The organism is Luteimonas sp. A501 (assembly GCF_054052085.1).
This window is the reverse complement of record NZ_JBSVRI010000002.1, coordinates 618,787-703,075: the sequence shown is the minus strand read 5'-3', so window position 1 is coordinate 703,075 and position 84,289 is coordinate 618,787. Positions and strand designations below refer to the sequence as shown.

General features: G+C 65.6%; 68 protein-coding genes and 1 pseudogene (1 of these 69 cut by a window edge). 32 read left to right on the top strand and 37 right to left on the bottom strand.

Features of this window, described 5'->3' with window-relative positions; all coding sequences use genetic code 11:
* A partial coding sequence (locus ACW7G5_RS09660; protein WP_457003946.1) for a formylglycine-generating enzyme family protein occupies positions 1-686 on the top strand: 686 nt, incomplete at its 5' end.
* 34 nt (positions 687-720) lie between these two features.
* On the opposite strand, the gene ACW7G5_RS09655 is transcribed toward ACW7G5_RS09660, so the two are convergent.
* The 11 genes from ACW7G5_RS09655 to ACW7G5_RS09605 form a co-directional block, all read right to left on the bottom strand.
* A complete protein-coding gene (locus ACW7G5_RS09655; protein WP_457003944.1) occupies positions 721-2,805 on the bottom strand; it encodes a hypothetical protein in 2,085 nt (694 codons plus the stop codon).
* Between the two features lie 10 nt (positions 2,806-2,815).
* Positions 2,816-5,755, bottom strand: a complete 2,940-nt coding sequence (locus tag ACW7G5_RS09650) for a type VI secretion system Vgr family protein (protein ID WP_457003942.1) — start codon at positions 5,753-5,755, stop codon at positions 2,816-2,818.
* A 16-nt stretch (positions 5,756-5,771) separates the two neighbouring features.
* Positions 5,772-6,107 carry a hypothetical protein gene (locus ACW7G5_RS09645; RefSeq protein ID WP_457003941.1) on the bottom strand — a complete coding sequence of 112 codons (336 nt, stop codon included), beginning with the start codon at positions 6,105-6,107 and terminating at the stop codon, positions 5,772-5,774.
* A gap of 27 nt (positions 6,108-6,134) precedes the next feature.
* Positions 6,135-8,906, bottom strand: coding sequence for a type VI secretion system ATPase TssH (gene tssH / locus ACW7G5_RS09640; RefSeq protein ID WP_457003939.1), 2,772 nt, complete (start codon positions 8,904-8,906; stop codon positions 6,135-6,137).
* Positions 8,907-8,964: 58 nt separating this feature from the next.
* Complete coding sequence (gene tssG / locus ACW7G5_RS09635; RefSeq protein WP_457003937.1) at positions 8,965-10,044, bottom strand: type VI secretion system baseplate subunit TssG; 1,080 nt, start codon at positions 10,042-10,044, stop codon at positions 8,965-8,967.
* Positions 10,008-11,840 carry a type VI secretion system baseplate subunit TssF gene (gene tssF / locus ACW7G5_RS09630; protein ID WP_457003935.1) on the bottom strand — a complete coding sequence of 611 codons (1,833 nt, stop codon included), beginning with the start codon at positions 11,838-11,840 and terminating at the stop codon, positions 10,008-10,010. The genes tssG and tssF overlap by 37 nt, the downstream gene beginning before the upstream one ends.
* 2 nt (positions 11,841-11,842) lie before the next feature.
* A complete protein-coding gene (gene tssE / locus ACW7G5_RS09625) occupies positions 11,843-12,334 on the bottom strand; it encodes a type VI secretion system baseplate subunit TssE (protein WP_457003933.1) in 492 nt (163 codons plus the stop codon).
* Between the two features lie 126 nt (positions 12,335-12,460).
* Positions 12,461-12,958, bottom strand: coding sequence for an Hcp family type VI secretion system effector (locus ACW7G5_RS09620; protein WP_457003932.1), 498 nt, complete (start codon positions 12,956-12,958; stop codon positions 12,461-12,463).
* Between the two features lie 133 nt (positions 12,959-13,091).
* Positions 13,092-14,582 (bottom strand): type VI secretion system contractile sheath large subunit, encoded by a 1,491-nt coding sequence (gene tssC / locus ACW7G5_RS09615; RefSeq protein WP_457003930.1) that lies wholly within the window; start codon positions 14,580-14,582, stop codon positions 13,092-13,094.
* Between the two features lie 3 nt (positions 14,583-14,585).
* Complete coding sequence (gene tssB / locus ACW7G5_RS09610; RefSeq protein WP_343279420.1) at positions 14,586-15,092, bottom strand: type VI secretion system contractile sheath small subunit; 507 nt, start codon at positions 15,090-15,092, stop codon at positions 14,586-14,588.
* 30 nt (positions 15,093-15,122) lie between these two features.
* On the bottom strand, positions 15,123-15,716 hold the full coding sequence (locus tag ACW7G5_RS09605; RefSeq protein ID WP_457003927.1) for a tetratricopeptide repeat protein: 594 nt from the start codon (positions 15,714-15,716) through the stop codon (positions 15,123-15,125).
* Positions 15,717-16,027: 311 nt separating this feature from the next.
* Here ACW7G5_RS09605 and tssJ point away from each other — a divergent pair, with 311 nt between their 5' ends.
* The 6 genes from tssJ to ACW7G5_RS09575 all read left to right on the top strand — a co-directional run bounded on the left by tssJ (position 16,028) and on the right by ACW7G5_RS09575 (position 24,349).
* A complete protein-coding gene (gene tssJ, locus ACW7G5_RS09600) occupies positions 16,028-16,615 on the top strand; it encodes a type VI secretion system lipoprotein TssJ (protein WP_457003925.1) in 588 nt (195 codons plus the stop codon).
* Positions 16,616-16,757: 142 nt separating this feature from the next.
* Entirely contained in the window at positions 16,758-18,098 is a 1,341-nt protein-coding gene (gene tssK, locus ACW7G5_RS09595; protein ID WP_457003924.1) for a type VI secretion system baseplate subunit TssK, read from the top strand.
* Positions 18,095-18,880 carry a type IVB secretion system protein IcmH/DotU gene (gene icmH / locus ACW7G5_RS09590; RefSeq protein ID WP_457003922.1) on the top strand — a complete coding sequence of 262 codons (786 nt, stop codon included), beginning with the start codon at positions 18,095-18,097 and terminating at the stop codon, positions 18,878-18,880. Before tssK ends, icmH begins: the two co-directional genes overlap by 4 nt.
* A 21-nt stretch (positions 18,881-18,901) precedes the next feature.
* The gene (locus tag ACW7G5_RS09585) at positions 18,902-21,472 is read left to right on the top strand and encodes a type VI secretion system Vgr family protein (RefSeq protein WP_457003920.1); all 2,571 of its coding nucleotides are present in this window, start codon (positions 18,902-18,904) and stop codon (positions 21,470-21,472) included.
* Between the two features lie 23 nt (positions 21,473-21,495).
* Entirely contained in the window at positions 21,496-23,715 is a 2,220-nt protein-coding gene (locus ACW7G5_RS09580; protein ID WP_457003918.1) for a hypothetical protein, read from the top strand.
* A 1-nt stretch (position 23,716) separates the two neighbouring features.
* Positions 23,717-24,349, top strand: a complete 633-nt coding sequence (locus ACW7G5_RS09575) for a hypothetical protein (RefSeq protein WP_457003916.1) — start codon at positions 23,717-23,719, stop codon at positions 24,347-24,349.
* Between the two features lie 493 nt (positions 24,350-24,842).
* Here the strand turns inward: ACW7G5_RS09575 and ACW7G5_RS09570 are convergent, their stop codons facing one another.
* From ACW7G5_RS09570 to ACW7G5_RS09560, 3 genes and pseudogenes are all read right to left on the bottom strand, one after another.
* Complete coding sequence (locus ACW7G5_RS09570; protein ID WP_457003914.1) at positions 24,843-25,661, bottom strand: IS3 family transposase; 819 nt, start codon at positions 25,659-25,661, stop codon at positions 24,843-24,845.
* Positions 25,661-25,974: pseudogene (locus ACW7G5_RS09565) on the bottom strand (DUF1153 domain-containing protein). Before ACW7G5_RS09565 ends, ACW7G5_RS09570 begins: the two are co-directional and overlap by 1 nt.
* Positions 25,975-26,103: 129 nt before the next feature.
* Complete coding sequence (locus ACW7G5_RS09560) at positions 26,104-26,583, bottom strand: hypothetical protein (protein WP_457003912.1); 480 nt, start codon at positions 26,581-26,583, stop codon at positions 26,104-26,106.
* Positions 26,584-27,015: 432 nt separating this feature from the next.
* Here ACW7G5_RS09560 and ACW7G5_RS09555 point away from each other — a divergent pair, with 432 nt between their 5' ends.
* The 7 genes from ACW7G5_RS09555 to ACW7G5_RS09525 all read left to right on the top strand — a co-directional run bounded on the left by ACW7G5_RS09555 (position 27,016) and on the right by ACW7G5_RS09525 (position 33,233).
* Positions 27,016-27,312 (top strand): transposase, encoded by a 297-nt coding sequence (locus ACW7G5_RS09555; RefSeq protein WP_457003911.1) that lies wholly within the window; start codon positions 27,016-27,018, stop codon positions 27,310-27,312.
* Between the two features lie 270 nt (positions 27,313-27,582).
* The gene (locus ACW7G5_RS09550; protein ID WP_457003909.1) at positions 27,583-28,167 is read left to right on the top strand and encodes an IS3 family transposase; all 585 of its coding nucleotides are present in this window, start codon (positions 27,583-27,585) and stop codon (positions 28,165-28,167) included.
* Positions 28,168-28,727: 560 nt separating this feature from the next.
* Positions 28,728-29,468 carry a hypothetical protein gene (locus ACW7G5_RS09545; RefSeq protein WP_457003908.1) on the top strand — a complete coding sequence of 247 codons (741 nt, stop codon included), beginning with the start codon at positions 28,728-28,730 and terminating at the stop codon, positions 29,466-29,468.
* Positions 29,469-30,427: 959 nt separating this feature from the next.
* Positions 30,428-30,844 carry a hypothetical protein gene (locus tag ACW7G5_RS09540; protein ID WP_457003906.1) on the top strand — a complete coding sequence of 139 codons (417 nt, stop codon included), beginning with the start codon at positions 30,428-30,430 and terminating at the stop codon, positions 30,842-30,844.
* A gap of 269 nt (positions 30,845-31,113) precedes the next feature.
* Positions 31,114-31,587 (top strand): hypothetical protein, encoded by a 474-nt coding sequence (locus tag ACW7G5_RS09535; protein WP_457003904.1) that lies wholly within the window; start codon positions 31,114-31,116, stop codon positions 31,585-31,587.
* A 268-nt stretch (positions 31,588-31,855) separates the two neighbouring features.
* On the top strand, positions 31,856-32,389 hold the full coding sequence (locus ACW7G5_RS09530) for a hypothetical protein (protein WP_457003903.1): 534 nt from the start codon (positions 31,856-31,858) through the stop codon (positions 32,387-32,389).
* Positions 32,390-32,558: 169 nt separating this feature from the next.
* Entirely contained in the window at positions 32,559-33,233 is a 675-nt protein-coding gene (locus ACW7G5_RS09525; protein WP_457003901.1) for a hypothetical protein, read from the top strand.
* Between the two features lie 64 nt (positions 33,234-33,297).
* On the opposite strand, the gene ACW7G5_RS09520 is transcribed toward ACW7G5_RS09525, so the two are convergent.
* Positions 33,298-34,104 (bottom strand): hypothetical protein, encoded by an 807-nt coding sequence (locus tag ACW7G5_RS09520; RefSeq protein WP_457003899.1) that lies wholly within the window; start codon positions 34,102-34,104, stop codon positions 33,298-33,300.
* Positions 34,105-34,220: 116 nt separating this feature from the next.
* On the opposite strand from ACW7G5_RS09520, the gene ACW7G5_RS09515 reads away from it, so the two are divergent.
* The 6 genes from ACW7G5_RS09515 to ACW7G5_RS09490 all read left to right on the top strand — a co-directional run bounded on the left by ACW7G5_RS09515 (position 34,221) and on the right by ACW7G5_RS09490 (position 42,417).
* Positions 34,221-35,045, top strand: coding sequence for a M15 family metallopeptidase (locus ACW7G5_RS09515; protein WP_457003897.1), 825 nt, complete (start codon positions 34,221-34,223; stop codon positions 35,043-35,045).
* A gap of 63 nt (positions 35,046-35,108) precedes the next feature.
* Positions 35,109-35,369: a PAAR domain-containing protein gene (locus ACW7G5_RS09510; protein ID WP_457003896.1), complete on the top strand. Its 261-nt coding sequence runs from the start codon at positions 35,109-35,111 to the stop codon at positions 35,367-35,369.
* A 28-nt stretch (positions 35,370-35,397) separates the two neighbouring features.
* Positions 35,398-36,873, top strand: coding sequence for a hypothetical protein (locus ACW7G5_RS09505; protein ID WP_457003894.1), 1,476 nt, complete (start codon positions 35,398-35,400; stop codon positions 36,871-36,873).
* Positions 36,870-40,652, top strand: a complete 3,783-nt coding sequence (gene tssM, locus ACW7G5_RS09500; RefSeq protein ID WP_457003892.1) for a type VI secretion system membrane subunit TssM — start codon at positions 36,870-36,872, stop codon at positions 40,650-40,652. Before ACW7G5_RS09505 ends, tssM begins: the two co-directional genes overlap by 4 nt.
* Positions 40,649-41,629: a type VI secretion system-associated protein TagF gene (gene tagF / locus ACW7G5_RS09495; protein WP_457003891.1), complete on the top strand. Its 981-nt coding sequence runs from the start codon at positions 40,649-40,651 to the stop codon at positions 41,627-41,629. Before tssM ends, tagF begins: the two co-directional genes overlap by 4 nt.
* 2 nt (positions 41,630-41,631) lie before the next feature.
* Positions 41,632-42,417: an OmpA family protein gene (locus tag ACW7G5_RS09490; RefSeq protein WP_457003890.1), complete on the top strand. Its 786-nt coding sequence runs from the start codon at positions 41,632-41,634 to the stop codon at positions 42,415-42,417.
* A 44-nt stretch (positions 42,418-42,461) separates the two neighbouring features.
* On the opposite strand, the gene tssA is transcribed toward ACW7G5_RS09490, so the two are convergent.
* The 5 genes from tssA to ald form a co-directional block, all read right to left on the bottom strand.
* Complete coding sequence (gene tssA / locus ACW7G5_RS09485; RefSeq protein ID WP_457003888.1) at positions 42,462-43,526, bottom strand: type VI secretion system protein TssA; 1,065 nt, start codon at positions 43,524-43,526, stop codon at positions 42,462-42,464.
* A 50-nt stretch (positions 43,527-43,576) separates the two neighbouring features.
* Complete coding sequence (locus ACW7G5_RS09480) at positions 43,577-44,335, bottom strand: hypothetical protein (protein WP_457003887.1); 759 nt, start codon at positions 44,333-44,335, stop codon at positions 43,577-43,579.
* A 75-nt stretch (positions 44,336-44,410) separates the two neighbouring features.
* On the bottom strand, positions 44,411-45,052 hold the full coding sequence (gene lolA / locus ACW7G5_RS09475; RefSeq protein WP_457003885.1) for an outer membrane lipoprotein chaperone LolA: 642 nt from the start codon (positions 45,050-45,052) through the stop codon (positions 44,411-44,413).
* 119 nt (positions 45,053-45,171) lie between these two features.
* Complete coding sequence (locus tag ACW7G5_RS09470) at positions 45,172-47,472, bottom strand: DNA translocase FtsK (protein ID WP_457004001.1); 2,301 nt, start codon at positions 47,470-47,472, stop codon at positions 45,172-45,174.
* Between the two features lie 116 nt (positions 47,473-47,588).
* Positions 47,589-48,659, bottom strand: a complete 1,071-nt coding sequence (ald, locus tag ACW7G5_RS09465) for an alanine dehydrogenase (protein ID WP_457003883.1) — start codon at positions 48,657-48,659, stop codon at positions 47,589-47,591.
* 173 nt (positions 48,660-48,832) lie between these two features.
* Here ald and trxB point away from each other — a divergent pair, with 173 nt between their 5' ends.
* The 4 genes from trxB (at position 48,833) to infA (ending at position 52,082) form a co-directional block, all read left to right on the top strand.
* Positions 48,833-49,786, top strand: coding sequence for a thioredoxin-disulfide reductase (trxB, locus tag ACW7G5_RS09460; protein WP_457003881.1), 954 nt, complete (start codon positions 48,833-48,835; stop codon positions 49,784-49,786).
* 39 nt (positions 49,787-49,825) lie between these two features.
* Complete coding sequence (locus tag ACW7G5_RS09455) at positions 49,826-50,962, top strand: GNAT family N-acetyltransferase (protein ID WP_457003879.1); 1,137 nt, start codon at positions 49,826-49,828, stop codon at positions 50,960-50,962.
* The gene (gene aat / locus ACW7G5_RS09450; RefSeq protein WP_457003877.1) at positions 50,959-51,711 is read left to right on the top strand and encodes a leucyl/phenylalanyl-tRNA--protein transferase; all 753 of its coding nucleotides are present in this window, start codon (positions 50,959-50,961) and stop codon (positions 51,709-51,711) included. The genes ACW7G5_RS09455 and aat overlap by 4 nt, the downstream gene beginning before the upstream one ends.
* A gap of 152 nt (positions 51,712-51,863) precedes the next feature.
* A complete protein-coding gene (gene infA, locus ACW7G5_RS09445) occupies positions 51,864-52,082 on the top strand; it encodes a translation initiation factor IF-1 (RefSeq protein WP_343253921.1) in 219 nt (72 codons plus the stop codon).
* A gap of 115 nt (positions 52,083-52,197) precedes the next feature.
* Here infA and clpA read toward each other — a convergent pair whose 3' ends face one another.
* Together clpA and clpS are read right to left on the bottom strand one after the other, a co-directional pair.
* The gene (clpA, locus tag ACW7G5_RS09440; RefSeq protein WP_457003875.1) at positions 52,198-54,477 is read right to left on the bottom strand and encodes an ATP-dependent Clp protease ATP-binding subunit ClpA; all 2,280 of its coding nucleotides are present in this window, start codon (positions 54,475-54,477) and stop codon (positions 52,198-52,200) included.
* A gap of 177 nt (positions 54,478-54,654) precedes the next feature.
* A complete protein-coding gene (gene clpS, locus ACW7G5_RS09435; RefSeq protein ID WP_343253919.1) occupies positions 54,655-54,975 on the bottom strand; it encodes an ATP-dependent Clp protease adapter ClpS in 321 nt (106 codons plus the stop codon).
* Between the two features lie 156 nt (positions 54,976-55,131).
* Between clpS and ACW7G5_RS09430 the strand changes: the two genes are divergently transcribed.
* Genes ACW7G5_RS09430 through ACW7G5_RS09420 form a run of 3 tightly spaced genes read left to right on the top strand, consistent with a single transcriptional unit; the run spans position 55,132 to position 57,325 of the window.
* On the top strand, positions 55,132-55,611 hold the full coding sequence (locus ACW7G5_RS09430) for an NUDIX hydrolase (RefSeq protein ID WP_457003873.1): 480 nt from the start codon (positions 55,132-55,134) through the stop codon (positions 55,609-55,611).
* On the top strand, positions 55,608-56,720 hold the full coding sequence (gene mnmA, locus ACW7G5_RS09425) for a tRNA 2-thiouridine(34) synthase MnmA (protein WP_457003999.1): 1,113 nt from the start codon (positions 55,608-55,610) through the stop codon (positions 56,718-56,720). Before ACW7G5_RS09430 ends, mnmA begins: the two co-directional genes overlap by 4 nt.
* Positions 56,721-56,725: 5 nt before the next feature.
* Positions 56,726-57,325 carry a lysogenization protein HflD gene (locus tag ACW7G5_RS09420; RefSeq protein ID WP_457003997.1) on the top strand — a complete coding sequence of 200 codons (600 nt, stop codon included), beginning with the start codon at positions 56,726-56,728 and terminating at the stop codon, positions 57,323-57,325.
* 112 nt (positions 57,326-57,437) lie between these two features.
* Here ACW7G5_RS09420 and ACW7G5_RS09415 read toward each other — a convergent pair whose 3' ends face one another.
* The 4 genes from ACW7G5_RS09415 to ACW7G5_RS09400 all read right to left on the bottom strand — a co-directional run bounded on the left by ACW7G5_RS09415 (position 57,438) and on the right by ACW7G5_RS09400 (position 61,326).
* Entirely contained in the window at positions 57,438-57,803 is a 366-nt protein-coding gene (locus ACW7G5_RS09415; protein WP_457003871.1) for a DUF3817 domain-containing protein, read from the bottom strand.
* A gap of 197 nt (positions 57,804-58,000) precedes the next feature.
* The gene (gene acnB, locus ACW7G5_RS09410; RefSeq protein WP_457003870.1) at positions 58,001-60,595 is read right to left on the bottom strand and encodes a bifunctional aconitate hydratase 2/2-methylisocitrate dehydratase; all 2,595 of its coding nucleotides are present in this window, start codon (positions 60,593-60,595) and stop codon (positions 58,001-58,003) included.
* A gap of 48 nt (positions 60,596-60,643) precedes the next feature.
* The gene (locus tag ACW7G5_RS09405; RefSeq protein ID WP_457003868.1) at positions 60,644-61,072 is read right to left on the bottom strand and encodes a type II toxin-antitoxin system VapC family toxin; all 429 of its coding nucleotides are present in this window, start codon (positions 61,070-61,072) and stop codon (positions 60,644-60,646) included.
* Positions 61,073-61,080: 8 nt separating this feature from the next.
* On the bottom strand, positions 61,081-61,326 hold the full coding sequence (locus ACW7G5_RS09400; RefSeq protein ID WP_457003866.1) for an AbrB/MazE/SpoVT family DNA-binding domain-containing protein: 246 nt from the start codon (positions 61,324-61,326) through the stop codon (positions 61,081-61,083).
* 90 nt (positions 61,327-61,416) lie between these two features.
* On the opposite strand from ACW7G5_RS09400, the gene acnA reads away from it, so the two are divergent.
* Positions 61,417-64,260, top strand: coding sequence for an aconitate hydratase AcnA (acnA, locus tag ACW7G5_RS09395; protein ID WP_457003864.1), 2,844 nt, complete (start codon positions 61,417-61,419; stop codon positions 64,258-64,260).
* A gap of 284 nt (positions 64,261-64,544) precedes the next feature.
* Here acnA and ACW7G5_RS09390 read toward each other — a convergent pair whose 3' ends face one another.
* Positions 64,545-65,009, bottom strand: coding sequence for a nuclear transport factor 2 family protein (locus ACW7G5_RS09390; RefSeq protein ID WP_457003862.1), 465 nt, complete (start codon positions 65,007-65,009; stop codon positions 64,545-64,547).
* 136 nt (positions 65,010-65,145) lie between these two features.
* Here ACW7G5_RS09390 and ACW7G5_RS09385 point away from each other — a divergent pair, with 136 nt between their 5' ends.
* Together ACW7G5_RS09385 and ACW7G5_RS09380 are read left to right on the top strand one after the other, a co-directional pair.
* On the top strand, positions 65,146-66,825 hold the full coding sequence (locus ACW7G5_RS09385; RefSeq protein WP_457003860.1) for a long-chain fatty acid--CoA ligase: 1,680 nt from the start codon (positions 65,146-65,148) through the stop codon (positions 66,823-66,825).
* A 180-nt stretch (positions 66,826-67,005) separates the two neighbouring features.
* The gene (locus ACW7G5_RS09380) at positions 67,006-67,926 is read left to right on the top strand and encodes a crotonase/enoyl-CoA hydratase family protein (RefSeq protein ID WP_457003858.1); all 921 of its coding nucleotides are present in this window, start codon (positions 67,006-67,008) and stop codon (positions 67,924-67,926) included.
* 16 nt (positions 67,927-67,942) lie between these two features.
* Here ACW7G5_RS09380 and ACW7G5_RS09375 read toward each other — a convergent pair whose 3' ends face one another.
* From ACW7G5_RS09375 to ACW7G5_RS09355, 5 genes are all read right to left on the bottom strand, one after another.
* Positions 67,943-70,081 carry an ATP-binding protein gene (locus ACW7G5_RS09375; RefSeq protein WP_457003857.1) on the bottom strand — a complete coding sequence of 713 codons (2,139 nt, stop codon included), beginning with the start codon at positions 70,079-70,081 and terminating at the stop codon, positions 67,943-67,945.
* Between the two features lie 5 nt (positions 70,082-70,086).
* Positions 70,087-71,109 carry an HD domain-containing phosphohydrolase gene (locus ACW7G5_RS09370; RefSeq protein WP_457003995.1) on the bottom strand — a complete coding sequence of 341 codons (1,023 nt, stop codon included), beginning with the start codon at positions 71,107-71,109 and terminating at the stop codon, positions 70,087-70,089.
* Between the two features lie 205 nt (positions 71,110-71,314).
* Complete coding sequence (gene lysS / locus ACW7G5_RS09365) at positions 71,315-72,841, bottom strand: lysine--tRNA ligase (protein ID WP_457003855.1); 1,527 nt, start codon at positions 72,839-72,841, stop codon at positions 71,315-71,317.
* A 151-nt stretch (positions 72,842-72,992) separates the two neighbouring features.
* Positions 72,993-74,121, bottom strand: a protein-coding gene (gene prfB, locus ACW7G5_RS09360) for a peptide chain release factor 2 (protein ID WP_457003853.1) whose coding sequence is annotated in 2 segments (ribosomal slippage) — positions 72,993-74,045 and positions 74,047-74,121 — 1,128 coding nt in all. Because the reading frame shifts where the segments join, the coding sequence is not laid out codon by codon here.
* A 78-nt stretch (positions 74,122-74,199) separates the two neighbouring features.
* Complete coding sequence (locus tag ACW7G5_RS09355; protein WP_457003851.1) at positions 74,200-75,111, bottom strand: LytTR family DNA-binding domain-containing protein; 912 nt, start codon at positions 75,109-75,111, stop codon at positions 74,200-74,202.
* Between the two features lie 130 nt (positions 75,112-75,241).
* Here ACW7G5_RS09355 and ACW7G5_RS09350 point away from each other — a divergent pair, with 130 nt between their 5' ends.
* Both ACW7G5_RS09350 and ACW7G5_RS09345 read left to right on the top strand, forming a co-directional pair.
* Positions 75,242-76,471, top strand: coding sequence for an acyltransferase family protein (locus tag ACW7G5_RS09350; protein ID WP_457003849.1), 1,230 nt, complete (start codon positions 75,242-75,244; stop codon positions 76,469-76,471).
* A gap of 18 nt (positions 76,472-76,489) precedes the next feature.
* Positions 76,490-77,473: a phosphatase PAP2 family protein gene (locus ACW7G5_RS09345; protein WP_457003847.1), complete on the top strand. Its 984-nt coding sequence runs from the start codon at positions 76,490-76,492 to the stop codon at positions 77,471-77,473.
* Positions 77,474-77,636: 163 nt separating this feature from the next.
* Here the strand turns inward: ACW7G5_RS09345 and ACW7G5_RS09340 are convergent, their stop codons facing one another.
* The 5 genes from ACW7G5_RS09340 to carB all read right to left on the bottom strand — a co-directional run.
* The gene (locus tag ACW7G5_RS09340) at positions 77,637-78,983 is read right to left on the bottom strand and encodes a hypothetical protein (RefSeq protein ID WP_457003845.1); all 1,347 of its coding nucleotides are present in this window, start codon (positions 78,981-78,983) and stop codon (positions 77,637-77,639) included.
* A gap of 96 nt (positions 78,984-79,079) precedes the next feature.
* Positions 79,080-80,822, bottom strand: a complete 1,743-nt coding sequence (gene recJ, locus ACW7G5_RS09335) for a single-stranded-DNA-specific exonuclease RecJ (RefSeq protein WP_457003843.1) — start codon at positions 80,820-80,822, stop codon at positions 79,080-79,082.
* Positions 80,819-81,760, bottom strand: a complete 942-nt coding sequence (locus tag ACW7G5_RS09330; protein ID WP_457003842.1) for a phosphoglycerate mutase — start codon at positions 81,758-81,760, stop codon at positions 80,819-80,821. Before ACW7G5_RS09330 ends, recJ begins: the two co-directional genes overlap by 4 nt.
* Before the next feature lie 7 nt (positions 81,761-81,767).
* Positions 81,768-82,229: a transcription elongation factor GreA gene (gene greA, locus ACW7G5_RS09325; protein WP_457003993.1), complete on the bottom strand. Its 462-nt coding sequence runs from the start codon at positions 82,227-82,229 to the stop codon at positions 81,768-81,770.
* 8 nt (positions 82,230-82,237) lie between these two features.
* A protein-coding gene (gene carB, locus ACW7G5_RS09320; protein WP_457003840.1) for a carbamoyl-phosphate synthase large subunit crosses the window boundary here: on the bottom strand, positions 82,238-84,289 show its 3' portion. Its footprint extends 1,194 nt past the window's final position; the window shows 2,052 of its 3,246 coding nt (coding positions 1,195-3,246); the start codon falls outside the window, past its right edge; the stop codon is at positions 82,238-82,240.

The window sequence follows — 84,289 nt, the reverse complement described above, 5'->3', positions numbered from 1 at the left end:
ACACCCGACATCGTGAGCTATCGTTGATCGGCACCGATTTGATCTCTGCTGATGTAACTCACGGCGGTGAAACCTCCCATATTGAATACCACTCTGTGGAGAGCCGTTACCCGGGCTACAACGCAAAGGTCACTTGGCAGCAGGCACACGACTACTGCGCATGGCTGGCGGATCTCTCTGGTCAGCCGTTTGCTCTGCCTACCGAGGCGCAGTGGGAGTACAGCGCCCGCTCCGGTGGCAAGCCCTACGCCTTCGCTATCGCCAACCCACGCGCGGACAAGGTGGACCCGATCCAGTTTCAGAAAGACCTCGAGGCCATCGCCGGAGAGCACAAGGGACAGAACCATTTGTCCAACCGCCCAAGCGGCATTTATGGCCCCAACCCGGCGGGTCTGTACGACTTCATCGCCTTCGGCAAGGAATGGGTGAACGACTGGTATGCGCGCTATCCCACTCCAACACCCAAGCGCCCGCTGCGTAATCCGACAGGCCCTGCGAGCGGTATCGAGAAGGTCGCGCGGGCCAGCGCCGATGGCGGATGGACCGTCCTGGACCGCTTTGGGTGGGGGAAGGACTATGAACTCTACGATGACGATGACGACAACATCAACGACAAGCGCCAGTCGGACGGCGTCGTAAGGACCGTCGCTTTCCGCTGCGTGGTCAACGCACCCCGCTGGAAATAACCACTATCCCGTTTAACGGGAATGATCCCTCGGCTTACGCCATGCGCGTGTCGCCCTGTTGCCACCAGGGGTTTTCCATCCACGCCACATGCGTTCCATTTTGCATCCGGTACGCGAACGCCCGGTTGGGGACGGTATAGAACCCCGGGGTCGGTGCGGTCTTGAGTTGGTGCAATTCCGCCAAGCGTCCCTGTCCCAGCAGCTCACCCACGAACGCATCCATCGCCACCATGTCTCCGTTCTTCACGCCCAGATCCTGCGATGCGAACTGTTGGACGTTTTCGTATTCGTTCTGCAGATAAACGTCGTCCGTCAGCACATTCACCGCCGAGAATAGATCCCGGAGCCAGTCCGCCGCATCCTCGCCCATTTTCTTGATCTCGTTGTAGGCCTCTTCCAGCATCTTCAGCAAAAAACCCCGCACCTCGGGCAGAAACACTGCGGCCTGCCGCAGGCCGGCCGCGATCGCCTGGATCGCTTCGCGCGGGCGCGTCTCTGCCCAGTCCTTCCATTTTGTGTACATATCCTCAAGCTCTGCCTCAGCCTTCCCGTAGAAATCAGCAATTTGCTTGCCCTTCAGTACCGCCAGTGTCTGCATACGCAGATAAGCGTCCCAAGCTTTGCCTTCGAAGTACTGCAGATTCCGGCTGCCCGCATTGACCACTTGGTAATGGAACCACAGCACGAACTCGCCCAGAGTGAGCGGTGAAACCGATGCCTCGATGCTGCCCTTCAGGCCAAAGCCCCAGCAAGCGCCCAGTTTGCAGTGGATACGCAACTTGTTATCTCGGTACCTGATATAGAACGCAGCCGTCCCACCCGCGCCGGCGAGAACGGCTACCGACGGGGACACCTCGGCAAACGACGCGAAATCATCCCGGCTTTCCGGCTTGAGCCAACTCACTCCGCCCGAGACGGCAAGCAGCCCCTCCGCGCCGGCGAATGCGCTGACCTCGCCGCCCAGATCGCCTTCCATCGCCACACTCAGCTTTTTCTGCTTCAGTTGCTGGCCGGTACGCCGTTTCGCACGCGTGCCGCGGATGCCTTGCACCTGCTTTCCCTTGTCATCGGTCCCGATACTCACTTCCAGACCGCCTTCGCCGAGCACGCTAGCGCCCACGAACCCGGAAAGCTCCGTCCCCAGTTCCGCGCGAAAGGCTCCCAGCGACGCGTCTTCACCGCCCGCAACCGGAAGATACAACCCGAATCCGTTCTTGTCGGGAACGTAAAAATCCAGCGCGACCTTGCCTTCGGCCAACACAAACGCCGCCGTCCCCTTGGCCTTGTAGGTGGCGCCGATGCTTCCCTTGCCCTTCAGGGCATCGGCGAGCGTGCCATCCACATGAGCTCCTGCCTTTACATCGGCGGTCGCGAATGCGCGGAGGAGCGTTGCTCCACCCGAAAAATCGACCGTTCTTTCTCCGTCGGCTTCGTCGGAGGCAGCTGCTTCCCGCTTGAAGTTGAAGTCCCTATTGAATTCCCGGACAAACTCAGGTGCCCACTCCTCTGCCCACTTTGCGACAACGTGTTCCCCGATCTTTTCCTTGATTTTGACGTCGCTTGCGGTAAGTTTCAGGGAGTCCTGCAGTTTCTTCTGGTCGATTTTCATTTTCCCGGTCGACTCGTCCCTCACCAGAACGGACTTCATCTCGGGCTGTTCGGCGTTGGCCAGCTTGTATTGCCTGAAATGGCTCTTGACCTTGGAAGAGCGCACATAGGTCAATGTCTTGCCCTTGTACTTGTTCTCCCTGCCCGGAAGGCTGACCAACTCCATCATCTCGTCGCCTCCCGAGAATGCCTTGATCTCGGACAACTCTTCGAACAGCGTGTCCCGCGCAGCCTCCTCTTGTCTCAATGCGCGATCTAGGTCCTCTGCCGTTGGCTGCCTGGAAGTCTCCACTTCGCGGGTTGCAGCTTGCGCGATGAACATATCTGCGATCAGTTCATCAATCAACGCAGCTTCTGCCAGTATCTTTGAGGTATCGGTTGCGCTGCAAACGTAGATTTCGCTGGTTTCGGGACGCAGGAAAAAAAGTGGTTGGGGCGCAACCCTGGCCACTTCGCGCGTTTCACGCGAGGGAGTCGTGGTGCTTTGTGCAAGCGGTGTGTTTCCGTCCATGTGATATCCCTCAGACCCCGATCTCTTTGCTGGGCAAACCACGAATCAGTTTGACTTTTGCACGTTTTGGCGTGTGAACACGCTGGGTCTCACCAGTGCGATTGGTCACGCCCTGCGCCAGCACAGTGCCGGCCGCATCGACGATGTGATAAGGCTCCCACGGCATGGGCGCTCCGCTGACTTCATCGACGATCTGGAACATCTCATTATTCAACGGCTCAGCTTTGGGTAACGACAATGCCGAAGAAGACGGTATGGAAGCCGCCGTCAACTCCTTCCTCGTCGCCTTGAACTCGATCGTCCCCGGTGCGCCCAGTTCGATGTTCCCGCCTTCGAGCTTCAGGTAGGCGCCAGCGGCCGTCAGCAACAGGTGCTTGCTCGGTGCACTCATTTCCACGTCGGCCTGCGTGCTGGCAATCGTCACGCTGATCTTCGCCGCCACCTTCGCCACGTTCCGGTGTGCACGCGCGCTTACCTTGCCCTGCGCCGCATGCAGCGCGATGCCGCGTTCCTTGTGGGGCTTGTCCGCCGGCGCTTCACCGCCGTGCGTGAACAGCACAGCACCCTCGGCCACCAACATCACCGTCTCGCCCTGGCTCAGCCAGTTGATGTCCTTGTCCGCGCTCAGCACCGTCTGCGTGCCGGACACCCACACCTGGTCGGCAGGGGTCACGCTGGCAATGCCCGCCGCGCTGCTGCCCACGATCGCCGGCGCGCTCCAGCCCGGCACTTCGCCCTCGCCGCCTTCGATCCCGTTGCCCGGGGCGCTGCCGCTCTGCGTGGCCTGCAGCGTCTCCTGCAGGCTCTTCAGTGACGCTTGTGCAGGTAGTTCGTCGGGATCGCCTTCGAGCTGCGCCTGTTGGGTCTTCGCTACGACCGCCAGCGACTGCAGCAGCTGCTCGCTCTGGCCAAGCTGCTGGTGCGCCACCGGCGCGGCCAGCTGGGGGCTGCCGGGTTCAGTCGTGAGCAGCAGGCCCTGGCCGGCACGCAGCGCGCCGCTGGCCTGGGTCGACAGCTCCGCCCCGAACCCGCGCTCGGCGCCGCGCACGTTGTCTTGCCCACCCTTCAGGTGGCCGAGCGTCAGCGTGGTCTGCTGCTGGGTGGTGCTGGCCTGGGCGCGGCCTTGGCCGCGCGTGTCGTCCAGCCGCAGCTGCTGGTAGCCGCCGCTGCCGCCCTGGCTATCAGCCAGGGCCTGGCTCTTGAGCCCTGCGTACACCGCGGCGTGCTCGTTGCCCTCAAACCACGCCGGGGCGTTGCCGGTGGCATTGGCCGCGCCGTTGCCGATCCGGTTGTGCGCGGCGTCTTCGTTGCCGACGCCGTTGTACACGCTGCCCACCACCACCGGGCGGTCGATGTCGCCTTCGAGGAACGCGACCACCACTTCCTGGCCCACGCGCGGCACCAGCACGCCGCCCCAGTTGTCACCCGCCCATGGCGTGGCCACGCGGACCCAGGTCCAGGCCTCCGCGGTGCCGGGTGCGTTGTCGTCACCACCCGGATGCGCCTGGCCGCTGCTGGCGTTGCCGCCGCGCTGCCAGTGGTACTGGACCTTGATGCGGTGGTCGCGGTCGGTCAGCACCGGACCGCCGTCGCCGACCACGATCGCGGTCTGGGTGCCGATGACCGTGGGCCGTGGATGCCGGCGGCGGCCATGGCCGTCGACGGTCTGCGGGCGGTACGGGGTTGCGGCCGGAATGGCTTCGAAACGGTTGCGGTAGAAGCCTTCGCCCAGGTCCAGGTTGGAGCCGGCGTTGGATGAGACCTCGCCAAACGACGGCAGCTGCAGCGCACCCGGCGCGCCGATACCCTGCAGCGCCCGCGCCAGCATCGGCGTGACCAGTGGCGAACCGAGTTCGGCTTCGCTGCGCTCCACGATTCCGGCACCCAGGTTGTTGCGCGCCTCGTGCAAGACCTGCAGGCAGGTGAATTTCGCCTGCTCGCCCGTATGGTCGGGATGCTGCGTCAGCTCGAAGCATGCGCCCGGTGCCAGGCCGCGCCAGCTGCCTTCACCCTCGAAGGTCCGCGCCTGCACCTGCTGCGCCTCCAACTGCTGCCGCGCCCTGCGTTCACCATCGGCGCTGTCGTGCCAGGCGTAGGGGCCGGCAATGTCGTCGTCCTCCACGCCCATGCCCGACACGTCGTCGCCTTCGGCCGTCGCCGGACGCAGGCCCAGGCTGCGATAGTCCCAGCTGGCGCGCGACAACCGCGCGGTCTGCGCACGTCGCGTGCTGCGCCAGACTCGGATGCTGTCCTCGGCCTCGGTGGCGTCCGCGCGGTGGTAGCGGATGCGGCCGCTGTCGGCGAATGCCTCGTTGTGATCGGCCAGCACCAGAGTGTGGGTGCCGCGGGTTTCGCTGGACGGGTCGCCCGCGTGCTCGAACCAGTACGCGATGCCCTCCTCCGCCAGCAGGCGCTGCACGAAGTCGAAGTCGCTCTCGGCGTACTGGGTGGTCAGGCTGCGCTTCGGGTAGACGCTGCGATCGCGCAGCTCCCAGCGCCAGGCCGGGACCAGCGCGCCGGCTTCGGCGTAGTCGGCGAACACGTCTTCGATGATCTCGACGACGCTCTTGTCCTGGAACGCGTAGCTGTCCACCCGCTGGCGCAGCAGTGCCAGCCACGGTTCGATCACCAGCCCGTAGCGCGCCAGGCCGCCGTTGCTGCCCAGCAGCTCGAACGCGGTCACGTGGCCGTGGAACGGCCGCATGCCGCCGGCGTCGGTGCGCAGTTCCAGCAGCACCGGTTGCCCCAACAGCTTGCCGGCGTCGAGCCCGGCGTCGGCCGACAGCACGCCCAGCGACAGGCGAAAGCCGCCTTCGCCAAGCTGCTCCACCGCCGACAGGGTTTCCGCGACCAGGGCGTCCTGCCCCAGCGCGGTGTGCAACTTCAGCAGCCGACCGCCCTGCAGCGGTGCGGCGCCCAACAGCGTCTGCATCTGAACAAGCGCATCCATGGCTTTGTTTTCCTGTTTATCCGGTGATCCCCACGACGCGTAGCGCCGGGCTATCGCTGCACTGCAGCTGGACCTGGCGGCCCTTCAGTTGGAGTGTGAGCTGCAGGCCCTCGGCTCCTTTCCCGCCCTGGGCCGACAGGATGCGCCAGGGATGTTGCTGCAGGTCGGCAAGCAGCCTGCGCGCGTCGTGGCGCGCGGCGACAGGAGCGTTGTCGAGCAGGTCGGCGACCAGCGCCGGCTCCAGCCTGCGCCAGGCACTGTAATCGACGCTCCCCGGCTGGTACGTGCCCTGCCAGTGCTGGTGGATGTTGGCGAGGATGTTCTCGCGCTCGTTGCGGGTGTCAGTAGCCATCGGCTCCTCCTTGAGGTTGATGCCGGATCAGGTGATCCGGTACTTGAATGCGCCCTTCTTGTCCGCTGAAACCTTGATGGCCTCGATCTTACCGCCCTCGGCCATCCTCGCCAGAACGGACTCCGCAATTTCGGGAAGTGCCGTGCCATTGAGGATGTGATCGACGCTGCGCGCGCCGCTGTCGACCTCGGTGCAGCGGGCCAGCACGGCTTCGACCAGGTTGTTGTCCCAGCTGAAGACTGCCTTGTGGTTGGCCTGTACGCGATCCCGGATGCGCCCCAGCTTGAGCTGGATGATTTGCACGAGTACGTCGTCGGAGATCGGGTAGTACGGCACCACCTTCAGGCGCCCCAGGAAGGCGGGCTTGAAGTGCTTCATCAGGATCGGACGCAGCGCCGCGGCCAGGTCGTCGGCCGCCGGGATTTCTTCGGCGGGCTTGTTGAGGCAGGCCTGCATGATCTGCGGCGAGCCGACATTGGAGGTGAGGATGATCAGGGTGTTGCGGAAGTCGATCTCGCGGCCTTCGGCATCGTCCATCATTCCCTTGTCGAACACCTGGAAGAACATCTCCAGCACGTCGGGGTGGGCTTTCTCGACTTCGTCCAGCAGCACGACGCTGTAGGGCTGGCGGCGCACGGCTTCAGTCAGCACGCCGCCCTCGCCATAGCCCACGTAGCCCGGGGGCGAACCCTTCAGTCCGGAGACGCTGTGCGCCTCCTGGTACTCGCTCATGTTGATGGTGATCAGCTTGCGCTCACCGCCGTAGAGGATGTCGGCCAGCGCCAGCGCGGTTTCGGTCTTGCCGACGCCGGAGGGGCCGACGAACATGAAGACACCGCGGGGCTTGTTGGGATCTTCCAGCTTGGCGCTGGCGGTGCGCACGCGCTGGGCCACGGCCTCCAGCGCATGGTCCTGTCCGATCACGCGTTCGGCGAGCAGGGGCTTCAGGTTGCGCACGGTGCGGATTTCGTCCTTGACCATGCGCCCCAGCGGGATGCCGGTCCAGGCGGAGACGATCTCGGCCACCACGGTGCCGTCCACCTGCAGTGGCACCATCGGGCTTTCGCCCTGCAGTTCGCGCAGTTCAGCCAGCAGGGCCTGCAGTTCCGCCTGCTCGGGATCGGCCTTGGCCGTCTTGCCGGCCTTCGCCGACTTTGCAGCGGCTTTCTTCGCCGGCACCTTCTTTGCGGTGCTCCCTGCCCCAGCATCGTCCTCGCCCGCGGCGTCCGCAGCCGCGGCCGGCGCCACGGCGCCCCGACGGGTTTCCAGACTGCCACGCAGCGCCTGGATCTTCTGTGCGAGCGCGGTCTCCTGCGTCAGGCGTTCCTGGTTCACGGCCAGGCGCGCTTCGGCGTCCTGGCGCTGCTGGCGGATCTCGGCCAGGCGCTCGTCGTGCAGGGCGCCAGCCGCGGCTTCGCGCTCAAGCGCGGCGATCTCGGCATCCAGCCGGTCGAGATGCTTGCGGGTGTCCTCGATGATCGCAGGCGTGGCGCTCTGGCCCAGGGCAACGCGGGCGCAGGCCGTATCCAATACGCCCACCGCCTTGTCCGGCAGCTGCCGGCCGCTGATGTAGCGGTGTGAGAGGCGTACGGCCTCGGTGATCGCTTCGTCCATCACGCGGATGCCGAAGTGCTTCTCCATCAGCGGCACGATGCCGCGCAGCATCGCCGCGGCGAGCGTCTCCGAGGGCTCGTCCACCTTGACCACCTGGAAGCGGCGCGCTAGGGCCGCGTCCTTCTCGAAATACTTCTTGTACTCGGCCCAGGTAGTGGCCGCGATGGTGCGCAGTTCGCCGCGCGCCAGCGCAGGCTTGAGCAGGTTGGCGGCGTCGCTCTGACCCGCCTGCCCGCCGGCACCGATCATGGTGTGGGCTTCGTCGATGAACAGGATGATCGGGTGCGGGCTTTTCTTGACCTCGTCGATGACGTTCTTGAGCCGGTTCTCGAACTCGCCCTTGACGCTTGCGCCCGCCTGCAGCAAGCCCATGTCCAGCACCTGCAGCTCGACGCCCAGCAGCACGTCCGGCACGTCCTTGTCGGCGATCCGCAGCGCCAGGCCTTCGACCACGGCGGTCTTGCCGACGCCGGCCTCGCCGGTAAGGATCGGGTTGTTCTGGCGGCGGCGCATCAGGATGTCCACCAGCTGGCGGATCTCGGCGTCGCGACCGATCACGGGATCGATATGGCCGTCGCGTGCGCGCTGGGTCAGGTTGGTGGTGAACTGGTCCAGCGCGGGCGTCTTCGACAGGCCCGGGGCGGGTGAGGCGTCGCCATCGTCGGCGCCCTCGGTGGCGGAGGCGTCGTTGAAGCGCACGCCCTGCCCCGCTTCGACCGAACCCTGGGTCAGGCTGGCGAAGTCGTGCTTGAGTTCGTCACGCTTGATCTTCGCGAACAGCTTGGAGCCCCGGTAGGCCAGCTGCGACAGCGAAGGCTCGGTCAAGAGTGCCAGCAACAGGTGGCCGCTGCGGATGCGGCTTGTTTCGGAGTCAAGCGAGGCGATCAGCCATGCATGTTCGAACAGCGACGGCAGGTGCGGAGAGAACACCGGCGTACGCGTATTGCCGCTTTTGAAGCGCCCGATTTCCGTATTGAGGTCGCGTTCCAGGGCATCGGTCGCGACGCCGCTGCGCCGGGCAATGAGCGCAATGTCGCCATCCGGCTGCTCGAGCAGCGCAAGGAAGAGGTGTTCCAGGTCCACCTCGTAGTTGCCGCGCGACATGCACAGGTTCGCCGCGCGCTCGGCCGCCTGGCGGCAGGTGTCGTTGAGTTTTCCGATCAGGGTCTTGAGGTTGATGCTCATGCTTCGATCAATGCCGTCCGTTTTGGCGAGGAGAAAGGTGGAACGAGGTCGTGCCTGGTCAGTGCAACGTGTGGATCGTGTAGGTGGTATCGGAGCGCGGCCGGGTATCAGGCTGGGACAGGAGGTAGGTATCCCAGCCGAGTCGCGCGCCCTTGGCGAGGTCCATGCCATCGACGTCCTCTGCCCGCAGGGTCAAGCGCACCTCGTACTCGAGGCATACGCCGGTGAGCAGCGTCAGCCACTTGGCCAGCGCACGGGCAGCCTGCCCACCGGGCAGGAAGGCATCGAAACGCGCTTTGTCCAGCGGCCCGACCCACAGCCGCATGCGCAGGTCGCGCTGCCACAGCCGGTCGCCGGCCAGTGCAGTCGAGCCCAGCGAGGCGTTGCCGACCCCCAGCCGCGTGCGGGCCTTCTCGGGCACCGGGTACCAGGCCCCAACGAACTGCTCGACCCGCACGTGGGTACCGAAGTAGTCCGCGAGGATGCGCTGCAGGAAGCTCGCCGACACCGGATGCTGGCGGATGCCTCCGGCATAGTGGGCCACGGCCTGGTCGAACACGTCGCCGTCGCCGTCGATCATCCGGTCGCGCAGCGAACCCATGCCCATTCCGGCCAGCGACAGGACCAGCGGAAGGAAACGTTCACGCCGGTCCAGTTCGTACTGGACCCCGAGCTGGTGCTTCTTCCAGGCGGCGTAGTGCAGGGACGCGATCCGGTTGAAGAAGATGTCCAGGAACGCCCGCGGCGCGCGGTCGCGCTCGTAGATCTCCCGCTGGGCCAGCAGCTCCGTGTAGTGCAGCGGCAGCACGCCACTGATTCCCGTGAAGCCAGCGAATGCCGGCGTGAGGCTCACCGAACCGACGGTCTCGGTCGCGACCGCGTGTTCGATCGCCGCGGCCTTCTCCAGCTTCACGCCGTCTTCGGACCAGGCTTCGATCGCCTCGATCTCGCTGGCGGGAAAGGCCAGCGAAAGGCTGTTGCGGAACCTGAGGCGATCCAGCGGCTCCCCCGTGCTTCCAGGCGAGCGCGCGAACATGTGCTCCAAGATTCGCATCGCCTGGAAGAATCCGAAGCGATGCGGCTCCTGCAGCAACTGCTGCGCTACGCCAGGATCGATTCGCCGCTTCGTGGCTTGCATTCGACCAGTACCTCGTCCGTCGTTGCCGACAGGATGCTGAGTTGGGTAAAGCTGTTGGCATGCACGTACAACCCGAAGAACCGGTCCATCACGCCGGCGAACGGCGCGATGCCGGTGCCCACGAAGCCGGTCTCGTCGACGGTCAGCGTGATCTTCACGCCGCGCACGATGCTGGAAAAATGCCGTCCGGACAGCCAGGTGGTGGTCGGCTCGTTGGACAGGCCGACGATGCCGTCGATCTGCCTGCGGGTGACCGGCGACTGGTTGATGTCGTACAGGTGCAGCATCTCCTTCAGTGCGGACAGGCCGCTCTGGGTCAGCGACAAACTGTTCAGGGACAGATGCGAGATCAGCCGCCACTGCGCGCCGCGCCCGCGCGCGAAGCGACGCGGTGGCGTGGGCTTGCGCAGCAGGGAAATCGCCCGCGCCGGGCTTCCGCCCTCCTGCACCAGGTCGCCGCCCGGCAGCCCATAGGCCAGCTCGGACGGCAGGTCCCGGTTGGTGCAGTTCAGCTCCAGGCTGACCACATCGGCCTGCGGCGCGGATGCGTTGAAATCGAGGTCGACGAAGGACAGTTCGGTTTCATGGCCGGGACTGCGCACGGCCACGTCTTCGTCGCGCCGGGCCACCCAGTAGTGGCCGTTCTGATCGGGACTTTCGCCATGCTGCAGGGAGTAGAACGGTCGGAACTCGGTGATCTGCTCGCCCTGCGGCGTCTGCCTGATGCGGTGCACCGAATCTATCGAGTACACCTCGTAGGCAAATGCCCGGCGCGCGTCGGCGACCACGGGGTAATGGGTATTTGTGTGCGAGATCCGGATGGGCTCGCCATGCATCGCGAACAGGTTCACGATTGGCGTGCATGCGGTGCGCACGTGCTGGGGACCGAGGGCTTCCAGCATGCGACTTGACGCCCAGTCGCCGCTGCTCCTGAGTACGAAATGCAGGGTGAACTCGCGGCCGATACCGGCAGGCAGCGACCCGAGATCAAGATCGAAGAAGCCGAACTTCTCCGGGAACGCGAACAGTTCCGTGAGCAGCCTGTATGCCGAATGCGATCGTTGCGGGAAGTCGATCAGCGCCTCTTCGTCGGTAAAACCGACGGGTACCAACGGAACTTCCGGCAGCGCGACCCAGCGTCCGCCGTTGCCGGGTTCAACCCAGGCCTGCAACACCTGCAGGCAAAGCGTGTCGCGCAGCGCCGAGCGGAAGGACGCTTCCCCGTCCATGAACAGGCGCAGCTTGTCCACGCCCAACTGCTGGACCGAGGCGTCGTCGCCGTGCAGGGAAAATGACATGGAGACCTGGCCACCGGCATCCGCCGGCAATGTCACCGCCATCGGCGGGGCGGCAATCGGCAGGTAGCGCGCGGACGAGACGTTGATGGGCGCCAGGGTCACATCGCTGGTGGTCCGGAAACGACAGGCCACGCCGCGCACCTGACGCGACTGCAACAGCGTTCCACGCGGCACGTGCAAGGGCGAGCTCAGCTTGGACAGCGCCGCACCCATGTCGAAGTGCGCGATGGAGCATGAGGGGAACGGCCGCAGGTAGTGCGGATACATCACTTCCAGCAGCGACTCGGTGAATTCCGGATAGCCGTCTTCGATCCGCTTGGAAACCCGCGCACTGAGAAGGGCGAACGATTCGATCAGGCGCTCGACGTGCGGGTCCTGGCTGCCATCGCCGGACAGCAGCAGGCGCCCGGCGATCTTTGGATAGCGATCGGCGAACTCCCGGCCGTACTTCCGGAGGTATGCCAGTTCGCGCTCGTAATAGGGCAGCAGGTCTTCCATCGTCAGGCGACGTCTTTCAAGCGGCGCAGGCGGCTGACGGAGTAATGCTGGGTGTTGGTCTGCAGCATCGCGTCAAAGCTGATCGGCTCGCGCGCCGGCTGCAGGTTCAACAGCGCATGGATGGTGAAATGCAGGGTCGACGCGTTTCGGGAGTCGGTCTGCAGCGACACGCGGACGTTGACCAGGCGCGACTCGTGCCGCGCCACGGCCTGCTCGAGCGAGCGGCAGATGGCGGCCCTGTCGTAGGCATTGGCCAGGCTCTTGCCCGAAAAGTCGCTGAGCCCGTAGGTCATCAGTGACTGCCTGCAGTTTGGAAAAGCGTCCAGGTCTTCTTCGGTGAAGGCCGCGCGGCTGTTCAGCAGGCCTTCGAGGTCGCGCGCCACCGACTCCTTGTATTGCTCGAGTGGGACGGACTTGAGGGTCCCTGCCGCGGCGTTGCTCCTGGAGTCATCGTCCAGCAGCTTCTCCAGCAGGTTCGGCTCGTATCCCTTCATGCACGCGTCCTTCCTTCGTCTGGACCATCACGTTCCGGCCTCCTCCTGCCTCGTTGCGAAGCATCCATGAGGTCCCCCCGGAAACAAATACGGCGGTGCAACATCGCACCGCCGCATCGACTCACATCAGACGCTGTGCGTCGGCTTGTTGAGCGTGGGGCTCCACTGCGCAACAGCCTTGCCGCCCAGGCCGCCTTCGGCCTTCTGCTGCTGGTACGTCCATTTGATCGAGCCAAAGCTCAGCTGGATCGTTTCCTGCGGCATGCCTTCCTTGTCAACCGAGGTCGTCACGCGATGAACGAGCACGTTCAGCAGTTCGACCTTGTAGTAGTTGACTGCCTTGCCGTCCTTGTCGGCACGGTAGAACTCGATGGCCGCCTTCGGGAAGGTGGTGCCATTGGCCGCCGCCTGGTGCAGCGCGGTGGTTGCCAGGTCGATCTGCTTGACGACCTCGATCGGGGACAGCTCCGCGCGGGCTGCAGTCTGGCCACCCTTGGTGGAGGCCGTTGCCGAACGCGGTTGCAGAACATCCTGCGAGAAGGATTCGATCTCGATCCAGTCCTTGTGGTCCTGGTCCCGGGACTCGCCCTTGATGGTGTCGATGCTGAGGAATGCGTGTTGCATGATGTTGATTCCTTGTTCCGTTCTTCCATGAGAATTACCGGACATCTGTCCGGAGGGATGGCCGGACCATTGCGACATGCAACGGCCCGGTCTGCGTCAGAGGGTCTGCGCCCCTTGTTGTTGCAGGTCCCGCTTACGACTTTTTCGCGGAAGCCGGAAGTTCGGCCACGAGCCGGAGCGAGACAGACAGCTCATCGAGCTGGAAATGTGGCCTGAGGAAGGCCACAGCGCGGTAGACCCCGGGCTTGCCCGGGACTTCCGAAACCTGGATGGACGCCTCACGCAGCGGATACTGCGCCTTGGCCTCCTGCGTCGCGTTGTCGTCCAGCAGCACGTACTGGGCGATCCAGCGGTTGAGGAAATCCTCGACGTTGCCCGCAGACGCGAAGCTGCCGATCTTCTCGCGCATCATCGCCTTGAGGTAATGGGCGATTCGCGACACCGCGAAGATGTACTGCAGCTGCGCCGACAGGATGGCGTTGGCATTGGCCGAATCGGTGTTGTACTTCTTCGGCTTCTGCACCGACTGGGCGCCGAAGAACGCGGCGTAATCGGTATTCTTGCAATGCACCAGGGGGATGAATCCCAGGTCGCTGAGCTCCTTCTCGCGGCGATCGGTGACGGCAAGTTCGGTCGGGCACTTCAGTGCGACCTCGCCATCGTCCGTGCGGAAGGTGTGGGTCGGGAGGTCCTCGACCAGTCCGCCGCCTTCAACGCCACGGATCGCGGCGCACCAGCCGAAGTCCTCGAACGCCTGGGTCAGTCGCGCACCAAAGGCAAAGGCGGTGTTGCACCACAGGTACTTGTCATGGTCGGTGCCGCTCACGTCCTCGACGTAATTGAAGCCCTCGACCGTCGTACCCTCCTTCGGATCGTAAGGCAGCCGCCCCAGGAAGCGGGGCAGCGTCAGGCCCACGTAGCGGCTGTCCTCGGACTCGCGGAACGACTTCCACTTCGCGTACTCGACGGTGTCGAACACCTTGGCCAGGTCGCGCGGCTTGCCGAGGTCGGTGAAGCTTTCCAGGCCGAACATGTCGTTGCTGGCCGCGGCGATGAACGGAGCATGGGCGGCTGCGGCGACATGCGACATCTGCTCGATGAAGTACATGTCCTCCGGCTGGCGGCCGATCTGGTAGTCGCCGATGAGTGCACCGAACGGCGAGCCGCCGAAGGTGCCGAACTCTTCCTCGTAAACCTTCTTGAAGAGCGCGCTCTGGTCGAAGTCGATCGCCGACTTGAAGTCCTTGACCAGGTCCTTCTTGGGGGCGTTCAGCACCTTGATCTTGAGCATCGACCCGGTCGAGGTCTGCTGGCACAGGTAGTGCAGGCCGCGCCAGGTGGACTCGAGCTCCTGGAACTTCGGGGCGTGCATGATGGCGCTGACCTGGTCGGAAATCAGGCGATCCAGTTCGGCCACGCGCGAGTCCAGCGTGAGGTTGAGGTTGTCGGAAACGACGACCGTGCCCTGCAGGACCTCTTTCGCAAGCTCCGAGATGATGTCCTTGGCGCGCTGGTGCTCCGCTTCGGATTTCGCGACCTTGCTTTTCTCGACGATCTGGTCGAGCAGGCCGGGTTCGACGGTCTGCGTGGCACCTTCGACGGCAGTGGCTGCTTTCGCGTTCATCAATTACTCCTGCCCGTCACCGGACGTGTCGAGTTGCCTGAGCTGCTCGGTGTTGTTCAGGACGTCGGTGAGCAGGTCTTCCAGTTTTTCGTTGCCCGCAAGCTTGTTGCGGAGATCGGCAAGCTTGGAGCGCGCCTCCAGCAGCTTGCGCAGCGGCTCCACCTGCTCCACGACGGCTTCGGGCCTGAAGTCGTCGATCGACTTGAACTTCAGATCGACCGCGAACTCGCCACCTTCGTCACTGAGCTTGTTGGGTACGCGGAAGACCGCCCGCGGCGCCACGCCTTCCAGAACGTCATCGAAGTTGTCCAGGTCGATATTGACGAACTTGCGGTCCTTGAGTCGCGGGAGCGGCTCTTCCGGCTGGCCGCTCAGGTCTCCAAGCACGCCCACGACGAACGGAATCTCCTTCTGTTCAATCGCTTCGCCTTTTTCCACGTCGTAGGTCAACTGCACCCGCGGCGGGCGGACCTTCTGCAACTTCTTCTGGATGCTGTCCTTCTTTGCCATCGTGCGATCTCCGATTACGCCTGGACCTGCTCAGTTACCGCCGAGCTTGTCAAAAGGGTTGGTAGTGGGTTTCCGGGCTGGTGCCGGTGCGGGCGCTGCCTCGGCCGCCGGCGCGCGTGCGGGCGCACTCTGCCGGCGCGGAGCCGCGCGACGTGCCGGCCTGGAGGCAGGCTCGGGGACTCCGGCGATCTCCGGACCCATTGTTTCGCGCATCAACGTGGCCAGTTCGCGAGCCTCGCGCTGCGCCGACTCGCTGGTCAGCGCGCCACTGCTCTGCAGGCGCTGCAGCGACTGGGCCGCGACGCGGAAGCCGCCAAGCGTCAGCACGCTCTCGGCCAGGGTGTCGCTTGGATCACGCAGCAGGACTTCTTCGGCGGCCACGATGGCCCGTCCGTAATTGCCCATGTCGAAGTGGAGTTGTGCAAGCCGCGCCCACGGCTCTTTGCGCGTCGAGTCGGCCTTTGCCGCTGCCTCGAAACTCTGCAGCGCCCCCGCGAAGTCCGTGGAAGCCAATTGGCCTTCGGCCGTGGAGATCAGCGTGTCGTAGGTGGCGACGGGCTGCTTGCTCTTGCCTCCCGTCGCACACGCGGCAAGCGATGCCGCAACAAGCAGTGCCACCAGCATGCGGGCGACACGCCCGCCCCTCTTCAGATCCGTGCACATACAGCAGTCCCCCTCCCTAACAAGTCCTTGTCAACTCCCGCCTGGTGGCGACAGCAACGGTTCAGTGTTGCACGCACCGATATAATCAGGCCAGCCCTGTTCGTCAAGCTTGGCCGCCGGGCGTCAGTTGCCGACGCAATTTCACCTTTCCATTGTGACAGTGGATACCATGCGCAGGTCAAGCAATCGTCAGGTGACAGCGCGCTATGGACAGCCCCTCCCTTCTCCGCCCCGCCCGGTCCGCCAGCATCCGGGCAGGATTCCTGGTCGCGATGGCCGCAGCCGGACTGCTCGGCATGGCGGGCTGCGCATCAAAGCCAACGCGCGAAGACGCCCCCGGCCTGATGAGCAGGGCGCTTGAGACCGTGGGGCTCAGGAAGCAATCCGAAGAGCCCGCCGCTCCGCGCGCCAAGTCGATTCCGCTGCGCCTCTGGGCCGGGGCAAACCTGAACTCGGGCAACGACCAAAAGCCATTGGCGGTGGTCGTCAAGGTGTATCGCCTGCGCGACACCCAGCGTTTCGAACGAGCGCCCTTCTCCGCGTTTCTCGACGAGGATGCCGAGCGGGACGCCCTTGGAGACGACCTGATCAGTTCGACGGAGATCGTGCTCCAGCCCAACCAGCGCCATGAGATCACGGAGAGATTGCCGCCCGAGGCAGCTGCGATGGGTGTCGTCGCATTGTTCCGGTCTCCGGCTCCAGATCGCTGGCGCTTTTCGTTCGATGCCCTCGAGGCCGAGAAGGATGGCGTGACCGTGGGACTGCATGCCTGCGCACTGACGACGTCGAGCTCCGGCTTGCAGTCGCAGATCGCGGGGGAATCCCACAGCCTGACGCTCACGCGCTGCTCGAAGGGCTGAGCAACGCCACGAACAGTGCGCCCGGTCTCATTCTGGCCGAACAGCCCGGCACGCCGGCGCTGCGGGGCGTGCTAATAATGTCTCTTGGGGTAGCCACGCTGCATCAGTGCGTGGGTCAAGGAAGCGTAATCATGAGGTGGATGTGAACCGGGGAGCCAAGGTGTTCTGGGGGGAGGGTTTGTTCCTGCGGCCCCAGCATTTCCAGCAGCAGGATGCGTATCACGAAGGCCGTCTGCGCGATCTCGCGGGCACGCTGCACCCCTACGGTTGGGGCTTGCGCAGCTTTACGTTCGACGAGGGCAGCCTTGCGTCCGGAACGCTGCGGCCCGTCCGGATTTCGGCCGTGTTTCCCGATGGCGAGCCTTATTCGGCGCCCTCCGGTGATGAGTTGCCGGACGCCCTGTCGTTGGCAGACCTGCCGGCCGGGGTCCAGTCGACCACGATCTATCTCGCCCTGCCGCTGCTGCGGCCCCAGGGCGGAAACTGTGGCCAGGAGCAGGACGGCGGGGCGCGTTTCGTCCAGGCGAACAGGCCGACCAACGACCTGTTCACCGAGGCCGCCGAGGCGGACCTTGGCTACCTGCGCAAGACGGTCCGGTTGCTGACAGAGGACGAGCCGCGCGATGCGTTCACCGCGCTTCCACTGGCGAAGATCCGGCGCACTCCAACGGGTGGCTTCGAGCTCGACGACCAGTTCATCCCGCCGTCGGCGACGATTGGATCCGCCCCCGTGCTGATGGCGCAGCTGCGCCGGCTCCTCGACGGGCTGCAGGCGAAGGTCGACGCCCTTTACGGCCTGCATCGCGAACCGTCGCAGCACATCGTCGAGTTCCGCTCCGGCGACATCGCATCGTTCTGGCTGCTGCACACGGCGAACGCGTCGTTCGCAACGCTGTCCCACCTGTTCCGCCATCCGGGGCTGCCGCCGGAGCAGCTGTTCCAGGAACTTTCGCGCCTGGCCGGCAGCCTGATGACCTTCTCCAAGGCGTACACGCTGTCGGATCTGCCCTTCTACCAGCACGGCGCGCCGCAAACAGGATTCGAGGCGCTGTTCTCGATGATCCGCGAACTGCTGGATACGGTGATCTCGGAGCGCTATTTCTCGATCTCGCTGAGCGAGGTCAAGCCCTCGTTCCACCTCGGGCGCATCGACTCCCAGCGTATCGACGAGCGCGCGGCGCTTTACCTCGCGGTCAGCGCCAACCTGCCCAGTCCCGAGCTCATCCAGACCGTGCCGGTACGGTTCAAGATCGGCGCACCGGACGACGTCGACAAATGCGTGCTGTCCGCCCTGTCAGGCGTCAAGCTCAACCACGTCCCGCAGGTGCCTGCCGCGATCCCGGTCCGCCCCGGCAACCAGTACTTCGCGCTGGAGTCGCGCGGCCCGCTGTACGAACGCATGCTCAAGTCGGGGTCGATCACGGTCTACGTGCCCTCCGGCATTGAGGACCTCAAACTCGAACTCATCGCACTGACCCAATGACCAAGTCCAAACTGCCTCCGGTTCCTTCGGCCATGCCAACCGCAGAGGCGGGTGCGCCCGGCAATGTCCCCGCGGCTGCGCCACGGAGCCTGCTCGACCTCATGTCCGACGGGTTCTACCTGCTCATGCTGATCAAGCGCGGACAGGTGCCCAACGACGGGGAGCGGTTCTTCGAGTCGATCCGGCAGTTCCTGGAGAAGGTCGAACGCGGCGCGGCCAAGCTCGAGATTCCGTCGGTGGACGTGCATGCGGCCAAGTACGCCTTCTGTGCCGCCATCGACGAAGCGATCCTTTCCCAGCACTCACCGCTGCACGCGAGCTGGGAGCGCAACCCGCTGCAGCTGCGCCTGTTCGGCGAACACCTGGCCGGTGAGCACTTCTTCGACCGGCTGGAAGAGCTGCGCAGCCAGGGCGCCGCGCGGTTGGCGTCGCTGGAGGTCTACCACTACTGCCTGCTGCTCGGGTTCGAGGGCAAGTACCGGCTGGAAGGTACCGAGAAGCTGGGCTACCTGACCGCGCGCCTGGGTGACGAAATCACCTACATCAAGGGCAAGCGCACCGGGTTCGCGCCGCATTGGCTGCCACCCGACCGCGTCGTCCACGCCTTGCGGCAGATCGTTCCGCTGTGGGCGCCGGCTGCGGTCCTTGCCGTGGTCGGCCTGCTGGGGTACTTCGGACTGAACGCGTGGCTGGGCAGGGAAACCGACCAGCAGCTGGCTGCACACCAGGACATCGTGCAACTGCCGCAAGAGACGGCGCGGATCACGATCAGCTTGCCGTAGCACTACGAGAGGGACCAGAACATGGACGTTGCACAGCAGTGGCAGGAAGCACTCGCATCGCTGGCCCGGCTTTCGCCAGGACAGCGGACCATCCGCCTGATTGAGGCCCCCGGCGGTGACCCGCCTGCGGTCTTGGGCCAGCTCGCTTCCGAAGCGATCGTCGAACGCTTCTCCGGACGCGAAGCGGTTTGCGAACCGTTCCGCTTCGAGATCGCGGTGCTGTCGTCGTCGGCCGAGCTGGACCTTGCGCCGCTGCTCGGCCAGCCGCTGGGCCTGCGCCTGGACGGACCTGCACCACGCACCTGGTTCGGCGTCTGCACCGAGGTCGGCCTGACCGGAAGCGACGGCGGCCTGGCCCGCTACACGCTGGTGATCGAACCCTTCACCGCCCTGCTCCGCCTGCGCCGCAATGCGCTGGTGTTCCAGGACCTCGATGTCCAAGGCATCGTCACCCGCGTGCTCGATGACCATCCGCTGTCCGCCTTCCGCTGGGACGTCACCCAGCCGCTGCCGGTGCGGCCGATCACCACCCAGTACCGCGAGGACGATTTCGACTTCCTCGAGCGCCTGCTTGCCGAGGCCGGCCTGGCCTGGCATTTCGAGGCCGACGAAGCCGCACCCGCTGGCCACGCCTGGGTCATCCGCGATCGCGAAGCGCCGGTGTCGGACCTCGGCCCGGTCCGCTTCCACCGCATCGACGCCACCGAGTCCGACGACGCGATCAGCGTCTTCCGCGACCGCCTGCAGGCCACGCCTACGGCACGTGCGATCAGCAGTTGGCAAACCGAACAGGTCGCTGCGCTGGCGGCGCAGGCCGAAGCCGATGCAACGGGCCTGCCGCCCTTGGAGGTCTCCACCGAACCGCGTTCGGGGCGCTTCACCGACACCGCCCAGGCGCAACTGCAGGCCGACCTGCAGCTTGACGCATTGCGCGTGGTGCGCCAGGTGCAGGCCGGCGCCGGCAGTGCCCGCGTGCTGGCGCCGGGCAGTGCTTTTACGCTGACCCAGCATGACAGCCACAGTGGCCAAGCCTTCGTGGTGCTGGCGGTCGAGCACAGTGCCTGCAACAACTTCGAAGGCGGCATGGCCGCGCTGCTGGGCCGTCTGGGCCTGGGCGACGAGGCTGAACGCCATGACTACCGCAACCGTTTCGTCGCGGTGCCGATGGGCACGGCGATCGTGCCGATGGAGCGGCCGCCGGTGCGCAGCCACGGCCCGCAGACGGCGCGCGTGGTCGGCCTGCCTGATGCCGCGATCACCCCGACCCGCGAGCACCAGGTGCGGATCCAATTCGCGTGGCAGCGCGGCGCGCAGCCCAATGCGGGCGGCTTGAGTGACGCGGGCTCGACCGCCTTCCCCGACGGCCATGCGCCCGGCGACGCCACCTCCGGCACCTGGGTGCCGGTAGCCGAGTGGCTGTCGGGTCCGAACTGGGGCTCGCACTTCCTTCCGCGCATCGGCGCCGAGGTATTGGTCGAGTTCCTGCACGGCGACTTGGACCAGCCGCGGATCACCGGCCAGCTGTACAACGGCGAGGTCGCCCCACCCTTCGCACTGGCCGATGCCAGCAACCATCCGGGCACGCTCAGCGGGCTGCACTCGCAGGCCCACGACGGCGATGGCAGCCAGCAGTGGGTGGTGGATGATGCCACCGGCCAGCTGCGTTCGCGCCTGCACACCACGCTGGCCGACAGCCGCCTGGAGCTGGGCTACCTGATCCAGCACGGCGATAGCCAGCGCGGCGGGCTGCGCGGACAGGGCTTTGAGCTGGCGACCGGCGGCTGGGGCAATGTGCACGCACCGCAGGGCCTGCTGCTCTCGACGACGGCGCGGAATGACGCGGCCTCGACGCAGCTCGACATCGCCGAGGCCGTCGCCCAGTTCAAGGGCGCAGAGCGTACGGCGCAGGCGCTGCATGAGACGGCCACCCAGCAGCAGGTGCCGGGGTTGATGGCCAACGAAATGCAGACCGCGCTGCGCGAAGTGATCGATCCGCAGGAGCAAGGCCGACACGAAGGCGCTGTAAACGGCCAGCCGGCAGTGAAGCCCGGCTCCGGCAGCCGCGAAGGCGAAACGCCGGTGGAGCGCTTTGCCGAGCCGGTGCTGGTGGCCGAAAGCCCTGACCGCATCGCGTGGACGACGCCGGCCAGCGCGCTGGCCTATGCCGGTGGCAACCTGCACCTGACCAGCCAGGATGATGTGCACTTCGCTGCCGGGCAGACGTTTGCCGCAGTCTCTGGCAGGCACGGCGCCCTCCTCGCCCAGTCCGGCCCAATCCGCGCGATCGCCGCCAACGGCCCGGTCAGCCTGCAAGCGCATACCGGCGAACTGGAGCTGCTGGCCGACCAGTCTGTGACGGTCACCGCGACCGACGAGCGGATCGACGTGCTGGCCAAGGACAAGATCGTGCTGCAAGCCGGGCAGACGCGGGTGACGCTTGAAGGCGCGAACATCACGTTCGAGTGCCCGGGGGAGTTCAAGGTTAAGGCAAGCCAGCATCCGTTTATGGGCGGAAGCAATGGGTCCGATGACATGCCTCTCCTCCCGCAAGGCTTGCAACATATCGAAAATGAATACCCCTTCTCCACATAGGAGGACAGCATAAGGACCCAGCGATGTTGATCAGCCCTCCCTTTCTTCCGGAACGCACTGCTGCCCAGGCTGACGATGCCGCGTGGATCGAAGCCGCCATGCCAGGCGGGACGCCCGGTGATGGTACCTATCCTCTCAGCTTCAACCTTGGCTGGCACGGCGGCATCCATCTAACAGCCCCGACAAACGGCAATCAGTCCTTGCGAGTTCGTGCGATCTCCGATGGCACCGTCGTCTATGTCCGCGCGCCGACGCAATCGACTGACAACCCAAATCACGCACAGAACTATCGAGGAGGCTGGACTGATAACGGCTGCGTCGTCATCCGTCATGTCACAGAAATCGGTGCTGCGGAACAGGGAAATGCCCCAACTCGTGTAATTTTTTTCTCAATCTATATGCACCTGGACGAAATCGCGACAAGCATCCAGACCAATCAGCCTATCTACCGTAAAGCCGAAATCGGCCGCGCTGGCAGGATCTACGGGAGCACCGATCGGAAGATTCATTTTGAGATCATTTGTGATCAGGCCAATCTCCAAGCGCTCGCGAACCGGGTAACGGGAGATGTTTCCCTTGAAAACAATGGGCGAAGTGACGCGGTTTATGGAGAGGTCTACTTCCATCTCCCGGCCACCGCTCAAATTCACGCCGCACGTCCGCCGCGCAATTCAACTGAAGCAAACGACGGAGCACCTTTGGGTGAAGAACTGCTAATCGGCATCAGCTATGTAAAGGGTAATGCCCAGGTCTCAACCTATCGACTCGATGGATCCACCGTAGGCAACGCACTAACTGAGCCAGATGCAGAGTACAACCTATATACAGAAGCCCGCTTAATCAGTCGGGCCTTCCCGGCCGGTGCTAGGCCGGCGCCGAGTGCGGTCTATGAACTGTTGCGTTTCGGTCGAGTCTTAAATAGTCCTAATGAATCCTTGACCCCAGCAGACACGCCGCACTGGCGGCAGATATCCTCCCCGAACAGCCAGGGCTGGGTTAACCTCAACGCCACCGACGTTCGTATGTTTAGCGATGCGGACTTTCCACAATGGCGGGGTTGGAAACTGATCGATGACGACATCGACGAAAATAGCCAATGCAACTCGGATACTGTGAAGTCCTGGCTGGATGCGAACAGCGATGGACAGGTACCCTACGAGGCAGATCCACGCAGCACGACCACGCAAGAAGCTCGTACCAGCCTACAAAGCAACGCAGTGCAAGCCAAGCTCAAGCGCAGTCTGTGCAAGCTCCGGACCGAGTGGGATGCCGATACATTTGATCTACGCTATAGCTGGCTAAAGGAAAAAACAGAGACAAACCCCCGCCCAATCACCTCGACGGGTTACGGCAAGCTTAAGGCACACGTGGAGGGCCTGGCCTTCTGGTCAGCGGCCAATCTTCAAGTCCCTCAATACGACGACCACGGAGTTGAAAGAGGAAGAGTCCCGCTCGGTGCGGTCCATTGGCATTTCGAACCCCGCGAATTCATCAAGCTTTTTCGGATGTGTGGATGGCTCAGCCAACGAGAAGCCGCGAGACTTGTTCGCAGGACTCTTCGCGAGGGCAATACCGAGGTGGCAGCATTGACGTGGGCAGATATAACAACACGCCTATTGTCATCTACAACCAAACGACCCGAGCATATACATCCAAGCATCCAGAGAGTATCGCGAAAGTATGGAATCTCTTCGACCAAGCAGAGGGTTGCCCACCTGTGGGGCCAACTAGCCGCTGAAACAGGACGCTTAGAGTTCATGGTCGAAATGGGTGCTGACTCCTACTTCGACAAGTACGAACCCGGAACGGACCAGGGTCGAAAGCTTGGCAACACTCAAATTGGCGATGGCGCAAGGTTCAAAGGGCGAGGCCTAATTCAGCTCACCGGCCGGCACAACTATACCAATTATGGCGAATATCGAGGTTTGACTTTTACGACCGACGCTACTGCCTCCTTGTTACTAACTGAAGCCTACAATACATGTGATGGCTCAGGATATTACTGGGCCTCGAAGCAACGGTACAGGCAGGTAAATAAAAAGCTCGTTGAGCTCGGCAAACAAAGCATTAACTATTGGGCTGACCAAGGAACAGACGAGCCATCACAAAGGAATGTTACTCGCTCAATCAACCCCGGCCAACTCCATTTCAATTTCCGAACCCAGTCATTCCAACATGCTTACTATGTTTTAAATGACGAACCAGCCCCCTCTCCAGAGTATAAAGAGGTCCCCGAGGTCTGACATGCCTAACTTCTTGAGCACTTCACTTTACCTCTCTGTGCCAGCGCTTCTTTCTGTCGCGTCGCTGACCGCGTGTGCGGAACAGCATAGAATAGTTCTAAATGACTGCAGAGTTTCTTTTATCGTCCCAAAGAATCTGGACTACATTGAGATAGAAGGTGCGATATTAGAAGACGATGTCAATTGCATTATTGCTTTCAGCAAGTCTGTCCAGACGAGCAGTCCCTCAACAGTCGGACAGCCGGAAGGCTGGAGAGAACAGACCGACTATGTCATCGAAGTTAAACGCGTGAGCCTTGCGTCTGCTTCTTTGGATTACTCATTAACGCCAGGTGGTGATGAAGCCTACAAACTAGATGAGTCGGGAGCCACACGCGGTCCGCTTGAGATGAGACTCGCCTCACTCGAGACATTCCAAGTCGCGAATGGAGCTGGTCTCATTGCCAATATTGAGATACTCGATCGACCACGCAACATGGCAGATCGCGGCGTCGACGGCCAGGTGGTTTACCTCGTCGGAAACAAGGCTCTTTCAGCAAATTATGCATTGTGGCCATCATCCTCGGATGAAGAGGCACAACGCGAGCTCGATGCAATGACGTCTCTGTTTAAGTCGTTTAGTTTTCTCGAATAACAGTGTCGATGCCGAGGTGCAGATCGAGCTTCTGCACGGGCCTTGGACCAGCCGGGGACCACCGACCAGTTCTACAACGGCGAATCCAGTCACCCCGGAAAGCCGGTCACCCCGTCTCGCACGACGGCTGCAGGATCGGCGGCGAAGCCCAAGCCACTGGCTTTCAAACCGGAACCCGCGACGTCACAGGCTACCGCGGTCCGCGGTCGCACAAATGCCGGACATCCATTGGCGATTATGGGTTTATCCCAGAAGCGCGCGCCTTGGATCGAGCATGCATATGCCGAAGCCCAGCGCTGGAAGGGCAAGAAAGAAGACGGGATCGGCAAGACCATCAACTACCACCATGAACTAGGCACCAAGTGGTTGCCGTCGCTGTCCGGAACAGCCAATGCGTGGTGCGCCTCCTACGTGAACTGGTGCCTGCTTCAAGCCGGCCATGCCATATCCGCCTCGCATTATCGCTGTAATGACCCAGCCGTTTCTGCACAGGTCAGGCCGCTAAATCATATGCCTCAGCGGGTGTCTTCATGCCCAGTGCCTGGTGCGGGCGCCGGTGGTAGTAGAACTGGATCCAGTCGCCGATCACCCGACTGGCGTGCTGCTGGCTTTCGAAGCGGTGTCGATGTGCGCACTGTCCCTTCAACGTGCGGATGACCCGCTCCACCATTCCGTTCTGCTGCGGGCAGTACGGGGTGATGAACTCCTGCTTCAAGCCATAGCTGCGCACCAGTCGGGTGTAGTCGCGACTAGTGAACACCAGGCCGTTGTCGGAGCGCAGCGGGAACGGTGTGTGCACCCGCCCCAAGGTCCCGAACCGCGCGATCAACGTCTGCTCCAGCGCGGCGGTTGCGGTGCTGGCCTTGCCGCTGCGCGACAGGTGCCAGCCAAGCAGTTGCCGGGTATAGCAATCGATCACCAGGGCCAAGGTCAGCCAGTTGTCGCGGCCACCCCAGATCCGGCAAAGGTCCGTCGCCCACCGCTCGTCAGGCGCTTGCGCGACCGACGGCAACACCTGGATCCGTGGGCGGCATCCGACCGCCCGCTTCCTTACCTGCCAGCCCTTCAGCTGGAAGATTCGCTGCACCGTGTTCTTGTTCATGTCCAGCAGCGCCGCGACCGTCCGATAGCCGAACGATGGCTCTTCCTCAATCATCGCCTTGATCGGCTCGGCCAACTCGGGCCGGATCTTCGGCGGCGCCTTCGTCGGGTGGTAGTACATGCTCCGTCGTGCCACCCCAAACCACCGGCACAGCTTCACCATCGAGACCTCAAAGCCTTCGTCCCGCAGTCCCTGCTGGATCGAGACCATCAGGTCTCGTCCTTGCCCAACAGGGACGCCAATTTTTTTCGAGCGCGCAACTCCAGCATGGCCTCGCCGTAGGCTTCCTGCAGGTCCTTGAGCTGGCGCTCGTATTGATCACGAACGTCCTCGGGCTTGGCCCGCAGCGCGTTCTCCATGCCGCGCTTCCCCTCATCGACCAGCTTTCGATCTCCGACGGGGTCAGGTCGAACTGGCGGCTGGCCTCAGCTACTGTCGTCTTGCCCTGGATGATTTCCAGCACCAGCGCCGACTTCCGGCGGGCCGTCCAACGCTTGATTTCCTCTTCCATCATCACGCTCATAGGTGTCTCCTTCGAAAAGTAGCACCTGAGCAGGAATTCAGTGGGTCATTACATGATTCTTGAAACCAAGCGGCACCTGGCCCGCTTCAGTTCAAGGAAACTGCACTTCGCGGTTTAATCCGCCGGGCATCACGGCAGTTCGCCGTGCGAAATCGCGCAAGACGAACGAATGGGCGTGTCGAGTTCCTGGTCAATATCCCCGGACTTTGTGTAGCTGAAGAACTCGATGAATTGAGTGCAACGTTCAAGTTGTGACCCTTTGATCTTTGAATTCAGTACTCTTGCTCCTTCCCAGGAATGATAGGAAGACACAAGGCTGGTTGATATCGGATGGCCTTCGTCGTCATAGAAGACGATGCTTGATGAAAGTCCAGAGCCGTGCCCGTCATCAATAGAGGGATACACGAACTGTATCCACGGAGACCCATTATGGGTTCCCGATGCAACATCAATGAATTCGTGGGCCTTCCAAGGGGACTTGATCTCGCTCGGGGAGATAGGGATGATGCTGCCGAGCGTGCAGCCAGAATTGATGGGGCGCATCGCGTCGTACGCTTGGACGAACATGCCGTCTTCTATGCGATACGCCTTTTCGATGTCGAAACCCACTTCGCTCCCGTTGGGGATCTTGGATACGCCTGCGAGAAAGGAGATACAACCCTCCGGTTGGCTTCCAGTGCTCATTGCGCAGCAGGGTAGAAGGAGTGACAGGCATACGGCCGTGATGTAGTTGATTTTAATCATTTATTTCACGAACAGTTGGAAGGTTGCCTTGGAGATGTAGGTAGTGCTGATGGTCTTTGAGATGGGTTGTATGGTTGAGGAGCTTGGACTGTACATATTCCCATGCTCGCAGTGAACCGCCCCGGGAATTCCGGAGGCTCGTTGGCGTGAGTCACGCCGCCATGGCGAGCTCTCGGATCTGTTGATAGTAGACCGCTTCGACGAGTCTGTAATTTGAACTGTGTAACTGCCTGATCCTGCCCCTGTTTGCCGGACATCCGGATAAGCGATTCAATATCGCAATCCGAGGTGAAGCAGATGAAGAGCAAAACCGTGGTGAAGCAGGTCCGGAAGCGTTACAGCCCGGAGTTCAAGCAGCAAGCCTTGGCGCGCGCCGCGCAAGACGGCATGGCGATGGCGGCCAAGGACTTGGGGCTGCAAGAGAGCCAGCTCTATGGGTGGCGCACCAAGGCCAAGTTGACCGGCCAGACCAGCGAGGAGCAGCGGCTGCAGCAGTCTGAGCATGCCCGGCTCAAGCGTGAGGTGGCGCAGCTGGAAGAGGAGAACGCCTTCTTAGAATGGGCGGCGGCGTACTTCGCCAGGCAACCCAAGTGAAGTACGCGATGATCCGCTCGCACGAAGCTCAGTTCCGGGTGCACATGATGTGCCGTGTGCTGACGGTGTCGCCGAGCGGCTACTACGAATGGCGCGGTCGGGCGCCTTCGCCGAGGGCACGGGCGCGGGTGCAGAAGCAGCTTGATGCCGAAGTGAAGCTCGCTTTTACGGCTGAAAATAGCCGTGCGGGCTCGACGGGTCTATCTCGACGGCTGAAGGCGCAAAGTCACACCGCCGGCCGCCACCAGGTGGCGCAGAGCATGCGCCGGCATGGCCTGCGGGCCAAAGATGCACGCAAGCACAAGGCGACGACGAACTCAAAAACACTCGCTGCCAAATCTGCTGGCGCAGGACTTCAGTGCCCAGCGGCCCAACCAGAAGCGGGTCGGCGACATCACCTACATCGCCACCGACGAAGGCTGGCTGTATCTGGCGGTGGTGCTGGATCTGTACTCGCGCCTGGTGGTGGGCTGGTCGATGTCGGATCGGATGACCGCGCCCCTGGTGTGCGATGCGATGCGCATGGCCCTGTTCCGGCGCCATCGGCCTCGTGGCGTGATCGTGCACTCCGATCGCGGCAGCCAGTATTGTTCGCGCGAGCACCGCACGCTGCTCGACGAGCACGGCTTGGTGGCCAGCATGAGCGCCAAGGGCAACTGCTACGACAACGCTGCGATGGAAAGCCGGAATCACAGCTTGAAGGTCGAGGCCGTGCACGGCGAGCGTTTCAGTACTCGCGAACAAGCCAAGGCGCAGGTGTTCGACTACATCGAGGTTTACTACAATCGACAGCGGCTCCACTCCACGCTCGGCTATCTCAGCCCGGAGGAGTTTGAGCTATCCCGTGTCGCTTAGATGGATGTCCGGAGTTCCGGGGCAAGCTCATTTTTACCGCGCGCCCACGACAATCCTCTCCACAGGTTAGCTGACGCCATAAGCGGTGCCGCACGTCATCTCCGCGCCGCCCTTCAGGAAATCGAAAGCGCCGATGAAATCGACCGAACGGCTATTCGCCCTTCTGATTGGCTCGCTGCGGCTTCTCTCGCAGATCGCCTGTAGTGCACAGCCGCAACTGGACCAGGACAAGCGGCGGCCGGCTTCGCCGGCATCCAAGAACGCCCGCGGGGGCACGTCGGGAATCGCGGGCTATCACTGCCCAGGTTCGGCTTTCCTATCCGAGTTTCGCTGCTGGCCTACCATGACGTAGGCTTAGACGACATTACTTCGACAGCGTCCAGCATGCGAGAGGGGGCGCCCGGCGTGAGCTCATCCCATATAAACGGTGAGGATGGCGATTTCAGGTTCCTGCGGACGGAGCGGAACCCGAACACATTGACCCACCTAAACACAATTGCGGGGGCGAACGCCTTGGATGAAGAAAGAGACACTCACCAAAGTATGGCAGAGACGGCGCAATGAGGAACTTCCTTGCTTCCTTGGCGATGCTTATTCAAGCATGCTCTGCGAGCGGGCATTCAGAGGCATCGGGGAAGGCCCATTCCGAAACATCTATCGCAAATCCGAATGAGCAACGGGAGAAAGATCAAGCAAAGGATAGCGAGTTCACCAGAGCGAAGATGGCCGACGGGAATACATGCGCAAAAGCCTTATCTTTTGCAGAAAAAGTCAGCGAAGGCACCCTGAGTGCATTCAGAGTATTCAACGACTACCCACCAGTTGCGAATGCCAAGAGTCCTGGCGAGGTAGTCATTGAGCCGTTCCCAGACCAGATCACGGCTCTTTCTGCCTGTTTGCCTAAGAATGCCTTCGAGTTCAAGGTGCTTACGGATGGTGTGCTGGTGAATGGAACCGAATCGCAACTCTTCCCGTTTTCAGTTTGGAGGATTCAAGAAAATTACTACCTGGTAACGTACCTGCACAAGAACTACGACATGAGCGATGGTGAGGGGGAGGCGGTGGAAGTATCTGGAATCGTACTTGACGCCAACGGGAAGCCAATAAAGCCCATGCAGGAGTTATCCTCGTGGTACGAATACGAAGGCTCCATCAGAATCAGGGATCTCCATTACTTGAATGGAAAGTTCACCACCACAGAGGAAGTCTTTGACCCAGTTGAAAGAGATGAAGCAGGTCGAGCTCTTGATTATGTCAACGACCATGGAAATGACGTCATCAAGGAGCATTACCTTCATTGAGGGCCGAGCGGCCTCACTTAGTCCCGTTGCGTTATAAACAAGTATTATAGTGGAGTGAACCGCCGACCTTTCCGGAGGCTCCAACCTTTAACGGCGCTTCATCGTTTCGAGTGCGTAGCTTAGTCTTCGACGGATGAGAGATAGCGAGCTTTATGCCCAGATCCTGGGTCTGCGAGCACCATGGGGTCTGGCAGGGTCCGGATCCAGCTTCTACCGAGTACTTGCCGAGTACAACCAGTGCCACCGCCGCGGCCGCGCCAAGCCGCCGCGCAACGTCGCCAAACCAAAGGCATTGGCGACGGCGGTCGCAATCAAGTATGGCATGGGACATCACCTATTTGCCCACCGCCATGCGTGGCCAGTTTCATCGGCTGTGCAAACAACGCCTATGATGACGCAAACAGAAGTTCTTCGTATAAACTTTGGAATACCGAACCTGGCGATGGTTGGCCGTATCGCGGCCGCGGCCTGAAACAGTTGACTGGACGTGGTAATTACAGAGATCTCGCAGCAACGCATGAACGAATCTGGGTGAAAGTATCGATTTCGAGGCGAATCCAGATAAAGTGGACGAGCCAACCCGTGCTGTTCGGTCAGGATTGATGTTCTGGGTTGATAGAAAATTATATCTACAGGCAGACAACGGAATTACCGAGACCCTGCAGACAAAATTACCGATTTAATTAACAAAGGCACGAAAAGCCACAAGGAACGGTGGAGTCTTGTCGAGCTTATAAGGAATGGCAGGATTTTTATAGATGCCGTATAGCTCAAGCACGATGCATTGCAGTACGCGCTCCTCCTTGAGGCACACTATCCGCCAAACTGCCAAATCCCAACACCCTCGAGGCTATGACGTTATGTATACTTTAATTCTAATGGCCGCCTGTGCTATGCCCTGCAGCCCCGAACTGCTTTCTGGGTCCGAGCTGTTTGTAGTGCCTAAAATTGACCGAGGAATGCTAATCAAAACTTCAGAGTATCAGTTTGAACTAAAGCCATCTCCGGATCAATTTTACGTTATCGAAGGAACTTCCGGCAACGGCGCCAGAATAAAGCACAAGCTGATGGAACCGCATTTTTCAAGGGCAGAAAGAATGTTTGTGGTCGAGAATCATTCCTGCGGCGCGAAACACATTGATCTCGTCATTCAGACCGGGCCGAGCCAGAATGCAGACATAATTGAGAGAAATTATTACCGGGTAGTTTTTTCGCAAGACCTAAGCTCAGTTGTCTCTGAGTTCTTTGACCCCAGCGTAGCGGTTGCAAATGCCGTTCTGCCGCTCCAGACCATTGGCGTTATAGCTAAAGAATCGACGGAAATTGAGATTTCCTGCAAAGACAATTCACCTATAGTGCTATCCAAGGAGAAATGAATAGCTCTGGATCTCAAGTAGCAGCTGTTAGCACGAACTTTCAGCCTAGCCGCACTGAGAGCACGTGCCGATCGAGGATGGCGCCATCGGTTCTAGGAGATCGGAGGGGGCGGATTCTACTGTGCCAAGACTGGCATTCACAGGGCGGCTGATGGCGAAGCTACTGCACAAGCTTCGGCCTGCCGTAAGTCGGCTAGTCAATCCATACGAGCGCCCACCCGCTCCAAGGCGGGCAACCGAAACCATATCCTCTTACCGCGTGCTCGGCGATGAAGCTTAAAAACACGATACCGTTGCCGTTTCTATTCATATTCATCGCATCAGGCGTAGCCTGTGCCGACAACCAAAACTTAGGTCGATCATTCCGAGCAATTGCCGATCAGTTCTCTTTCGATCGCGGCAACCGCACAGTCAATATCCCTCTTGACGTGACCGTCAGCGGCTGGGCCGTCAGTTGCAGTCGAACGCGCGCTATTGTTTGGGGCCATGACAACAATCTAGTAGAAATGGGTGCCCCGCCAGTCGTCAAGGTCTATTTAATTGACATTGAGCGTGACGAACCCATCAACCATTACACAGTGACCCGCGGCCCTTATGAAGTGACCTTCAGCCGAGACCAGAGCCGGGCAACAGTGGACGACTATGTCGTTGACCAAGCTTCAGGCGAAGTTATCGGAATGACAGAAGACATCAATCTGGCAGCCGAGTCCTGCCCTTTATTTTCAGGTAAGCAGTCGGACTGATTTTTCGTGCGGCAGAGCACGACAATCGATTACCTCTCGGGCGACCACGGCTCCTTCATCATGTACACGCTGGGCAGATGACCGTCATGCGAAGTGCCCCCTTGTGACCGTGACCCTGCTGCTGGCCGCCTGCAATCCGGGTGCCAGACTGGACGCGTCGTACTTTGTCAGGGGGTAAGGGCGAAGTGCGCGTTCATGCGCGCACACGTTGGCGATTTGCGCCCGGTGACGATGTGTCGGGTCACAACGGATGACACGCATATCCACCATGTACATATCAGCCTGGGAACCGACCAACCATGAACATCAGGCGCACACAGGAACGAAGTTAATGAGACTTCTTCGAACCATTGCCCTAGTGATCGCAGCGCCATTTTCTGCAATTTCGTGCTCAACACCTGTCCAGATGTTTATGCTGAGCAACGATGGTGAGTTCATAGACTATGCAGGAACAGCGACAATAAGCGGGTTTTACTTCGTAAATCCGAGTAACATCGAGATTCACGATGCCGTGTGCTTCTTCCCAGACGATTCCAGCCAGAAATCGCTTCCACAAGACTCTGATGGAAATCCGTTTCATTGGATGTGCTTCTCCAATAACGCCGAGGCGAGAGAGATGCTGGGATTGGACTCCCTCCAGCATTCTGATTCAGCTTGCTACCAGGGTTATGCGAAGATCACAGTAGAAAGCTACCGCCGCTATGTTGCCGAGAGCGAGGGCGTCAGTTTCTCCGAACTCACCAACACGCATCAACACAGCGCTGCTTCAGTGGTCTCGTGTAACGCAATTCATTCGCCCTGAATGGACCGGCCAGACCTTGCAGGTACCTACAAGAATGTCTCGCCTGCGCCGTAAAGAACCGCCCGGAATCCCGGAGGCTCGCGGGTGTGAATCACGCCGCCATGGCGAGCCCACGGATCTGAACTCCGAAAGGTTCCTAATGCCAACTTCCATCTGTTGGAGAAAACCCATGATCAGCCGATTTGCCAGCTCCATGGTCGCCGTACTTACCCTGGCGCTGTTCCTCGTCGCTTGCTCCGAGCGCGAGCACAGCACCAGGAGACAGGTGGAAACCTTGCAGCCGCGACTGAAGCTGGTAGCTGACGCACCTCCTGCATCGGAGCAATGCGATTCGGAGGGGCGCTGCAACGCGGCACTCGCCGGCAACCAGGACGCCCTCGCGCTGTGCGAAGGCGATACGGCGACGCTGTACTGGACCGAGGGTCGGAGGCACTATCTTCTTGCCTGCGAGTGCAAATGCACCTCGCACGACAACTACGGATGGCTGGTCGATGGGTCGTCTGGCAAGGTCCAGGGAGTGGCGCTTGGAAAGCCGGCGATCGCGACGGAGCTGGTCGATGTCGATGCCGTGAGCGATATCCTGGCGCCCCATCCGTTCTGTGAGGCGATCGATCCCGGCTCCATGCAGGCTGCAGAATTCGTCAGCTTGATCAAGCAACCAACCGGCGACGAAGATACTCCCTACTGTTTCTCGCCCAGGGCGTTCATTACGTCCAGCCAAGGCCTTGTCATCGAGGACAACGGCAGCAAGGTGCCTGAAAGCGATGAGGAGGTATTCCTGCTCACCTCGGCTGACGTGGCGGCGGCTGTGCTGGCTTTGGCTAGACAGACAGTGGCGGACTGAGCCGCCCCCCGACTACAGTCTCACGCCTCATACAACGCCGCGACTTCCCTGAGGCAGGCGCCACTCACTGCATCGGGCAGGCAGGATCGCCGCGATGCTTCGCGCACAGCTTCTGCCGACAGCGAATGCCGGCCGTGGTATTGGCCGCGGGGCAGGACCGCAACTGCCTCTGCAGGTTTGCCGAACTCTGGTTGGCCGCGGCGACTTCGCTGCTGGCCGGGGATCCAGGCTCCGCCGAGGGCGCCTTGCTCAATTGCGCGACCAGCTCATCCAGGGTTTGCGGGCCGGTGCCGCCAGCTTGGGCCTTGTCAGGCTGTTCGCGGATGTTCGCCATCAGGACGGCAAGCAGGTCCGCCTTCTCGTCCGCGGTTTGCGCGCGCGGACGCGCGGTCCGCCTGGCGCTTGCCGATGTGCCACCCCGGCTTGCCGTTGCTGCCGGCGCAGCTTCGGTGTTGAGCCCGAGCCGGCTGGCGAGGTCGGTTCCCGCCTCGGCTGCTTCGGCATTCGCGCCGATGTTGGACAGCGGGTCATCCGTCGATGGCTGCCCGCCGTGCGCGCTCCCTCCATCCACGAGCACGGCCGTGGATGATCGGTCCACGACGCCTGACGGTGACAGGGGCGCATGGGCGACCTGCATCGACTCGGCCGAACCGCGATCAGACAGTGCAGCCCAGCCCGCGATCCCGATGGCGGCCAGGCCGGCGGCCAATACCCACGGCAAGAACCGCGGCCAAGGTCGCTGTTGACTCCCCTGCCCCGCCAGCTCCACGTCGAGCCTGCCACCGGCCGCGCGCGCGCCCTCCTGTCCTCCAGGCGCGGGGCCGGATTCGAAAAGACTGGGGCGGGCTGGTTTGCGATCCTTGCTGTCCACGGGCGTGCCTGTTCTTTCCATGGCCGGGCTGTATATTCGCCAAGCATACTTCATCCCTCCCGCAAGACCACTCCGGTCCACGGACGAGACCAGACGACCCAGTGATCGCGCTATGGATGGCCCTGCTCTTCGCATTCGCATGCCTGCTAGCGTGGCTTGCATACTTCGCCGACGTGCGGGAGCGGCTGCTTGCGTGGCTCCTTGCCCGACTGCGCGCAGTCGGCGGCCGGGCCAGGCGTATCAGCGGCTCGGTGCAACACGGCCTGGCTCGCAAATCGCGGCGTGACCAGCCTTCGCACCTTGCGGAAATCTTCCAGACGTATCGTCACCTGCTGTTGGCAGGACTGCTTGTCATCGCGCTGCCGCCACTGCTGGTGCTGCTGTTCCGGCGCGAGGTGATCCTGGACGGGTTCGAAGGCGTCGCCAGGCCGGTGGCCAGCGTAAAGCTCGAGGAACTCCTTCGTGGCGAGCGACTGGTGCCCCCTTCCCCGCCGCCTCCGGAAGTGTTCATGACCGCAGAAGTCGAGGAGGTCCGGCCGATGACGGCGAGCGCGGACCGCAAGTGGGATCAGCTGGATGCGGAGTTCACCCAGCGGCTGCTAGCGATCTATCAGGTCATGCGGGAGCAGCACGGGTACGAAATGGTGCTGGTGGAGGGCTATCGCAGCCCGGCCCGGCAGGACCAACTGGCGGCGCGTGGCCAGCACGTGACCCGGGCACGGGGCGGGCGGAGCTGGCACCAGTACGGTCTGGCCGCCGACAGCGCCTTCATGCGCGACGGCAAGCTGGTGATCACCGAGCGCGACCCGTGGGCGATGCGGGGCTACCAGTTGTACGGGCAAGTCGCCAGGGAGGCCGGACTGGTCTGGGGCGGCGACTGGACCAGCATCAAGGACCTGATGCACGTGGAACTGAGACGTGAAGGCGTGATGAAGCGATAGCCGCTCTGCTATCGTTACCCGTCGTTCATCGACGATGTCGATCCAGGGATTCGGGAGAACATCATGTCACGCCCTTTTATCTTGCTTGGAGACGCGCTCAGCCACGGCGGCACGGTCACGTCCGCTTCCGTGCAGAGTGATGTCGCCGGGCGTCCAATCGCCCGCGTCGGCGACGCCTGCGTCTGTTCGAAGCACGGCCCAACCACGATCGCCAGCGGCGATCCGACGCTGGTCATCGATGGCATGGCCGTCGCGCGCTCCGGGGACACCACCGCATGCGGCGCATCGTTGATGCCCAGCCAGGCCACCACCGGCATCCGTTGAACGGCCACGGGTTCCTGATCAACGGATGATGAGCAGACTTCTGCGCTTTCTCATGTGGCTGTTGCTGACCGCCCTGGTGGTCTGGGTGGTCGTCATCGGCTACTGGAAGATCGTGGGCGTACGTCCCGATGTCCGTGCCCTGGTGCTGTACCTCGGCGTCCTGCCGCTGGGTACGTTCGCGGTCCTGGCGCTGCTCAAGCACGGCCTTGCGAACGCCCGCAGCAAGGCCTCCAACGCGCAGGCTGACTCTTTGGAAGCTGCAGGCGACGACGCAGCGACGGGTGGGGACGCCCCCGCAGGCGAGCCCGCCACGCCTGTCGGCATCCTGGCCAGTGCAGTGCAACTGCCCGCGGGCAGCGACGTCGCGAGCGTGCTCGGGGCGATCGGCACGCCTGCGGCACCGCAGCTGCATCAGAAACTCAAGGACGGGTCCGGTTATCCGGTGTTCGCCAGCTGGATCGACGACGTCGACACCGATGCGGTGATGCAGGCGTTTGAAGCCGCCGGCGGCAAACACGCCGATATTCGCCGCCTCCCCGAAGAGCAACTCCGCGCCTTCGGCCTGATGCTGCCCGTCACGCAGGACCTGCTCGCCGAGGTGGTCGCAGAAGACTGGCTTGCTGCGCCACTCCCCTCGGTCAGCGGAGGACGCTCGACGGCCCCGCCGCCCCCCAGGCTGCAGGCCAGCATCCTCCTTCCTTCGGAATGGACTTCCGCGATCCGGGAACTGGCGGTGGCCTGGTTCGTGGAAGAAGCACGCGCTGCCGGCATCCTCGCCGGACAGTTGGTTGCTGAGGTCATCCCGGCCTCTGGTAGCGACGAGGTCTGGCGCCACCTTTCGAAAATCGCATTGCCATCCTCCCCGCCCTCCCCCGCGCCGGTCCTGCATCTCGTACTGGCATGCCACTCCCAGCTCGGGGAACGCAGCGTCCAGCGGCTGGACCAGGCGGGGCAGCTGCTTTCGGCCATGCGCAGCGAAGGCATCGTGCCGGGTGAAGGCGCGGCCGGCGTCCTGCTGCTTGCAGCCGACGCGGACGGCGGGTTCGCGCTGCCGCCGAAGGCCGTGCTCCGCGCACACGCCACCATGCGCCAGGGCGTGTCCTGGCAACCGCGCACGGCAGTCCAGCAAATGGAAGACCTTTTCGGGCAGGTTCTCGCGCGCGCACCGGGCGCGACCAGCGATGAAGTGAAGGCAATGGTCAGCGATGCCGACCTGCGCAAGTCGCGCGCGACCGCCGTTGCCGGATTCATGGATCGGGCCCTTGAGCACCTGGATCCCGAGAGCGACTGCATGGCCACGGGGAGCAGCTGTGGCCATGCGGGCATCGTGTCCCCGCTTTCCCTGATTGCATTGGCCGCCGAACGAGCGGCGGCAAATGACCAGCCCGTGCTTGCAGTGGCGGTTGCGGAACCCGACCAGCGCACCATCGCCCTTGTGTCTCCCCCCGACTCCCCGGCTGCCGACGAGACGGCCGAATCCTCCAGCAACCCGCAGGCAACATGAGCAGACTCCGCTATTTCCTCACCGACTATCGAACGATCACGGCGCTCGGGCTGCTGCTCGCCGGAGCCACCCTCTTCCTCGGCGTCGACGGCATGAAGCAGGTGGGCTTCTGGCTGCTGGTCGCCGGTGTCGTGATTACGCTGGTCTGGCTGCTGGTCTGGGGAATCCGCAGGATCCGTACGCGCCGGGCCGCGAACAAGCTTGACGACATGATGCGCGACCAGGCGGACACCGCCCTGGCGCATGCCAAGCCGGCCAGCCGTGCGGACACGGAGGTGCTCCGCGAAAAGATGCTCGAGGCGGTCAAGGCGATCAAGACTTCGCGCCTGGGCCAGGCCCGCGGCACCGCGGCGCTCTACGAGCTGCCCTGGTACGTGATCATCGGCAATCCCGCAGCCGGCAAGAGCACGGCGGTGCTCAATTCCGGGCTGCAGTTTCCGTTCGAGGACAGCCGCAGCAACGTCATCCACGGCATCGGCGGCACCCGCAATTGCGACTGGTACTTCACCACCGAAGGCATCGTGCTCGATACCGCCGGCCGCTACACCGTCAGCGTCGAGGACCGACTGGACTGGCTGACCTTCCTCGACCTGCTGCGCGCCAACCGGCCCATGGCCCCCATCAACGGCGTGATCATTGCCGCGAGCATCGCCGAACTCACCGGCAGCAAGCCGGAGTTCGCGATCGAGCTGGCCAAGAACCTGCGCCAGCGCGTGCAGGAACTGACAGAGCGCCTGGAGGTATTCGCGCCGGTGTACGTGGTGTTCACCAAGGCCGACCTGATCGCCGGGTTCTCCGAGTTCTTCAGCACGCTCGACCCCGCGGAACGTGAGAACGGCTGGGGTGCCACGCTGCCCTATGAAACCGGCGGGACGACCGACGCGCTCGTCTCGTTCGACACGCACTTCGACATCCTCTCCGACGGCCTGAAGGAAGTCGCGCTGTCCCAGCTTGGCATGCGCCGCGGCCAGGACTCCGGGCCGGCGCTGCTGACGCTGCCATTGGAGTTCGCGGCGATCAAGCCCGCCCTGCGCACCTTCATCGCGACGCTGTTCGAAGAGAACCCCTACCAGTTCAAGCCGGTGTTCCGCGGCTTCTACTTCACCAGCGCGATCCAGGAAGGCGCATCGGTCCATCGCGCCTCGGAGCGCATTTCCCGGCAGTTCGATCTCGGCCCGGCGCCCGCGGCAGAGGAAACACCGGCGCCCGAGGATGGCTCGCAGGACGGCTTCTTCCTGAAGGGACTGTTCCGCAAGGTCGTTTTCGCCGACCGGCAGCTGGTCAAGCAGCACTCCACTCCGCGCCGCACGCGTCTGCGTTACGTCGCCTTCCTCGGCGCCGCCGCCGTGCTGGCCCTGGTCCTGGCCGGCTGGACCTGGTCGTATACGGCCAACCGCCAGTTCGCCTCCAACGTCACCGCGGACCTCGGGAAGGCGGTGGAGGTGCAGCAGGGCCGCGTCGATCTGAAATCGCGGATCGAGGCACTGCTGATCCTGCAGCAGCGCCTGGAACAGCTCGAGCAGTACCGCGAGGACAAGCCGCTGTCGCTCGGCCTGGGCCTGTACCAGGGGGCGCGCATCGAGGAGAAGGTGCGCCGCGAGTACTTCAACGGCATGCGCCAGATCATGCTGCAGCCGGTGACCGAGCGGCTTGAGGGCTTCATCGGCGATTTCGTCGCCAACGGCAAATCGAGCCCCGCTGCAGAGGCTCCTGAAGGCGGCACGCAGGAAGCCACCGACACGCTTTACCAGGAGGCGTCGGCCACGAGTCCCGATGACGGCTACGCCGCGCTGAAGGCCTACCTGATGCTTGGTGACCGGTCGCGCGTAGAGCCCAGTGCCCTGTCCTCGGAGCTGACCCGGTTCTGGCGCAACTGGCTGGAAGCCAACCGCGGCCAGATGACGCGCGAGGAGATGGTCCGCAACGCGGAGCGGCTGATGACGTTCTACATATCCCAGTCGTCCGCATCGGACTGGCCGACGATCGAAACCAGGTTTGCGCTTGTCGACGACTCCCGCAACCTGCTGCGCGAGATCATGAAGGGCAAGCCAGCCGTCGAGCGGGTATATGACGACGTCAAGACCCGGGCAGCCACCCGCTACCCGACGATCACCGTCGACTATCTCGTCGGCCAGGACGTCAACAAGGGCGCGATCACGGGCAATTACGCGATTTCCGGCGCCTTCTCCCGCGCGGCATGGGAAGGCTATATCCAGGATGCGATCAAGGAAGCATCCAACACCCAGCTCAGCACCACCGACTGGGTCCTGGAAACCAGCGCGGCCACCGACCTCACCATCGCCGGGAGCCCCGAGCACATCGCCCAGGAGCTGGCCGGGATGTACAAGACCGAGTACGCACGGGAATGGCGGCGCTTCGTCGACAATGTCGCGATCGCCGAGTTCCCGAGCTTCGACGTGGCGGTGACCCGGATGGACAGCCTCGGTGATCCAAGGAACTCCCCGCTGCTCAAGCTGATGACGCAGATCAACGAGAACACCATCTGGGACAACCCGAAGGCCCAGAGCGAGCTCATGGGCAAGGCCCGCGAAGGCATCACCGGATGGTTCGAGCGCGTGATCATGCGTCGCAACCCGACTTCGATCCCGGTTCGACTCGATCCGCAGACCGGTCGCCAGGAGCCCGTGCCAGCAGGCCCCGTGGGAAGCGAGTTCGCAGGTTTCGCGCGCTTGATGGCCGGGCGTGACGGCGGTGCGTCGATGCTCGGCAGCTACTTCGAAGCACTGGGCGGGGTGCGGACGCGACTGAACGGCATTCGTACCCGGGGCGCGACGGAAGCCGGCGCGAGCAAGCTGATGCAGGACACGCTGGCCTCGGGATCCGAGCTGTCGGAAGCACTGAAGCTGGTGGACGAGCAGATGCTCGACGGCATCGACGACGCGCAGAGGCAATCATTGCGCAGCCTGTTGCTGAGACCGTTGACGCAGACCTATGCCGCGCTGGTCGGCCCCACCGAGACCGAGCTCAACCATGTCTGGTCCGCGCAGGTCTACCAGCCCTTCGAGAGCGGCATCGGACAGCGCTACCCGTTCACTCCCGGCGCTTCGGTAGAGGCCGTGCAGTCCGACATCGAGCAGGTATTCGGACCCAACGGCAACGTCGCCCAGTTCAGCAAGGACACGCTCGGCAGCCTGGTCACCCGACGCGGCAACGCGCTGGAGCCGGCGCGCTGGGCAAACATCGGGATCACGCTGTCGCCCGAGTTCCTGGCGGGATACCCCACCTGGGTGGCACCGCTTGGCCAGGTCGCCTCCAGCGCTGGTGGTTCCGGCGGCGGCGCGCAGCAGACCTTCCAGATCAAGCCGCAGCCGGTGTCGGGTCTCAACGAGTACACGATCGAGATCGACGGCCAGGTCCTTCGCTACCGCAACACGCCGCCGCAGTGGCAGACCTTCCGCTGGCCCGGCCAGGGGACGCCGGGCGTACGGGTCTTCTCGATCACCGCGAGCGGCCAGTCGGTGGAATTCCTGAACGCGCCGGGCAACGAGGGCCTGAGCAGGCTCTTCGACGCCGCGGATCAACGCACCATCGGCGACGGCCACTACCAGCTGACCTGGCAAGCGGCGGGCAGCCCTGCCATCACCATCGAGCTCCAGATCATCGCGGCGCCCGTCCAGTCGAACAGCGGAGGAAGTTCGGCCGGGCTCACTACCAACAGCATGCGCGGACTGCGCCTGCCCGCAACGGTCACGCCGGCCACGCCGGCACCGGCCACCCAGCCATCCGTTGGCAGCCCGCAGCCGGAGGTGCAGCGATGAACGAGGTGGCGATCCCGGTCAGCTATTTCGGCAAGCTGCCATCGCGTGGCGATTTCGTGCGCACGCCGGACAACCATCAGCTGATGAACCTGCTCGACCGCTGGGTTGGCAGTGGCCTGGAGCTGCTGAGCCATGACGTTGCATGGAAGCAGTCCTATGAAGCCGCGCAGTCCCTGCACTTCGCGTTCCTGGGGCCGCGCAGCAAGCTGGTGATCGCGGGCCACTTGCAGCCGAGCCGCGACACCTCGGAGCGCCGGTTCCCGTTCATCGCAGCCACGCACCTGCAGGTCCCGCCCTCGCTGGATTTCGTCGCGCGCAGCCCGCTGGCATTCTCCCGCCTGTGGGTGTCGCTGGCCCGCATGGTGCGTGCGGCAGTAGCCGCGGAGGACCCGACCGACCCGCTACGCCAGATCGCCGAGACCCGCTTTTCGCTCAACCCGACTCCTGCCGCATATGACGCAACCTTTCAGGACTTCCTGGACATGCAGGTGCTGGATTCGCTCGAAAGCGCCCTGGCCGATGCCGGGCACGGCCAGGTCACGCTGAAATGGGCGCTGCCGGCACTGGGTCTGCTGCTGCAGCCGGCCCTGGGCGGCGCCGCCATGCCCATAGACAAGGGCCTGTCGCTGCCCCTGCCACGGGATCCGCTGTACCGCCCCCTTGCCGCCGCGTTCTGGCTGGACCTGGTCTCCGGCTTTCTGGCGCGTGCCGACGTCGAGCTTGCACTGATCATCAACGAGGGCGACAAGCCGCGGCTGACCATCGGCTTCAACGGCGCCGATGGCCGGATCCTGCACAGCGCGATCGATCCCCGGGCGGGTGCCGAACGCCTGATCAACGTCGACGCCGCGGATTGGGTCGAGGACCAACTGCAGGGCGATTACGCGCTCAACAAGCTGGCCAGCTACCTCGACCGCAGTGATCTGTCGCTGCGGTCCGCGCGGCAGGTTTTCCGCGAAACGTTCCTTGGAGCATGAACATGCGAACCGCCATCGCCATCGCCACCGGCATCCTGGCCATCGGCTTCCTGGTCCCGCACGCCGCACTGGCCCAGGCCGGGGGCGCGGATCTTCCGCCCATCGTGGTCGAGGGCGTGGTACCCGACGAAGCCAGCAAGGCAGCCGTGCTCGCCAAGGTGCGTGAGGTCTATGGCGCCGAACGCGTGGTCGACAGGGTCCTGATCGGCACCGTGGTTGCGCCGCCCAACTGGAGCGAGAACGTCGCGAAGCTGGTGGACCCCAAGCTCAAGCAGGTCACCAGGGGCGAGCTCGATGTCAACGGCAACAGCGTCACCATCAAGGGCACCGTGGTCAACGAGCTGCAGCGACAGCAGGTGGCCAGCCAGCTGCTGACCTCCTTGAACTCTTCCTACGCGGTGAATGCCGACGGCCTGGTGGTCGGGGATTCGCCGCAGAACCTGATCGATGAGGTGCTGGCCGACCGGATCATCGAGTTCGAAAGCGGAAGCGACCGGCTCACCCCCGCCGGCCAGCGGATCCTGGACGAGCTTGTCGGCCCGATGAAGGATGTCGGCAATGCGCGGGTACAGATCATCGGCCACACCGACAATGTCGGGCAGCGCCAGGGCAACCTGGGCCTGAGCCTCGCGCGTGCGGAGCGCGTGCTCGAGTACTTCAGTGAGAGGGGCGTGCCGACCTCGGGCCTCAGCGTCCTTGGCCGTGGGCCGGACGAGCCCGTCGCCGACAACGCCACGCCGGATGGCCGAGCCCGCAATCGCAGGATCCAGTTCACGGTCCTTCAGTAGTCCGCCTCCCGCGCCAGGGCGCGGGAGCTTGTTCCGGCGACGATCTATTCGTCGCGCGCGCCTTCGTCGACGTCCAGGAGTTCTTCCACCTGGGCCAGCGTGGAATCGTCCTTGATCACCCGCTTCAGCCACACGTGGAGCGGCATCTCGCCCCAACGCGCCGCCTTCTCGGCAAGATAGGCGACCGGGCTGTGCGGCTCCGTGCGGCGGAAGAATTCCGCCACGCGGCGCAGCTGGGCCAAGGCCTCCCGGCGTGAACCGATCTGCGAGGACAGCCCGCTGCCCTGCCCCGCCGGCGCAGCCGTTTCCTGCGCCTGCGGTTCGTCGCCTTGCTCCAGCTCGATATCACCGTCGAACAGGACTCCCGCGTCCCTTGCATAGCGCATGACCAGGCCTCGCGAATACGCGAGCTGGTCGCGGACCGCGCCGAAGCTCGGGCCATCGCTGCCCAGCCGCGCATCGACGACAAGCTCCAGTTCCTTGAGCGCGGCTTCGCAATCGGGCACTGCGTCGACCAGCTGTGCGTAGAACTCGCGCGAAGTCGCGCGCCGCGCCGCCTCCATCACCTCCAGCGGTGGCAGGCCATCGATCGCGGCAGCGTGTTCATCCGGGCTGTTCTGCCTGATCCGCGCGGTATCGAACTGGATCTGGCTGAAGCTCCCCTGCTGCCCCTGCGTCAGGGGAATGTCCTTGATCCACTGGACCGAGTGCGACAGCAGCCAGCTGAAGTTGCCGATGCGCTGCTCGTAATCGTCATCCTCGACCTCCGGGTACAGCGCGTCCCAATAGCGTTCACACAGCCCGGCCATGACGCGATACCCCTGCGCCAGGCCCTGGAAGCCGTGGAGGCGAACCGACGCCTCGGAAAACCACACGGCAAGCTGCAGGTCCTTGGTGCGCTTGCCCAGCAGCTCGGTCGTGTCGCGGTAAACAGCGGGCCAGTCGGCGACCTTGAGGTCGGTGACCCATTCGCCCTGGTCCAGGGTGGGGTCATCCCCGCGCCTGGCCTCCTGGATCCGGTCGTACTCGATGGAGAACGCCATGTCCTCGCCGCACGGGTTGTCTTCTGAAATCGGTGCCAGCAGTTCCCCTGCTTCCGGCATGGTCATGGTGTCTTCCTGAACATGGTTGTCGGGCGATTCTAGCGTGCCCGACCTGCTCAGTAACCCGCCAGCGGCTCGTGCTCCCGCGCAGCGGCAGCGGTCACCAATGTGTGGTTGATGCGCAGCCATGTACCGGCGTGCAGGTCGTAGAGCGCCTCGACGTTCGCGACGGTGCTGCCACCGGGCCCGAAGTCGGCAATGCCGCTGGCCTCGATGTGGAGGAAGCGGCTGCCCGACTGCATGCTGCTGATATCGTCGAACTGCAGGAACACGCGCGCGGCCCCGGGCAGTGACTCGAGCTCGCCGGCCATGCGCGCTTCCAGTTCGCCCAGCAGGGCTGCGTCATTGGGGACGAAGCGTTCACCGGCGCCCTCGCCATCCGCTCCCAGGTCGATTTCCGGATAGCCAGCGGTGGCGAACAGGGGGTCGTAGCGGGACCGGTAGTGGAATGCGAGCCAGTCGTCGTCGTTGCCGCTGAAACGAAGCTCGCCTACGCCGTGCACGACGTGGTCTCGCGGGCCCGTGATCTCCACCTCCGCTGCGCCGAGCTTCAGCTCCAGCATGCTGTCGCCGAACTCATCGCCAAGTGTGGCGACCAGCACCGCGGCAACGGCCGCCAAGACCTGCTCGTCCACCGGCGAAGGCATGGAAATGGTGTCGGCAGCCCGCACAGCAGCGTCCTCTCCTGCCTGCGCGGATGCACACGGCGCGGCCACGGAAAGCATGGCCAGGAGCAGCAGCTTGGCGCGGCGGACTGCCGGCATGGAGGGTGTCCCGTTGCGGTTATGTTCCTGAGAACGCAGGAACGGCGCCAACGGGGACACCATGGACACCTTTCAGGTCTCCGCGGGCAGCATTCCGGGCCGGCGCCAAGCACCGGCCCCGAAGACTCACCCCTCGCCGACCACGTCCACGCCAGCCGGCGCGACGAAGCGGAAGGTCCCGCGATCGAAGACAGGGTTCCGCTTCCAGCCGCTGAACGTGACCTCGGTGCGCTGGCCCAGGCTGTCGACCACTTCCATGCGCACCAGCGACGCACCCTTGAAGCCCAGGCGGGCGCTGCTGAAGCTGGCCTGGTCGGCATCGCGCGGCGACAGCTGGAGCCAGGAAAGGCCCTCGGCCTCACCGCCTTCGCGGACGTTGAAGTCGCGCTCGAGCTTCGCCGGATCGACCAGGGCCGCCAGCGGGCTGTTCTGCTCTTCCGGCCCCTGCGCACGCACGGTCACCTGCTCGAGGTCGGGATCGTAGACCCAGACCTTCTCGCCATCGGCCACGATCAGCTGCTCGTAGGGCGTCGCGTATTCCCAGCGGAACAGGCGCGGCGCCGACAGCGCGACGCGGCCGCTGGAGGTTTCCTTCAGGCGGCCATCGAGGTCGTAGAGCTTCTGTTCGAACTGTCCGTCGAGCCCCTTGAGGCTGGCGCTGAACGCAGCGAGATCGTCGCGGGCGCCCGCGTACGCGGTGCCGGCGATGGTGGACAGCAGGGCCAGTGCGGCCAGCCAGTAGCGCATGCGGGTCATAGGTGGCTCCATCCGGGGAATGCGTTGCGAAGTGTCGCTTGCGCAGGCTGAATGCGGGATCACGCGAGTTTCCAATGTGGGAGCGGCCATGGCCGCGATCGCCGCTATAGCGGCTCCCACAAGTCGAAGGGCTACTGCGGCGGCGGCGGCGCAAGCACGCTGCGGTCGCCGTTGTGCTCCGGCGGCGTGACCACGCCTGCGGCCTCCATGGCCTCGACCAGCCGCGCGGCGCGGTTGTAGCCGATCTTGAGCCTGCGCTGCACGCCCGAGATCGACGCGCGCCGGGTCTCGGTCACCACGCGTACGGCCTCGTCGTAGAGCGGATCGCTCTCGTCGCCGCTGCTGCTGGACTCAGGCAGGCCGGTGGCGCCGACCACGACGCCGTCGCCCATGGTCTGCACTTCTTCCAGCACGCCGGTGATGTAGTCCGGGCCGCCGCCCGATTGCTTCAGGTTCTCGACCACGCGATGCACCTCTTCGTCGGAGACGAAAGCACCGTGCACGCGCTCGGGCATGGCCGTGCCCGGCGGCAGGTAGAGCATGTCGCCATGGCCGAGCAGCGTCTCCGCGCCCGACTGGTCCAGGATCGTGCGCGAGTCGATCTTGCTCGACACCTGGAACGCGATGCGGGTCGGGATATTGGCCTTGATCAGGCCGGTGATGACATCGACCGACGGCCGCTGCGTGGCCAGGATCAGGTGGATGCCGGCCGCGCGGGACTTCTGCGCCAGGCGCGCGATCAGCTCTTCCACCTTCTTGCCGACGATCATCATCATGTCGGCGAATTCGTCGATGAAGATGACGATGAACGGCAGGGGCTCGAGCGGCTGCGGCAGCTCGTCGATGTCGGGGTTGGCCTTGAACAGCGGGTCCAGCAGCGGCTGCCCGCTGTCCGCGGCCTCGCGCACCTTCTTGTTGAAGCCGGCCAGGTTGCGCACGCCCACCGCGCTCATCAGCTTGTAGCGGCGCTCCATCTCGGCCACGCACCAGCGCAGGCCGTTGGCGGCCTCCTTCATGTCGGTGACCACCGGCGCCAGCAGGTGCGGGATGCCCTGGTAGACGCTGAGCTCCAGCATCTTCGGGTCGATCATCAGCATGCGCACGTCCTTGGCGGACGCCTTGTACAGCAGGCTCAGCACCATGGCGTTGACCGCCACCGACTTGCCCGAGCCGGTGGTGCCGGCGACCAGCAGGTGCGGCATCCGCGCGAGGTCGGCGACCGTCGGCCGGCCGGCGATGTCCTTGCCCAGCGCAAGCGTCAGCGGGCCGGCCGCCTTGTCGTATTCCTTCGAGCGCAGGAGTTCGGACAGGTAGATCATCTCGCGGTGCGTGTTGGGCGTTTCCAGGCCGATCACCGACTTGCCCGGGATCACGTCGACCACGCGCACCGACTTCACCGAAAGGCCGCGGGCGATGTCCTTGTCCAGCGAGCTGATCTGGCTGACCTTGATGCCCGGCGCAGGCTCGATCTCGAAGCGGGTGATCACCGGGCCCGGATAGGCGCCGACCACCTGCGCGTCGATGCGGAAGTCCTTGAGCTTGAACTCGATCTGCCGCGACAGGGTTTCCAGGGTGTCGTCGTCGTAGCCCTTGGGCTGCGGCTTGGGATCGTCCAGCAGCGCCAGCGGCGGGATGCCGCTGCCGTCGGCGACGTTGAACAGCGGGATCTGCTGCTCGCGCTTGGCGCGCTCGCTCTTTTCCACCACCGGTGCCGGCGGCGGCTCGATCCGGACCTTGCCGCGCTTGGCGCGCAGCTCGGTGTCGATCTTGCGGACCTCGGTGCGCTCCTCGCGGTGGGCGCGCGCTTCCTGCCACTCGCTGGCCTGCTTGCTGCCGCGGCGGAACAGCTCCGGCAGCCGCAGCACCCAGTGACCGATGACATCCATCACCTTGAACCAGGACAGGCCCGTGGCCAGGGTCACCGACACCAGCAGCAGCGCCAGCAGGAACAGGTTGCCACCCACCGGCCCGAACGCCGAATACAGCGAGTTGCCGACCAGGCGGCCGAGGATGCCGCCGCTGCCCGCCGAATAGCCCGCCACCGCGCCAATGCGCAGGTACAGGAGTCCGGTCGACGAGACGATGAAGCCGACAATGCCCACGAGCCGCAGCGCCGGGCCGAGATCGGCCTCGCCATCGCCATCGGTGTCCATGCCGAAGAGAGCGATCCAGGCCACCGCGCCGAGGATCAGCGGCAGCACGAACGCGACGTGGCCGAACAGCCCCAGCAGCACGTCGGCGGTCCAGGCACCGACCCTGCCGCCGGCGTTGTTCAGCGGCGCGGTCAGGCTGCCGGCGTTGCTCCAGCCCGGATCGGACGGCGAATACGTCGCCAGGCACACCATCAGGTACACCAGCAGCGGCGCGATCGCGATCAGCGCGATGTCGCGCAGCAGCTTCTGCCGGCGCGGATTGGGTGCCGAGGCGGCAATGCGCGGCGCCGGTTTGCGCTGGCGCCGGGTGCCGCGTTCGGATGCCGGGCGTGCTACCACGTGTGATCAGGCCTTAAGAAGTTCCTGCAATGAGATGATTTTAATCACATTGCAGGTCAAACGGCCATGCCCAGCAGGGCGGGATGGACCAGTTGGCCCCCGGCGACGTTGATGCCGCGCGCCAGCGCCGGGTCGGACGTCCAGTCGCCGCCGGCGGCCAGCCGGTTCACCCAGGGCAGGATCGTGGCGCAGATCGCCTGCGAGGACGTCTGTGGCACGGCGCCGGGCATGTTGGTCACGCAGAAGTGGGTCACGCCCTCTTCGACGTAGGTCGGCGCCTTCCAGGTGGTCGGTCGCGAGGTCTCGAAGCAGCCGCCCTGGTCGATCGCGATGTCGACCAGCACGCTGCCCGGCTCCATCGCCTTGAGCATGTCGCGGGTCAGCACCTTGGGCGCCCTGGCCCCGGCCACCAGCACCGCGCCGATCACCAGGTCGGCGGATGCCACCTCGCGCGCGACCACGTCGTGGTAGGGATAAAGCGCAGTGACGTTGGCGCCCAGGCGCATCATCTCGTCCATGCGGTCGGTGCGCATCTCGAACACGGTGACGTTGGCGCCGCCGGCGGCGGCCAGGGTGGCTGATGCACCGCCCGCCTTGCCGCCCCCGAACACCACGACCTTGCCGCGATCGGTCGAAGGCAGTCCGCCGAGCAGCTTGCCCTTGCCGCCTTCCGGCTGGTGCAGGAGGTGCGTGCCGACCTGCACGCCAATGCGGCCGGCGACGATCGACATCGGCGCAAGCAGCGGCAGGTCTCCGTTGGGAAGCTCCACGGTCTCGAAGGCGACGGCGGTCAGGCCGATGTCGAGCAGGCTGCGGGTCAGCGCAGGCTCGGCCGCCAGGTGCAGGTAGCAGAACAGGAGGTGGTCGCGGCGCAGGTGCTCGAGGTCGCCTGCGATCGGCTCCTTGACCTTGACGATCATCTCGCCCTTTTCGTACAGCGCGGCGGCATCGGGGGCGATGTTGACGCCCAGCGCGGCGTAGTCGGCATCGGCGAAACCGGACTTCACCCCGGCATCCTTTTCCAGCCATACATCGTGGCCGCGCTTGACGAGATCGCCCGCCGCGGCGGGGACGAGGGCGACGCGACCCTCCAGGGTCTTTGTTTCCTTGGGAACGCCGATACGCATCTTTCGCCCTCTGGGGTGATGCACGAAAAACGCCGCATTTGCGGCGCGTCTCAATCCTGCTGCGGGCAACCCTGCGTTGCAGCCACGACAGCCGCTTGCGCCTTGTCTTGCCGCCCCGGCGACGCCAAGCTATGGGCTTCCCAACGCCGTGTTTCCATGGCCCGCGAGTATACATGACCACTTCCAAGCACTGCCGCCTGCTCATCCTCGGTTCCGGTCCCGCCGGCTGGACCGCCGCCGTCTACGCCGCCCGCGCCAACCTCAAGCCCGTGGTCGTCACCGGCCTGCAGATGGGCGGCCAGCTGATGACCACCACCGAGGTCGACAACTGGCCCGGCGACGCGCACGGACTGATGGGCCCGGACCTCATGAACCGCATGCAGGCGCACGCCGAACGCTTCGAGGCCGAGGTCATATTCGACCAGGTGCACAGCGCCGACCTGTCGCAGCGCCCGTTCCGCCTGAAGGGCGACAACGGCGACTACACCGCCGATGCGCTGGTGATCGCCACCGGTGCCACCGCCAAGTACCTGGGGCTGCCATCGGAAGATGCGTTCAAGGGCCGCGGCGTCTCCGCCTGCGCCACCTGCGACGGCTTCTTCTACAAGGACCAGGACGTGGCCGTGGTCGGCGGCGGCAACACCGCGGTCGAGGAGGCGCTGTACCTGTCCAACATCGCGCGCAAGGTCTACCTGGTGCACCGCCGCGACACCCTGCGCGCGGAGAAGATCATGCAGGACAAGCTGCAGGCCAAGATCGACGCCGGCAAGATCGTGCCGGTATGGCACCACGTGGTCGACGAGGTACTCGGCAACGAGGCCGGCGTGACCGGCCTGCGCCTGAAGTCGGTGCAGGACGACAGCACGCGCGAAATCGACGTGCACGGCTTCTTCGTCGCCATCGGCCACACGCCCAACACCTCGCTGTTCGAAGGCCAGCTGGCGATGAACAACGGCTACCTCGAGATCCGCTCGGGGCTGGCCGGCGGTGCCACCGAAACTTCGGTGCAGGGTGTGTTCGCCGCCGGCGACGTGGCCGACCAGGTGTATCGCCAGGCGATCACCTCGGCCGGCTTCGGCTGCATGGCGGCGCTGGATGCCGAGCGCTTCCTCGACAAGGACGCCTGAGCGGCGGCGCGCGGCGGGCGGCCCCGGTTGAGCCGCGGCATGCCCGTCGTGCGCATCCACGCTTCGCTTTCAGGCATCCCGGCCGCGGGCTGGGACGCGCTGCATGACGGCGGCAACCCGTTTGTCGCGCACGCCTTCCTGGAAGGAATGGAGTCCGCCGGCTGCCTGCGTCCGCGTTGGGGCTGGACGCCCCGGCACGTCGCGCTGTGGGACGGCGACACGCTGGTCGCCGCGGCACCCGGCTACCTGAAGGAGAACTCGCACGGCGAGTTCGTCTTCGACCACGCGTGGGCGCACGCCTATGCGCGCTACGGACGTGATTACTTTCCCAAGTGGCTGGGCGCGGTGCCCTACTCCCCGGTCACCGGGCCGCGACTGCTGGCGCGCGACGAGGCCGCGCGCGCCCGGCTGCTCGCGGCCATCGCCGACGACGCGCTCGCGCTGGGACTGTCTTCGGCCCACGTGAATTTCCACACGGCCGCGGAAGAGGCCGTCTTCGGCGATGACTGGCTGCGGCGCACGGACATCCAGTACCACTGGCGCAACGCGGCGGGCTGGCCCGACTTCACGGCCTTCCTCGCCGACATGGACCACCGCCACCGCAAGAACATCCGCCAGGAGCGGGCGAAAGTCGCGCGCGCCGGGGTCACGTTCCGGGTGCTGCACGGCGACGAGGCGACCGCGACCGACCTCGCCAACATGCATGACTTCTACCTCGAGACATTCGCCGATTACGGCAACTCGCCGGCGCTGACCCTCGAATTCCTGCACCACCTGGCCGCCACCATGCCGCGTGCGCTGGTACTGGTGCTGGCCGACCTCGACGGCGAAGCCATCGCCGGTGCGCTGTGCCTGCGCGGTCGCGACACGCTGTACGGGCGCTACTGGGGCGCCGTGCGCCAGCTGCCCGGGCTGCACTTCGAGACCTGCTACTACCAGGGCATCGAGTACTGCCTGCGCGAGGGGCTTTCGCACTTCGAGCCGGGCGCCCAGGGCGAGCACAAGATCGCGCGCGGCTTCCTGCCCACGGCCGTGCGCAGCCGCCACTGGATTGCCGACCCCGACTTCCGCCAGGCACTTTCGGAGTGGTGCCGGCAGGAGGAAGCCACGGTCGACGGCATGATGCAGGCGCTGATGCGGCGCTCGCCCTTCCGCGACGTGCCGGCTGCCACGTGAGCCGCGCCCTGCCCGCCCTGCTGGACGCGGACCCGGGCGCGCCGTTCCCGGATCCGGCGACGGCCCTGCGTGAGCCTGACGGCCTGCTTGCCGTGGGCGGCGACCTGGCTCCGGCGCGGCTGCTCAATGCCTATGCCAACGGCATCTTTCCCTGGTATTCGGAAGGCCAGCCCCTGCTCTGGTGGTCCCCGGATCCACGCACGGTCTTCCGCACCGACGGTGTGTACCTGTCATCGCGCTTCCGCAGGCAGCTTCGGGGCTCGGACTGGAGCGTGGTCGCCGATCGCGCGTTCGACGAGGTCGTCCACGCCTGCGCCACGACCGTTCGCGGCGACGGCCACGGGACCTGGATCACCGACACCATGCGCGAGGCGTATTCGGCCCTGCACGCCCTGGGCCACGCGCATTCCATCGAGGTCCGGGGCGGGGACGGACGGCTGGCGGGCGGGCTCTACGGCGTCGCGGTGGGCCGGATGTTCTTCGGCGAAAGCATGTTCAGCGGGCAGAGCGGTGGCTCGAAGGTCGCCCTTGCCGCATTGGCCCGCGTGCTGGATGGCTGGGGCTGGCCATTGCTGGACGCCCAGGTGGAGAACGCGCACCTGGTGCGGATGGGCGCGCAGTCCTGGCCGCGCGACCGGTTCCTGGCCGAAGTGCGCCGCCTCACCGCCCTGCCGGGCAGGGTGGGGTCTTGGGCGGGTGACTTCGGCGAGCTTTCCGCACCCGCGCTGGCCCGCTGGGAGCAGCTATAGCCGCGATGCCGTTGGCGGGGCTCGATCGACGGGACCGCGATCGCGGCCATGGCCGCTCCCACAGGGAACTTTTGCGCTACGCGGCCGGGCGTGCGACAATTCCCGTCTTACGGGCAACGCGCCCGGCCCACAGATTGGTCAGTACATACCGCATGGCGAAAGACGATGTCATTGAATTCGAAGGCGCGGTCTCCGAGACGCTTCCCAACACGGTGTTCCGTGTGAAGCTGGAGAACGGGCATGAGATCATCGCGCACATCTCCGGGCGCATGCGCAAGAACTACATCCGCATCCTGACCGGTGACCGGGTCAAGGTCGAAATGACCCCGTACGACCTGACCAAGGGTCGCATCACGTATCGCATGAAGTAAGGCGCGCCCGCGCCTGAAGAGGAAAGGCGGCCCGCGGGCCGCCTTTTTTGTAGTGGGAGCGGCCATGGCCGCGATCGCCGCTATAGCGAGACCCACCGCCCGGGGGCCGGGCAGCTCAGTCCACGGTCGCCGGCAGCAGCTTCTCCGGCTCCGCCTGCACGTCGAGCACCAGCTCGCCGTCCACGGCGTCGATCGAGACCTTGCCACCGCCCGCAAGGCGCCCGAACAACAGCTCGTCGGCCAGCGGCCGCTTCACCTTGTCCTGGATCACGCGCGACATCGGCCGCGCGCCCATCAGCGGGTCGAAGCCATGCTGGGCCAGCCACTCGCGCGCCGCCGGCGTCGCCGCCAGGCTCACGCTCTTCTCGTGCAGCTGCTCCTCGAGCTCGATGATGAACTTGTCGACCACGCGCAGGATGTGCTCGAAGCCCAGCGGCTGGAACTGCACGATGGCGTCCAGGCGGTTGCGGAACTCCGGCGTGAAGCCCTTGCGGATCACCTCCATCGCATCCGTGCTGTGGTCCTGCTGCATGAAGCCGATCGTGCGCCGCGCCGCCTGCGCTGCGCCCGCATTGGTGGTCATCACCAGGATCACGTTGCGGAAGTTGGCCTCGCGACCGTTGGTATCGGTCAGGATGCCGCGGTCCATCACCTGCAACAGGATGTTGAAGATGTCCGGATGCGCCTTCTCGACCTCGTCCAGCAGCAGCACGCAGTGCGGCGTCTTGACGATCTTCTCGGTCAGGAGCCCGCCCTGGTCGAATCCGACGTAGCCCGGCGGCGCGCCGATCAGGCGACTGACCGAGTGCGATTCCATGTACTCCGACATGTCGAAGCGCACCAGCTCGATGCCCAGCTGCAACGCCAGCTGGCGCGTGACCTCGGTCTTGCCGACGCCGGTGGGGCCCGCGAACAGGAAGTTGCCGATCGGCTTGTCGGGATTGGCCAGGCCGGAGCGCGCGAGCTTGATCGCCGACGTCAGCGTTCCGATCGCCGGATCCTGGCCGAAGATCACCATCTTGAGGTTGCGCTCGAGATGCTCCAGCACGTCCTTGTCCGAAGCGCTGACCTGCTTGGCCGGGATGCGCGCCATCTTGGCGACGATGGTCTCCACCTCCTCGACGTCGATCAGCGACTTGCGCAGGTTTTCGGGCAGCAGGCGCTGGCGCGCGCCGGCCTCGTCGATCACGTCGATCGCCTTGTCAGGCAGCAGGCGGTCGCCGATGTGCTTGACCGACAGGTCCACCGCCGCCTGCAGCGCCTCGTCGGCGTAGGTGACGTCATGGTGGGCCTCGTAGCGGGGCTTCAGGCCCTGCAGGATCTCGTAGGTCTCACCGACCGTTGGCTCGACGATGTCGATTTTCTGGAAGCGGCGCGCAAGCGCCCGGTCCTTCTCGAAGATGCCGCGGTATTCCTGGAAGGTGGTCGAGCCGATGCAGCGCAGCTCGCCCGAAGCCAGCGCCGGCTTGATCAGGTTCGACGCGTCCATCGTGCCGCCCGACGCGGAACCGGCACCGATGATGGTGTGGATCTCATCGATGAACAGGATCGCGCTCTCGTGCTTGCCGACCGCGGCCAGCACCGCCTTCAGCCGCTTCTCGAAGTCGCCGCGGTACTTGGTGCCGGCCACCAGCGCACCCAGGTCGAGCGAGTAGATGGTGGCATCGGCCAGCACCTCGGGCACTTCGCCATCGACGATGCGTTTGGCCAGGCCCTCGGCGATCGCGGTCTTGCCGACGCCGGCCTCGCCGACGTACAGCGGGTTGTTCTTGCGGCGGCGGCAGAGCACCTGGATGGTGCGCTCGATTTCCTCGGCGCGGCCGACCAGCGGGTCGATCTTGCCCTGGCGGGCAAGTTCGTTGAGATCGCTGGCGAACTCTTCCAGCGCGTCGCCCTTGCCTTCGCCCTCGCCGACTTCGGCCTTGGGCTCGGAATCGCCGGAGTCGGACTGCGGCTCCTCACCCGTGCGTGCGATGCCATGCGACAGGTAATTCACCACGTCGAGCCGGCTCACGTCCTGCTGGTTCAGGAAATAGACGGCGTGCGAATCCTTCTCGCCAAAGATCGCCACCAGCACGTTGGCGCCGCTGACCTCCTTCTTGCCGGAGGACTGCACGTGGTAGACCGCGCGCTGCAGGACGCGCTGGAAGCCCAGCGTGGGCTGGGTGTCGCGGCCGTCGTCATCGGCCAGCCGGGAAACAGAGCTGGCGATGGCCTGCTCGAGGTCGGAGCGCAGGCGGTGGAAGTCGGCGTCGCAGGCCTTCAGCACCGTCTCTGCCGAAGGGTTGTCGAGCAGCGCCAGCAACAGGTGCTCGACCGTCATGTACTCGTCGCGTGCCTCGCGGGCGCGCTTGTAGCACTGGCCGATGCTGTATTCGAGATCCTTGCTGAACATGGGGCGGGGGCCTCCTGGATTCACTGCTTACCAGATGGGGATGCCCGGAGGCTTTTTCCATCCGGCGACGGATTCCTTGTAGGCCTTCGCCTGCACCAATGGCAAGCGTCGGCCACGGGCCACAGTATCCCCGCAGGCGATGTCAGCGCAGGGTGCAGGCGAAGGCGGCGGATCCGCTCAGGCCTTTTCCATCGTCGACAGCAGCGGGTGCTGGTTCAGGCGCGCGTACTCGTTGACCTGGGCGACCTTGGATTCGGCCACGTCGCGGGTGAATACCCCGCACACGCCGCGACCTCGGGTATGCACGTGCAGCATGACCTGGGTGGCACGTTCCAGGTCCAGGCCGAAGAAGCGCACCAGCACTTCCACCACGAAGTCCATCGGCGTGTAGTCGTCGTTCAGCAGGAAGACGGAATACAGCGGCGGCCGCGCCAGTTCGGGGCGACCGACCTCGACGGCGACGCCGTGGTCGCGCTCATGTCCGGAGTTGTTGCTCATGGCCGTGATTATACCGGCGCGCCCGGTGGACGGACCCCGCCTGCCGGGGGAAAATGCCCTGCCAGCCAACGGTTCCCGCATGCAGCCTGCCCGCCTTGTCCCGACGATCCACGCCGACGCCCCGATGCGTCCGGGCGCGCGTGGGCGCTACCGGCCGTGACCTATCGGCAGGGCCGGGTCTGGCAGCCCGACGTGACCGTCGCCACCGTGGTGGTCGACGACGGCCGCGTGCTCTGCGTCGAGGAGTACTCCGCGGGCCGACTGGTGCTGAACCAGCCCGCCGGCCACCTCGAGCCCGACGAGGACCTTGTAGATGCGGCGGTGCGCGAAACCCTCGAGGAATCCGGATGGACGGTGGAGCCCACCGCCTTCATCGGCGCCTACCAGTGGACCTCCCCCACCCGCCCGGACGGCACGCCGGGCCGCCACTACCTGCGCTTCGCCTTCGCTGCGCGACCGCTCTCGCATGATCCGGCGCGGTCACTGGACGAGGGCATCGTGCGCGCGATGTGGCTGACTCCCGCAGAGCTGGAGGCGCAGGCGGAGCGACACCGCAGCCCCCTGGTCTGGCAGGTCGTGGCCGACCACCTGGCCGGCAGCCGGCAGCCGCTTTCGCTGCTGCGCTCGGTGCGCTGATGGCGCCGCGCATCATCGTCGGCATGTCCGGCGGCGTGGATTCCTCGGTCGCCGCCCTGCTCCTGCGCGGCGCCGGCGAATCCATCGCCGGACTGTTCATGGACAACTGGGCCGATGACGGCAGCGGCCACTGCCGCGCCGACGAGGACCGCCGCGACGCCGTGGCCGTCTGCGGCCGGCTGGGGATCCCGATCCACTTCCGCGACTTTTCCGGTGAGTACTGGGCCGGCGTGTTCGAACACTTCCTGGCCGAGTACGCAGCGGGGCGTACGCCCAATCCCGACGTGCTCTGCAACCGCGAGATCAAGTTCAAGCATTTCCTGGATGCCGCGCGCGAGCTGGGCGCCGCGCGCATCGCCACCGGCCACTACGCGCGCGTGGACCACGACGGCGCGCACTGGCGCCTGCTGCGCGCCGCCGACCGCGGCAAGGACCAGAGCTACTTCCTGCACCAGCTCGGGCAGGCGCAGCTCGCCGCCACCGTGTTTCCGCTAGGCGAACTGAAAAAAGGCGACGTGCGCGCGATGGCCAGCGCAGCCGGCCTGCCGACCGCGGCGAAGAAGGACTCGACCGGCATCTGCTTCGTCGGCGAGCGCGATTTCCGCGAGTTCCTCGGCCAGTACCTGCCGGCGCGGCCGGGTGAGATCCGCACGCCCGGCGGGCAGGCCGTGGGCGAACACCAGGGCGTGTTCTACTACACGCTGGGCCAGCGCGAGGGCCTGCACATCGGCGGCCGTCGCGGTTTCGAAGACAAGCCGTGGTACGTGGTGGGCAAGGACGTGGCGTCCAACGTGCTCACGGTTGACCAAGGGCATGACAGCCCATACCTCATGTCACAGATCCTGCGCAGCGAGGCCGCGCACTGGATCGCCGGCGCGCCGCCATCCACCCGTTTCAGCTGCACGGCGCAGACGCGCTACCGGCAGCAAGAGGAGCCATGCGAAGTGACAGTCGATGATTCTGGTGCCCTGCGGGTCGCCTTCCCGCGCCCGCAGCGCGCAGTGACGCCCGGCCAGTCCGTGGTGCTGTACGACGGCGACGCCTGCCTCGGCGGCGCCGTGATCGCCGCTACCGACGCGCCGGCCGGCACGTTGGAGGCATCGGCATGAGCGACATGCACGAGCGCATGCTGGCACTCGCCGGCCTCGCCCAGGCGCTGCGCCAGGTGCGCCGCGTGGCAGAGACCGGACAGGCCGAGGGCACGGTGCTTGAAACCGCGCTTGGCAGCGTGTTCCGGATCGACGCGGAGTCCCCCGCCGACGTTTACGGCGGCGTTCCCAACGTGCGCCCGGGCCTGATGCTGGTGCGCGACTACCTGGCCAACAAGGGCCAGGACCCGCTGCTGCCGAAGCTGGCGCTGGCGGTGACCCAGCTCGAGCGCCGCTTCGTGCAGGACGACGATATCGCCGGACGCGTGCACGAAGGCATCCTTGCCGCGCGCATCGAGGCCGAACGCCTGGGAACGGCCCACCCGGAGGTGCTGGCGAAGCTCGGCACCCTGTACGCCGACACCGTCAGCCACCTGCGCCCGCGCGTGCTTGTTCAGGGCAACCCGCACTACCTGGGCCAGGCCGCGATCGTGGCCGAGATCCGCGCGATGCTGCTGGCAGCGCTGCGTTCGGCGGTGCTGTGGCGTCAGTTTGGCGGCAGTCCGTGGGACTTCCTGTTGCGCCGTGGGGCGATGGCGCAGGCGGTTGAGGATCTGTTGGGCTGAGGGAGCGGTTGACCAGCTTTTTTGCCACGGATTCGCGCGGATCAGGGCGGATTTTCGCGGATAGGGCAAAAGCGGTTGGGGGTTGGGGTCGGGTTCGGCCGACACTTGGCTGCTACATGGGGCCTGTGCGTTCCGCACCCGGATCAGCCGGCGTCGCCGCTCCCGACAGCAGGCCACGGCGGCGGAACCAGTATTCGAGGGGCAGCGTCGCCAACGGCGGGATCGCGGCAAGCACCGCGAGCAGCAGTGCCCACATCGGCCAGCGCAGCCTGACGCCTGCGACGAATGCGACCACGACATAGAGCAGGAAAGCGGCGCCGTGCAGGCGCCCGAACAGCCAGACGCCGAGTTCGGTCGTGCCGCTGACGTACTTGAGGTACATGCCGACCAGCAGGCCGGCCCAGGTGAAGGCTTCGATCAGGGCGATGGCCGTGAAGAGTTTGCCGGTGGGTGACAGAGGGTTTCGGGGGGATTGCATTTGTTGGGATCCGGATCAAGGCGGGGGTTACAAAGGCGGGGTTACATGCTGGTCGCGGCTATGTCCGCTCTGCAGGAGCACGCTCCGGGCGATCGCGGCTAAAGCCGCTCCTACAAGAGCGGGGGATTGGCGGGGGAGGATGTAAGGAAAACGCCCGGCGATGCCGGGCGTCTCCTTGTCTGCGACGGCGGTCGGGATCAGGCCGCCGGCACCGCCTCCGCCACCTCGCGGTACTCCTCGATCTGGTCGAAGTTCATGTAGCGGTAGATCTCCGCGCCATGACCGTCGATCACGCCGACGTCGACCAGGTACTCCTCGCGCGTCGGGATGCGGCCCAGGCGCGAGCAGATCGCCGCCAGCTCCGCCGAACCCAGGTACACGTTCGCACCGCGACCCAGGCGGTTGGGGAAGTTCCGGGTCGAGGTCGACATCACCGATGCGCCCTCGCGCACCTGGGCCTGGTTGCCCATGCACAGCGAGCAGCCCGGCATTTCCATGCGCGCACCGGCGGCGCCGAAGGTGCCGTAGTGGCCTTCCTTGGTCAGTTCGCTGGCGTCCATCTTGGTCGGCGGTGCGACCCACAGGCGCGTGGGGATGTCGCGCTTGCCTTCCAGCAGCTTCGCCGCCGCGCGGAAGTGGCCGATGTTGGTCATGCACGAGCCGATGAACACCTCGTCGATCTTCGCGCCGGCCACGTCGGACAGGGTCTTGGCGTCGTCCGGATCGTTCGGGCAGCACACGATCGGCTCGACGATCTCGGCCAGGTCGATCTCGATCACCGCGGCGTACTCGGCGTCTGCGTCCGGCTCCATCAGCTGCGGGTCGGCCAGCCATTGCTCCATCTTGTCGATCCGGCGCTGGATCGTGCGCGCGTCGGCATAGCCCTCGGCGATCATCCACTTCAGCAGGGTGATGTTGCTGGTCAGGTACTCGATGATCGGCGCCTGGTCGAGGCGCACGGTGCAGCCGGCGGCGGAGCGCTCGGCCGAGGCGTCGGCGAGCTCGAAGGCCTGCTCGATCTTGAGCTCCGGCAGGCCCTCGATCTCGAGGATACGGCCGGAGAAGATGTTCTTCTTGCCCTGCTTGGCGACGGTCAGCAGGCCTGCCTTGATCGCGTACAGCGGAATCGCGTGCACCAGGTCGCGCAGGGTGACGCCGGGCTGCATCTTGCCCTTGAAGCGCACCAGCACCGACTCCGGCATGTCCAGCGGCATGACGCCGGTGGCCGCCGCGAAGGCGACGAGCCCCGATCCCGCCGGGAACGAGATGCCGATCGGGAAGCGGGTGTGCGAGTCACCGCCGGTGCCGACGGTATCGGGCAGCAGCATGCGGTTGAGCCAGCTGTGGATGATGCCGTCGCCCGGGCGCAGCGAGACGCCGCCGCGGGTGGAGATGAACTCCGGCAGCGTGTGGTGCGTCTTGACGTCCACCGGCTTCGGATAGGCCGCTGTGTGGCAGAAGGACTGCATCACCAGGTCGGACGAAAAGCCCAGGCAGGCCAGGTCCTTCAGTTCGTCGCGGGTCATCGGGCCGGTGGTGTCCTGCGAACCCACGGTGGTCATCTTCGGCTCGCAGTAGCTGCCCGGGCGCACGCCCTGCCCCTCCGGCAGGCCGCAGGCGCGACCGACCATTTTCTGCGCCAGGGTGAAACCCTTGCCCGTGTCGGCAGGCACCGCCGGCTGGCGGAACAGGTCGACGGCGGGCAGGCCCAGCGACTCGCGCGCCTTGCCGGTCAGGCCACGGCCGATGATCAACGGGATGCGGCCACCGGCGCGCACCTCGTCGAACAGCACCTCGCTCTTGACCTCGAATTCCGCGATCACTTCGCCATTTTTCAGCGCCTTGCCCTCGTACGGACGCAGCTCGACCACGTCGCCGTGCTCCATCTTCGACACGTCGAGTTCGATCGGCAGCGCGCCGGCGTCCTCCATCGTGTTGTAGAAGATCGGCGCGATCTTCGAGCCCAGGCAGACGCCGCCGAAGCGCTTGTTCGGGATGAAGGGGATGTCCTCGCCCGTCCACCACAGCACGCTGTTGGTGGCCGACTTGCGGCTGGAGCCGGTGCCGACCACGTCGCCGACGTAGGCGACCAGGTGGCCCTTGGCCTTGAGGTCGGCGATGGCCTGGATCGGGCCGCGCTTGCCGTCCTCTTCCGGCACGAAGGGCGCATCGGGACGCTTGTTCTTCAGCATCGCCAGCGCATGCATCGGGATGTCGGGGCGGGTGGTCGCGTCCGGCGCCGGCGACAGGTCGTCGGTATTGGTTTCACCCGGCACCTTGAACACGGTGATGGTCATGCTTTCCGCCACTTCGGGCTTCGAGGTGAACCATTCGGCGTCGGCCCAGCTCTGCAGCACGGCCTTCGCGTTGGTGTTGCCGGCCTTCGCCTTCTCCTCCACGTCGTGGAAGGCGTCGAACACCAGCAGCGTGTGCTTCAGGCCCTCGGCCGCGACCGCACCGAGATCGGCATCGTCCAGCAGCTCGACCAGCGGCGCGACGTTGTAGCCGCCAAGCATGGTGCCGAGCAGTTCCGTGGCGCGCTCGCGGCCGATCAAGGCGCTTTGCTCGGTGCCGAACGCGACGGCAGCGAGGTAGCTGGCCTTGACCTTGGCGGCATCGTCCACGCCCGCGGGCACGCGGTGGGTCAAGAGCTCGACCAGGAACTGCTCTTCACCGGCGGGCGGGTTCTTCAGCAGCTCGATGACGTCGGCGGTCTGCTGCGGCGAGAGCGGCAGCGGCGGGATGCCGAGCGCAGCGCGTTCGGCCACGTGATGGCGATAAGCTTCCAACATGGGGGGGTACTCCAGGAATGTCGCGGTGGAAATGAAGCGTGGATTCGATCACGGGGCCTTGGGAACGATGACCTTCAGGCCCTTGAAGTAGTCGCGGAAAAAACCTGCGTCGCGGGTGATCAGGCCGGTGCACTGCAGCAGTGCGTGGGCGCCGACGATGAAGTCCGGCACGGTGCGCGGCGAGGCCTGTCCTCCCTGCCCCGCGGCGCGGCGGCGCTGGTTGAAGCGGCGCTGCATCTCGCCGGCACGGATCGCCGAGCGGCGCTCGACGGGCACGTAGCGCATGCCCATTTCTTCAACCACGTCCATGATGTCGGTGCCGTGGCCGAGGCCGGCGGTGATCTCGCTGACCACCACGTCGCACAGCACCACCGGCCCCAGGGCGAGCGCGTCGCGCACGCACTGCTCGGCGGCGTCGGCCGTGCCTGCGTCGTCCCCCAGCAGGTCGATCAGGACAGAGGTGTCGATCGCGATCATCGGCGCGGTCAGGACTCGACCGGGTCGCCCGGCGCGCGCCCGCGCAGCTCGCGCATGACGTCGTCGGTGCTCACGCCCTCGGGCAGCTTGAAGCGGCCACGGGCGCGGGAGATCGCATCGTCCACGTTCTTGCGCAGGATGATGCGGCCGCCTTCCAACTCGACCTTGAGCAAGGTGCCCTTGGTCAGCCCCAGGGCGTCACGCACCGCCTTGGGCAGGGTGATCTGGCCGCGCTCGGCTACGGTGGCTTCCATGGGAACTCCTGCCCCGGGGCGGGGATGGCTGGAACGGTATGCGCGTAGTATACATACCCTGCAAGGCATACCCAAGGCCGCATACTTGGAATGCCGCAAACGCCCGCTTACACATTCATCCGTAGACTGGGGGCCTGCCAGTCCGCCAGCCATCCGCACAAAAGGAGCCCAGCCATGGCCGATTCCTTCTCCACCCGCGACCGCCTCGAAGTCAACGGCAAGTCCTACACCTACGCCAGCCTCGCCAAGCTCGGCCAGCAGTTCGACATTGCCCGCCTGCCCTACGCCATGAAAATCCTGCTGGAGAATCTGCTCCGCCATGAGGACGGCGGGGTCACGGTCGGCAAGGAGCACATCGAGGCGGTGGCGCGCTGGGACGCTACCGCCGAGCCGGACACCGAAATCGCCTTCATGCCCGCGCGCGTGGTGCTGCAGGACTTCACCGGGGTGCCCTGCGTGGTCGACCTCGCGGCCATGCGCGATGCCGTCGCGCGCCTGGGCGGCAGCCCGGACCAGATCAACCCGCTGATTCCTTCCGAACTGGTGATCGACCATTCGGTGCAGGTCGACGTGTTCGGCCGCCCGGATGCGCTGGATCTCAACGGCAAGATCGAATTCCAGCGCAACAGGGAGCGCTACGGCTTCCTGCGCTGGGGCCAGAACGCGTTCGGAAACTTCAAGGTGGTTCCGCCCAATACCGGCATCGTGCACCAGGTGAACCTGGAGAACCTCGCCCGCGTGGTGATGGAGCGCGAGCTGGAGGGCGAGACCTGGGCGTTCCCGGACACCGTGTTCGGCACCGACAGCCACACCACGATGATCAACGGCATCGGCGTACTCGGCTGGGGCGTGGGCGGCATCGAGGCCGAGGCGGCAATGCTGGGCCAGCCTTCGTCGATGCTGATCCCGCAGGTGGTGGGCTTCAAGCTCGGCGGCAAGCTCCCGGAAGGAGCCACCGCCACCGACCTGGTGCTCACCGTCACCCAGATGCTGCGCAAGCATGGCGTGGTCGGCAAGTTCGTCGAATTCTTTGGCGAAGGCCTGCAGCACCTGCCGCTGGCCGACCGCGCCACCATCGGCAACATGTCTCCCGAATATGGCGCCACCTGCGGCATCTTCCCGGTCGATGCCGAGGCCGTGCGCTACCTGCGCCTGTCCGGGCGCAGCGAAGAGCAGATCGCGCTGGTCGAGGCCTATGCGAAGGCGCAGGGCCTGTGGCATGAGCCCGGCCAGGCCGATGCGAGCTATTCGTCGGTGATGGAACTCGACATGGCGACGGTCAAGCCGTCGCTTGCCGGCCCCAAGCGCCCGCAGGACCGCGTGCTGCTCGAAGACATGAAGCGGAACTTCAACGACAACGTCGGCTCCATGACCGCCCAGCGCGAAAAGTCGCGCGACCTGCAGGTCAACCGCTTCGAGAAGGAAGGTGGCGGCCAGCCGCAGGCCGAGCGCCTGGCGGCCAAGCCGGTTTCCAGGATCTCCATCAACGACTGCGACCACGAGTTGAGCGATGGCTCGGTGGTGATCGCGGCCATCACTTCCTGTACCAACACGTCCAACCCGGCGGTGATGCTGGGCGCCGGCCTGCTGGCGCGCAACGCCGTGGCCAAGGGCCTGAAGGCCGCGCCCTGGGTGAAGACCTCGCTCGGCCCGGGCTCGCTGGTGGTCACCGACTACCTGAAGAAGGCCGGCGTCATGGACGACCTGGAGAAGCTCGGCTTCTACGTGGTCGGTTACGGCTGCACCACCTGCATCGGCAACTCCGGGCCGCTGCCGGAAGCGGTGTCCAAGGGCATTGCCGAGAACGACCTCGCCGCGGCCGCCGTGCTGTCGGGCAACCGCAACTTCGAGGGACGCATCCACGCCGAGGTGAAAATGAACTACCTCGCCTCGCCGCCGCTGGTCGTGGCCTACGCGATCGCCGGCACCGTCGACATCGACCTGACCACCGAAGCGCTGGGCCAGGACCGGGACGGCAACGACGTCTACCTGCGCGACATCTGGCCGAGCAACAAGGAAATCGGCGACATGATCGCCGCGACCGTGGGCCCCGAACTGTTCGCCAAGAACTACGCCGACGTGTTCAAGGGCGATGCGCGCTGGAACTCGATGGAATCGCCGGAAAGCGAGCTCTATCCCTGGGACGAGGCCTCGACCTACATCAAGAACCCGCCCTACTTCGACGGCATGACCATGGAGGTCGGCAACATCGACGACATCCATGGCGCGCGCGTGCTCGGCCTGTTCGGCGACTCGATCACCACCGACCACATCTCGCCGGCGGGCGCGATCAAGAAGGACTCGCCCGCGGGCCTGTTCCTGCAGTCGCGCGGCGTGCAGCCGGCCGACTTCAACAGCTACGGCTCGCGTCGCGGCAACGACGACGTCATGGTGCGTGGCACCTTCGCCAACATCCGCATCAAGAACCAGTTCTTCGGCGGCGAGGAAGGCGGCAACACGCTGTACTTCGGCAGCACCCCGCCGGAGAAGATGTCGATCTACGACGCGGCGATGAAGTACAAGGCCGACGGCACGCCGCTGATGGTGATCGCGGGCAAGGAATACGGCACCGGCTCGTCGCGCGACTGGGCGGCCAAGGGCACCAACCTGATGGGCGTGAAGGCGGTGATCGCCGAGAGCTTCGAGCGCATCCACCGCTCCAACCTGGTCGGCATGGGCGTGCTGCCGCTGCAGTTCGTCGAGGGCGAAGGGGCGGCGTCGCTGGGGCTGGATGGCACCGAGACCTATGCGGTGACCGGGCTGCAGGACGGCGCCGCAAAGCGTGCAACGGTGACCGCCACCGCAGCCGACGGCAGCAGTAAGGCGTTCCAGGCCGAGGTGATGCTGCTGACGCCCAAGGAGGTGGAATACTTCCGCAACGGCGGCTTGTTGCACTACGTGCTGCGGCAGCTGGCCGGGCAGCACTCCGCCTGACGCTCCTGTCGCCGCCCCTGCATGAGCGGTCGCAGGGGCGGTTGCAGGGGCGGTTGCAGGGGCGGTTGCAGGGGCGGTTGCAGGAACGGCCGCAGAAGCACCTGTAGGAGCAGCTATAGCTGCGACCCGGCCAGTCCGCACCACTTTGGCCAAGCCATCGCCCTGCACCTGTGGGAGCGGCTATAGCCGCGATCAATCTTGCGACAGTCCTGCGACCCCTTCGCGGCTATAGCCGCTCCTGCAAAGGCCGCTCCTACAAAAAAGCCGCTCCGACGGAAAAAGGATCAGCGCAGCGCCGGCGACCAGTCGGCGCTGGCCATCCGCCAGTCGCCGTCGACAAGGCGCCAGCCGGTGTCGACCTGCCAGGCGCGGGCGCTTTCCGGCAGCAAGCGCCCGCTGCCACCGCCGGAGAGCACGGCGCCAAAGCGCACCCGGGCATGGTTCTCCTGCAGCTCGACATCCAGCGGTCCGGGCAGGACGCCGACGTCGGCGTGGCGAAGGAAATGAAGCGCGGCCAGGCGCCGCGCGCCGTCGCGGTCCAGACCGCCGGGGCCGATGAAATCCTCCGCCAGGAACGACGCGACATCGCCCGCGTCGCGCGCTTCGATTGCCGCCTGCAGCCCCTTGAAAGCGTCCCGCAATGCCTGTTCCGGCGGCGGGCGCGTGCAGCCGATCGCGATCATGCAGAGCAGCACCAGCAGGGCACCGGCGCGCCAAACCGCAGTGTCCCCGCTTCCGTGACTGGGCATGCCGCATCCTCCGATCAATCCAGCGATTGCCAGCATAGCTGCACTGCGCCTTGCCGCGCTGCGGAAGCCTGTGCTCCAATCGAGACGATACGCCGAGGCATGGAGCATGCCGGCACAACAGCCCGAGGGGGAATGAATGAGCAGTACTGAACGGCCGTGGCTGGCGAACTATCCGGAAGGGATCCCGGCGGATATCGATGCCGACGAGTACCCGTCGATCCCCGCGCTGCTCCAGGAAGCGATCGACAAGTACCGCGACCAGCCCGCGTTCTCCAACATGGGCGTCTCGATCACCTACGGCGAGCTCGACACGCTCAGCAACCAGTTCGCTTCCTACCTGCTTGAGGTGCTGAAGCTGAAGAAGGGCGATCGCATCGCGATCATGATGCCCAACTGCCTGCAGTACCCGATCGCGACCTTTGGCGCGCTGCGCGCCGGGCTTGCGGTGGTGAACACCAACCCGATGTATACCGCGCGCGAACTCCGCCACCAGCTGGTGGACTCGGGCGCGCGGGCGATCCTGGTGCTGGACAACTTCGGCCACGTCGTGCAGAAGGTGCTCGCCGACAGCAAGGTCGAAACCGTCATCACCACCGGCCTGGGCGACATGCTCGGCTTCCCCAAGGGCGCGATCGTCAACTTCGTCGTCAAGCACGTGAAGAAGATGGTGCCCGACTATTCCATCCAGGGCACGACCCGCTTCCGCGACACGCTCAAGGCCGGCGCCAGGTACGGCACGCCCAAGGTCGACATCGACCGAGAGGACATCGCCTTCCTGCAGTACACCGGCGGCACCACGGGCGTCGCCAAGGGCGCGATGCTCACCCACCGCAACCTGGTGGCGAACATGCAGCAGGCTTCTGCTTGGGTCAGCAAGCAGGCCAAACCGGGCCAGGAAGTCATTGTCACCGCGCTGCCGCTTTACCACATCTTCGCGCTGACGGCGAACGGACTGGTGTTCACCAAGTTCGGCGCCAAGAACATCTTGATCACCAACCCGCGCGACATGCCGGGCTTCGTCAAGGAGCTCAAGCGCGAGCCGTTCACCGCGATCACCGGCGTCAACACCCTGTTCAATGGCCTGCTCAATACCCCCGGCTTCGAGGACGTGGACTTCTCGCAGCTGCGGCTGACCCTGGGCGGCGGCATGGCCGTGCAGCGCTCGGTGGCCGAGCGCTGGAAGAAGGCCACCGGCGTAACCCTGGTCGAGGCCTACGGACTCACCGAGACATCGCCCGCGGCCTGCATCAACCCGATGGACCTCGTCGAATACAACGGCGCCATCGGCCTGCCCATTCCATCCACAGACGCCTGCGTCAAGGACGAGGAAGGCCGCGTGCTGCCGGTCGGCGAAGTCGGCGAACTGTGCATCAAGGGACCGCAGGTGATGCGCGGCTACTGGCAGCGCCCGGAAGACACGGCGGCGGCGATCGATGCCGATGGCTGGCTGCATACCGGCGACATGGCGCGCATGGACGAAGGCGGCTTCTTCTACATCGTCGACCGCAAGAAGGACATGATCCTGGTCTCGGGCTTCAATGTGTATCCCAATGAGATCGAAGACGTGATCGCGATGATGCCCGGCGTGCTGGAAGTGGCCGCGGTCGGCGTTCCCGACGAGAAATCGGGCGAGGTGGTGAAGCTCGTGATCGTGAAGAAGGATCCGTCCCTGACCGCCGAACAGGTGAAGGCGCACGCGCGCAACGAACTCACCGGCTACAAGCAGCCGCGCATCATCGAGTTCCGTGACGAACTTCCGAAGACGAACGTCGGAAAAATCCTGCGCCGGGAGCTCCGCGACGAAACACCGGCCTGAAGTGTGACTTAGATCACAACTTCAACGGAACACCGTTCGCCCTGGACCCTGCTGCCCCCTCCCCGCTTGCCCAAGCGGGGGAAACAGCGCATAGATGCCTGCTAACGGGCATTCATCATCTTTCCTGGACTCCGCCGGCGGGCCCGGCCGGAGGCGTCCTGCACGTCAGGGGACCTCCACATGAACGTCGAAATGCTGCACGGCAATACCGCCACGGACCTGGCCACGATCCGCATCTCACACGACCCGTCCAACGCCTCGCATTGGTGCCATATGCACGCCACCGGGGCCTTCCGCGACGCGTCATACCGCCCCTGTTTCTCGCCCCGGCTGTTGCGCGAACTGCGCCTGTTCGCGCGCGAGGCCATCGAGGGCTGCCAGGCCGAGGCCGAGGCCGCAACCGGGTCCACCCCGTCGCTGTCGCATATCGTCATCGGTTCCGATGCGCACGTATTCAACCTTGGCGGCGACCTTGACCTGTTCGCGCGGCTGATCCGCGAGCGTGACCGCGACGGCCTGTTGCGCTATGCCACCGAATGCGTCGACAGCATCCACCTGCTGCACACCCGCCTGCACCCCAACGCGCACACCATCGCGCTGGTCGAAGGCGATGCGCTGGGCGGCGGTTTCGAACTCGCCCTCGCCTGCCAGACCATCGTTGCCGAACGCGGCGTGCAGATGGGCTTCCCCGAAGTGCTCTTCGGCCTGTTCCCCGGCATGGGCGCCTACTCGCTGCTCTCGCAACGCATCGGTCCAAGGCGCGCCGAGGCGATGATGCTGGACGGCGTGATGTACAGCAGCGAGCGGCTCCATGAAATGGGCATCGTCGACGTGCTGGTCGAGCCCGGCGAGGGCGTGCGCGGCGTCAACGAGGTCATCCGCCAGAACCGCCGCATCGCCGCTGCCAGGCTGGCCCTGCACCGCGTGCGCGATGCCATCGATCCCGTTTCCCACGAAGACCTGATGGAAGTCACCCGCATCTGGGTGGACACCGCGCTGCAGCTCGGCGACCGCCAACTGCGGATGATGGAGCGCCTGGTGCGCGCCCAGCTGCAGCGGCCCGAATCGCACGGCGCCGCGGCACGCGCCCACGGCCACTGACCGGGCCTGCGGCGCCTCAGGCGCTGTCCGGACCCGTCGCGGCGTCGCCGCGCACCAGGTCGCCGCGCGCGCGCAGCGCGGCCAGCGCCTGTTCCAGCTGTTGCCGGAGCAGGCGCACCATGCCCGGCCACTCGCGCGCGAGCTCGTCGCTGTGCATGCCCATGCCCTGCGTGGCACTGTCGGACAGGCGGACCGCGCCCATGTTGCCCGCCGCGCCCTTCAGCGCGTGGCAGGCGTCGCGGAACGCCTCCCATTGCGCGTCGGCGCCGGCGACCTCGAGCTCGGCTACGCACTTGCGCGCGTCCCTGGCGCACTCGCCCAGGAAGCGGTGCACGAATTCCTCGCCCAGGCCCATCTCGCGCAGTTCGTCGAGGATGTGCTGGGAGATCACGCTGCCATCGTCCTGCCCCGCGGCCGCTGGCTGGGCGTCCTGGGCCGCGATCGACGGCGCGGCGCCCTCGGCGATCGCGGCCAGGCGCTCGAGCAGGCGGTCGACCACCACCGGCTTGGTCATGAAGGCGTAGGCCCCGGCGCGTTCACATTCAGCCCGCGCCTCCGGCGTGGCATCGGCGGTGAGCACGATGAACGGCGTGCGCTTGCGGCCGGCTTCCATGAAGCGCACCTGCTTGAGCACTTCCACGCCGCTCTGGCCGGGCATGTGCAGGTCGATGATCACGGCGTCGAAGGCCTGCGCTTCGAGCGCGGACAACACGTCGTCGCCATCGTCGACCACCTGGGCGCGATGCCCGGCCTTTTCCAGCAGGCGACGCATCACCATGAGGTTGGCACCCTGGTCGTCGGCCACCAGCACGCGCAGCGGACGCACCCGGGCGCGGTGGCGCACGAAGGGGTCGCCGAAGGCGATGATGTTGCTGCCGTCGCCGACGGACGACTGCGTCGCCGCCGCAAACGGCAGTTCCACCCAGAAGTGCGACCCCCCGCCGGGCGTGCTTTCCACGCCGATGCTGCCGCCCAACTGCTCGACCAGTGCCTTGGCGATGGTCGTGCCCAGGCCGGAGCCTCCGAAACGGCGACCCAGGCCGCTGTCGATCTGTTCGAAGGCTTCGAAGATACGCCCGTGCGCGTCTTCCGCGATGCCGATACCGGTGTCCCGGACCGAAAAGCGCAGCCAGGTCGCGCTGTCATCGCGTGGCAGCCGCTCGACCTCGAGTGACACCCGCCCGTGGTCGGTGAACTTGATCGCGTTGGACACCAGGTTCACCAGCACATGGCGCAAATGGTTGCTGTCGCCATGCATCTGCGCCGGAACGCCCGCGGCCACCCGGGTCGCGAACAGCAGCCCCTTGGCCTGGGCTCCGGGCTCGAGCATCAGCTGGATGCCGCGGATCAGCTCGGTCAGCGAGAAGTCGGCATCGGTGCGCCTGAACTTGCCCGCCTCCATGCTGGACAGGTCGAGCACCTCGTCCACCAGCATCTGCAGCGAGCGCGCCGAGGTGCGGATGACCTCCGCGCTGTCACGCTGTTCGGCGCTCAGGGGCGTGGAAGAAAGCAGCTCCGACATGCCCAGGATGCCGTTGAGCGGCGTACGCAGCTCGTGGCTGATATTGGCCAGGAAGCGGCTCTTGGCGCGGTTGGCCGCTTCCGCGGCTTCGGTGGCCTGCACCAGCTTGCGCAGCAGCGAGCTGAGATACAGTGGTACCGCGGCCAGCCCCACCAGCAGCCCGCTGCCCAGCAACAGGTTCTGCTGCCAGTAGGGCGTGGTCAGGAGGGCCGCGCCAAAGGACACCGTCGCGAAACCGATCGCCAGGTACAGCCAGCGCGGACCATAGCGCAGGCCGTTGCCGACCGTGACCCACATGATCACCACGTACATCCAGGCCAGCAGGTCGCCCAGCAGGTACAGCCCGACGCCCATCAGGCTGTAGTCGGCGATCATGCCCAGCACCCGGCGCGGATACGACACCCCCGGGCGCGCCAGCAGCCATCCGAGGATCACGAAGCCGATCCCGAACTCCACTGCCAGAAGTTGCCGCGACAGGCTCAGCGCTTGCGCCACCCCGGGCTGATCACTGACCACCACCTGCAGGTAGGCCGCTACCAGCACCAGCATCGCCATGCGCACCAGCGCCTGGCCGTGTTCGGTATCGGCACGGCCGGACAGGCGCTGCCTGGCCCAGTGCAGGGCGGCGACCATCGCGCTCAGGCCTCCCCGGCCTCGGCTGCTGCAGCCTCGGCGGCGTAGCGGGCGCAGGTTTCTTCCACGCGCCCGCGGTTGGCCACCAGCGCATCGACGCAGCGCGGATCGAACAGTCGCCCGCTTTCGGACGTGATGTAGTCGAAGGTCTCGTCCATGCTCCAGGCGCGCTTGTAGGGGCGTTCGGACAGCAGGGCGTCGAAGACGTCGGCCACCGCGACCACGCGCGCCTCCAGCGGGATGGCTTCACCGACCAGCGCGTCGGGATAACCGCTGCCGTCATAGCGCTCCTGGTGGCGGAGTGCGATGCTGGCCCCCATCTGCACGAAACGGTTCTGGCTGCCCTGCAGCAGCTCGTGGCCGATCTCCGGGTGCCGGCGCATCACCACCAGTTCGTCCTCGGTGAGCGGGCCGGGCTTGAGCAGTACGGCGTCGGGGATCGCGATCTTGCCGATGTCGTGCAGGGGCGCGGCCAGCTCGATGGTCCGGACCTCGTCTTCGCCCAGGCCCAGGCCTTCGGCGACGATGCCCGCCACTGCGGCCAGGCGCGCGAGGTTGGCGCTGGTGCCCGAGTCGCGGTAGGCGATCGCACGTGCCAGGCGGGTCAGGGTCTCGCGCTCGCGTTCCTCGACCTCGTGCATGCTCGAAAGCAGCCGCTGCTCGAGCGAAAGCGCGCGCTGCTTGACCGACTCCGCCTGCTGGCGGAGCTGCAGCAGGTTGCGGCAGCGCGCCCGCAGCTCGCGCGGGCGCACCGGCTTGACCAGGAAATCGATCACGCCGGCATCGAGTGCCGCCTGCCGGATCGGCTCATCGCCGACCACGGTCACCAGCACGATCGGCACGTCGCGGTGCAGCAGCGGGCGGCGGAAGCGCCGTGCGAACTCCAGGCCGTCCATCACCGGCATGCGGTAGTCGAGCAGCAGCAGGTCGGGGCGGTTGTCCTCGCACCAGCGCAGGGCTTCCTGCGGGTCGCTGAAGTCCAGCACCTCCAGCTCGGGACTGATGTCCTCGAGGATGTGCCGCAGCATCGTGCGTGCCGAAGTCTGGTCGTCGACGATGACGATGTTCACGTGATTCCTGCCCCCAGCGCGGTCGGTCCCGGCATGGCACACGGATGCCGCCGGTAGTCGGGGCACGCATGGTCCGTGCCCGCCCCGGCCCCCCGTTCTGGAGGGCCAACGCCCGAGAATACGACAGATCCGGCACGGACCGGGCACTTGCTGCCCGTTCTGGTCACCCCTGCGCCGTGCCGCTGGGGCGCATATACGGGAAAAGCAGCACGTCGCGGATCGACGACGAACCGGTCAGCAGCATCACCAGGCGGTCGATGCCGACGCCCAGCCCGCCGGTGGGCGGCATGCCCACTTCGAGCGCGCGGATGTAGTCGGCGTCATAGTGCATGGCCTCGTCATCTCCGCCGGCCTTGGCTTCGACCTGGGCGCGGAAGCGCGCGGCCTGGTCCTCGGGATCGTTGAGCTCGGAGAAGCCATTGGCCAACTCCTTGCCGCCGATGAACAACTCGAAGCGGTCGGTGATGCCGGGATCCGAGTCGGACTCGCGCGCCAGCGGCGAGACCTCCACCGGGTAGTGGGTGATGAAGGTCGGCTGCACCAGCCCGTCTTCGACCGTCGCCTCGAAAATTTCCAGCAGCAGCTTGCCCCAGCCCCAGGACGGCTTGATCGACACCTTCAGGCGTTGGCAATGGGCGGCGAGCGCATCGCGGTCGCGGCAGTCGGCGGCGCTGATGTCCGGATTGAGCTCGCGCACCGCGTCTTCCATCTTCCAGCGGCGGAACGCTGGCGCCAGGTCGATGTCGTGGCCGTCCCAATCGAAGCGCGTGGTGCCGGTCGACTCCTGCGCCACGTCGCGGATCATGCCTTCGGTCAGGTCCATGACCTCGATATAGCTGGCATAGGCCTCGTACAGCTCGAGCATCGTGAACTCCGGGTTGTGCCGGGTGCTGACGCCCTCGTTGCGGAAGTTGCGGTTGATCTCGTACACGCGCTCGAAGCCGCCCACCACCAGCCGCTTGAGGTAGAGCTCCGGCGCCACGCGCAGGTAGAGCTCAAGGTCGAGGGCGTTGTGGTGGGTGGTGAACGGACGCGCGGTGGCACCGCCGGCGATGTAATGCATCATCGGCGTCTCCACTTCGAGGAAACGGCGCGCATCGAGCCAGCGGCGCATGGCCGCGATCACCTTCGAGCGCACCACGAACACCTCGCGCGCGTCGGGGTTCACGATCAGGTCGACGTAGCGCTGGCGGTAGCGCTGCTCGACGTCGGCCAGGCCATGCCACTTGTCCGGCAGCGGGCGCAGCGACTTGGTCAAGAGGCGCAGCGAGTCGACCTTGACCGAAAGCTCGCCGGTGCGGGTGCGGGTCAGCCCGCCCTCGGCGGCGATGATGTCGCCGACGTCCCAGGCCTTGAACGCGTCATAGGCGGCGCCCAGCGCGTTCGCCTGCAGGAACAGCTGGACGCCACCGCTGACGTCCTGCAGCTGCACGAACGCGGCCTTGCCCATCACCCGCTTGGCGAGCATGCGCCCGGCCACGGCCACGCGCCGCCCGGTTTCCTGCAGCGCCTCGGCGCTCCATGCCTCGGCGTCGGCGTACTCGTCCTGCAGGTCGCCGGCGTGGTCGGTGCGCCGGAAGTCGTTCGGGAACGCGATGCCCTGCCCGCGCAGCGTGGCCAGTTTGCCGCGACGCTCGGCGATGAGGCTGTTTTCGTCGGCGGCGGTCTGGGGCTGTACGGGGGTGGTCATGGCTGGTCTCGGGAAGCGGTATGGCGGGTGTGGCTGCAGGCGGCCCGCGATGCCTGCCAGGTCCTGATCGCGGCTGTAGCCGCTCGCGCAGGCGTTGGTGGCGCCGGAGGAACATCCGTGGGAGCAGCTATAGCTGCGATCGAATGGGCAATCAAACTGCGTCGGTGCGTTTCGACCCGGCTTCCAGCCCGGACTTCAGGCTGGCCTCGATGAACTCGTCAAGGTCGCCATCCAGCACGTTCTGGGTATCCGAACGCTCGATGCCGGTACGCAGGTCCTTGATGCGGCTCTGGTCGAGCACGTAGTTGCGGATCTGGCTGCCCCAGCCGATGTCGGACTTGGTGGCTTCCAGCGCGTCCTTCTCGACGTTGCGCTTCTGCACTTCGAGTTCGTACAGCTTGGCGGCCAGCATCTTCATCGCAGTGTCGCGGTTCTGGTGCTGGCTGCGCCCATTCTGGCAGGCGACGACGGTATTGGTCGGAATGTGGGTGATGCGCACCGCCGACTCGGTCTTGTTGACGTGCTGGCCGCCGGCACCCGAAGACCGGTACACGTCGGTACGCAGGTCGGCCGGGTTGATCTGGATGTCGATGTCGTCGTCGACTTCGGGCGATACGAACACCGATGTGAAGCTGGTATGGCGGCGGTTGTCGGAGTCGAACGGCGACTTCCGCACCAGTCGATGGACGCCGATTTCTGTCTTCAGCCAGCCATAGGCGTACTCGCCCTCGATGCGCACCGTGGCCGACTTGATGCCGGCGACGTCGCCGCCGCTGGCCTCCATGATCTCGGTCTTCCAGCCGCGGTCTTCCGCCCAGCGCAGGTACATGCGCAGCAGGATCTCGGCCCAGTCCTGGGCCTCGGTGCCGCCGGCGCCGGCCTGGATGTCGAGGAATGCGTTGGCCGTGTCCATCTGGCCGGAGAACATGCGCTGGAACTCGAGCTTCTCGACCTGGGTGCTGAGGCTTTCCACGTCGTCCTCGACGGCCTGCGCGGTGTCCGCGTCGTCCTCGGCATCGGCCAGGTCAAGCAGCTCGGCGGCGCCCACCAGGCCCTCGGTCAGGTCGCGGATGCCGTTGACGGTCTTGTCGAGCAGCGAGCGCTCGCGCCCCAGCGCCTGTGCGCGCTCGGGATCGTTCCAGATATCCGGGTTCTCGAGTTCGCGCTCTACTTCCTCGAGGCGTTCGCGCTTGGTGTCGTAGTCAAAGAAACCCCCTCAGCGCATCCAGCCGACCCTTCAGGTCGGCGATGCGCTGGCGGACGGGATTGAGCTCCATCATGTGCTGTGGATCCGCGTGGAAAGAGGCGGATTCTAGCAATTCCGGCGCTCCGCCGGGTCTGCCCGCGTCGGCCAGCGGCTACGCGGGCTGCTCGGCCATGCTTCGTGCGCGCAGTGCGTCGCGGTAACGGCGACTGCAGGGCAGATGGCTACCGTCGACAAGGTGGACGCGGGCGTCGCCGGTGTCCAAGGGCTCGATTGACCCGACCTGGTCGAGGTTGACGAGATAGCTGCGGTGGATGCGCACGAAGCGCGCAGGGTCCAGCCGCGCCTCGATACTGGCCAGTGTGCTGCGCAGCGGATAGGCGCGGCCGGCCACTTGGAGGTTGACGTAGTTGCCCGAAGCCTGCAGCCACTCGATGTCGTCGGCGGCGACCAGGAACTCACGCCCCAGCTTGCGCACCAGGAAGCGTTCTGGCCGCCCAGGGCGCTCGTCACGCGGGGCCGGGATGCCCGGGTCCGGCGGATCGAGCAGCCGCACCTCTCCCTGCAGCCGCCGCCACAACCAGCTGTAGCCGTGGGCGACAAACACGATCATGGCGAAGGTGCGTCCGTCCTTCAGGTACTCGTAGGGCAGCTCGACGTGCCAGTCGAAGCTGTACTGGTCCCCCATCAGCGCATACATGACAATGCGCAGCAGCACCATGCCGGCCACGTGCAGCAGCGACCAGGCCAGACTGGCAATGAGGTAAGCCGGCAGGCGCCTGGCCCAGGTGTCGGCGTGCAGCGGCCAGCGCTCGCACAGCCACAACAGCGGCGGCAGCAGAAGCAGCGACACCAGTGCGCTGCTGCCCTCCCAGGTCACCGGTTGCCAGGCTTCCATCACCCGGCCGTAGCGCTCGGCGTCGATCAGGGTCACGACGGTGTTTGCGGCGGCGCTGATGCCGAAGATCAGCGTCCAGATCACCAGCTCGAACGGACGCCGCCAGGACAGGTGCCGGCTCCAGAAGTCCTTTTCGCGTGTGGCGGCATTCCCGACGGGATCTTGCATGGACCGATTGTAGCGATTCGGCCCGCGGGCACGCCGCGGCTCATCACGCCATTCCGCGGTTCGTCCCCCAGCGACGTCACTCCGGCACTTCCAGCTGGCGCAGAGGTTCGAGAGGCGCTGGAATCACGCCATGACAACCTCGACCCTCATCCCACGACGCCACGATATCGACGCCCTGCGGGTGTTCGCGTTCGGCCTGCTGATCGCCTATCACGTGGGCATGGTCTACGTCGCCCAGTGGGGCTACCACGTCAAGAGCGTCCACCAGACCGAATGGCTGCAGTGGCCGATGATCGCGGTCAATCGCTGGCGGATGCCGTTGCTGTTCATGATCTCCGGCATCGCCCTGGGCCTGGCCATGGCCTCGCGTCCGGGCTGGCGGCTCGGACTGTCACGCAACTGGCGGCTGCTGCTGCCGCTGGGGTTCGGGATGCTGGTGATCGTGCCGGTACAGGCCTACTGCGAAGCGCTGGCCAATGGCGCGATCACGCCCGGATTCGGCGCCTTCATGCAGCGTTACCTGCAGCTGCGCCCCTGGCCCGAAGGCGGCTGGAGTGGTGCGGAGTACGGCGTGACCTGGAACCACCTGTGGTACCTGGCCTATGTCTGGAGCTACAGCATGCTGGCGCTGCTGCTGGCCCCGGTGCTGGAGTCCGCCCGGAGCCGGCGGCTGCGGGGGCTGTTGTTCCGATGCGACCGGGCGTGGTGGGTGCTGGCGCCAGCAGCGTGGCTGTTCGCCTGCCTGTGGTGGCTGATGCCGCGCTTTCCGGAAACCCACGCTTTTGCCGGCGACTGGTACGCGCACGCGAAGTACCTGTTCTTCTTCCTTGCCGGCTGGCTGGTGGCACACGAGGCGAGGTTCTGGGACGGCGTGCAGGCGATGCGCGGGCGGATGCTGGCGCTGGCGCTGTTGGCGATCACGATCGAGCTGTCGCTGCGCGCGGCCGGTCGCCATCTGCCTCCGGGGGATATTCCCGCCTGGGCGCTCCACGTGAACTGGGCAATGATCGAACGCATCGCCCGCGCCGTGTACTCGTGGACCGCGCTGCTGGCAATCTTCGGCTGGGCGCGTACCCTGCTCGACCGTCCTTTCCGCTGGCTGCCACGGGCCCGCGAGGCGGTGTATCCCTGGTACATCCTGCACCAGAGCCTGATCGTGCCACTCGCGTTCGCGCTCGGCTCGCTGTCGCTGGGACCTTGGCTGGAGCCGCTGCTGGTGGTCGCGGGTACGATCGCGGGCTGCCTGCTGCTGCACGAGGGCATCATCCGCAGGGGCGGGCCGCTGCGACCACTGTTCGGGCTGCCGGCCAGGACACGGCCGCGGCCCCCCGAAGCCACTTCCGCTGCAGCACGCCAATAACCATCGAGGATCGTCCGTATGTTCGAAGCCGAACCCATCCTCTGGTTGCAGCAATTCTCCGCTCCCTGGTTCGACGCACTCATGCACTTCATGAGCTGGGTTGGCGAAGCCTGGTTCTACGTGCCCGCGATCCTGGTGCTGCTGTTCGGCATCCGCCTGCGTCCGGGCATGGGCGTGCTGCTGGCACTGCTGTTGGTGGCTTTCGCGACCGAAGGGTTCAAGCAGGGTTTCGGGCTGCCACGGCCGAGCGAGGTCGATGCAAGAGTGCTGTACGAGGGCGAAGGCGGCCGACACCTGGTGGCGGACGGCGCAGCGGAGGGCTTCTGGGGCCTGCCTTCGGATGAGGCGATCTCTGCCAAGCGCGCCACCCATGATCCAGGCTTCGGATTCGTCAGCGGCCACACCAGCTCGGCGTTGGTGTTCGCGCTCGCGCTGGCTCTGTTCTTCCGCGCACGCGCGGCGTGGATCTGGGGGCTGGTGGTGGCTTGGCCGCTGCTGATGGGGCTGTCGCGGATGTACCTCGGGCGGCACTTCCTCGCCGACGTCCTGGGCGGCTTGGCGGTGGGCATGCTCGGAGCAGCGTTGGCATGGGCGTTGATGGGCAGGCTGCAAACACCCGGCGCGCGGGCCTGGCGCAGCTGGGCGATCGCATTGGCCGCGATGTGCGCGCTGGCGGCGGCCGCGTGGGCGGTGCCCTGGATCGATCCGGGCATGGCCGGCGAGATTGTCGGCACCCTGCTGTGCATCGGCGCGCTGATGCGGTTCGGCTGGCCCGATGACGCCACCGGGCTGGTTAAACGCGCAGGCCGCGTGGCCTGCGCGCTGGTGGTTGGCTATGGCGTGATCTGGCTGTTTGAAGCCGCCTATGAGGCGGGCGGCTGGCCGGAGCGGCACGCCGCAGCCTTCTTCTTCGCAGCGGCAGGCTTCGTGGCCATCCTGCTGGGCACTGTGTTGCTCGCCCGCTGGCTGGGCCTGTACCTGCCGTCGAGACCGTCTTCTTGACCGGGCCCGCACCGATGCTGCGCGCGCTGCGGCTTTACCGTCCCGCGCCGGCGGCCATCGCGGCGACAGGTCCGTCGGCCCGCTGATCCATGGCCGCCACGGCGTGCTCCACGACCTGGCTTATCTGTGGGTCTACAGCATGCTGCTGGCGGCCATGCAGCACTCAGCGGCGCCGCACCTGCACCTGGTAGCGGCCACGCTCGCCGCCCACCGCAGATGACGCCTCGAGCACGTAGTCACCCGGCTGCAGGGTGTCCTCGATGCGGGCGTCCAAACCACCACCGCTATCGTCGTCCTCGGCAAGCAGTTCGTTGTCGCGGTACAGCCTGAGGTGGGCATCCACGCCGTCGTTCGCCCCCATCGTGATCGCGTAGCTGCCTGCGCGCGCGATGCGGAAGGTGTAGCGGTCGGTCACGCCCGGGAGCAGCCTGGCCTCGCGCTGCTGGCCCACCTGGAGGACGCCGCCGCCGGCATCGTGAGGCACCGGGGACAGGCGCGCCGCCAGCGTGAACACGCCTGCGCCACCTTCGGCATCGAATGCCGACGCCTGCACGGTGTATTCGCCGGGTTCGATCACCGAGGCGATGCGGGCGTCCAGGCGCCCGCCGGAGTCGTCGTTTTCAAGCACCACGCCCGCGCCAGCGAGCCGCAGGCGCGAATCAAGCTCGGGGCTGCGCATGTCGAGCTCGAGCAGTTGCCGCTCGTTCACGCTCAGACGATAGGACACCGGCCGACCCTGGTAGAGCGCGGTGATGTCGCTGCCCGGCTCCAGTTCGCCGCCGGCGGCAATCTCGACGCCGGGCGGCAGTTCGCGTTCGGCCACGGAAAGCTCGTACTGCCCTTCCGCCCTGCCGCCGAAGCCGGAGGCGACCAGCGTGTACGCGCCCGGCGCCAGCCACGCGGTCAGCTGCGAATTGCTGCCTTCGGCATCGTCGTTGCTGAGCGAGACACCGTTGCCTTCCAGGCCCAACACCGTGTCGAAGCCGTCGGCGGCCATGCGTAGCGCGTACACGCCTTCGCGTTCGATGCGCAGCGGGATGCGCTTGCTGCCGTCCAGCCAGTCGCTGATCGACGCGCCGGCCGCCAGTTCGCCTCCTGCGTACACCTGCAGTTCGGTCGCGCCGAGGATGAAAGGTCCGTACGCGGAGCCGTCATGCCCGCTGACCGCCAGCACGTAGCGGCCCGCACGCGGGGCGCGGATCGAAAGGTTAGTGGCCTCCCCGTCACCGGACGAGGCGCGCACCAGCTGGCCATCGAGGAACACCGAGAGCTGCGCGCGCAGCGGGCCTTCGACTGCGAACTGGACGGCCTGTCCGGCGTCGAGCGCGAAGGAGAAGAGTTCGCTGCGGGAACCGTCACGCCAGTTGATCACGTCCGCGCTGGTGATCTCCCCGCGGACCTGCTGTCCCGGGGTGATGCGCGTTGCCGCGGGCTCGGTGGCCAGTGCCGTATGTGCTCCGCCCAGAAGGCCGAGGGAAACGGCCAGTGCCGCCAGTCGCTTGTGTTCCATGCTGAAGAGGTCCCGAAATGCGGCAGGGCCTGATTGCCCGACCAAGCCGCGGGATTATCCGGGGCTAACGTATTCAGCGATAGCCCTGGACCGGCGTCAGCAGGCTTCGAGGTGTTCCACCACCAGCTGGATGGCATCGCCGCCGCGGTAATCGTCGGGCGTGAGCCGATAGGCGAGTCGGGCGCGGGACGGTGGCGGCTCCCCCTTCCAGGCGCCGAAGTGGATGCCGGCCAGCGTTGCACGCAGTCCATCCACGCCCAGCGTCAGCCGCAGATGTCGCTCGGCGACCACGCGCCAGTCGCGCACCTCGAACTCGCCATCGAACAGGGGCTCTGGAAACCCCTGCCCCCAGGGACCACCATCGCGCAGCGCCTGGGCGTGGGCACGATCGAACTCGGACGGTGCCAGGGCGCCATCGCTTTCGACGGTGGCCTGCAAGGCAGCGGGATCGAGCGTGGCCTCGGCATGGGCGTGGAAGGCGGCTTCGAACGCCTGCAGCCGCTCGGCGTCGAGGCTCAGGCCGGCCGCCATCGCATGGCCACCGAAGCGCTCGATCAGGCCGGGGTGGCGGGCGTCGACAGCAGCGAGCGCATCACGGATGTGGAAGCCCGGGATCGAGCGCGCCGAGCCCCGCAGGCTGGTGCTGCCCGGCTCGGAGGGCGCGAAGGCCACCACTGGCCGATGCAGGCGTTCCTTCAGCTTGGAGGCCACCAGGCCCACCACGCCCGGGTGCCAGCCCGGATCGAAGGTGCAGACCGCGACAGGCAGTGCTCCGGTCCGCCCCAGCGCGTCCAGGGCCGGCGTCGACAGCGCACGTTCTGCTTCGTCGAGCATTGATTGCTGCACGTTGCGGCGTTCGCGATTGATGGCGTCGAGCTGGCGGGCCAGCTCGTAGGCGCGCGCGGGTTCGTCGCAAAGCAGGCACTCGATGCCCAGCGCCATGTCTTCCAGGCGCCCGGCGGCGTTCAACCGCGGCCCCACGGCGAAGCCGATATCCGCGGCCACCAGCGACTCCGCACGGCGCCCGGCCACCTCGATCAGTGCCTTGAGCCCGGGGCAGCCCTGCCCCGCCCGCAGCCGGCGCAGGCCGGCGGCGACCAGCGCACGGTTGTTCGCGTCCAGCGGCACCAGGTCGGCCACCGTCCCGACCGCGACGAGGTCCAGCAGCTGCCCGAGGTCCGGACCCTTGCCTTCCAGCCGTCCATCGGCGCGCAGCCGCGCCCGCAGCGCGAGCAGCACGTAGAACATCACGCCCACGCCAGCGAGGACCTTGCTGGGAAAGCCATCGCCGTGCCGGTTCGGGTTCACGATCGCATCCGCCGCCGGCAGGCGTTCGCCGGGCAGGTGGTGGTCGGTGACCAGGACCCGCCATCCCAGCGCCTTGGCCGCGTCGATGCCGGCGTGGCAGGCAATGCCGTGGTCGACCGTGACCAGGAGGTCGGGGCGCGTCGGCGCCAGTTCGCCGACCAGCGCCGGGGACAGCCCGTAGCCATGGATCATGCGGTTGGGTACCGCGTGCAGGACCTCGCGCGCGCCGAGCATGCGCAGGCCCCGCACCGCGACGGCGCAGGCGGTGGCCCCATCGCAGTCGAAGTCGCCGACCACGAGGATGCGCTGGCCCTCGGCGATGGCCGTGGCCAGCAGCTTCGTGGCGCGGTCGAGGTCGAGCAAGCCGTCGGGCGGCAGCAGGCCGGCCAGGCGCGGGCGCGCGGCATCGATGTCCGCGGCGCCGCGCGCGGCGTAGATCCGGCGCAGCAGTGGCGGCACGTCCGCCGGCCAATCGGCGCCAGGCTGCACGCCGGGGACCTGCCGGCGGCGGATGGTGCGCGGTGGCGTCACTGCGCCGGCCAGGGCGTGGCGCGACGCCAGAACCGCAGCAGGTGCCTGCGACGGAGCGAAAGCCGCCAGCCGTCGCCGTCGTCGAGCCGCAGCTCAGCGATATGCCCCCCACGCAGCGCCTCGAGCGCCGGGAGCAGCCACTCGCGCTCGATCCACTCGAGATCGCGCGTGCCCTCGATGTCGTACACGCCGGGCGCGCCGGTGAACCGGTCCGGCAGCGCTTCGCCCAGGCCGCCGATCGCTGCCAGTGCGCGCGCAGTGTCGTCGTCGCTGTAGCCGGTCTCGCCGCCGCCGCCGGCCACCGCCGGGAGGCGACCGCCACCCCAGAACCACAGCGCGTTCACGGGCGCCTGCCCGCGCGCGGCGCGACGCGCGTTGAGCGGATGGTTGTGCAGGGTCACCTGGGCCTCGCTGGCGAGGCTGCGCCAGCGCCGGCCCTCGGGACTGGTGTCGAGATGGTCGAAGAGGTCCTCGCCCAGCGCATCGCCCGGATCGGAGAACGCTGGCACCGTCGTGCCGCCGGGCAGGCGCAGGTACCAGCGCGCCGGGTGCGGCGCGTCGAGCGCGAAGCCGGCATCGCCAAACAGCGGCCGCAGCGCGGGCAGCAGTTCGTCGCATTCCTCGCGCGTCAGCGCGAGCGCCTCGCCATGCGCGAGCAGCCGCACGCCGTTGATGTCCGGACGCAGCCACACTGGATCGGCGCGCAGCCAGGCCGCGCCTTCGGCATCGCCGACCTCGGCCTGTCGCGACAGCGCCGCGATCGGCCAGCCTTCGCCGCGCAACGGGAAGTGCCGGAGCAGCTGCGCGCGTCGCCCGGGCTTGCCGTCGGGCTGCCGCGTGCCGCGCCCCAGCGCTGTCGCGTCCGCGACGGACAGGCGCTGCCGCCCGAGCCGCGTGGCAGCCGGGAGCAGCAGGGTGATGGTGCTGGGGGCCGGCATCGCCGGATCAGCCGTAGCTGACCTCGACGATCTCATACTCGCTGATGCCGCCGGGCGCCTCGATGGTCACCACCTCGCCGGCGTGCTTGCCGATCAACGCGCGCGCCACCGGTGACGAGATGGCGATCAGGCCCAGCTTGATGTCGGCTTCGAGGTCGCCAACGATCTGGTAGCGCTTTTCCGCACCGGTCTCTTCGTCGGCCAGCAGCACGTTGGCGCCGAACACGACCTTGTCGCCGACCTTGAGCGTCGACACGTCGATCACCTGCGCGTGCGAAAGCTCGCCCTCGAGCTGCTTGATGCGGCCTTCGATGAAGCCCTGCTGCTCGCGCGCGGCGTGGTATTCGGCGTTTTCCTTCAGGTCGCCGTGGGCGCGTGCCTCGGCGATCGAATTGATGACGGCAGGCCGCTGGACGCTCTTCAGCTCTTCCAGCTCCGCGCGCAGACGCTGCGCACCCTGTGCCGTGATCGGTGGTCTCATGTCTTCTTCAACTCCTCATGCAGTTCGTGCAGGGCCCACACCGGGCCGCTGCCGCGATATTCCAGAGAATGCAGCAAGGCCTTCGCACCGGCAATGGTGGTCGAATAGGTCACCCGCTGCTGCAGCGCCTCGCGGCGGATCGAGAACGAGTCCGCGATCGCCTGGCGCCCTTCGGTGGTGTTGACGATGTAGGCGATATCGCCATTCTTGATCAGGTCGACGATGTGCGGGCGACCCTCGGCGACCTTGTTCACCTGCTCGCAGTCGACGCCGTGCTCGCTCAGCCAGGCGGCCGTGCCCGCGGTCGCGACCAGGCTGAAGCCGCGTTCCACGAGTGCGTGGGCCACGGGCAGCAGCCGCCGCTTGTCCGGGTCGCGCACCGAGACAAAGGCCTTGCCCGGCTCGGGCGCCCTGATGCCGGCCGCTTCCTGCGCGCGCGCGAACGCGGCGCCGAAACTCTGGCCTACGCCCATCACCTCGCCGGTCGAGCGCATCTCCGGGCCGAGGATCGGATCCACGCCCTGGAACTTGGCGAAGGGGAAGATCGCCTCCTTGACCGAGTAGTAGCCGGGCACGACTTCCTCGGTCACGCCCTGGTCGGCCAGCGTTCGACCCGCCATGCAGCGCGCGGCGATCTTGGCCAGCGGCACGCCGGTGGCCTTGGACACGAAGGGCACCGTGCGCGAGGCGCGCGGGTTGACCTCGAGCAGGAAGATCGTGTCCTCGCCTTCGTCGTCGGTCTGCACGGCGAACTGGGTGTTCATCAGACCGACCACGTTGAGCGCGCGCGCCATCGCCGTGACCTGCTCGCGCAGGCGGGCCTTGGTGTCGGCCGACAGCGAATACGGCGGCAGCGAGCAGGACGAGTCACCCGAGTGCACGCCCGCCTCTTCGATGTGTTCCATCACCCCGCCGATCAGCACCTGGCCGTCGGCATCGGCGATCACGTCGATGTCGACTTCCACCGCGTTGTCGAGGAAGCGGTCGAGCAGCACCGGCGAGTCGTTGGACACCTTCACCGCCTCGCGCATGTAGCGCTCGAGGTCGGCTTCGGCGTGCACCACTTCCATCGCGCGGCCGCCGAGCACGTAGCTCGGGCGCACGACCAGCGGGTAGCCGATCTCGCGTGCCAGCACCAGGGCCTGCTCGGCGCTGCGCGCTGTGCGGTTGGGCGGTTGCTTCAGGCCGAGTTCGTCGACCAGGTGCTGGAAGCGCTCGCGGTCCTCGGCCAGGTCGATGGAATCCGGCGAGGTGCCGATGATCGGCACGCCATTGGCCTCCAGCGCGCGCGCAAGCTTCAGCGGCGTCTGCCCGCCGTACTGCACGATCACGCCCTTGGGCTTCTCCAGTTCGACGATCTCGAGCACGTCCTCGAGCGTCACCGGCTCGAAGTACAGGCGGTCGGAGGTGTCGAAGTCGGTCGAGACCGTCTCCGGGTTGCAGTTGACCATGATGGTCTCGTACCCGTCCTCGCGCAGGGCAAGCGCGGCGTGCACGCAGCAATAGTCGAACTCGATGCCCTGGCCGATGCGGTTGGGACCGCCACCGAGCACCATGATCTTGTCGCGGCCGGTGGGCTCCGCCTCGCACTCTTCCTCGTAGGTGGAGTACAGGTAGGCGGTGGTGGTCGCGAACTCCGCGGCGCAGGAGTCCACACGCTTGTAGACCGGCTTGATGCCGAAGGCGCGGCGCAGGGCGCGCACGGCCTTTTCCTCGACGCCGACCAGCTGCGCCAGGCGGGCGTCCGAAAAGCCCATGCGCTTCATCGCGCGCAGGCGCAACGCGTCCAGCGCCTCGACGCCACCGGACTCGACCTCGCGTTCGGCGACCACGATGTCTTCGATCTGGTCCAGGAACCAGGGGTCGATCCAGGACAGGCCGAACACTTCGTCCACCGTCATGCCGGCACGGAAGGCGTCGGCGACGTGGAACAGGCGCTCCGGACCGGGCTCGCGCAGTTCGCGGCGCAGCGCGGCCTGGCCTTCCCCGCTCTCCAGGTCAAGGCCGGTGGGATCCAGGCCGACCTTGCCGGTCTCGAGCCCGCGCAG

Bases quoted from the DNA above. Each gene is read 5' to 3' on its own strand.
- ACW7G5_RS09650 (WP_457003942.1), bottom strand. From the start codon at position 5,755: ATGGATGCGCTTGTTCAGATGCAGACGCTGTTGGGCGCCGCACCGCTG.
- acnA (WP_457003864.1), top strand. From the start codon at position 61,417: ATGCCGCAAACGCCCGCTTACACATTCATCCGTAGACTGGGGGCCTGC.
- clpA (WP_457003875.1), bottom strand. From the start codon at position 54,477: ATGTTCAGCAAGGATCTCGAATACAGCATCGGCCAGTGCTACAAGCGC.
- ACW7G5_RS09510 (WP_457003896.1), top strand. From the start codon at position 35,109: ATGTCACGCCCTTTTATCTTGCTTGGAGACGCGCTCAGCCACGGCGGC.
- ACW7G5_RS09385 (WP_457003860.1), top strand. From the start codon at position 65,146: ATGAGCAGTACTGAACGGCCGTGGCTGGCGAACTATCCGGAAGGGATC.
- ald (WP_457003883.1), bottom strand. From the start codon at position 48,659: ATGCGTATCGGCGTTCCCAAGGAAACAAAGACCCTGGAGGGTCGCGTC.
- tssM (WP_457003892.1), top strand. From the start codon at position 36,870: ATGAGCAGACTCCGCTATTTCCTCACCGACTATCGAACGATCACGGCG.
- tssH (WP_457003939.1), bottom strand. From the start codon at position 8,906: ATGAGCATCAACCTCAAGACCCTGATCGGAAAACTCAACGACACCTGC.
- ACW7G5_RS09370 (WP_457003995.1), bottom strand. From the start codon at position 71,109: ATGCTGCGGCACATCCTCGAGGACATCAGTCCCGAGCTGGAGGTGCTG.
- ACW7G5_RS09585 (WP_457003920.1), top strand. From the start codon at position 18,902: ATGGACGTTGCACAGCAGTGGCAGGAAGCACTCGCATCGCTGGCCCGG.
- ACW7G5_RS09490 (WP_457003890.1), top strand. From the start codon at position 41,632: ATGCGAACCGCCATCGCCATCGCCACCGGCATCCTGGCCATCGGCTTC.
- tssF (WP_457003935.1), bottom strand. From the start codon at position 11,840: ATGGAAGACCTGCTGCCCTATTACGAGCGCGAACTGGCATACCTCCGG.
- ACW7G5_RS09620 (WP_457003932.1), bottom strand. From the start codon at position 12,958: ATGCAACACGCATTCCTCAGCATCGACACCATCAAGGGCGAGTCCCGG.
- ACW7G5_RS09515 (WP_457003897.1), top strand. From the start codon at position 34,221: ATGGCCCTGCTCTTCGCATTCGCATGCCTGCTAGCGTGGCTTGCATAC.
- tssA (WP_457003888.1), bottom strand. From the start codon at position 43,526: ATGACCATGCCGGAAGCAGGGGAACTGCTGGCACCGATTTCAGAAGAC.
- tssB (WP_343279420.1), bottom strand. From the start codon at position 15,092: ATGGCAAAGAAGGACAGCATCCAGAAGAAGTTGCAGAAGGTCCGCCCG.
- ACW7G5_RS09605 (WP_457003927.1), bottom strand. From the start codon at position 15,716: ATGCTGGTGGCACTGCTTGTTGCGGCATCGCTTGCCGCGTGTGCGACG.
- ACW7G5_RS09645 (WP_457003941.1), bottom strand. From the start codon at position 6,107: ATGGCTACTGACACCCGCAACGAGCGCGAGAACATCCTCGCCAACATC.
- ACW7G5_RS09415 (WP_457003871.1), bottom strand. From the start codon at position 57,803: ATGCAATCCCCCCGAAACCCTCTGTCACCCACCGGCAAACTCTTCACG.
- ACW7G5_RS09355 (WP_457003851.1), bottom strand. From the start codon at position 75,111: ATGCAAGATCCCGTCGGGAATGCCGCCACACGCGAAAAGGACTTCTGG.
- ACW7G5_RS09535 (WP_457003904.1), top strand. From the start codon at position 31,114: ATGAAGCTTAAAAACACGATACCGTTGCCGTTTCTATTCATATTCATC.
- ACW7G5_RS09505 (WP_457003894.1), top strand. From the start codon at position 35,398: ATGAGCAGACTTCTGCGCTTTCTCATGTGGCTGTTGCTGACCGCCCTG.
- ACW7G5_RS09570 (WP_457003914.1), bottom strand. From the start codon at position 25,661: ATGGTCTCGATCCAGCAGGGACTGCGGGACGAAGGCTTTGAGGTCTCG.
- icmH (WP_457003922.1), top strand. From the start codon at position 18,095: ATGACCAAGTCCAAACTGCCTCCGGTTCCTTCGGCCATGCCAACCGCA.
- trxB (WP_457003881.1), top strand. From the start codon at position 48,833: ATGACCACTTCCAAGCACTGCCGCCTGCTCATCCTCGGTTCCGGTCCC.
- ACW7G5_RS09550 (WP_457003909.1), top strand. From the start codon at position 27,583: ATGGCCTGCGGGCCAAAGATGCACGCAAGCACAAGGCGACGACGAACT.
- ACW7G5_RS09555 (WP_457003911.1), top strand. From the start codon at position 27,016: ATGAAGAGCAAAACCGTGGTGAAGCAGGTCCGGAAGCGTTACAGCCCG.
- ACW7G5_RS09530 (WP_457003903.1), top strand. From the start codon at position 31,856: ATGTACATATCAGCCTGGGAACCGACCAACCATGAACATCAGGCGCAC.
- ACW7G5_RS09330 (WP_457003842.1), bottom strand. From the start codon at position 81,760: ATGCCGGCCCCCAGCACCATCACCCTGCTGCTCCCGGCTGCCACGCGG.
- ACW7G5_RS09345 (WP_457003847.1), top strand. From the start codon at position 76,490: ATGTTCGAAGCCGAACCCATCCTCTGGTTGCAGCAATTCTCCGCTCCC.
- ACW7G5_RS09340 (WP_457003845.1), bottom strand. From the start codon at position 78,983: ATGGAACACAAGCGACTGGCGGCACTGGCCGTTTCCCTCGGCCTTCTG.
- ACW7G5_RS09350 (WP_457003849.1), top strand. From the start codon at position 75,242: ATGACAACCTCGACCCTCATCCCACGACGCCACGATATCGACGCCCTG.
- tssC (WP_457003930.1), bottom strand. From the start codon at position 14,582: ATGAACGCGAAAGCAGCCACTGCCGTCGAAGGTGCCACGCAGACCGTC.
- lolA (WP_457003885.1), bottom strand. From the start codon at position 45,052: ATGGAGCCACCTATGACCCGCATGCGCTACTGGCTGGCCGCACTGGCC.
- clpS (WP_343253919.1), bottom strand. From the start codon at position 54,975: ATGAGCAACAACTCCGGACATGAGCGCGACCACGGCGTCGCCGTCGAG.
- tagF (WP_457003891.1), top strand. From the start codon at position 40,649: ATGAACGAGGTGGCGATCCCGGTCAGCTATTTCGGCAAGCTGCCATCG.
- ACW7G5_RS09375 (WP_457003857.1), bottom strand. From the start codon at position 70,081: ATGGTCGCCGCCCTGCACTGGGCCAGGCAGCGCCTGTCCGGCCGTGCC.
- tssJ (WP_457003925.1), top strand. From the start codon at position 16,028: ATGGCCGCAGCCGGACTGCTCGGCATGGCGGGCTGCGCATCAAAGCCA.
- lysS (WP_457003855.1), bottom strand. From the start codon at position 72,841: ATGACCACCCCCGTACAGCCCCAGACCGCCGCCGACGAAAACAGCCTC.
- ACW7G5_RS09380 (WP_457003858.1), top strand. From the start codon at position 67,006: ATGAACGTCGAAATGCTGCACGGCAATACCGCCACGGACCTGGCCACG.
- ACW7G5_RS09575 (WP_457003916.1), top strand. From the start codon at position 23,717: ATGCCTAACTTCTTGAGCACTTCACTTTACCTCTCTGTGCCAGCGCTT.
- ACW7G5_RS09580 (WP_457003918.1), top strand. From the start codon at position 21,496: ATGTTGATCAGCCCTCCCTTTCTTCCGGAACGCACTGCTGCCCAGGCT.
- ACW7G5_RS09545 (WP_457003908.1), top strand. From the start codon at position 28,728: ATGAGGAACTTCCTTGCTTCCTTGGCGATGCTTATTCAAGCATGCTCT.
- infA (WP_343253921.1), top strand. From the start codon at position 51,864: ATGGCGAAAGACGATGTCATTGAATTCGAAGGCGCGGTCTCCGAGACG.
- ACW7G5_RS09405 (WP_457003868.1), bottom strand. From the start codon at position 61,072: ATGATCGCGATCGACACCTCTGTCCTGATCGACCTGCTGGGGGACGAC.
- ACW7G5_RS09455 (WP_457003879.1), top strand. From the start codon at position 49,826: ATGCCCGTCGTGCGCATCCACGCTTCGCTTTCAGGCATCCCGGCCGCG.
- acnB (WP_457003870.1), bottom strand. From the start codon at position 60,595: ATGTTGGAAGCTTATCGCCATCACGTGGCCGAACGCGCTGCGCTCGGC.
- ACW7G5_RS09655 (WP_457003944.1), bottom strand. From the start codon at position 2,805: ATGGACGGAAACACACCGCTTGCACAAAGCACCACGACTCCCTCGCGT.
- ACW7G5_RS09400 (WP_457003866.1), bottom strand. From the start codon at position 61,326: ATGGAAGCCACCGTAGCCGAGCGCGGCCAGATCACCCTGCCCAAGGCG.
- ACW7G5_RS09540 (WP_457003906.1), top strand. From the start codon at position 30,428: ATGCTAATCAAAACTTCAGAGTATCAGTTTGAACTAAAGCCATCTCCG.
- ACW7G5_RS09525 (WP_457003901.1), top strand. From the start codon at position 32,559: ATGATCAGCCGATTTGCCAGCTCCATGGTCGCCGTACTTACCCTGGCG.
- tssE (WP_457003933.1), bottom strand. From the start codon at position 12,334: ATGAAGGGATACGAGCCGAACCTGCTGGAGAAGCTGCTGGACGATGAC.
- tssG (WP_457003937.1), bottom strand. From the start codon at position 10,044: ATGCAAGCCACGAAGCGGCGAATCGATCCTGGCGTAGCGCAGCAGTTG.
- ACW7G5_RS09390 (WP_457003862.1), bottom strand. From the start codon at position 65,009: ATGCCCAGTCACGGAAGCGGGGACACTGCGGTTTGGCGCGCCGGTGCC.
- ACW7G5_RS09420 (WP_457003997.1), top strand. From the start codon at position 56,726: ATGCACGAGCGCATGCTGGCACTCGCCGGCCTCGCCCAGGCGCTGCGC.